General features: G+C 73.3%; 104 protein-coding genes, 1 tRNA gene and 4 pseudogenes (1 of these 109 running past the window's edge). 64 read left to right on the plus strand and 45 right to left on the minus strand.

Annotated features, from left to right (window positions below):
• Nucleotides 1–22 precede the first annotated feature (22 nt).
• The 5 genes from QA634_RS31330 (at nt 23) to QA634_RS31350 (ending at nt 4,359) form a co-directional block, all read left to right on the plus strand.
• A complete protein-coding gene (locus QA634_RS31330; protein WP_012335848.1) occupies nt 23–181 on the plus strand; it encodes a hypothetical protein in 159 nt (52 codons plus the stop codon).
• A 97-nt stretch (nt 182–278) separates the two neighbouring features.
• Nucleotides 279–1,175: a LysR family transcriptional regulator gene (locus QA634_RS31335; RefSeq protein WP_012335849.1), complete on the plus strand. Its 897-nt coding sequence runs from the start codon at nt 279–281 to the stop codon at nt 1,173–1,175.
• Nucleotides 1,176–1,312: 137 nt separating this feature from the next.
• Entirely contained in the window at nt 1,313–2,668 is a 1,356-nt protein-coding gene (gudD, locus tag QA634_RS31340; RefSeq protein WP_012335850.1) for a glucarate dehydratase, read from the plus strand.
• Between the two features lie 21 nt (nt 2,669–2,689).
• Nucleotides 2,690–3,460: an HpcH/HpaI aldolase family protein gene (locus QA634_RS31345; RefSeq protein ID WP_012335851.1), complete on the plus strand. Its 771-nt coding sequence runs from the start codon at nt 2,690–2,692 to the stop codon at nt 3,458–3,460.
• Between the two features lie 17 nt (nt 3,461–3,477).
• Entirely contained in the window at nt 3,478–4,359 is an 882-nt protein-coding gene (locus tag QA634_RS31350; RefSeq protein ID WP_012335852.1) for a 2-hydroxy-3-oxopropionate reductase, read from the plus strand.
• A gap of 154 nt (nt 4,360–4,513) precedes the next feature.
• Here the strand turns inward: QA634_RS31350 and QA634_RS31355 are convergent, their stop codons facing one another.
• Together QA634_RS31355 and QA634_RS31360 are read right to left on the minus strand one after the other, a co-directional pair.
• A complete protein-coding gene (locus QA634_RS31355) occupies nt 4,514–4,762 on the minus strand; it encodes a hypothetical protein (RefSeq protein ID WP_012335853.1) in 249 nt (82 codons plus the stop codon).
• A 141-nt stretch (nt 4,763–4,903) separates the two neighbouring features.
• Nucleotides 4,904–5,270: pseudogene (locus tag QA634_RS31360) on the minus strand (response regulator).
• Nucleotides 5,271–5,402: 132 nt separating this feature from the next.
• On the opposite strand from QA634_RS31360, the gene QA634_RS31365 reads away from it, so the two are divergent.
• From QA634_RS31365 to QA634_RS31375, 3 genes and pseudogenes are all read left to right on the plus strand, one after another.
• The gene (locus QA634_RS31365; RefSeq protein WP_012335854.1) at nt 5,403–6,146 is read left to right on the plus strand and encodes a Crp/Fnr family transcriptional regulator; all 744 of its coding nucleotides are present in this window, start codon (nt 5,403–5,405) and stop codon (nt 6,144–6,146) included.
• A 25-nt stretch (nt 6,147–6,171) separates the two neighbouring features.
• Complete coding sequence (locus QA634_RS31370) at nt 6,172–7,200, plus strand: chemotaxis protein CheB (protein ID WP_012335855.1); 1,029 nt, start codon at nt 6,172–6,174, stop codon at nt 7,198–7,200.
• 93 nt (nt 7,201–7,293) lie between these two features.
• Nucleotides 7,294–10,478: pseudogene (locus QA634_RS31375) on the plus strand (CheR family methyltransferase).
• A gap of 441 nt (nt 10,479–10,919) precedes the next feature.
• Here QA634_RS31375 and QA634_RS31380 read toward each other — a convergent pair.
• Complete coding sequence (locus tag QA634_RS31380; protein WP_265576468.1) at nt 10,920–11,507, minus strand: response regulator; 588 nt, start codon at nt 11,505–11,507, stop codon at nt 10,920–10,922.
• Between the two features lie 645 nt (nt 11,508–12,152).
• On the opposite strand from QA634_RS31380, the gene QA634_RS31385 reads away from it, so the two are divergent.
• The 5 genes from QA634_RS31385 (at nt 12,153) to QA634_RS31405 (ending at nt 17,733) form a co-directional block, all read left to right on the plus strand.
• Complete coding sequence (locus tag QA634_RS31385) at nt 12,153–12,998, plus strand: AAA family ATPase (protein WP_012335858.1); 846 nt, start codon at nt 12,153–12,155, stop codon at nt 12,996–12,998.
• A 13-nt stretch (nt 12,999–13,011) separates the two neighbouring features.
• The gene (locus QA634_RS31390) at nt 13,012–13,536 is read left to right on the plus strand and encodes a SixA phosphatase family protein (RefSeq protein ID WP_012335859.1); all 525 of its coding nucleotides are present in this window, start codon (nt 13,012–13,014) and stop codon (nt 13,534–13,536) included.
• Nucleotides 13,537–13,804: 268 nt separating this feature from the next.
• Entirely contained in the window at nt 13,805–15,160 is a 1,356-nt protein-coding gene (locus QA634_RS31395) for a hypothetical protein (RefSeq protein WP_012335860.1), read from the plus strand.
• Nucleotides 15,161–15,280: 120 nt separating this feature from the next.
• A complete protein-coding gene (locus QA634_RS31400; RefSeq protein ID WP_012335861.1) occupies nt 15,281–16,726 on the plus strand; it encodes a YcjX family protein in 1,446 nt (481 codons plus the stop codon).
• Nucleotides 16,723–17,733, plus strand: a complete 1,011-nt coding sequence (locus QA634_RS31405) for a YcjF family protein (RefSeq protein ID WP_012335862.1) — start codon at nt 16,723–16,725, stop codon at nt 17,731–17,733. The genes QA634_RS31400 and QA634_RS31405 overlap by 4 nt, the downstream gene beginning before the upstream one ends.
• A 10-nt stretch (nt 17,734–17,743) precedes the next feature.
• Here the strand turns inward: QA634_RS31405 and QA634_RS31410 are convergent, their stop codons facing one another.
• From QA634_RS31410 to pobA, 3 genes are all read right to left on the minus strand, one after another.
• Nucleotides 17,744–18,034 carry a HigA family addiction module antitoxin gene (locus QA634_RS31410; protein ID WP_018263550.1) on the minus strand — a complete coding sequence of 97 codons (291 nt, stop codon included), beginning with the start codon at nt 18,032–18,034 and terminating at the stop codon, nt 17,744–17,746.
• A gap of 14 nt (nt 18,035–18,048) precedes the next feature.
• Nucleotides 18,049–18,330 (minus strand): type II toxin-antitoxin system RelE/ParE family toxin, encoded by a 282-nt coding sequence (locus QA634_RS31415; protein WP_012335864.1) that lies wholly within the window; start codon nt 18,328–18,330, stop codon nt 18,049–18,051.
• A 233-nt stretch (nt 18,331–18,563) separates the two neighbouring features.
• The gene (pobA, locus tag QA634_RS31420) at nt 18,564–19,736 is read right to left on the minus strand and encodes a 4-hydroxybenzoate 3-monooxygenase (RefSeq protein ID WP_012335865.1); all 1,173 of its coding nucleotides are present in this window, start codon (nt 19,734–19,736) and stop codon (nt 18,564–18,566) included.
• 162 nt (nt 19,737–19,898) lie between these two features.
• Between pobA and QA634_RS31425 the strand changes: the two genes are divergently transcribed.
• The 3 genes from QA634_RS31425 (at nt 19,899) to QA634_RS31435 (ending at nt 22,364) form a co-directional block, all read left to right on the plus strand.
• Complete coding sequence (locus tag QA634_RS31425) at nt 19,899–20,786, plus strand: helix-turn-helix domain-containing protein (RefSeq protein ID WP_012335866.1); 888 nt, start codon at nt 19,899–19,901, stop codon at nt 20,784–20,786.
• Nucleotides 20,787–20,791: 5 nt separating this feature from the next.
• Nucleotides 20,792–21,700, plus strand: a complete 909-nt coding sequence (locus QA634_RS31430) for an aldo/keto reductase (RefSeq protein WP_012335867.1) — start codon at nt 20,792–20,794, stop codon at nt 21,698–21,700.
• 259 nt (nt 21,701–21,959) lie between these two features.
• Nucleotides 21,960–22,364: a hypothetical protein gene (locus QA634_RS31435; RefSeq protein WP_012335868.1), complete on the plus strand. Its 405-nt coding sequence runs from the start codon at nt 21,960–21,962 to the stop codon at nt 22,362–22,364.
• A gap of 33 nt (nt 22,365–22,397) precedes the next feature.
• On the opposite strand, the gene QA634_RS31440 is transcribed toward QA634_RS31435, so the two are convergent.
• Nucleotides 22,398–22,889 carry a tRNA (cytidine(34)-2'-O)-methyltransferase gene (locus QA634_RS31440; RefSeq protein ID WP_012335869.1) on the minus strand — a complete coding sequence of 164 codons (492 nt, stop codon included), beginning with the start codon at nt 22,887–22,889 and terminating at the stop codon, nt 22,398–22,400.
• 102 nt (nt 22,890–22,991) lie between these two features.
• On the opposite strand from QA634_RS31440, the gene QA634_RS31445 reads away from it, so the two are divergent.
• A complete protein-coding gene (locus QA634_RS31445) occupies nt 22,992–24,866 on the plus strand; it encodes an ABC transporter ATP-binding protein (protein WP_012335870.1) in 1,875 nt (624 codons plus the stop codon).
• A gap of 72 nt (nt 24,867–24,938) precedes the next feature.
• Here QA634_RS31445 and QA634_RS31450 read toward each other — a convergent pair whose 3' ends face one another.
• Complete coding sequence (locus tag QA634_RS31450) at nt 24,939–25,403, minus strand: outer membrane protein assembly factor BamE (protein ID WP_012335871.1); 465 nt, start codon at nt 25,401–25,403, stop codon at nt 24,939–24,941.
• A 174-nt stretch (nt 25,404–25,577) separates the two neighbouring features.
• Here QA634_RS31450 and QA634_RS31455 point away from each other — a divergent pair, with 174 nt between their 5' ends.
• The 11 genes from QA634_RS31455 (at nt 25,578) to QA634_RS31505 (ending at nt 36,522) form a co-directional block, all read left to right on the plus strand.
• Complete coding sequence (locus QA634_RS31455) at nt 25,578–26,126, plus strand: ubiquinol-cytochrome C chaperone family protein (protein ID WP_012335872.1); 549 nt, start codon at nt 25,578–25,580, stop codon at nt 26,124–26,126.
• A 111-nt stretch (nt 26,127–26,237) separates the two neighbouring features.
• Nucleotides 26,238–26,738 carry a YceD family protein gene (locus QA634_RS31460; protein WP_012335873.1) on the plus strand — a complete coding sequence of 167 codons (501 nt, stop codon included), beginning with the start codon at nt 26,238–26,240 and terminating at the stop codon, nt 26,736–26,738.
• Between the two features lie 105 nt (nt 26,739–26,843).
• A complete protein-coding gene (gene plsX, locus QA634_RS31465) occupies nt 26,844–27,878 on the plus strand; it encodes a phosphate acyltransferase PlsX (protein ID WP_012335874.1) in 1,035 nt (344 codons plus the stop codon).
• Nucleotides 27,879–27,897: 19 nt separating this feature from the next.
• Nucleotides 27,898–28,875 (plus strand): beta-ketoacyl-ACP synthase III, encoded by a 978-nt coding sequence (locus QA634_RS31470; protein WP_012335875.1) that lies wholly within the window; start codon nt 27,898–27,900, stop codon nt 28,873–28,875.
• A 147-nt stretch (nt 28,876–29,022) separates the two neighbouring features.
• Nucleotides 29,023–29,337: an integration host factor subunit alpha gene (locus QA634_RS31475; RefSeq protein ID WP_012335876.1), complete on the plus strand. Its 315-nt coding sequence runs from the start codon at nt 29,023–29,025 to the stop codon at nt 29,335–29,337.
• Between the two features lie 94 nt (nt 29,338–29,431).
• Nucleotides 29,432–29,932 (plus strand): MerR family transcriptional regulator, encoded by a 501-nt coding sequence (locus QA634_RS31480; protein WP_012335877.1) that lies wholly within the window; start codon nt 29,432–29,434, stop codon nt 29,930–29,932.
• A gap of 16 nt (nt 29,933–29,948) precedes the next feature.
• The gene (locus QA634_RS31485) at nt 29,949–30,404 is read left to right on the plus strand and encodes a hypothetical protein (RefSeq protein WP_012335878.1); all 456 of its coding nucleotides are present in this window, start codon (nt 29,949–29,951) and stop codon (nt 30,402–30,404) included.
• A gap of 323 nt (nt 30,405–30,727) precedes the next feature.
• Nucleotides 30,728–31,174 (plus strand): hypothetical protein, encoded by a 447-nt coding sequence (locus tag QA634_RS31490; protein ID WP_012335880.1) that lies wholly within the window; start codon nt 30,728–30,730, stop codon nt 31,172–31,174.
• A 340-nt stretch (nt 31,175–31,514) separates the two neighbouring features.
• A complete protein-coding gene (locus QA634_RS31495; RefSeq protein ID WP_026191036.1) occupies nt 31,515–33,467 on the plus strand; it encodes a PrkA family serine protein kinase in 1,953 nt (650 codons plus the stop codon).
• 96 nt (nt 33,468–33,563) lie between these two features.
• On the plus strand, nt 33,564–34,874 hold the full coding sequence (locus QA634_RS31500; RefSeq protein WP_012335882.1) for a YeaH/YhbH family protein: 1,311 nt from the start codon (nt 33,564–33,566) through the stop codon (nt 34,872–34,874).
• A gap of 70 nt (nt 34,875–34,944) precedes the next feature.
• Nucleotides 34,945–36,522 (plus strand): SpoVR family protein, encoded by a 1,578-nt coding sequence (locus tag QA634_RS31505; protein ID WP_012335883.1) that lies wholly within the window; start codon nt 34,945–34,947, stop codon nt 36,520–36,522.
• 166 nt (nt 36,523–36,688) lie between these two features.
• Here the strand turns inward: QA634_RS31505 and QA634_RS31510 are convergent, their stop codons facing one another.
• The 3 genes from QA634_RS31510 to QA634_RS31520 all read right to left on the minus strand — a co-directional run bounded on the left by QA634_RS31510 (nt 36,689) and on the right by QA634_RS31520 (nt 39,229).
• Entirely contained in the window at nt 36,689–37,024 is a 336-nt protein-coding gene (locus QA634_RS31510) for a DUF1476 domain-containing protein (protein ID WP_012335884.1), read from the minus strand.
• Between the two features lie 304 nt (nt 37,025–37,328).
• Nucleotides 37,329–38,729 (minus strand): extracellular catalytic domain type 1 short-chain-length polyhydroxyalkanoate depolymerase, encoded by a 1,401-nt coding sequence (locus tag QA634_RS31515; protein ID WP_012335885.1) that lies wholly within the window; start codon nt 38,727–38,729, stop codon nt 37,329–37,331.
• Between the two features lie 80 nt (nt 38,730–38,809).
• Nucleotides 38,810–39,229 carry a hypothetical protein gene (locus tag QA634_RS31520; RefSeq protein WP_026191034.1) on the minus strand — a complete coding sequence of 140 codons (420 nt, stop codon included), beginning with the start codon at nt 39,227–39,229 and terminating at the stop codon, nt 38,810–38,812.
• A 188-nt stretch (nt 39,230–39,417) separates the two neighbouring features.
• Between QA634_RS31520 and QA634_RS31525 the strand changes: the two genes are divergently transcribed.
• Both QA634_RS31525 and QA634_RS31530 read left to right on the plus strand, forming a co-directional pair.
• Entirely contained in the window at nt 39,418–41,097 is a 1,680-nt protein-coding gene (locus tag QA634_RS31525) for an L-lactate permease (protein WP_012335887.1), read from the plus strand.
• Nucleotides 41,098–41,105: 8 nt separating this feature from the next.
• Nucleotides 41,106–41,795, plus strand: coding sequence for a glutathione S-transferase N-terminal domain-containing protein (locus QA634_RS31530; RefSeq protein ID WP_012335888.1), 690 nt, complete (start codon nt 41,106–41,108; stop codon nt 41,793–41,795).
• A gap of 158 nt (nt 41,796–41,953) precedes the next feature.
• Here QA634_RS31530 and QA634_RS31535 read toward each other — a convergent pair whose 3' ends face one another.
• Nucleotides 41,954–42,712, minus strand: a complete 759-nt coding sequence (locus QA634_RS31535) for an SDR family NAD(P)-dependent oxidoreductase (protein WP_012335889.1) — start codon at nt 42,710–42,712, stop codon at nt 41,954–41,956.
• Nucleotides 42,713–42,815: 103 nt separating this feature from the next.
• Between QA634_RS31535 and QA634_RS31540 the strand changes: the two genes are divergently transcribed.
• A complete protein-coding gene (locus tag QA634_RS31540) occupies nt 42,816–43,700 on the plus strand; it encodes a LysR family transcriptional regulator (protein WP_012335890.1) in 885 nt (294 codons plus the stop codon).
• A gap of 198 nt (nt 43,701–43,898) precedes the next feature.
• Nucleotides 43,899–45,461, plus strand: a complete 1,563-nt coding sequence (locus tag QA634_RS31545) for an ATP-binding protein (RefSeq protein WP_012335891.1) — start codon at nt 43,899–43,901, stop codon at nt 45,459–45,461.
• Between the two features lie 7 nt (nt 45,462–45,468).
• Here QA634_RS31545 and QA634_RS31550 read toward each other — a convergent pair whose 3' ends face one another.
• Complete coding sequence (locus QA634_RS31550) at nt 45,469–45,675, minus strand: hypothetical protein (protein WP_012335892.1); 207 nt, start codon at nt 45,673–45,675, stop codon at nt 45,469–45,471.
• Nucleotides 45,676–46,066: 391 nt separating this feature from the next.
• On the opposite strand from QA634_RS31550, the gene QA634_RS31555 reads away from it, so the two are divergent.
• Nucleotides 46,067–46,294 (plus strand): hypothetical protein, encoded by a 228-nt coding sequence (locus QA634_RS31555; protein ID WP_043701794.1) that lies wholly within the window; start codon nt 46,067–46,069, stop codon nt 46,292–46,294.
• A gap of 173 nt (nt 46,295–46,467) precedes the next feature.
• On the opposite strand, the gene coaBC is transcribed toward QA634_RS31555, so the two are convergent.
• The 5 genes from coaBC to QA634_RS31580 form a co-directional block, all read right to left on the minus strand.
• Nucleotides 46,468–47,748: a bifunctional phosphopantothenoylcysteine decarboxylase/phosphopantothenate--cysteine ligase CoaBC gene (gene coaBC / locus QA634_RS31560; protein WP_012335893.1), complete on the minus strand. Its 1,281-nt coding sequence runs from the start codon at nt 47,746–47,748 to the stop codon at nt 46,468–46,470.
• A 421-nt stretch (nt 47,749–48,169) separates the two neighbouring features.
• A complete protein-coding gene (locus tag QA634_RS31565) occupies nt 48,170–49,411 on the minus strand; it encodes an ABC transporter substrate-binding protein (protein WP_012335894.1) in 1,242 nt (413 codons plus the stop codon).
• A 29-nt stretch (nt 49,412–49,440) separates the two neighbouring features.
• Nucleotides 49,441–50,994 (minus strand): 2-polyprenylphenol 6-hydroxylase, encoded by a 1,554-nt coding sequence (gene ubiB / locus QA634_RS31570; RefSeq protein ID WP_012335895.1) that lies wholly within the window; start codon nt 50,992–50,994, stop codon nt 49,441–49,443.
• 28 nt (nt 50,995–51,022) lie between these two features.
• Nucleotides 51,023–51,778, minus strand: a complete 756-nt coding sequence (gene ubiE, locus QA634_RS31575; RefSeq protein ID WP_012335896.1) for a bifunctional demethylmenaquinone methyltransferase/2-methoxy-6-polyprenyl-1,4-benzoquinol methylase UbiE — start codon at nt 51,776–51,778, stop codon at nt 51,023–51,025.
• 194 nt (nt 51,779–51,972) lie between these two features.
• A complete protein-coding gene (locus QA634_RS31580) occupies nt 51,973–52,422 on the minus strand; it encodes a hypothetical protein (protein WP_283027046.1) in 450 nt (149 codons plus the stop codon).
• Between the two features lie 549 nt (nt 52,423–52,971).
• Between QA634_RS31580 and mutM the strand changes: the two genes are divergently transcribed.
• Complete coding sequence (gene mutM, locus QA634_RS31585; RefSeq protein WP_012335898.1) at nt 52,972–53,865, plus strand: bifunctional DNA-formamidopyrimidine glycosylase/DNA-(apurinic or apyrimidinic site) lyase; 894 nt, start codon at nt 52,972–52,974, stop codon at nt 53,863–53,865.
• Between the two features lie 267 nt (nt 53,866–54,132).
• On the opposite strand, the gene QA634_RS31590 is transcribed toward mutM, so the two are convergent.
• Together QA634_RS31590 and QA634_RS36010 are read right to left on the minus strand one after the other, a co-directional pair.
• A complete protein-coding gene (locus tag QA634_RS31590) occupies nt 54,133–54,441 on the minus strand; it encodes a DUF6925 family protein (RefSeq protein ID WP_445928394.1) in 309 nt (102 codons plus the stop codon).
• 76 nt (nt 54,442–54,517) lie between these two features.
• Nucleotides 54,518–55,033 (minus strand): annotated as a pseudogene (locus QA634_RS36010) (DUF6925 family protein); the annotation flags it as partial.
• A gap of 80 nt (nt 55,034–55,113) precedes the next feature.
• Between QA634_RS36010 and QA634_RS31595 the strand changes: the two are divergent.
• Complete coding sequence (locus QA634_RS31595; RefSeq protein WP_012335900.1) at nt 55,114–55,872, plus strand: DUF502 domain-containing protein; 759 nt, start codon at nt 55,114–55,116, stop codon at nt 55,870–55,872.
• A 33-nt stretch (nt 55,873–55,905) separates the two neighbouring features.
• Here the strand turns inward: QA634_RS31595 and QA634_RS31600 are convergent, their stop codons facing one another.
• Entirely contained in the window at nt 55,906–58,869 is a 2,964-nt protein-coding gene (locus QA634_RS31600; RefSeq protein ID WP_012335901.1) for a glycosyltransferase, read from the minus strand.
• Between the two features lie 129 nt (nt 58,870–58,998).
• Nucleotides 58,999–59,262, minus strand: a complete 264-nt coding sequence (locus QA634_RS31605; RefSeq protein WP_012335902.1) for a hypothetical protein — start codon at nt 59,260–59,262, stop codon at nt 58,999–59,001.
• Between the two features lie 228 nt (nt 59,263–59,490).
• On the opposite strand from QA634_RS31605, the gene QA634_RS31610 reads away from it, so the two are divergent.
• Nucleotides 59,491–59,781 carry a hypothetical protein gene (locus tag QA634_RS31610; RefSeq protein WP_236728846.1) on the plus strand — a complete coding sequence of 97 codons (291 nt, stop codon included), beginning with the start codon at nt 59,491–59,493 and terminating at the stop codon, nt 59,779–59,781.
• A 222-nt stretch (nt 59,782–60,003) separates the two neighbouring features.
• On the opposite strand, the gene QA634_RS31615 is transcribed toward QA634_RS31610, so the two are convergent.
• The gene (locus tag QA634_RS31615) at nt 60,004–60,225 is read right to left on the minus strand and encodes a hypothetical protein (protein WP_012335904.1); all 222 of its coding nucleotides are present in this window, start codon (nt 60,223–60,225) and stop codon (nt 60,004–60,006) included.
• 426 nt (nt 60,226–60,651) lie between these two features.
• Nucleotides 60,652–60,960, minus strand: a complete 309-nt coding sequence (locus tag QA634_RS31620; protein WP_018263526.1) for a hypothetical protein — start codon at nt 60,958–60,960, stop codon at nt 60,652–60,654.
• 559 nt (nt 60,961–61,519) lie between these two features.
• On the opposite strand from QA634_RS31620, the gene QA634_RS31625 reads away from it, so the two are divergent.
• Together QA634_RS31625 and QA634_RS31630 are read left to right on the plus strand one after the other, a co-directional pair.
• Nucleotides 61,520–61,882 carry a hypothetical protein gene (locus QA634_RS31625; protein ID WP_012335906.1) on the plus strand — a complete coding sequence of 121 codons (363 nt, stop codon included), beginning with the start codon at nt 61,520–61,522 and terminating at the stop codon, nt 61,880–61,882.
• A gap of 604 nt (nt 61,883–62,486) precedes the next feature.
• Nucleotides 62,487–63,269 (plus strand): calcium-binding protein, encoded by a 783-nt coding sequence (locus tag QA634_RS31630; protein WP_012335907.1) that lies wholly within the window; start codon nt 62,487–62,489, stop codon nt 63,267–63,269.
• A gap of 444 nt (nt 63,270–63,713) precedes the next feature.
• Here QA634_RS31630 and QA634_RS31635 read toward each other — a convergent pair whose 3' ends face one another.
• Entirely contained in the window at nt 63,714–63,923 is a 210-nt protein-coding gene (locus tag QA634_RS31635; protein ID WP_150108758.1) for a hypothetical protein, read from the minus strand.
• 172 nt (nt 63,924–64,095) lie between these two features.
• Nucleotides 64,096–64,284, minus strand: coding sequence for a hypothetical protein (locus QA634_RS31640; protein WP_018263523.1), 189 nt, complete (start codon nt 64,282–64,284; stop codon nt 64,096–64,098).
• 839 nt (nt 64,285–65,123) lie between these two features.
• Between QA634_RS31640 and QA634_RS31645 the strand changes: the two genes are divergently transcribed.
• On the plus strand, nt 65,124–65,336 hold the full coding sequence (locus QA634_RS31645; RefSeq protein ID WP_012335909.1) for a hypothetical protein: 213 nt from the start codon (nt 65,124–65,126) through the stop codon (nt 65,334–65,336).
• A gap of 436 nt (nt 65,337–65,772) precedes the next feature.
• On the opposite strand, the gene QA634_RS31650 is transcribed toward QA634_RS31645, so the two are convergent.
• From QA634_RS31650 to QA634_RS31660, 3 genes are all read right to left on the minus strand, one after another.
• A tRNA-Pro gene (locus tag QA634_RS31650) sits at nt 65,773–65,850 on the minus strand.
• Between the two features lie 117 nt (nt 65,851–65,967).
• Nucleotides 65,968–66,450 carry a peroxiredoxin gene (locus tag QA634_RS31655; protein ID WP_012335910.1) on the minus strand — a complete coding sequence of 161 codons (483 nt, stop codon included), beginning with the start codon at nt 66,448–66,450 and terminating at the stop codon, nt 65,968–65,970.
• A gap of 195 nt (nt 66,451–66,645) precedes the next feature.
• Nucleotides 66,646–67,479, minus strand: a complete 834-nt coding sequence (locus QA634_RS31660; protein WP_283027048.1) for a protein-disulfide reductase DsbD domain-containing protein — start codon at nt 67,477–67,479, stop codon at nt 66,646–66,648.
• Nucleotides 67,480–67,645: 166 nt separating this feature from the next.
• On the opposite strand from QA634_RS31660, the gene QA634_RS31665 reads away from it, so the two are divergent.
• The gene (locus QA634_RS31665) at nt 67,646–68,278 is read left to right on the plus strand and encodes a YqgE/AlgH family protein (protein ID WP_012335912.1); all 633 of its coding nucleotides are present in this window, start codon (nt 67,646–67,648) and stop codon (nt 68,276–68,278) included.
• 157 nt (nt 68,279–68,435) lie between these two features.
• Here QA634_RS31665 and QA634_RS31670 read toward each other — a convergent pair whose 3' ends face one another.
• A complete protein-coding gene (locus tag QA634_RS31670) occupies nt 68,436–69,392 on the minus strand; it encodes a hypothetical protein (RefSeq protein ID WP_012335913.1) in 957 nt (318 codons plus the stop codon).
• A gap of 449 nt (nt 69,393–69,841) precedes the next feature.
• On the opposite strand from QA634_RS31670, the gene dnaK reads away from it, so the two are divergent.
• From dnaK to QA634_RS31725, 11 genes are all read left to right on the plus strand, one after another.
• Nucleotides 69,842–71,761, plus strand: coding sequence for a molecular chaperone DnaK (dnaK, locus tag QA634_RS31675; protein ID WP_012335914.1), 1,920 nt, complete (start codon nt 69,842–69,844; stop codon nt 71,759–71,761).
• A 225-nt stretch (nt 71,762–71,986) separates the two neighbouring features.
• Entirely contained in the window at nt 71,987–73,150 is a 1,164-nt protein-coding gene (dnaJ, locus tag QA634_RS31680) for a molecular chaperone DnaJ (RefSeq protein WP_012335915.1), read from the plus strand.
• Nucleotides 73,151–73,319: 169 nt separating this feature from the next.
• Nucleotides 73,320–73,946 carry a class I SAM-dependent methyltransferase gene (locus tag QA634_RS31685; RefSeq protein ID WP_026191026.1) on the plus strand — a complete coding sequence of 209 codons (627 nt, stop codon included), beginning with the start codon at nt 73,320–73,322 and terminating at the stop codon, nt 73,944–73,946.
• A gap of 135 nt (nt 73,947–74,081) precedes the next feature.
• Nucleotides 74,082–74,516, plus strand: a complete 435-nt coding sequence (locus QA634_RS31690; RefSeq protein WP_012335917.1) for a GlcG/HbpS family heme-binding protein — start codon at nt 74,082–74,084, stop codon at nt 74,514–74,516.
• A gap of 97 nt (nt 74,517–74,613) precedes the next feature.
• On the plus strand, nt 74,614–74,862 hold the full coding sequence (locus QA634_RS31695; RefSeq protein WP_012335918.1) for a hypothetical protein: 249 nt from the start codon (nt 74,614–74,616) through the stop codon (nt 74,860–74,862).
• 445 nt (nt 74,863–75,307) lie between these two features.
• The gene (locus QA634_RS31700) at nt 75,308–75,448 is read left to right on the plus strand and encodes a hypothetical protein (RefSeq protein WP_012335919.1); all 141 of its coding nucleotides are present in this window, start codon (nt 75,308–75,310) and stop codon (nt 75,446–75,448) included.
• A 387-nt stretch (nt 75,449–75,835) separates the two neighbouring features.
• Nucleotides 75,836–77,020, plus strand: coding sequence for a septal ring lytic transglycosylase RlpA family protein (locus QA634_RS31705; protein ID WP_012335920.1), 1,185 nt, complete (start codon nt 75,836–75,838; stop codon nt 77,018–77,020).
• A gap of 356 nt (nt 77,021–77,376) precedes the next feature.
• Nucleotides 77,377–78,585 carry a D-alanyl-D-alanine carboxypeptidase family protein gene (locus QA634_RS31710; protein WP_012335921.1) on the plus strand — a complete coding sequence of 403 codons (1,209 nt, stop codon included), beginning with the start codon at nt 77,377–77,379 and terminating at the stop codon, nt 78,583–78,585.
• The gene (tmk, locus tag QA634_RS31715; RefSeq protein WP_012335922.1) at nt 78,582–79,262 is read left to right on the plus strand and encodes a dTMP kinase; all 681 of its coding nucleotides are present in this window, start codon (nt 78,582–78,584) and stop codon (nt 79,260–79,262) included. The genes QA634_RS31710 and tmk overlap by 4 nt, the downstream gene beginning before the upstream one ends.
• A complete protein-coding gene (locus QA634_RS31720) occupies nt 79,252–80,295 on the plus strand; it encodes a DNA polymerase III subunit delta' (protein ID WP_012335923.1) in 1,044 nt (347 codons plus the stop codon). The genes tmk and QA634_RS31720 overlap by 11 nt, the downstream gene beginning before the upstream one ends.
• A gap of 381 nt (nt 80,296–80,676) precedes the next feature.
• Nucleotides 80,677–81,027: a YunG family protein gene (locus tag QA634_RS31725; protein WP_012335924.1), complete on the plus strand. Its 351-nt coding sequence runs from the start codon at nt 80,677–80,679 to the stop codon at nt 81,025–81,027.
• Between the two features lie 9 nt (nt 81,028–81,036).
• Here the strand turns inward: QA634_RS31725 and QA634_RS31730 are convergent, their stop codons facing one another.
• Nucleotides 81,037–81,810 carry an SDR family NAD(P)-dependent oxidoreductase gene (locus QA634_RS31730; protein ID WP_018263493.1) on the minus strand — a complete coding sequence of 258 codons (774 nt, stop codon included), beginning with the start codon at nt 81,808–81,810 and terminating at the stop codon, nt 81,037–81,039.
• A 251-nt stretch (nt 81,811–82,061) separates the two neighbouring features.
• Here QA634_RS31730 and QA634_RS31735 point away from each other — a divergent pair, with 251 nt between their 5' ends.
• On the plus strand, nt 82,062–83,069 hold the full coding sequence (locus tag QA634_RS31735) for an LLM class flavin-dependent oxidoreductase (RefSeq protein ID WP_012335926.1): 1,008 nt from the start codon (nt 82,062–82,064) through the stop codon (nt 83,067–83,069).
• 183 nt (nt 83,070–83,252) lie between these two features.
• Nucleotides 83,253–84,956 carry a lysine--tRNA ligase gene (locus QA634_RS31740; protein WP_012335927.1) on the plus strand — a complete coding sequence of 568 codons (1,704 nt, stop codon included), beginning with the start codon at nt 83,253–83,255 and terminating at the stop codon, nt 84,954–84,956.
• Between the two features lie 9 nt (nt 84,957–84,965).
• On the opposite strand, the gene QA634_RS31745 is transcribed toward QA634_RS31740, so the two are convergent.
• The 3 genes from QA634_RS31745 to QA634_RS31755 all read right to left on the minus strand — a co-directional run bounded on the left by QA634_RS31745 (nt 84,966) and on the right by QA634_RS31755 (nt 85,898).
• Entirely contained in the window at nt 84,966–85,124 is a 159-nt protein-coding gene (locus QA634_RS31745; RefSeq protein WP_157182291.1) for a hypothetical protein, read from the minus strand.
• Nucleotides 85,121–85,405 carry a hypothetical protein gene (locus tag QA634_RS31750; protein WP_012335929.1) on the minus strand — a complete coding sequence of 95 codons (285 nt, stop codon included), beginning with the start codon at nt 85,403–85,405 and terminating at the stop codon, nt 85,121–85,123. Before QA634_RS31750 ends, QA634_RS31745 begins: the two co-directional genes overlap by 4 nt.
• Before the next feature lie 67 nt (nt 85,406–85,472).
• The gene (locus QA634_RS31755) at nt 85,473–85,898 is read right to left on the minus strand and encodes a hypothetical protein (protein ID WP_012335930.1); all 426 of its coding nucleotides are present in this window, start codon (nt 85,896–85,898) and stop codon (nt 85,473–85,475) included.
• A gap of 206 nt (nt 85,899–86,104) precedes the next feature.
• On the opposite strand from QA634_RS31755, the gene QA634_RS31760 reads away from it, so the two are divergent.
• The 3 genes from QA634_RS31760 to QA634_RS31770 are packed head-to-tail and all read left to right on the plus strand — an operon-like array spanning nt 86,105 to nt 89,327.
• Nucleotides 86,105–86,404 (plus strand): hypothetical protein, encoded by a 300-nt coding sequence (locus tag QA634_RS31760; RefSeq protein ID WP_012335931.1) that lies wholly within the window; start codon nt 86,105–86,107, stop codon nt 86,402–86,404.
• Nucleotides 86,404–88,338: an AAA family ATPase gene (locus QA634_RS31765; RefSeq protein ID WP_012335932.1), complete on the plus strand. Its 1,935-nt coding sequence runs from the start codon at nt 86,404–86,406 to the stop codon at nt 88,336–88,338. The genes QA634_RS31760 and QA634_RS31765 overlap by 1 nt, the downstream gene beginning before the upstream one ends.
• Nucleotides 88,335–89,327, plus strand: a complete 993-nt coding sequence (locus QA634_RS31770; RefSeq protein WP_012335933.1) for a hypothetical protein — start codon at nt 88,335–88,337, stop codon at nt 89,325–89,327. Before QA634_RS31765 ends, QA634_RS31770 begins: the two co-directional genes overlap by 4 nt.
• Before the next feature lie 246 nt (nt 89,328–89,573).
• Here QA634_RS31770 and QA634_RS31775 read toward each other — a convergent pair whose 3' ends face one another.
• On the minus strand, nt 89,574–90,977 hold the full coding sequence (locus tag QA634_RS31775) for an aminotransferase-like domain-containing protein (protein ID WP_012335934.1): 1,404 nt from the start codon (nt 90,975–90,977) through the stop codon (nt 89,574–89,576).
• Between the two features lie 137 nt (nt 90,978–91,114).
• On the opposite strand from QA634_RS31775, the pseudogene QA634_RS31780 reads away from it, so the two are divergent.
• A pseudogene (locus tag QA634_RS31780) lies at nt 91,115–91,996 on the plus strand (DMT family transporter).
• Nucleotides 91,997–92,030: 34 nt separating this feature from the next.
• Here the strand turns inward: QA634_RS31780 and QA634_RS31785 are convergent.
• Entirely contained in the window at nt 92,031–92,969 is a 939-nt protein-coding gene (locus tag QA634_RS31785) for a hypothetical protein (protein ID WP_012335936.1), read from the minus strand.
• Entirely contained in the window at nt 92,941–95,346 is a 2,406-nt protein-coding gene (locus tag QA634_RS31790) for a YfhO family protein (RefSeq protein WP_012335937.1), read from the minus strand. Before QA634_RS31790 ends, QA634_RS31785 begins: the two co-directional genes overlap by 29 nt.
• A gap of 176 nt (nt 95,347–95,522) precedes the next feature.
• Between QA634_RS31790 and QA634_RS31795 the strand changes: the two genes are divergently transcribed.
• The 5 genes from QA634_RS31795 (at nt 95,523) to QA634_RS31815 (ending at nt 100,423) form a co-directional block, all read left to right on the plus strand.
• Nucleotides 95,523–96,086, plus strand: a complete 564-nt coding sequence (locus QA634_RS31795; protein ID WP_012335938.1) for a nitroreductase family protein — start codon at nt 95,523–95,525, stop codon at nt 96,084–96,086.
• A gap of 180 nt (nt 96,087–96,266) precedes the next feature.
• Entirely contained in the window at nt 96,267–96,893 is a 627-nt protein-coding gene (locus tag QA634_RS31800) for a flavin reductase family protein (RefSeq protein WP_012335939.1), read from the plus strand.
• A 115-nt stretch (nt 96,894–97,008) separates the two neighbouring features.
• Complete coding sequence (locus tag QA634_RS31805; RefSeq protein ID WP_012335940.1) at nt 97,009–98,040, plus strand: lytic transglycosylase; 1,032 nt, start codon at nt 97,009–97,011, stop codon at nt 98,038–98,040.
• 28 nt (nt 98,041–98,068) lie between these two features.
• Nucleotides 98,069–99,289, plus strand: coding sequence for a DUF2336 domain-containing protein (locus QA634_RS31810; protein ID WP_012335941.1), 1,221 nt, complete (start codon nt 98,069–98,071; stop codon nt 99,287–99,289).
• A 693-nt stretch (nt 99,290–99,982) separates the two neighbouring features.
• Nucleotides 99,983–100,423, plus strand: coding sequence for a MucR family transcriptional regulator (locus QA634_RS31815; protein ID WP_026191024.1), 441 nt, complete (start codon nt 99,983–99,985; stop codon nt 100,421–100,423).
• A gap of 244 nt (nt 100,424–100,667) precedes the next feature.
• Here QA634_RS31815 and lpdA read toward each other — a convergent pair whose 3' ends face one another.
• The 5 genes from lpdA to QA634_RS31840 all read right to left on the minus strand — a co-directional run bounded on the left by lpdA (nt 100,668) and on the right by QA634_RS31840 (nt 108,124).
• On the minus strand, nt 100,668–102,545 hold the full coding sequence (lpdA, locus tag QA634_RS31820) for a dihydrolipoyl dehydrogenase (protein ID WP_012335943.1): 1,878 nt from the start codon (nt 102,543–102,545) through the stop codon (nt 100,668–100,670).
• 12 nt (nt 102,546–102,557) lie between these two features.
• Nucleotides 102,558–103,880, minus strand: a complete 1,323-nt coding sequence (gene aceF / locus QA634_RS31825; protein WP_012335944.1) for a dihydrolipoyllysine-residue acetyltransferase — start codon at nt 103,878–103,880, stop codon at nt 102,558–102,560.
• Nucleotides 103,881–103,996: 116 nt separating this feature from the next.
• Nucleotides 103,997–106,666 carry a pyruvate dehydrogenase (acetyl-transferring), homodimeric type gene (gene aceE / locus QA634_RS31830; RefSeq protein WP_012335945.1) on the minus strand — a complete coding sequence of 890 codons (2,670 nt, stop codon included), beginning with the start codon at nt 106,664–106,666 and terminating at the stop codon, nt 103,997–103,999.
• 274 nt (nt 106,667–106,940) lie between these two features.
• Nucleotides 106,941–107,693 carry a YoaK family protein gene (locus QA634_RS31835; protein ID WP_012335946.1) on the minus strand — a complete coding sequence of 251 codons (753 nt, stop codon included), beginning with the start codon at nt 107,691–107,693 and terminating at the stop codon, nt 106,941–106,943.
• A gap of 164 nt (nt 107,694–107,857) precedes the next feature.
• On the minus strand, nt 107,858–108,124 hold the full coding sequence (locus tag QA634_RS31840; protein ID WP_012335947.1) for a DUF6489 family protein: 267 nt from the start codon (nt 108,122–108,124) through the stop codon (nt 107,858–107,860).
• Between the two features lie 495 nt (nt 108,125–108,619).
• Between QA634_RS31840 and QA634_RS31845 the strand changes: the two genes are divergently transcribed.
• Together QA634_RS31845 and QA634_RS31850 are read left to right on the plus strand one after the other, a co-directional pair.
• Nucleotides 108,620–108,919 carry a GCG_CRPN prefix-to-repeats domain-containing protein gene (locus QA634_RS31845; RefSeq protein ID WP_012335948.1) on the plus strand — a complete coding sequence of 100 codons (300 nt, stop codon included), beginning with the start codon at nt 108,620–108,622 and terminating at the stop codon, nt 108,917–108,919.
• A gap of 375 nt (nt 108,920–109,294) precedes the next feature.
• Complete coding sequence (locus QA634_RS31850; protein ID WP_012335949.1) at nt 109,295–109,495, plus strand: hypothetical protein; 201 nt, start codon at nt 109,295–109,297, stop codon at nt 109,493–109,495.
• A 24-nt stretch (nt 109,496–109,519) separates the two neighbouring features.
• Here QA634_RS31850 and QA634_RS31855 read toward each other — a convergent pair whose 3' ends face one another.
• The 3 genes from QA634_RS31855 to mfd all read right to left on the minus strand — a co-directional run.
• Nucleotides 109,520–109,963 carry a hypothetical protein gene (locus QA634_RS31855; protein ID WP_012335950.1) on the minus strand — a complete coding sequence of 148 codons (444 nt, stop codon included), beginning with the start codon at nt 109,961–109,963 and terminating at the stop codon, nt 109,520–109,522.
• A gap of 101 nt (nt 109,964–110,064) precedes the next feature.
• On the minus strand, nt 110,065–110,319 hold the full coding sequence (locus tag QA634_RS31860) for a hypothetical protein (RefSeq protein ID WP_012335951.1): 255 nt from the start codon (nt 110,317–110,319) through the stop codon (nt 110,065–110,067).
• Between the two features lie 89 nt (nt 110,320–110,408).
• Nucleotides 110,409–110,997, minus strand: the end of a protein-coding gene (mfd, locus tag QA634_RS31865; protein WP_012335952.1) for a transcription-repair coupling factor. 3,023 nt of this gene lie beyond the right edge of the window; only the last 589 of its 3,612 coding nucleotides appear in the window; its start codon lies beyond the right edge, outside the window; the stop codon is at nt 110,409–110,411.

Here is a 110,997-nt window from a genome sequence, read left to right on the forward strand (position 1 = left end):
TCTGGTCACGGAAGGTTTGGCGATGCACCGCTTGGGCAGGGCGCGGGGATCGATTGCGGCGGCGCGCCTGGAGCGGGCCGCGATGCGGGAGGGGCGGCTCTTCCTCGAAGGCTGCGGGGCGGTCTGGACGGCCTGCCTCGGCTGGGTGGCGCTGCGGACCGCGCGCTACATCCTGGATTGACGGGCGCCCGGCGACCGGGCCGGTTTCGCCTGACGCCCCGCGCCCGGCGCGCTATCCTGGTCGGGGCCGCAGGCGGGCCCGGACCCCGGAGGCCGGCTTGCTCGAATTCAGCCAGATCCGCTGCTTCGTCGCCGTCGCGGAGGAACTGCATTTCGGCCGCGCGGCCGCCCGCCTCAGCATGACGCAGCCGCCCCTGTCGCGGCAGATCCAGGTGCTGGAGCGCATCCTCGACGTCCAGCTGCTCGAACGCTCCAGCCGCTCGGTCCGCCTCACCGCCGCGGGCCGCAGCTTCCTGCCGGAGGCCCAGCGCATCCTGCGCCTCTCCGAGGCCGCCGCCCAGGTCACCCGCCAGGTCGCGGCCGGCCGGGCCGGCACCCTGCGGCTCAGCTTCACGGCGGCCTCGGCCTACGCCTACCTGCCCGACCTCGTCATCGCCTGCCGGGCCGCCCTGCCCGAGGTGAGCCTCGCCCTGCGCGAGATGGTCACCAAGGACCAGATCGAGGACCTCCTCGCCTCCCGCCTCGACGCGGCCCTGGTGCGCCCCCCGGTGACGCATCCCGAACTCGATTCCGTGCGCGCCCGCGCCGAGCCCCTCGTGGCCGCCCTGCCGTCCGACCACCCGCTCGCCGCCCGCCCGGCGCTCGCCCTCGCCGATCTCGACCGCCAGCCCCTCATCGGCTACGCGCCGCACGAGGCCCGCTACTTCTACGACCTCGTCGCGGGCCTCTGCGCCGAGGCCCGGGTGCAGCCGCACGCGGTGCAGCAGCTCGCCCAGATCCACTCGATCCTCGCCCTGGTGCGGGCCGGGCTCGGCATCGCCCTGGTGCCGCACTCCGCCGAGCGGCTGCGCCTCGACGGCGTCGCCTACCGGCCCCTCGCCCTGCCGGAGCCTCGCCCCGTCGAGCTCGTCCTGGCCTGGCGCCGCGACCACGACAATCCCCTGATCGGCCAGCTCATCCGCCTCGTCGCCGAGCGGGCCGAGGCCGCGCCCTGAGCCCGCCGGCGGGGCGGCCCCGCCTGCGATGCGCCTGGCGCATCGATCCATTCAGCCTTTGGCTTGGACGTGCATCGCCGCGCGGGCCTAAATGGCGCCCGGGACGGTCGCAGACGCCGTCGCTTCGGGAGCACGCCATGGAGACCGCCGCCGGCCCCGCGCAGGGCCTCTCGCGCACGCCGACCATCGCCGCCATGCGGGTCGTCCCGGTGGCCGGCCGCGACAGCATGCTGCTCAACCTGTCGGGCGCGCACGGGCCGTTCTTCACCCGCAACCTCGTGGTGCTGACCGACTCGACCGGCGCCACCGGCCTCGGCGAGGTGCCGGGAGGCGAGCGCATCCGGCAGACCCTGGAGGATGCGCGCGGCCTCGTCCTCGGCCAGCCCCTCGGCGCCTGGAACCGCGTGCTCGCCGCCATGCGGGCGCGCTTCGCCGATCGCGACGCGGGGGGGCGGGGTCTCCAGACCTTCGACCTGCGCGTCGCCATCCACGCGGTCACGGCGGTGGAATCCGCCTTCCTCGACCTGCTCGGCCAGTTCCTCGGCGTGCCGGTGGCGGCCCTCCTCGGCGAGGGCCAGCAGCGCGACGCGGTCGAGATGCTGGGCTACCTGTTCTACGTCGGCGACCGCCGCCGCACGAATCTGGCCTACCGGGAGCCCGAGGCGCGCGACGGCTGGCTGCGGCTGCGCGACGAGGAGGCGCTGACGCCCGATGCCGTGGTGCGGCTCGCCGAGGCCGCGCACGAGCGCTACGGCTTCAACGATTTCAAGCTCAAGGGCGGGGTGCTGGCGGGCGAGCGGGAGATCGAGGCGGTGACCGCCCTCGCCAAGCGCTTCCCGCAGGCCCGCGTCACCCTCGACCCGAACGGGGCGTGGTCGCTCGAGGAGGCGATCCGCCTGTGCAGGGGCCGGGGCGACGTGCTCGCCTACGCGGAGGATCCCTGCGGGGCCGAGAACGGCTTCTCCGGCCGCGAGGTCATGGCCGAGTTCCGCCGCGCCACCGGGCTGCCCACCGCCACCAACATGATCGCGACCGACTGGCGCCAGATGGTGCACGCGCTCCAGCTCGGCGCCGTCGACATTCCCCTGGCCGACCCGCATTTCTGGACGCTGGCCGGGGCGGTGCGCGTCGCCCAGACCTGCCGCGACCACGGCCTCACCTGGGGCTCGCACTCGAACAACCACTTCGATGTGTCGCTGGCCATGTTCACCCACGCCGCCGCGGCCGCGCCCGGCAAGGTCACGGCGATCGACACGCACTGGATCTGGCAGGACGGCCAGCGCCTGACCCGGGAGCCGCCGGAGATCCGCGGCGGCCTGGTGCGGGTGCCGGAGCGGCCGGGCCTCGGCGTCGCGCTCGACTGGGAGGCGGTCGAGGCGGCCCACGCCCTCTACGAGCGCCACGGGCTCGGCGCCCGCGACGACGCCGCGGCGATGCAGTTCCTGATTCCCGGCTGGACCTTCGATCCCAAGACACCCTGCCTCGTGCGCTGACCGCAGCGGGAGACGCGACCCATGGACATCCTCACCAACCGCTTCAAGGCCGGGCTGCGCGCGCGCCGCCAGCAGGTCGGCCTCTGGTGCAGCCTCGCGAGCGCGATCTCGACCGAGATCGTGGCGGGCTCGGGCTTCGACTGGCTGCTCCTCGACATGGAGCACTCGCCCAACGACCTGCGCGACATCTACGGCCAGCTCCAGGCCATGGCGGAGGGCGGCGCCGCCCCGGTGGTGCGCGTGCCGAGCGACGACCCGATCGCCATCAAGCGCGTCCTCGACGCGGGCGCGCAGTCGCTGATGATCCCGAACGTCGACGGTGCCGCGCAGGCCCGCGCGGTGGTGGCCGCGACGCGCTACGCCCCGGAGGGCATCCGCGGCTTCTCGCAGGCGCCCCGCGCCGCCCGCTTCGGGCGCATCCCGGACTACCACGCCCGCAGCAACGGCGAGATCGCCGTCCTGGTGCAGGTCGAGTCGCGCCGCGCCCTCGACAACCTGGAGGAGATTGCCGCGGTGGAGGGCGTCGACGGCCTCTTCGTCGGGCCGGGCGACCTCTCCGCCAGCCTCGGCCATCTCGGCCAGCAGAACCACCCCGAGGTGGTGGCCGAGATCGAGCGCACGATCGGGCGCATCGTCGCGACCGGCAAGGCGGCCGGCATCCTCACGGCGAACGAGGAGCTCGCCGCCCGCTACGCCCGCGCCGGCACCACCTTCACCGCCATCGGCTCGGATCTCGGGCTCCTCGCCCGCGGCTCCGAGGCCCTCGCCGCGCGCTTCCGCGCCGGCCTCTGATCGGGAGCATCCTCGCCATGGACGTCGGATTCATCGGGCTCGGCATCATGGGCGCGCCCATGGCCGGGCACCTCATCGCGGGCGGCCACAGCCTCCACCTGAAGAGCCGCCGTCGCGTGCCCGAGGCCCTGGTGGCCGCCGGCGGGCGGCCCTGCGCCAGCGCCGCCGAGGTGGCCGCGCGCGCCGAGGTCGTCATCCTGATGGTGCCGGACACGCCGGACGTGGAGGCGGTGCTGTTCGGGGCGGGCGGGGTCGCCGAGGGGCTGCGCCCCGGCTGCGTCGTCGTCGACATGAGCTCGATCTCGCCGATCGCCACCCGCGACTTCGCGGCCCGCATCGAGGCCGCGGGCGGGCACTACGTCGACGCGCCGGTCTCCGGCGGCGAGGTCGGCGCCAAGAACGCGGCGCTCTCGATCATGGTCGGGGGCAGCGAGGAGGCGGTGGCGCGGGTGCGCCCGCTCCTCGACCTGATGGGCAAGAGCGTCACCCACGTGGGCGGCACCGGCGCCGGCCAGGTCGCCAAGGTGGCGAACCAGATCATCGTGGCGCTCACCATCGAGGCGGTGGCGGAGGGCCTGCTCTTCGCCTCGAAGGCCGGGGCGGACCCGGCCAAGGTGCGCCAGGCGATCACCGGCGGGCTCGCGACCTCGCGCATCCTGGAGCTGCACGGCGAGCGCATGATCACGCGCCGCTTCGACCCGGGCTTCCGGATCGCGCTGCACCAGAAGGACCTCAACCTCGCGCTCGAGGGCGCCCGCAGCCTCGGGCTGAGCCTGCCGGGCACGGCGCTCGCCCAGCAGCTCTTCTCGGCCTGCGCGGCGAACGGGGCGGGGGGGCAGGACCACTCGGCCCTGGTGCGCGCGCTGGAGATCCTCGGCAACCACGAGGTCGCCGGCTGAGGACCGGAGGCGGGGCGGCCCCGGCCGCCCCGCTCCGCGGCCGGACGGCTCAGGCGCTGTCCGGACGATCACGTCCGGACAGCGGATGCCAAGCCCGTGCGGCGCCTGAGCGAGGCCGACATCCGCATGGCGAAGCCATCCGTCGGATGTCGGATCACTCCTCGACGAGGAAGCCCGGATAGGCCTGGCCGCGGGGCACCACCGCGAAGGGGGCGCGCTCGCGGGGATAGATCGCGTCGTAGCCGGCGCGATCGCCCTCGGTGAGGCCGTAGCGGCGCTCGATCCCGGCACGCGGGCCGCCCGCCTGGGAGCCGGACGCGTTGTAGGGCGAGCCGCCCTGCGCGAAGGCCGGGGCGGCGGCGACGAGCAGGGCGCCGGCGGCGAGGAAGGGCTTGAGTTTCATCGGTGTCTCCGTGGTTCGGGCCGCTCTCGGGCGGCCTTCACCGGGACGACGTTCGCAGCCGCGAAAGGTTCGGGCCGCCATGTGCGGCAGCGCACGCGCTGCCGCAGGGATGGAGAGCGGCAGCGCGCGCTGCCGCAGGGATCAGGCGCAGCCCGGCAGCAGCCCGGGCAGGGTGCTGGCGAGGGAGGCCGGATCGAACGGCTTCTCCCAGTGCGGCACGTCCCGGTAGGCCGCCGGCACCGCGACGCGGTCGTAGCCCGTGGCGAACACGAAGGGCACCGACCGGGAACACCGTCTCACCCCGCAGATTGATGTCGAGCACGGCCGCGTCGATCCGCGCACCCCCGTCGATCAGAGCCATGGCGGCGTCCCGGCTCGGGGCCGGTCCCACGACCACGGCGCCGAGCCGGCCGAGGGCCTGAGCCATGTCGTCCGCGATGAAATACTCGTCCTCCACCACCAGGACCCGACGTTGCGCGAGCGGACCGGCCGGGAACGATGCTGCCATGCGCGGCTCCACTCCGGATCATGCGTCGGAAAACCATTGATGCATGATGCATAACGTGGCTCCCTGACGAATAACATGGAGTGAGCCCGGTCCGCTCCAATCGTTGTAACGGACGAGGGACGGGAGCCTGCGATGCCGACCTATCTGATCCGCAAGCTCGAGCAGTTCACCCGCCTGTCGAGCGACGACAAGCAGGCGCTCGAACGCGCGGCGTCGGGGAAGCTGCGCCGGTTCAGCTCGCGCGAGGACATTATCCGGGAGGGCGAGGCGCCGCGGCGGGTCAACCTCATTCTCGACGGCTGGGCCTGCCGCTACAAGGTGCTGGAGGACGGGCGGCGCCAGATCGCCGCCTTCCTGCTCCCGGGCGACCTCTGCGACATCCGCATGTTCATCCTCAAGCACATGGACCACTCGGTGGGCACCCTCTCGCCCGCGACCGTGGTGGAGATCCCGCGCGAGACGATCCTCGATCTGACCGACAATTTCCCCCGGCTCAGCCGCGCCCTGTGGTGGTACTCCCTGGTCGAGGAAGCGACCCAGCGCGAGTGGACCACCAATCTCGGCCAGCGCGACGCGCTGGAGCGGATGGCGCACCTGCTCTGCGAGGTGTTCATCCGGCTGCGCGGCATCGGGCTCACGGACGGGACGAGCTGCGAATTGCCGGTGACGCAGGCCGAACTCGCCGACGCCACCGGGCTCTCCACAGTCCACGTCAACCGCACGCTGCAGGATCTGCGCGCCCGCGGCCTCGTCATCCTGCGCGGCAAGACCCTGACGGTCCCCGACCTGGAGGCCCTGCAGGACGCCGCCCTGTTCAGCCCCAACTACCTCCACCTCGACTGCGAAGGCCAGGAGCTCGACGCCAACGACAGCTGACCGCGACCCGCAGCCAGGAGCGCCCGTGACCAATCGCGACATCATCGTCATCGGGGGCTCGGCCGGCGCCACCGTCCCGCTCAAGGCCCTGCTGCGGGCGCTGCCGGCCGACCTGCCGGCGGCCGTCCTGGTGGTGCTGCACATCCCGGCGCGCAGCCTCGGCCTCCTGGCCACCGTCACCTCCGCGGCGAGCCGCCTGCCGGTCGAGACGGCGCAGGACGGCATGGCGATCCGCCCCGGCCACATCTATCTCGGCGTCCCGGACCGGCACCTGCTCCTCGTCGACGGGGTGATCCGCCTCGGCCGGGGCCCGCGCGAGAACATGGTGCGGCCGGCCATCGACCCGCTCTTCCGCTCCGCGGCGATCGCCTACGGGCCGCGGGTGATCGGCGTCGTGCTGAGCGGGCTCCTGAACGACGGCGCCGCGGGGCTCGACGCGATCAAGGCCTGCGGCGGCCTCGCCCTGGTCCAGGACCCGGCCGACGCGGTCGCCGACGAGATGCCGCTCGCCGCCCTCGCGGCGGCGGCGGTCGACCTCGCGGTGCCGGGCGCGCGGCTCGGCGACGTGCTGTCGGATCTCGCCCGGGAGACGCCCGGCCCGCGCCTGCCGGTGCCGCCGGAGATCCGCATCGAGGTCGACATCGCGGCGGGCGAGCGGGTGGGCAGCGGCGTGCTGCGCCAGATTGCCGACCCGGCCCCCCTGACCTGCCCGCATTGCTGCGGCGTGCTGTCGGAGGTGCGCGGCAGCAAGCCCGTGCGCTTCCGCTGCCAGGTCGGCCACGCGCTCACCGCCGAGGCCCTCGCCAAGGAGCAGGAGGCGGCGGTCGACGAGGCGATGCGGGTGGCCCTGCGCATCGTCGAGGAGCGGGCCGACCTCGTGGCCCGGATGGCCGAGGACGGACGCCGGTCCGGCCGTCGCGCCGTGGCCGAGATGTACGAGGCGCGCGCCGCGGAGTATCGCGGCTACGGGGAGACGATCCGGCGGGCGATCCTGAGCGCGATGCCGCAGCCCGGCGCCGCCGATCCCGGAGACGGGAACGGCGAGGCGGGCTAATCTCCCGCCCGGCCGGCGGAAGCGCGTTTCGCACCAGGGACGGCAGCGGCGCGCCGGGCCGGCGGCGCGCCACGGGAGGCAGCGGGAGAGATCATGGAGGCTGACACGATCGCTTCCGGGGCCGACGATCCGGTCGGTGTCGTCCTGGCGGTCAGCGCCTCCGCGGCGAGCCCGGCCTCCCTCGAACGGCTCCTCGCCGGCCCGCTGCCGAGCGCGCAGGTGGCGACGATCCTCATCCTGCAGCATCGCGAGATCCTGGACGAGGCGCGGCTGCGCCTCGCCCTCGGCCTGTCCGGGCGCGGCCTGACGGCGGTCGAGGACGGGCTCCCCCTGGCGGGGGCCGCCTCTACCTCCCGGCCCCGGGGGCGATCGCCACGATCGAGCGCGGTCGCTTCCGGACCCGCCCGGCCGAGCAGGCGCCCGGGGAGCGCGGCGTGATCGACAGCCTGCTCGTGTCCCTCGCCCGCGAGGAGAACCGGCGCGCCGTGGTGGTGGCGCTCGCCGGGACGGACGGCGACGGCACGCTCGGCGTCAAGATGATCAAGGAATCGGGCGGCCTCGCCCTGGCCGAGGAGACCGCCGAGGCGCGGGCAGACGACCTCGCGGCCAGCAACAGCCCGGCCGCGCTCGCGGACGCGATCCTGCCCCTCGACGACCTCGCCGACCGCCTCAGGGCCTACGTGGCGCAGCTCCTGCGCGAGGACGAGGCGATGCCCGAGGGCGCGCTCCCCAGCGAGGAGATCGCGGGCGCGCTCACCGCCGTCGCCACCATCCTGCGCAACAAGACCGGGCACGACTTCCACGGCTACAAGCCCGGCACCTTCCTGCGCCGGGTGCAGCGGCGCATGCAGGTCGTGCAGGCCGAGAGCCTCGCCGCCTACGTGGAGATCCTGCGCGCCAAGCCGGACGAGGCGCAGGGCCTGTTCAACGACCTGCTGATCGGGGTGACGCAGTTCTTCCGCGACCCGGGCGAGTTCGACCTGCTGGAGCGCGAGGTCGTCCCGGCCCTGTTCTCGGGCAAGCGCCGCAGCGACCAGCTCCGGGTCTGGGTGATCGGCTGCTCGACCGGCGAGGAGGCCTACTCGATCGCGATCCTGCTGCGCGAGCAGCTGGCCGACCGGGACGAGGTGCCGCAGATCCAGATCTTCGCCACCGACCTCGACGGACGGGCGCTGGCCGCCGCGCGGGCGGGCCGCTACGCCGACGACATCGCCGCCGAGATGTCGCCCGAGCGCCTCGCCCGCTGGTTCGTCAGGGAGGGCGACACCTACTGCGTCGTCAAGGAAGTGCGGGAGATGTGCATCTTCTCCCAGCACAGCATCGTCAAGGACGCGCCCTTCTCGCGCCTCGACCTCATCTCCTGCCGCAACCTGCTGATCTACCTCGACGCGGAGCTGCAGAGCCGGGTCGTCCCGCTGTTCCACTTCGCCCTGCGGCCGGGCGGTTTCCTGTTCCTGGGCAATTCCGAGAACGTCTCGCGGCACACGGGGCTGTTCGCCCCGATCGAGGGCCGCTCGCGGATCTTCCGGCGGCTGGAGACCGGCACGCGCACGCTGCCGGACTTCCCCTTCGCGGCGGTCGACCGCCGCCTGGCGGCGCCCGCCGTGCCCCCCGAGCGGCCCCGCGCGGCCGAGGCGACGCTGACGCGCCGGGCCGAGCGCTTCGCCGAGCGCTTCGCCCCCGCCTACGTCATCGTGGACGAGAGCTACACGGTCCTGCACTTCTCCGGGCGGACCGGCCGCTACATCGACCCGGCCGGGGGCGCGGCGAGCCTCAACCTGCTGCAGCTCGTGCACCCGGACCTGCGCCTCGACCTGCGCGCCGCCCTGACCCGGGCGGCCGAGCACGGCGCAACCGTGCAGCTCGACGGGCTGCGCATCGGGCTGAACGGGCACCGGCTGGTGGTCGACCTCGTGGTCGAGCCGGTCCAGGAGGCGCCGGGCGCGGGCCTCAGCTTCGTCGTGCTGTTCAAGGACGGGGCGATGCTGGCGAGCGACGAGGACGGCGCCCCCGCTCCCTCCGCCCAGACCGAGCACGCCCAGCGCCTCGAGGCGGAGCTGCGCACCACCAAGGACCGGCTCCAGGCCACGATCGAGGAGCTCGAGAGCACGAACGAGGAGCTGAAATCCTCCAACGAGGAGTACCAATCCCTCAACGAGGAGCTTCAGAGCGCCAACGAGGAGCTCGAGACCTCCAAGGAGGAGCTCCAGTCGGTCAACGAGGAGCTCACCACCGTCAACGGCGAGCTCGGCCATCGCGTCAACGAGCTGACGCGGGCGACCAGCGACCTCAAGAACTTCCTGGAGAGCACGCAGATCGCCACGGTCTTCCTCGACAACGATCTGCGGGTGACGAACTCGACGCCGGCCGTGTCAGAGGTGTTCCACCTCGTCGAGTCGGATGTCGGCCGGCCGATCGCCCACATCAAGCCGCGGGTCGCCTACGACGAGCTGCAGGAGGATGCGCGGCGGGTGCTGCGCACGCTCGGCACCGTCGAGCGGGAGATCGTCAACCCGGCCACGGGCGCGCGCTACATGGTGCGGGTGCTGCCCTACCGCAGCGTCGACAACTTCATCGCCGGGGTCGTCGTCACCTTCGTGGACATCACGGCCCGCCTGCGGGCCGAGGAGGCCCTGCGCGCCAGCGAGGGGCAGGCCAAGCTCCTGCTCGCCGAATTGCAGCACCGGGTGCGCAACACGCTGGCGGTGATGCGCTCGGTCGTCCGGCGCACAGCCCTGTCGAGCGACAGCGTGGAGGATTACGCCGCCCACCTGGAGGGGCGCATCGACGCCTTCGCGCGCGTCCAGTCCGCGGTCACCCGCGACCCGGCCGCGGGCATCGACCTGGAGCAGCTCGTCAGCCACGAACTCCTGGCCCACGCGGCGCACGAGGGCGAGCAGGTGCGCCGGATCGAGGGCCCGCCGGTGCGCCTGCGCCCCAAGGCCGCCGAGACCCTGGCCCTCGCCATCCACGAACTCGCCACCAACGCGGTCAAGCACGGGGCGCTGACCGCCCCGAGCGGGCGGGTGACGGTGACGTGGCGGATCGAGGACCGGTCCGCGCCCGAGCCCCTGCTGACGCTCGCCTGGATCGAGACCGGGGTGACGCTCTCGGGGGATCCGCCGTCGCGGCGCGGCTTCGGCACCGAGCTGATCGAGCGCACCCTGTCCTACGAGCTCGGCGGCAGCGCCGCCCTGAGCTTCCGGCCCGAGGGGATGCAGTGCCACATCGTGCTCCCCGCCAACGACCGGATCCTGGTCCAGCGCGAGCGGGAGTGATGCGCTGTCCGGACGATCACGTCCGGGTATGACGAGCCCGCGCGGCGCCTGAGCGAAGCCGACATCCGCATGGCGAAGCCATCAACCGGATGTCGGATGACACGCCCGCGCGGCGCCTGAGCGAGGCCGACATCCGCATGGCCGAAATCGGAGATGGCGACGCAATCCGTGGGATGTCGCATCAATCCTGCGCGTCCTCGCCGGCCGGCGCCTCGGCATCCTGCGGCGGTCGCACGGTCCGACGAAGCGGATGCCGGTTCGGCCGCAAGATGACGCGGGGACGAGAGTTCAAGACCGACGACCATGTCCGATGATCGGTGGTTCCGTGCGCGATGCCTCGTCACGCCATCGGCGTGTGTCGACATGCCGGGAGGATCCGCGGCCCGACGCGTCGGCAGCCTGGGCCGTCGGCATGAGCGGCCTCGCAGCGGGCGGTTCGGCTCAGGCCACCGGCGGGTCCGGGTGGCGCACGGCGTGGTCGACCTGGGCGAGCACGTCGAGGGCGCGCCAGGGCTTGGGCATGTAGACGGCGCCCTGCGGCAGGCCGGCGATCCGCGCATCCGCGAAGCCCGACGTGACGACGACCCGCACGCCCGGCCAGAGCTGGCTCACCGCGCGGGCGAGGGCGATCCCGTCCATCCCGCCCGGCAGCCGCACGTCCGTGAACACCATGGCGACCTCGGTGCCGCGCTGCTTGAGGAGGGCCACCGCCTCCTCGCCGCTGCCGCAGGCGGCGACGTCGAGCACCGTGTCCCGCAGCAGCGCCACCGCGAGGTCGCGCACGGCCGGGTCGTCCTCCACCACCAGGACGAGCTGCGTCGGCTCGCCGGCCGGCCCGCGCCGTCCCTCCTCGCGCCGGCCGACCGCGTCGCGGGCGACCAGCAGCGCCACGAGGTCGCGCAGGCGCTCCGGCAGCGCCTCCTGCATGGGCGCCCCGAACAGGTCCTGCAGGCCGCGCCCGACGCCGTGCGCCACGGCCGCCTCCGAACTGGTTTGGGCAGGTTGGAACACCGTGTCCGCACGACGCATGTCAAACCCTCTTGCGGGGGCCGCACCGGCCTCCCGAACCGCCGCTATCGCAGGTTATGAGCCCCACGAAAGGGCAATGAGGCCGGGCGAGGTTGGTTTCAGCGTGGCGCTACGCGATCGTGAAAGGTGCACAAATCAGTCGAGCGCTCGGGATATGCCTGCGGCGGGGGGCGGACGCGCCCTCCGCCGCCGCCGATGATGGCCGAGACCTTGCCGGCCGGGCGTTCCGCCGCCGCGCCGCCGCACGGCCCGGCGGCGCCCGGGAATTCCCAGTCGCTCCGGGAACAACCCGAGAACCGATGTGTTGGCAACAGGCAGTGTGTGGCGTCTTGGCTCCTCTGCGGATCTCCTCCGAATACTGGGCCGTGCCGGTGAGGCGCGGCCCTTTTTTTCGATCGTGATTCATGTAAATGCGGGGAGGTTGCTGCACTAACCTATGTGGAGGTGAGGCCGGCGCGACCACCCTATGATCCCGCGTCGCGCCGCCGGCTCCCCGCCGCGCGGTGCGAAGCCGGCGGCCCGGGGGTGCCCGTCTCCTCCTCGATCCCTGCCCCCGGGCCGCCGGCGCCTCCGCCCCGGTCCCGACTCGCGGTTCCCAGAGGCATCGCTTAGATGTTCTGCTCCGAGAGCAGGATGTGAGGGCCGATGCGCTTTTCCGGAACCGATACCTACGTCGCCTCGCCGGATCTCGCGGTCGCGGTGAACGCCGCCGTGACGCTGGAGCGCCCGCTCCTGATCAAGGGCGAGCCGGGCACCGGCAAGACGGTGCTGGCCGAGGAGGTGGCCCGCGCGCTCTCCGCGCCGCTTCTGACCTGGCACGTCAAGTCGACCACCAAGGCCCAGCAGGGCCTCTACGAGTACGACGCGGTCTCGCGCCTGCGCGACTCGCAGCTCGGCGACCCGCGCGTCTCGGACATCCGCCACTACATCCGCCGCGGCAAGCTCTGGGAGGCCTTCACGGCACCGGAGCGGCCGGTGCTGCTGATCGACGAGATCGACAAGGCCGACATCGAGTTCCCGAACGACCTCCTGCTCGAACTCGACCGCATGGAGTTCCACGTCTACGAGACGGGCGAGACCGTGCGGGCGGCGCGGCGCCCGATCGTCATCATCACCTCGAACAACGAGAAGGAATTGCCCGACGCCTTCCTGCGCCGCTGCTTCTTCCACTACATCAAGTTCCCGGATCCCGAGACGCTGCAGGCGATCGTCGCGGTGCATTATCCGGGCCTCAAGCAGCGCCTGGTGGAGGAGGCCCTGCGCATCTTCTTCGAGGTGCGCGAGGCGCCGGGGCTCAAGAAGAAGCCGTCGACCTCCGAACTGCTCGACTGGCTCAAGCTGTTGATGGCGGAGGATATCGGCCCCGAGAGCCTGCGGGAGCGCGACCCGCGCAAGCTGATCCCGCCGCTGCACGGGGCGCTCCTGAAGAACGAGCAGGATGTCGCCCTGTTCGAGAAGCTCGCGTTCCTGAGCCGCCGCGACGGCCGCTGACGGAGGCAAAGCCATGCGCCGCCTGATCCTGCTGCGCCACGCCAAGTCGGACTGGCCCGACGGCGTCCCCGACAGCGACCGGCCGCTCAGCCGCCGGGGGCGCGAGGCGGCGCCGCGCATGGCCGCCTACCTCGCCGAGGAGGGCCTGCGGCCCGACCACGCCCTGGTCTCGCCCGCGCGGCGCACGCAGGAGACCTGGAGCCTGGTGGCGCCGGCCCTGCCGGGCGCCGCGCAGGAGACCGTGCCGGCCCTCTACGAGGCCTCGGCCAAGCGCCTGCTCGACGTGGTGCGGGGCGCCGACGACGCGGTCGCGACGCTGCTCCTCCTCGGGCACAATCCCGGCCTGCAGGAATTCGGCCAGCTGCTGCTCGCGGACGAGGACCGCGACGGGTTGCGGGCGCTGTCGCGGAAATTCCCGACCGCCGCCGTGGCGGTGATCGACCTCGCGGTCGGGGCCTGGGCGGAGGTGGCGCCGCACAGCGGCACGCTGGAGCGCTTCATCACCCCCAAGGCGCTCGGCGCGGGCGAGGACGACTGAACCGAAGCCCGGCTCGGCCGTTTCCGAGCGGCGGGTTCGGGCGCGCCGGAACGCACGCGCGGGAGGCCGTCTCCCGCGCGAGCGCGGCGCCGCCCGAGCCCCGACCGGTGACCTTAAGCGGAATGGCACGGCGCAATTCTGCTTGGACTGTTGGTTTCGCATCATTTTGCCGCCAAGCCGGTGGCCGCTTCGGCGAATGATGCAGAGGGAAGGGAGGCCCGCCCGATGACGCCAGCCGCCGCGGCGACCGAGCCGTCCTGAGCGCGCCGTGATCCTCCTGCCGCTGCTCGCCCTCGCGACCGCGCTGGGCCCCGGCGCGGACCGGGCCGCCGCGCTCGCCCGCGAGGGGCTGGCGGCGGCGGACGCCGCCGGCCGGCTCGCGCTCGCCCGCACCGCCCTGGCCGTGCCCGAGGCGGGGCCGGCCCTCTACCGGCCTGAGGCCCGCGCGGTGTCGAACTGGCGCGAGGAGGCCCGCTTCTCGCTGCGCCCGCTCTCCCTCGCCCTGGTGGCCTTCGCGGCGCCGGCCGATCCCGCCTTCGTGGCGCGCTGCGTCAAGCTCAACAATTACTGGTGCATCAAGCGCGCCGGCTGGGACGGCGAGATCGGCGCCGACGCGGAGGGCCACACGGGCTTCGCCTCGGCCGAGCAGGGGGCCGACGCCGCGGTCGCGCTGCTGAGGCGCTACTACACGGTGCTCGGCCGCCGCTCGGCCCTGGCGATCGTGCGGCGCTGGGCCCCGGCCGAGTGCGCCGCGCCCGCGGCCGCGCTCGCCCGGCCTCCCGGCCCGGCCGGAGGCGGGGCCGCGCGGCGCCCCGCGGCGGTCCAGGCGGCGGCCATCCCGGCCTCGCCCGCGCTGACGGCCCTGGCGCCGCGGGGGATCGGCCGCACGCTGCGGGCGCGGTTCCTCGCCCGCCACGGCCGCGGCGGCCTCGCGCGCCCGGCGCCGCGCGCGGCGCCCCGCGCCGTCGCGCGGGCCGCGCCGGGTCTGCCGCCCGGCGCCGTCGCGCGGGCCGCGCCGGGCGGCCCGGCCCTGCGGATCCAGCCCTGGTCGGCGCTCGCCCGGCTCGGGGGCCGGACGCGCCCTCCCGTCCGGCCGAACCCGCCCCGGCCGGCCGCCTCGGTGCCGACGATCGCCACCGGCATCGGCGCGGCCCCGGAGCCCGCCGCCCCGGTGACGCCCGCCCGCCTCCTCGACGGGGACCGGCTCCTCGCCGAGGCGGCCGCTCTGCCCTCCCTGACCTCGCTCTCCTCGGTCGCCGCCCTGCCTCCGGCGCTGCGCCCGCCCGCCCCCCTGTGCGGCTCCGACGAGGCGCGCATCCAGGCCTACGCGCGCCGGATCGCCGAGAGCGTCGGGCTCGGGGCCGGCGACGATCTCGGCCTGTTCGACGCGCAGGGGAGCGCGACTGCCCGCCTCGCGCCGGTGCTCCTCGCCATGTCGGCGGTCGAACTCGGCAGTCTGCGGGCGAATCCGGCCCTCGTCGCCGAGGCGATCGCCCGGGCCGAATCCTCCCGGGCGCGGCTCTCCGCGCAGGCGCAATCCGCCGCGCAGGCGCAGCCCGCCGCGCCGGTGCGGCCCGCCGCGCGGGCGGAGGCGGAGGGGCTGGCGAGGCCGCATCAGCCGTGAGCGGCCCGGCTTCGTGAGCGCCCCCGCTCGCCGACCGCTCCCGGTCGCGGCGCGCCCTTGCGGAACGGCGAAGCCCGCGCCACCTCCCCGTCACCCATCGAGCGAGAGCGAAGTCCGTCCGTGCCGCCCCTCCTGAGCTTCGTCGAGCGGGCCGGCTCCGCCGCCCGCGCCCTCGCCGAGGCCTCCAGCGACCTCCTCGTCCAGCCGACCCTGCGGCTCGGCGTCACCGGGCTCGCCCGCTCGGGCAAGACCGTGTTCACGGCCGCCCTGGTGCATCAGCTCTCCGGCCTCAACCCGCTGCCGGCCCTCAGGGCCTCGCAGGAGGGCCGCCTGCGCCGCGCACGGCTGGTGCCCCAGCCCGACGACGACGTGCCGCGCTTCCCCTACGAGGAGCACCTCGCGGCGCTGACCGAGGAGCGGCGCTGGCCGCGCTCCACCGACCGGATCAGCCAGCTGCGCCTCGCCATCGCGTACGAGCGGGCGGCCGGCTGGCGGCCCGGCCCCGCGAGCCTGATGGTCGACATCGTCGATTATCCGGGCGAGTGGCTGCTCGACCTCGCCCTGATCGAGCAGACCTACGAGGGCTGGTCGCGGGAGACGATCGCGGCCGCCCAGCGCCCCGGCCGCGCCGCGCTGGCGGCGCCCTGGCTCGACCTCCTGCGCGGCCTCGACCCGAATCAGCCCCTCGACGAGGTCGTGGCCGAGCGGGCGAGCGACGCCTTCAAGGCCTATCTGGCGGCGGTGCGGGCGGGGCCCGAGGCGGTCGCCACCACGCCGCCCGGGCGCTTCCTGATGCCGGGCGACCTCGCGGGCTCGCCGGCCCTGACCTTCGCGCCCCTCCTCCTCACCGGCCCGACCGGCCCGGACAGCCTCGGCGGCCTGATGGAGCGCCGCTTCGAGGCCTACAAGGGCCGGGTGGTGACGCCCTTCTTCCGCGAGCATTTCCAGCGCATCGACCGGCAGATCGTGCTGGTCGACGTGCTCGCCGCGGTGGATGCCGGGGCGGCGGCCCTGGCCGAGTTGGAGGACGCCCTCGACCGGGTGCTGATGAGCCTGCGGATCGGGCGCAACAGCGTGCTGTCGCGGCTGTTCGCGCCGCGGGCCGACCGGATCCTGTTCGCGGCGACGAAGGCCGACCACCTCCACCATTCCAGCCACGACCGGCTCGACGCGCTGCTGCGCCTCCTGGTGGCCCGCTCCCTGCGGCGCACGGAGGCGGCGGGGGCGCGGGTCGGCACGGTGGCGCTCGCCTCGGTGCGGGCGACCCGCGAGACCCTGGTGCACGAGGGCCCCCACACGCTGCAGGCGGTGGCGGGCACGCCGGAGGCCGGCGAGGCGATCGGCGACGACGTCTTCGACGGCGAGACCGAGGCGGCGATCTTCCCCGGCGAGTTGCCCGAGCGGCCCGAGGCGGTGCTGGAGGGGGCGGTGGAGCCCGGCTCCCTGCGCTTCCCGCGCTTCCGCCCGCCGCGCGTGCCGGCGGACGCGCTCGGCCGGCCGGGCCGGCTGCCGCAGATCCGCCTCGACCGCGCCCTGCAATTCCTGATCGGCGACCGCCTCGCATGAGCCTGCCCCCGAAGCCCCGGGCCTTCCGCCTGCCGCCCGAGCCGGGCCCGCCCGGCACCGAGACCCCGCTGGCCGAGGGCGTGCGGGTGGTGGAGCAGCCCTTCGAGATCGTGGACGCCGCCGACGGCGTGCCGGTGCCGGTCGCGCCCCGCGCGGGTCCGCCCTGGGCGACGCTCCTCCTCTCGGCGCTCGGCGGCCTCGCGAGCCTGGGGATCGGGCTCGCGGTCGAGCGGCTGATCGCCGACCTCTTCGCCGCCGCCCCCTGGCTCGGGGCGGTGGCGCTGGCGCTCCTCGCGCTGGCGGCGGTGGCGCTGCTGGCGCTGGTCTGGCGGGAGCTCGCCGGCGTGCTGCGCGAGCGGCGCATCGAGGCGATCCGCGAGGCGGCGCTGGCGGCGCTGGCGAGCCGCGACCACACCGCCGCCAAGGCGGTGGTGCGGGAGGTCGGCACCCTCTACGCCGAACGGCCGGGCCTCGCGGCGGCGCGCGGGCGCCTCGACGCGGTGGCCGACGCGATCCTCGACGTGGAGGACCGCCTGGGCATCGCCGAGCACGAATTGCTCGGCCCCCTCGACCGGCTGGCCAAGGCCGCGGTGGCGGACGCGGCCAAGCAGGTCTCGGCCGTGACGGCGCTCAGCCCGCGGGCGATCGTGGACGTGGCCTTCGTGGTCTTCGCGGCGGTGCGGCTGCTGCGCCGGGTCGCGACGATCTATGGCGGGCGGCCGGGCCTGTTCGGGTTCCTGCGGCTCGCCCGGGCGGCCTTCGCGCATCTCGCGGTGACGGGCGGCGTCGCGGTCGGCGACAGCCTCGTGCAGCAGGTGCTGGGCCTGGGGCTCGCGGCGCGGGTCTCGGCGAAGCTCGGGGAGGGGGTGCTCAACGGCCTGATGACGGCCCGCTTCGGCCTCGCGGCCCTGGCGGTCTGCCGGCCGCTGCCCTTCCTGCGCGAGCCGGCGCCGCGGATCGGGGACGTGGCGGGCGAACTGATCCGCACCGGCGAGGCGGAGGGCTGAGGCGGGATCGTCAGGTGGGAGCCGCCTCGCGCGGGCGGATCGTCTCGTAATCGTGCGTCGCCGCCGCCTTCGAGAGATCGTGCGCGGTCTGGAGGTTGACCCAGAACTGGGCCGTGGTGCCGAAGTAGCGGCCGAGCCGGAGGGCCGTGTCGGCCGTGATGCTCCGGCGCTCGCGCAGGATGTCGCCGATGCGGTTGTGCGGCACCCTGATCGCCTCCGCGAGTTGGCGGGCGCTCAGGCCGAACGGTTTCATGAAGTCCTCAAGGAGGACTTCGCCAGGATGGGTGCGGATGCGCGGCATACGATCTCGGTACCTCAATGATAATCGACGATCGCGACCTCCTCGGGACCGAGGTCTGTCCAGCGAAAGCAGATGCGCCATTGGTCGTTGATGCGAATGCTGTGCTGGCCCGCGCGGTCGCCCTGGAGAGGTTCCAAACGATTGCCTGGCGGGCTGCGCAGGTCGTCGAGGTCGACCGCGGCGTCGAGCGCATCGAGCTTGCGCAGGGCGATACGTTCGAATGCCCGCCACCGCGGATGACAGATGCCATCCTCATGCAGGGCGCGCGCGTGCTTGTCAGCGAAGCTCTGGATCATCTCCGGCCGGCATGCGGTACGATTCCCGTACCACAAACCGTCGGCAGCTTCAACGAAGGTGCCAGAGGCGATCACGCCGTTGCGCACGCCCGAAGCGTCGGGGGAAGGGGACATCGGCGAGATCGGTTCGCTCGCCAGGGATCTCCCCTGGCAGGGACGTCTCCGCCGCGATGGCGGATCGTCCCGTCGGACCGCTTCCTCGCCCGACGGACGCGACGGCCGGGCCGGCTCCCTCAGCCCATCGGCAGCCCGACGTAATTCTCCGCGAGCACCGTCTGGGCGGCGACCGAGCCGCGGATATAGGCGAGTTCCGCGACCTGCATGCGGCGCGCGAAGGGATCCATGTCGGGGAAGCGGTGGGTCAGGCCGGTGAACCACCAGCTGAACCGCTCCGCCTTCCACACCCGCGCCAGCGCCCGCGCCGAGTAGCCGTCGAGCCCGGAGGCATCGCCCTCACGGTAATGGGCCACCAGCGCCTCGCCCAGCATCGCCACGTCCGAGACGGCGAGGTTCATGCCCTTGGCCCCGGTCGGCGGCACGATGTGCGCGGCGTCGCCCGCCAGGAAGAGCCGCCCGTGGCGCATCGGCTCGGCCACGACGCTGCGCAGGGGCGCGATGCTCTTCTCGAAGGAGGGGCCCCGCACGAGGCCAGAGGCCGCCTCCGGCCCGAGCCGCAGCGCCAGCTCGTCCCAGAACCGCGCGTCCGGCCAATCCTCGATCCGCTCGTCGAGCCCGACCTGCACGTAGTAGCGGCTGCGCGTCGGCGAGCGCATGCTGGCCAGCGCGAAGCCGTTGCGGTGGTTGGCGTAGATCAGCTCGTGGTTGACCGGCGGCAGCTCCGCCAGGATGCCGAGCCAGCCGAACGGGTAGACCCGCTCGAAGACCCGCAGCACGTCCGGCGGGATCGCCGCGCGGCCGACCCCGTGGAAGCCGTCGCAGCCGGCGATGAAGTCGCACGAGAGGCTGTGCGCCGCGCCGCCGCAACGGTACTCCACGCGGGGACGCTCGCCCGCGACGTCGCGGAGCGCCACGTCCTCGGCCTCGAACACGATGCGCAGGCCCCGCGCCTCGGCGGCGTCGAAGAGGTCGCGCATCACCTCCTGCTGGCCGTAGACCGTGACGGCGCCGCCGGTCAGCGCGGCCATGTCGATGCGGAAGATCTCGCCGTCATAGGCGAGGTTGGTGCCGGTATGGACGAGGCCCTCGGCCTTCAGCCGCCCGTCGAGGCCGAGTGCCTCCAGCACCGCGACGGTGCCCTGCTCCAGGACGCCGGCCCGCACCCGGCCCTCGACGTAGTCGCGGGTGCGGCGCTCCAGCACCACGGCGTCGATCCCCGCCCGGGCGAGGAGGTGGGCGAGGAACATTCCGGCCGGACCGGCCCCGATGATCGCGACCTGGCAGCGCATCCGCGTCTCCTCCGTGTGGCGTGTTCGCGGCGCCCGGCCGAGTCGAGGCGGGGGCCCATCCGGGGACAGGATGCGCGCGGCGCGCGCCCCTGGCGATGGACGCCGCGGCGAATAAATTGGATTTTCCGCCGCCGAGGCCGCCGCGCCGGAGACGCCGCCCCGATGCCCTCACTGCCCGCACAAGCACCTGCGGTGCCGCACTTCTTCCTGTACGGCGAGGCGCCGCGCGACGCCGACGACCGCTTCCTGCACTTGGAGGCCCTGGACGACCGCAGCCGGCCCAACCGCTGGCGCATCCGGCCGCACGTCCATGCCGGGCTGCACCAGATCCTGCACCTGCCGCGGGGCGGGGGCGTGATGCGGGCGGAGGCCGAGAGGATCGCCTTCGCGGGGCCCTGCTTCCTCCTGGTGCCGGCGGGCACCGCCCACGGCTTCCGCTTCGCGCACGAGACGGTCGGCACGGTGCTGACCCTGTCGGACCGCTACCTGCGCGACCTCGCCCGGCGCGAGCCCGACCTCGCCGGGCTGTTCCGGGCGCCCGCCGCGCTCGCCGAGACGGCGCCGAGCGGGGCCGGCGAGTGCCTCGCGGAGCTCGCCCGCGAACTGACCTGGGCGGCGCCCGGGCGGCGGGCGGCCCTCGAAGGGCACCTGCTCGTCCTCCTGGTCGCGGTGCTGCGCCACGCGCGCGCCGCGCAGGGGCCGCCGGCCCCGCCGGGACCGCAGGCGGTGCTGGTGGCGCGCTTCCGGGAGGCGGTCGAGGCGCGCCACCGGGAGGAGCGGCCCCTCGACGCTTACGCGCGCGACCTCGGCGTGACCCCGGCGCGGCTGCGCGCCGCCTGCCGGGCGGTGACCGGCGAGAGCCCCGGGCGGATCGTCCGCGACCGCCGCCTGCTGGAGGCCAAGCGCACGCTGCTCTACTCGGACCTCAGCGTCGCCGAGGTGGCCTACAGCCTCGGCTTCTCGGACCCGGCCTACTTCTCGCGCTTCTTCGCCCAGGGCACCGGGGAGCCCCCGCGCGCGTTTCGCGCGCGGCGCGGCGCGACGGGGTGAGGGCGATGCGGGGCCAGGACCTGACGAGGCGGGGGATCCTTCGCGGCGCGGCCGGCGCCGTCCTGGCCGGGAGCGGGCCGGTTCGGGCGCAGGTGAGCGGCGTGGCGCGGCGGAGCATCCCGTCGAGCGGCGAGGCCCTGCCGGTGATCGGGCTCGGCACCTGGATCGGCTTCGACGTCGGCGAGGAGGAGGCCGGGCGGGCCCGGCTCGGCGCGGTGCTGCGCACCCTCCTCGACGGCGGCGGCCGGGTGATCGATTCCTCGCCGATGTACGGGCGGGCCGAGGCCGTGGTCGGCGACCTCCTCGCCGAGGCGGGGACGCGGCCCCGGGCCTTCCTCGCCACCAAGGTCTGGACCCGCGGGCGGGAGGCCGGGCTCGCGCAGATGCGCCAATCCCTCGCGCGCCTGCGCACCGACCGCGTCGACCTGATGCAGGTGCACAACCTCCTCGACTGGCGCGTGCACCTGCCCGTTCTTCGGGCCTGGAAGGAGGAGGGCCGGATCCGCCATCTCGGCCTCTCGCACTACACCGAGAGCGCCTTCGACGAGGTCGAGGCCGCGCTGCGGGCCGAGCCCGTGGACGTCCTCCAGATCAACTACGCCCTCGACGACCGGGCCGCCGAGGCGCGCCTCCTGCCGCTCGCGGCCGAGCGGGGCGTCGCCGTGCTGGTCAACCGGCCCTTCGGCGGGGGCGGCCTGCTGGCCCGCCTCAAGGACCGCCCGCTGCCCGGCTACGCGGCGGAGCTGGGCTGCGCGAGCTGGGCCGAGATCCTGCTGAAATTCGTGATCGGCCACCCGGCCGTGACCTGCGCCATCCCGGGGACGGGCAGCCCCGCGCACATGGCGGCCAACCTGCGGGCCGGCACCGGGCCGCTCCCGGACGCCGCCCTGCGCCGCCGGATGGCCGAACTCTGAATGCCGGTTCAGGTTGAACGAAGTTCAGACCGGCCCGCGCCGCGGATCAGTCAAGCTCTCGACGGCCTGAGGCGCGGCAAAATGCTCTGTTTTTCGTGTACGGCCAAGATGGAACTGGGCCGCATTGCCCCATTTCTGCCCCCTCCGCCGCTATAACCCGGCTCATCCACGCCATCGCCGCGGCGAGCGCGACGGGACCCGACGGTTCCGGGCGCGCCTGATCGGATCGCGCCCGGCTCTTCGTCTTCGAGGGGGAAGCATGCTCATCAAGTCTGCCGTCATTGCGCTCGCGCTCGGTGCAGGTCTGGTCTCGGCAGGTCTGGTCTCGGCGCTGCCGGCGGTCTCGGGCGAGGCGCGCGGCTACAACGGCACCTGGGCCGTGCAGCTCGTCACCGAATCCGGCATGTGCGACGCGCGCACGAGCGTGTCGCTGGCGGTGCGCGACGGCGACGTCCGGCTCGCCTCGGCGAGCGAGGGCGCCTCGGTGAGCGGCCGCATCGGCGAGGACGGCAGCGTCGGCCTCACGGTCCGCAAGGGCCCGGCGAGCGGCGCGGCCTCGGGCCGGCTCCAGGCCACCTCGGGCTCCGGCACCTGGACCGTGTCCTCGCTCTGCACGGGCCGCTGGACCGCCCGCCGCACGACCCGCGTCGCGCAGGCGGAGTGAGCGGGGCGGCCCGATCGGCTCCGGCGCGCCGCCTCACGGTCCCGTCGCGCCCCCCGGTGCGGCGCTCCCGGGGAAGCCGCCGGTCTGGCGCAGCGCCTCGCCGAGGATCATCGCGGCGGCGACCGCGACGTTGAGGGAGCGCAGGCCCGGCCGCAGCGGGATCACCACCCGGGCCTCCGCGGCGGCGTGGACGGAATCGGGCACGCCGGCCGATTCGCGCCCCACCAGCAGGCAATCGTCCGGGCGGTAGGCGAACTCCGTGTAGGGCAGGGCGCCCGCGGTGGTGGCGAGCACGAGGCGCAGCGACGCCCGCCGCCGCCACGCCTCGAACTCCGCGAAGGAGCGGTGCCGCGTGATCGCCACGTGGTCGAGATAGTCGAGGCCCGAGCGGCGCAGGTGCCGGTCCGAGACGTCGAAGCCCGCCGGCTCGATGATCTCCACCGCCGCCCCGAGGCAGGCGGCGAGCCGCAGCATCGTGCCGGTATTCTGGGGTATGTCGGGCTGGTAGAGGGCGAGGCGCAGCATCGGGCGACGGGCTCGAAGGGGGGCGTGCGGCATCGCCCCCCGGTTGGCAGGCCGTCAAGGCGGAATACCTGAGGGGGCGCGCAATCCCGCGAAAGGCCCCTCATGTTCCTCGACTGGCTCGAGCGCCGCATCGACCCGTTCGCGCCCTTCGACGAGGGGCGCCAGCCCCCCGGCACGGTCACGGGCTTCGCCGGCACCTACCTGCGCCCGGTGCGCGGCGCCCTGGTGGTGCTGTTCTTCGCCGGCCTCGCGGCCGGGATCGTCGAGGCGTCGCTCTACCTGCTGATGGGCTGGTTCGTCGACATCCTGGCGACGTCGCGCCCCGACACCCTCTGGGCCGAGCACGGCACCGGGCTCATGCTCGCCGGGTTCCTGGTGCTGGTGGTGCGGCCCGCCCTGTCCTGGCTGCACGAGGCGCTCTCGAACCAGCTGGTCGTGCCCCAGACCACCAACATGGTCCGCTGGCGCACGCACCTCTACACGCTCGGCCACTCGCTCTCCTACTTCCAGGCGGATTTCGCCGGGCGCCTCGCCAACCGGGTCACGCAGGTCGGCCCGGCGGTGCGCGAACTCGCGGTCGTGTTCATCGACACGCTGCTCTACGTGGCGATCTTCGCCGCGACGGCGGTCGGACTGTTCTCCTCGATCAGCCCCTGGCTGGTCCTGCCCGTCCTGGTCTGGATCGCCGCCTATGCGGGGCTGACGCGCTTCTTCGTCCCCCGCGCCCGCGCCCGCTCGCTCAAGGTCGCCGACACCCGCTCGGCGCTGATCGGGCGCATCGTCGACAGCTACACCAACATCCTCACCGTCAAGCTCTTCGCCCGCGATCGCGAGGAGCGCTCGGCGGTGCGCGAGGCGACCACCGCCCACACCGACGCCTACCTGCACTCGTTCCGGCTGATCACCGCCACGACCTCGACCCTCTCGCTCCTGAACTCGGTCCTGATCTGCAGCACGGCGGGCGCCGTGCTCCTGCTGTGGTCGCAGGGCCGGATGACCACCGGCGAGGGGGCGGCCGGCCTTGCGCTGGTGCTGCGCCTCATCGCCATGTCGGGCTGGGTGATGCAGACCGTGCGCGGCCTGTTCGAGAATATCGGGGTGATCCAGGAGAGCATGCAGACCATCGCCCGGCCGCACGCCATCGTCGACCGGCCGGGCGCCTCCGACCTCGTCGTCGGCGAGGGGCGGATCGACTTCGAGCGCGTCAGCTTCCATTACGGGCGCGAGGACCGGGGCGTGATCGAGGAGCTGAGCCTGACCATCCGGCCGGGCGAGAAGGTCGGCCTCGTCGGCACCAGCGGGGCCGGCAAGACCACGATCACCTCGCTGCTCCTGCGCCTGCACGACCTCGAGGGCGGGCGCATCCTGATCGACGGACAGGACATCGCGGGGGTGACCCAGGCCTCGCTGCGCCGGCAGATCGCCGTGGTGACCCAGGACACCTCGCTCCTGCACCGCTCGATCCGCGACAACATCGCGTATGGCCGGGTCGAGGCGGGCGAGGCGGAGATCGTGGCGGCGGCCAAGCTCGCCCACGCCCACGACTTCATCCAGGACCTGGAGGACCACAGGGGCCGGCGGGGCTACGACGCGCAGGTGGGCGAGCGGGGCGTGAAGCTCTCCGGCGGCCAGCGCCAGCGCATCGCCATCGCGCGGGTGATCCTGAAGGACGCGCCGATCCTGATCCTCGACGAGGCGACCTCCGCCCTCGATTCCGAGGTCGAGGCGGCCATCCAGGGCTCCCTCGACACGCTGATGCGGGGCAAGACGGTGCTGGCGATCGCGCACCGGCTCTCGACCATCGCGGCCCTCGACCGGCTGATCGTGCTCGATCGCGGCCGGATCGTGGAGGAGGGCCGCCACGCCGACCTGATCCGCCGCGGCGGGCTCTACGCCCGCCTGTGGCAGCGCCAGTCGGGCGGGTTCCTCGGGCTGGGCGAGGGAGAGGGGGAGGGATTCGATCAGGCGGCGGAGTGATCCGGGATCCGGTCGATCGAAGCGGATCCCGCGCCCGACCGGGGCGGGGCCGGGGGGCTCCCGGCCGCCCCGTCACTGCGCGTTGCGGAACGGCTCGTACTTGGTCAGGCCGCGCAGGAGCTGGCCCAGGAAGGCCTGCTCGCCGCCGCTCGTCGGCGTCGTGCGGGAGATGAAGTCGAACACCCGCCCGTCCTGCTCGCCGTAGAGCGCCACGCGCTCGACCTTGAAGCCCTGGTTGAAATAGACCGCCAGCACCCGCTGGCTCTCGGCCCGCTCGCCCAGGAACATCACCGTCCGCTTGGTGTTCTGGCTGATATAGTACCAGGACTTGTTGCCCACGGTGGAGACCGTGGTGGGCGTGCCGAGGAGCTGGAGCACCTGTTCGGCGCTGGTGCCCGGCTTCACCTGGGCGACCGCCGCCTCGTCGATCAGGTAGCCGTGGCGGAACTCTTCGCCGATCACGCAGCCGGCCACCGACAGGCCGAGCAGACCCGCCGCGGCGAGGCGGGTGAGTGACGGGATGAAGCGACGCGGCATCGCGACCCTCTGGAACACGCGAAGGGACGGCGCCCTTGCGCCGGAACGGAGCGCTGCCGTACCCCGGGGTTGTGGCGTTGGCAAGGCACGGCCAAGGTTGGACGGGCGCCGCGCGGGGCTGCCGCGGGGCGCTGATCCGCTTGGCCGCGCAAGGGCTTGGGAGACGAATCGGCGATGATCCGCAACCTGTTCCGGCGCGAGGACGGGCGCCGTCGCGCCATCGAGGCGTTGCACATCCGCATCAACGCGGCCGCCCGGGTGCCCGCCCTCTACCTCGCGCTCGGGGTGCCCGACACCGTCGAGGGCCGCTTCGAGACCCTCTGCCTCACCGTCATCCTGGTGCTGCGCCGCCTGCGCCAGCTGCCCGCCCCGGCCGAGGACGTCGCCCAGGACCTGGTCGATTCCGTCTTCGCGCAGCTCGACTCGTCGCTGCGCGAGCTCGGGGTGGGGGATCTCGGCGTGGCCAAGCGCATGAAGAAGCTGGCCCAGGCCTTCTACGGCCGGGCCCGGGCCTACGACGCCGCCCTCGACGCGGGCGACGCGGCGGCGCTCGCCGCGGCGCTGGCCCGCAACGTGCTCGGCCGCGACGCGCCCGAGGCCGCCGCGCCCCTCGCCGCCTACGTGGTGGCCGCCGACGCCGCCCTCGGGCAGCACGACCTCGACCGGCTGATGGCGGAGGGGCCGGTCCTGCCCGACCCGGCGCCCTTCGGCCCCGCGGCCTGAGCCGCGGCCCCGGCGTGCCGGAAACCGGCCCGTCGCGGCCCCTGTTGAGACACCGCGCGCCCGGTGCCCGGACGGTCCCGGGCCGGCGCGTCCCGCCAGAGGAGTTGCCCCATGACCCCCGATCCCGTCGGCCCGCTCTCCCGCCCGGTCCTGGTCGAGCGCGCGCTCAAGGCCGGCGGGGAGATCGTGGTCGAGGCCGACGCCGAGGAGCGCGAGGCGCTCGCCCGCGATTTCGGCCTGCCGGCGATCCACGCCCTGACCGGGCGCTTCCGCCTCCAGGGCTCGCTGCACCGCCTGCGGGTGACCGGGACCGTCGAGGCCGCCATCGCCCAGACCTGCGTGGTGACCCTCGAACCCTTCGAATCCACCGTGCGGGAGGAGGTCGAGGTCGATTTCGCCGCCCCGGACGCCTTCGCGGGCACGCCCGCCGAGGATGCCGACATCCCCGACCCGATCGTCAACGGCCGCGTCGATCTCGGCAGCCTGACCGCCGAGTTCCTGGCGCTGGGCCTCGACCCCTATCCGAGGAAGCCCGGCGTCGCCTTCGAGCCCCCCGAGGCGGGGGCCGAGGAGACGCCCTTCGCCGGCCTGCGCAGCCTCAAGGGCGAGTGAGGCGGGGCAGAATTCGTTTGCGGCCCGGCGCCGGGCCGCTATTTTCCGCCCCGCCGCGGCACACCCTGTCCGCCCGCCGCCGGAACGAGGCTCGTCGATCCCCCCATGTCCCAGAGAGTGCGCATCTCGCTCGACGCGATGGGCGGCGATCACGGTCCCACGACGGTCGTGCCGGGCGCGGCGATCGCCCGGGAGCGCCACCCCGAGACGACCTTCCTGATGTTCGGCGACGAGGCCGTCCTGCGGCCGATGGTCGAGGCGGAGCCGCGCCTCGCCGGCGCCGTCGAGATCCGCCACGCCAGCCTCGCCATCGGCATGGACGAGAAGCCGAGCCAGGCGGTCCGCGCCGGGCGCGGCAAGTCCTCGATGTGGAAGGCGATCCAGGCCGTGCGCGACGGCGAGGCGGAGGCGGCGGTCTCGGCCGGCAACACCGGCGCCCTGATGGCGATGTCGAAGATCTGCCTCAAGACCATGGCGCAGATCGAGCGGCCGGCCATCGCCTGCCTGTGGCCGACCGTGCGGGGCGAGAGCGTCGTGCTCGACGTCGGGGCGACGATCGGCACCGATGCCGAGCACCTCGTCGAGATGGCGCTGATGGGCGCCGCCATGGCCCGCATCGTCTTCGACCTCGACCGGCCGACCGTGGGCCTGCTCAACGTCGGCACCGAGGAGATGAAGGGCAACGAGGCCGTCAAGGAGGCCGCCCGCCTCCTGCGCGAGGCCGACCTGCCGACCCTGCGCTACCACGGCTTCGTCGAGGGGACGGATCTCGGCCGCGGCACCACCGACGTGGTGGTGACCGAGGGCTTCACCGGCAACATCGCGCTCAAGACCGCCGAGGGCACCGCCAAGCAGATCGGGCAGTACCTCAGGAGCGCGATGAGCCGGACGCTGATGGCGAAGATCGGCTACCTGTTCGCCCGCGGCGCCTTCGAGGCCCTGCGCGAGAAGATGAACCCGAGCCGGGCCAATGGCGGCGTCTTCCTCGGCCTCGAAGGCATCGTCGTCAAGAGCCACGGCTCGGAGGACGCGCAGGGCTTCGCGGCCGCCATCGACCTTGCCACCGACATGGCCCGACACGACCTGATGCGGACGATCCGCGAGATGCTCGAGGCGACGCCGGCCGCCGCCTCGGCCTGAGGGAGGAGACCCGGACCCCATGACCCGCCTTCGCTCGGTGGTGCGGGGCTGCGGCTCCTACCTGCCGCGGACCGTCGTCACCAACGACGACCTCGCCGCCCGCGTCGACACCTCGGACGAGTGGATCGTCCAGCGCACCGGGATCCGCCAGCGCCACATCGCCGGCCCGGACGAGACCACCTCGGTGCTCGGCATCAGGGCGGCCCGCGCGGCGCTCGCCGAGGCCGACATCGACCCGGCGAGCATCGACCTCATCATCTGCGCCACGTCGACGCCCGACCACACCTTCCCGTCGACGGCGACCCAGATCCAGGACGGCCTCGGCATCCACGGCGGGGCGGCCTTCGACCTGCAGGCGGTCTGCGCGGGCTTCGTCTACGGCGTCGCCACGGCCGACAAGTTCCTGACCACCGGCGCCGCCCGCCGCGCCCTGGTGATCGGCGCCGAGACCTTCTCGCGCCTCCTCGACTGGGAGGACCGCACCACCTGCGTGCTGTTCGGCGACGGGGCCGGCGCGATCGTGCTGGAGGCGCAGCCGGGCGAGGGCCATTCGGGCGACCGCGGCGTGCTCACCAGCCACCTGCGCTCGGACGGGCGCTACCGCGAGAAGCTCTACGTCGATGGCGGGCCCGGCTCGACCGGCACCACCGGCAAGCTCAGGATGGTCGGCAAGGAGGTCTTCCGCTTCGCGGTCGGGTCGGTGACGGACGTGATCAACGACGCCTTCGCGGCCACCGGCACCCGCGCGGAGGATCTCGACTGGTTCGTGCCCCACCAGGCCAACCGCCGCATCATCGAGGCCTCCGCCGACAAGCTCGGCATCGCCCGCGAGAAGGTCGTCCTCACCGTCGACCGGCACGGCAACACCTCGGCGGCCTCGATCCCGCTCGCCCTCGACGCGGCCTGCCGGGACGGGCGCATCGCGCGCGGCGACCTCGTGATGATCGAGGCCATCGGCGGCGGCTTCGCCTGGGGCAGCGCGCTCATTCGCTGGTGATCGCGCTGGTGATCGCGCGGGCGATCGGGCTCGGGTGATCGCGCGAAAAGGAGCCGGGCGCCCCGTTGACCCAGCGGGCGTGCCAGATTAGCGTGCGCGATCATAGACATATGTCGGTTTCTTGAGAACGCGCCGGGGAGCATCAGGATGGCAGGCAAGACGGTCACGCGGGCCGACCTGACCGAGGCCGTCTACCAGCGGGTCGGCCTGTCGCGGACCGAGTCGGCTGCCCTGGTGGAGACGGTGCTGTCGGAGATCTGCACCTGCCTCGCCTCGGGCGAGACCGTGAAGCTGTCCTCCTTCGGCTCCTTCGTGGTGCGCGACAAGGGCAAGCGGGTCGGGCGCAACCCCAAGACCGGGGTCGAGGTGGCAATCGAGCCGCGCCGCGTCATGGTGTTCAAGCCCTCGAACGTGCTCAAGGCGCGCATCAACGGCGGTGCGGCCGAACCGGACGACGAGTGACGCGAGCGGGCGCTTGAGCGGAGCCGGCCTTCCGCGCGCCCGGCGCGGGCGGCGGGGCTTCGCGTGAGCGGGCCCGCGGCAGGAGGTCCCGCGCATGACGATGCTCGTGGCCGCCGGGGAGCCGGGCGGCGAGAAGGCCCCGGAGGCGTTCCGCACCATCAGCGAGGTGGCGGACGACCTCGACCTGCCCCAGCACGTGCTGCGGTTCTGGGAAACCCGCTTCACCCAGATCCGGCCGCTCAAGCGCGGCGGCAACCGGCGCTACTACCGGCCGGAGGACATCGACCTCCTGCGCGGGGTGCGCCAGCTCCTCTACGGGCAGGGCTACACGATCCGCGGGGTGCAGCGCATCCTGCGCGAGCGGGGCATGCGCTTCGTCCAGGCGGTGGGGCGGGGCGAGCAGGTGGCGCCCGCGGCCTATCCGGAGGCCGAACCCCCCCGCGAGGCGCCGGCCGGGCCGCCCCTGGCGCCGGAGGACCGGGCGGCGCTGAGCCGCCTCCTCGACGACCTGCGCGCCTGCCGGGAGCGGCTCGCGGCCTTGCGGGATCGCCGCGCACGCGAAATAGTGTCGTGCGACGAGAACCTTGCGGAATGACCGGCGTTCCCCGCTCATGGCCGACCAGCCCCGCCACGCTTCGCCCGCCACCGCGCTGATCGCCCGGCTGATGCGCATCGTGCGCACCTGCCCGGAGGCGACGGCGGACGTGCTCGAACTCGTGCTGCTGGTGAGCCAGATCGAGGCCCTGACCGCGGTCGACCGGGACTACCGGGACGCCAAGCGGGTGATCGCCCGGCTGCGCCACCCGCTCTGGGACATGGCGCCCGACCAGCGCGCCGTGCTGCGCCGGGCCGCCGACACGATCCGGGAGGTCTGCGGCCTCGCCGAGGCCGACATCCCGCCCGACCCGATCGCCGATGCGGGCGAGCGGGAGCGGGTCGAGGCCCAACTCGCCGCGGCGCTGGCGGCCGAGTTCACGCCGGCCCAGATCGCCAAGGTCACCGGGGCGGTGATGGCGGTGCTGCAGGCCTCCGGCAGCGGGCGCGCCGCCGAGCACGGGAGCGGCTGATGTTCGGGGATTATCCGGTCGAGGGGCGGGGCTACTGGCTCTGGCTCGGCGGCATCGCGCTGCTCGGGCTGTTCAACCTGCTCGTGATGCTCACGCTGCACTGATGCCGACGGGCCGCGAGGCCGACGCACCGGGCCGTCGCCCGTCTCGAAGGGACGACACAGGCCGACGGCGTGACGCGGCATCGAGGACGGAACCGAGGGTCGTGAGACGTGACCGTCGAGACGGGGCGCCCGCGGGGCGCTTTCGGACCCGCGGCCCCTCGACGGCCCCCGGGCGGCTCCCCACATGCGGGCCGCAGAGCTTCCCCGGAGAAAGCCCTCATGATCCGCCCCATCGTCGCGCTCGCCGCCAGCGCCCTCCTGGTCGGTCCGCTCCTGGCCAGTCCGCTCCTGGCCGGCCCGGCCCTGGCCCAGGCGGCCAAGACCATCGAGCGCAGCGTCGCGCCGGGCAAGCAGATCCTCCTGCTCACCGTGCCCAACCTCAAGAAGGATTGCTCCCTCGGTCCCCAGCCCGAGCTGAAAGTGACGGCGCCGCCCAAGAACGGCGCCCTGATCCAGCGCGCCGGCCGCCGCAAGACGCCCGCCACCTATCGCTGCCCGAACGTCGAGGCCAACGTCCAGGCCATGTTCTACGAGAGCAAGGCCGGCTTTACCGGTACCGACGAGCTCACGGTCGAGGTGAAGGGCGCGGACGGCACCATCTCGGTGCGCGTCATCAAGATCAAGGTCGGCGGCGGCGAGACCAAGAGCGACACTACCGACCTGTGAGGAACGCCCGGCCCGGCGCGGCGTTTCCTCCTGACGGCGGCCGCGCGGCCATCCGGGCGGGGGCCGCGCCGCGGCGGCGCGAAGGCCGCGGCGGCGTCGCAAGAACGGCGGCGGGCGTGTCCTTTGCGACACAGGCGGCCGGGCCGGATGGCTTTCGCCTTGGTGGGCCTGCGACTTTCCGAAAGGGCACGGGGCCCGCACCGCGCCCGCACGCTGCTGTCGGGCCCCGACGACGAGGCCTGCGCAGTTTCCCGCCCTCGCCGCACTGCGACAAACATGAGGATATCGATTGCATCGGAGCCGGGACAGGATGAAGCTGGCGATGTCGTGAGGGTTCGGAATGCCAATGCCGTCAGCGAGCGATCTGTTTCAGACCTTTGCCCGCAGCTACGAGGCCCGGCGTGACGCGGAACTGTCGCTCTCGGAGTACCTCGAAGCCTGCCGCGACAACCCCTTGATGTATGCGAGCGCGCCTGAGCGCATCCTGGAGGCGATCGGCCAGCCGGAGCTCGTCGACACCGCGCGGGATTCCCGCCTCGGCCGGATCTTCATGAACCGGACGATCCGGACCTACCCGGCCTTCTCGGAATTCTACGGCATGGAGGAGACGATCGAGCGGATCGTCTCCTTCTTCCGGCACGCCGCCCAGGGCCTGGAGGAGCGCAAGCAGATTCTCTACCTGCTCGGCCCGGTCGGCGGCGGCAAGTCGTCGCTCGCCGAGCGCCTGAAGTCCCTCATGGAGGTGCACCCGATCTACGTGCTGAAGGCCGGCAACGATCTGAGCCCGGTCTTCGAGAGCCCGCTCGTCCTGTTCGACCCCGAGACGATGGGCCCGGCCATCGAGGAGCGCTACGGCATCCCGCGCCGCCGCCTCACCGGTCTGATGAGCCCCTGGTGCCTGAAGCGCCTCGACGAGTTCGGCGGCGACATCACCCAGTTCAAGGTCGTGAAGGTCCGCCCCTCGCGCCTGCGCCAGATCGCCGTCGCCAAGACCGAGCCGGGCGACGAGAACAACCAGGACATCTCCTCGCTGGTCGGCAAGGTCGACATCCGCAAGCTCGAGACTCTGAGCCAGGCCGATCCGGACGCCTATTCCTACTCGGGCGGCCTCAACCGGGCGAACCAGGGCATCCTCGAATTCGTCGAGATGTTCAAGGCGCCGATCAAGATGCTGCACCCGCTGCTGACCGCCACGCAGGAGGGCAACTACGTCGGCACCGAGAACATCGGGGCGATCCCCTTCACCGGCATCATCCTGGCCCACTCGAACGAGGCCGAGTGGCAGAGTTTCAAGACCAACAAGAACAATGAAGCCTTCATCGACCGCATCTACGTCATCAAGGTTCCGTACTGCCTGCGCGTCACCGAGGAGCAGCGGATCTACGAGAAGCTGATCTCCGGCTCGGAACTCGCCGAGGCGCCCTGCGCCCCCGGCACGCTGGAGATGCTGGCGCGCTTCTCGGTGCTCTCGCGCCTGCGCGAGCATCCGAACTCCAACGTGTTCTCGAAGATGCGGGTCTATGACGGCGAGTCCCTGCGCGAGGTCGATCCCCGCGCCCGCTCGCTCCAGGAGTACAAGGACTCGGCCGGCGTCGACGAGGGCATGGACGGGATCTCGACCCGCTTCGCCTTCAAGGTCATGGCCGCGACCTTCAACCACGACACCACCGAGGTCTCGGCCGACCCGGTCCACCTGATGTACGTGCTGGAGCAGGCGCTGCGCCGCGAGCAGCTCCCGCCCGAGACCGAGAAGCGCTACCTGGAATTCATCAAGGGCGAGCTCGCGCCCCGCTACGCCGAGTTCATCGGCCACGAGATCCAGAAGGCCTACCTCGAATCTTACCACGATTACGGTCAGAACCTGTTCGACCGTTACATCGACTACGCGGATGCCTGGATCGAGGATCAGGACTTCAAGGATCCGGAGACCGGGCAGCTGCTCAACCGGGAACTCCTGAACCAGGAACTCACCAAGATCGAGAAGCCGGCGGGGATCGCCAACCCGAAGGACTTCCGCAACGAGGTGGTCAAGTTCGCCCTGCGCTCGCGGGCCCAGCACGGCGGGCGCAACCCGTCCTGGACCTCCTACGAGAAGATCCGCGAGGTGATCGAGCGGCGCATGTTCAGCCAGGTGGAGGAGCTGCTGCCGGTGATCTCCTTCGGCTCGAAGAAGGACAGCGAGACCGAGAAGAAGCACGGCGAGTTCGTCGAGCGGATGCGGGCGCGCGGCTACACCGAGCGGCAGGTGCGGCGCCTCGTCGAGTGGTACATGCGCGTCAAGCAGGCGGGCTGACGGGCCGGCGGGCCCGAAGCCCGCCGCGCCCCGCGCGGTTGCGGATGCCGGAATCCGTCCGGTAGGGTAAGATGGCGTGATCGGAAGTTCGGCCTGATGCACATTATCGATCGGCGCCTCAATCCGGGCGGCAAGTCCCTGGCGAACCGGCAGCGCTTCCTGCGCCGGGTGCGCGACGTCGCGCAGCGCGCGGTGCGCGAGGCCGCGCGCGACCGCGACATCCGCAACATCGACAAGGAGGCGAGCGTCACCGTCCCGGTGGACGGGGTGCGCGAGCCCCGCTTCAGCCGGGCGCCCGGCACCGGCGTGCAGGACCACATTCTGCCCGGCAACAAGACCTACATCGAGGGCGACACGATCGAGCGCCCGCCCCGCGGCCAGGGCGGCGGCGGGGGCGGCCAGGCCGGGGAGGGCGGCCAGGATTCGGAGGATTCCTTCCAGTTCATGCTGACCCGGGAGGAGTTCCTGGAACTCTTCCTGGAGGACCTGGAACTGCCCGACCTCGCCAAGAGGCGCCTCGCCGTGGTCGAGACCCCGGCCCTGCGCCGGGCGGGCTACATGGTCTCGGGCTCGCCCGCGAACCTCGCCCTCACCCGGACCCTGCGCAACTCGCTGTCGCGGCGCATCGCCCTCAAGCGCCCCAAGCACGAGGATCTCGCGGCGCTCGAGGCCGACCTCGCCGAGGCCGAGGCCCGCGCCCCCGACGCGCCCGAGACCGTCGCCCTGCGCGAGGAGGTCGCGCGCCTGCGCATCCGCAGCCAGCGCATCCCCTACATCGACCCGATCGACCTGCGCTACCGCCGCTTCGAGCCCTATCCGCGCCCGGTCGCCCAGGCGGTGATGTTCTGCCTGATGGACGTCTCGGGCTCGATGACCGAGCACATGAAGGACCTCGCCAAGCGGTTCTACATCCTGCTGCACATCTTCCTGGTGCGCCGCTACAAGCACGTCGAGATCGTCTTCATCCGCCACACCGACCACGCCAAGGAGGTCGACGAGGAGACCTTCTTCGGCTCGCGGGAGACCGGCGGCACCCTGGTCTCCTCGGCGCTGGTCGAGATGAAGCGCATCGTCGCCGAGCGCTACAACCCCGAGGACTGGAACATCTACGCCGCCCAGGCCTCGGACGGCGACAACGTGTCGAGCGACTCGACCACCTCGCAGGAACTCCTGCGCGGCGCGATCCTCCCAGCCTGCCAGCACTTCGCCTACCTGGAGGTCGGCGACGAGACCGGCCCGCGGGCCGGCTTCGTGGAGCACCGCACCACCCTGTGGCGCACCTACGAGCCCGTCGCCAAGGCCAACCCCGTGCTCGCCATGCGCAAGGTCAACCACCGCCGCGACATCTACCCGGTCTTCCGCGAACTCTTCGCCCGCAAGGCCGGGCAGGAGCAGGCCCCGGCCTGAGCGCCGCGACACTGCCACGATGCGGATGAACCCTGTGCCGCCGACGCCGTGAAGAGAGGTTCGAGGTCCGATGAATGCACCGACCACCGGGGTGATGCCGCGGCCGGCCCTGGTCCGGGCGGGGGAGCCCCTGTTCACCGGGAATGACTGGGACTTCGACACGATCCGGCGCATCCACGACGCCTGCGAGGCCATCGCCGGCCCGGAACTCGGCCTGTCCTGGTACCCGAACCAGATCGAGATCATCACGGCCGAGCAGATGCTCGACGCCTACGCGTCGATCGGCATGCCGCTCTTCTACAAGCACTGGTCCTTCGGCAAGCACTTCGCCCAGCACGAGGCCGGCTACCGCCGCGGCCTGATGGGCCTCGCCTACGAGATCGTGATCAACTCGAACCCGTGCATCTCCTACATCATGGAGGAGAACACGGCGACGATGCAGACGCTGGTGATCGCCCACGCCGCCTTCGGGCACAACCACTTCTTCAAGAACAACTACCTGTTCCGGCAGTGGACCGACGCCGAGGGCATCCTCGACTACCTCGACTTCGCCAAGGGCTTCATCTCGCGCTGCGAGGAGCGCTACGGTCACGCCGCCGTCGAGGCGGTGCTCGACGCCGCCCACGCGCTGATGAACCAGGGCGTGCACCGCTACCCCCGCAAGAAGCGGCCCGACCTGTCCTCCGAGCAGCGCCGCGAGCGCGAGCGCCAGGAGCACCAGGAGCGGATGTACAACGACCTCTGGCGCACGCTGCCGGCGCGGGCCAAGACCGACAAGCCGAACCTCTCGGTCGAGCGCCGCCGCGCCCTGCTCGAATTGCCGCAGGAGAACATCCTCTACTTCCTGGAGAAGGTGGCGCCCCGCCTGCAGCCCTGGCAGCGCGAGATCCTGCGCATCGTCCGCCACGTGGCGCAGTACTTCTACCCGCAGCGCCAGACCAAGGTGATGAACGAGGGCTGCGCCACCTACACGCACTACCAGATCATGACCCGCCTCTCGGAGACGGGCCGGATCACCGAGGCGGCCTACCTGGAGTTCCTGCAGTCGCACACGAACGTCATCCGGCAGCCGACCTTCGACGACCGGCATTACGGCGGGCACAATCCGTACGCCATCGGCTTCGCCATGATGACGGACATCGCCCGGATCGCCAGCGAGCCGACCGAGGAGGACCGGGCGTGGTTCCCGGACATCGCCGGCTGCCGCGACCCGATGGGCGTGCTGCGCGACGTCTGGGAGAATTACCGCGACGAGAGCTTCATCGCGCAGTTCCTGTCGCCCCGCCTGATGCGCCAGCTGCGCCTGTTCCACGTCGTCGACGATCCCGACCGGCCCGAACTGCGGGTCGAGGCGATCCACGACGAGCGCGGCTACCGGCGCCTGCGCCGGGCCTTCGCGCGCCAGTACGACGTGGCGTGGCTCGATCCGGACATCGAGGTGGTGGATGTCGACCTGGAGGGCGACCGCCGCCTGATCCTGCACCACAAGGTGCTGAACCGGGTCCTGCTGCAGAAGGAGGACGCGCACCGGGTGCTCCAGCACCTCGCGGATCTCTGGGGCTACGACGTGGTGCTGAAGGAGGTCGATCCCGCCTCCGGCACCGTGCTCAAGGAGCACAATGCGAGCGCGCGGCCGACCTTCTTCTGAGTGTTTCGAGGGGGGTCCGAACGGATCGTTCGGATGCGGGGTCATCCCGACGGCCACGTCCCGTGACCCTTGGTTCGGGTCTCGGATTCTCGTCGGGCCATCGGCGTGATCTCGGCCATCCGAGACGGTCGACGGCCGGCCGCGTCGGCAGCCCGGGCCGTTGCCGTCACACCGCCCGGTCCTCCTCCCGCACCGCCCGCGCCGCCTCGGCCTGGGCGCGCGCGAACAGGTCCGGCACCTCGGCCGCGGCCGCGTCGAGGCCGCGCTCGCCCAATTCGCCGCGCAGCCGCTCCTTCAGCGCCGCGTCGGTGAGCGGGGAGGCGATGGTCTCCACCAGCCGGCGCGTATAGGCCTCGCCCTCCGCCTCCGACAGGCCGAGCCGCGCGCTCATCCAGGTGCCGATGATGCGGTTGCGCCGCACCAGGGCGCGAAACCGCATCTCCTCCTCGTGCGCGAACAGGGCCTCGGCGGCGCGCTCGCGCTCCTCGAACGGGGTCGTCATGGGCTCCTCCGTCCTTCTCTCGGCCAGGATGCTACCCTGATCGCGGGCGGATGCCAGGGCCCCCGATCCGGCCGTCCCCCGACCTGGAGGCCGCTCCAGCCGGTCGCTGCACCGGCGGGGCGGCCCGCCCGACCTCGACGGGATCGTCTTCGCGGCGCAGAGGCGGGCGAGCACGGCGCACCGGCCCCGGCCGAGACCGCGGGGGCGGTGCTGATGCTCGGCGGCGTGGTCGCGGCGATCCGCGCCTTCGCGGGGCGGCGGGCGCCCCGCTCACCTGTGCCAAGGCCGCCGCCCGAGCGGGCCCCTATCGCCGCGGCTTCGGGTTCTCCAGGAAGAAGCGCCACATCTCCCGGGAGGCGTCCGGGCCGCTTGGGTCGGTGTAGCTCGCGGCGGCGTCGCCCCCCGACCACGCGTGGCCGCTGCCCTGCACGACCCAGTGCTCGAAGCGCGGGCGGCCGCTCTCGTCCGCCAGGACGCTGCGCCGCCATGCCCGCCCGTTCGGCGCCACGCCGGCCTCCTCGCGCAGCAGGGTGCCGCCCGTCGCCGCGATGATCGCCGCGCCGTTGCGCGGATGCACGGTCGTGTCCTGGTCGCCGTGGAACACGATGGTGGGCAGCACCCGCTCCGGCCGGGACGACGCCTCCGCGCCCTCCCGCATCGCCCGCATGGCCGCCGGCAGGCCGCTCGCCGCCCCGGCGCAGAGCCCCGAATGGATGCCCACCGCCGCGAACAGGTCCGGATAGGCCGCCGCCAGGTTCGCCGCCGCGGCGCCGCCCGCCGACAGGCCCGCCACGTAGACCCGCCGGGGATCGACCGCGTAATCCTCCATCACCGCCCGGGCGATCCCGGCGATCAGCGAGGCCTCGCCGTGGTCGCGGCGCTGGTCGGCGCTGTTGAACCAGTTCCAGCAGCGGGCGTGGTTGGCCGCGGCGGTCTGGGCCGGGTAGGCGACCAGGAAGGTCTCGGCATCGGCGATCCGGTTCATGCCGGTGCCGGCCGCGAAATCGTCGGGCGACTGGGTGCAGCCGTGCAGCATCACCACGAGCGGCACCGCCCGGCCCCTGTAGGCGCCCGGCACGTAGAGCTTGTAGGCGCGCTGGCCCGCCGCGTTGGCGTAGTGGCGCGACAGGAACTCCCCGGGTCCCGCCTCGCCGGCCACCTCCGCGTCCGGGGCCGGCTCGACCAGCCCGTCGAGGAGCGGGGCGACCTTGCGGCCGATCTCCCGGGCGATCTCGCGCAGCCCCTGCGGGAGAGGGCGCAGCCCCTCCGCGAGGGGCCGAAGCCCCTCCGCGAGGGGCCGGTGCCCCTCCGGGTGGGGCATGGGGATCATGCGGGGTTCCGGCGCGGCCGGGCGCGGCGCCGCGCCCGCCGTCCAGGCCGGGGCGGCCGGCCGGAGTCCGGCGCGCCCGACCGCCTCGACCGGCGTCACTGCCGGGGACGGCTTTGCCGCCGGGGAGGGCTTTACCGCTTGGGAGGGTTGGGCCGACGCGGCGGTCTCGGCCGGGGCGGCGCGCGCCGCGCCGCCCGGCAGGGCGCGCAGGGGCGTCGGGTTGACCTTCGCGGCCGGCGCGGCGGGGGCCGGTTCGGCCGGAGCGGGGCGCTCGCCGCGGACCACCCGCTGGATCACGGACAGCGCTTCGCCGAGGCGCCCGGCCCGCGTGAGGCGCGTCGCCTCGGCCATGCCGGGGAGGATCTTCTTGCGCATGGGAGCCTCGTCCTTGAGGACGCGAGAGGAGCCGGCGCCGGGCGGTCGGGCCCGGCGCGCGGAGGGGCGGCGGACCGCCGTCAGCGGATGCGGTCGGCCAGGGCCGCCTTGACGGCGGGGCTGGCATGGAGGGCGCCGAGCACCTCCACGGAAGCGATGGCCGCGCGGGCGAGGTCGGGCGTCACGTCGGAGGCGATGGTCGCGAGCCCCAGCACCCGGATGGCGAGCGGGGTCCCCGCGTCGCGGGCCGCCTCCAGATCCTCCCGGGCGAAGTGCCGCAGGCCGAGTTCGACGCGCTTGCGCGCCATCGCCTGCCGGGTCGCCTCGCCGTGCCGGTCGATCTGGTTGCGGATCGCCGTGCGGATGAAGTCGGTGCGGTTGGCGTAGAACCCGTCGCGGACCAGCAGGTCCACGTGCCCGAGATCGACGTAGCCGAGATTGATCGTGATCTTCTCGCTGTCGCCGGCCCGGGGCCGCAGCTCCTGCACGCTTCCGCTCATCGGCGCCATCCTGTCGCCATCCGACCGGATGGAACATGCCCCGTCTTCGCGGGTGCAGCAAGTGCGGTGCAGCAAAAATCTCGCCGGGCGCCCCCTCCGAAGGGCGTAAGGCCGCACCGGGCCGGGAGCGTTGAGACGTTTGCAACCCTCTGTTAAGCGCGCGCCAAGGCACAACAGGAGGATGCGCCATGTGGAATCAGGTCTACGACCCGTTCGGGAATGCCTGGCTGTCGACGATCGCGGCGGCGGTTCCGGTCGTGGCCCTGCTCGCGCTGATCGCCAGCGGCAAGGTGAAGGCCCACATCGCCGCCGTCATCTCGCTGGTCATCGCCTTCGTGGTGGCGACGGCCTTGTTCGGCATGCCGGTGGGCCTCGCGACCCGCGCCACCCTCCTGGGCGTCGTGACCGGCATGTTCCCGATCGGCTGGATCATCCTCAACGTGATCTTCCTCTACCGGCTCACGGTGGAGAAGGGCTGGTTCGCCACCCTGCAGCAATCGGTGGCCGGAATCACGGCGGACCGGCGGCTGCAGCTCCTCCTCGTCGCCTTCGCGTTCGGGGCCTTCTTCGAGGGGGCGGGGGGCTTCGGCACCCCGGTCGCCGTGACGGGGGCGATCCTGATCGGGCTCGGCTTCTCGCCGCTCGCCGCCTCGGGCCTCTCGCTCATCGCCAACACGGCGCCGGTGGCCTACGGGGCGCTCGGCGCGCCGATCCAGGGCCTCGCCTCGGTGACCGGCTACGACCCCTACCTCCTCGGGGCGATGATCGGCCGGCAGCTCCCCTTCTTCTCGCTGCTGGTGCCGTTCTGGCTGATCGTGGTCTTCGCCGGCTTCCGCGGCATGACCCAGATCTGGCCGGCGGTCCTGGTCTGCGGCGCCTCCTTCGCGGCGGCCCAATTCGTGATCTCGAACTACGTGAATCCCTGGATCGTCGACATCGGCGCCTCGCTCGTGTCGATGGGGGCGCTCGTCGCCTTCCTGAAGGTCTGGCACCCGTCCGAGATCTGGACCTCGACGGCGCTGCGCACCCACGACGATTCCCTGGCCTACGCGCCCGCCCGCCCCGCCTCCCTGGGGGCCGCCGCGACCCCGCCCGCCGCGAGCCGGCGCGAGATCATGATGGCCTGGGTGCCCTGGATCATCCTCTCGGTGATCGTGGCGATCTGGGGCACGGGCTGGTTCAAGAGCCTCGTCAACCCGCTCTTCACCTGGCGCTACGAGGTCGAGGGCCTGCACAACATGGTGATGAAGGTGCCGCCGGTGGTCGCCAAGGCGCACCCGGAAGCGGCCGTCTTCCTCTTCACCTACATGTCCTTCACGGGCACGGGCGTGCTGTTCGCGGCGATCATCTCGGGCCTGATCATGGGGTTCGGCCCGATCCGGCTGGTCCGCGCCTACCTGGAGACGATCTGGGTGCTGCGCACCTCGCTGATCACCATCGCGGCGATGCTGGCGCTCGGCGTGCTCACCCGCTACGCGGGGGTGGACGCCACGCTGGGCCTCGCCTTCGCGGGCACCGGGATGCTCTACCCGTTCTTCGGCACCCTGCTGGGCTGGCTCGGCGTCGCGCTCACCGGGTCGGACACGGCCTCGAACGTGCTGTTCGGCGGCCTGCAGCGCATCACCTCCGAGCAGCTCGGCCTCTCGGGCATCCTGATGGCGGCGGCGAATTCCTCCGGCGGCGTCATGGGCAAGATGATCGACGCGCAGTCGATCGTCGTGGCCTCCACCGCCACCGGCTATTACGGCCAGGAGAGCCGGATCCTGCGCTTCGTGTTCTGGCACTCGATCGCGCTCGCCTGCCTGGTCGGCGGCCTCGTCATGCTGCAGGCCTACGTGCCGCCCTTCACCGCCCTGGTGCTGCACTGAGGGCGGCGATGGACCCGACGCTCTACGAACTGGCGGGCGCCGATCCGGACCGGCGCTTCTCGCCCTTCTGCTGGCGCATCCGCCTCGCCCTGGAGCACAAGGGCCTGTCCTTCGCGGGCCGGCCCTGGCGCTTCACCGAGAAGGAGGCGATCGCCTTCGCGGGCAGCGAGACGGTGCCGGTGCTGGTCGACGGCGAGCGCGCCCTGGCCGGGTCCCAGGCCATCGCCGCCCACCTGGAGGAGGCCCATCCGGACCGCCCGAGCCTGTTCGGCGGCCCGGCCGGGCAGGCGCTCACCCGGGTGATCGTCCACTGGACGGACGGGGTGCTGCACCCGGCGCTGGCGCCGCTCCTCCTCACGGAGATCCTGGCGGTGCTCGACCCACGCGACCGGGACTACTTCCGCCGCACCCGCGAGGCCCTGTTCCGCAAGCCGCTGGAGGCGGTCTGCCCCGACCCGGAGGCGCAGCTGAAGCTGCTGCGGCGCACGCTCTCGCCCGTGCGGGTGAGCCTGCGCGAGCAGCCCTATCTGGGCGGCGAGGCGCCGCTCTACGCGGATTTCGCCGTGATGGGCGCCTTCCTGTGGGCGCGGGGCGTGAGCGCGCGGCCGCTCCTGGACCCCGACGATCCGGTCGAGGACTGGCGCCGGCGCATGCTGGCGCGGCTCGGGCCCGACTCGCGGGCGCTCACCGCGGCCTGACACCAACGGTCTTGTCTCGGGACCGTCGGTTCCGTTCACGGGACAGGACTGCGACTGCCCCGGATCGGTGATGCTCGCCGCCTGATCCAGGCAAAGTGAGCAGGACCCACCGACGCGGGGCATTCCCGGATGCCGCCCGCGATCCGTCGCGGTCTCGCTCACAGGCGCGGCCCTCCGAGCGTGAAGCCGCCATCGACCAGGATATCCTGACCCGTGACGAACCGGGCATCGTCGGAGAGGAGCCACGCGACGGTGCCCGCAACGTCGTCGGGTGTCCCGTTTCGTCCCAGCGGTGCATGGGCGGCCAGCTTGGCTGAGAAGGCCGGATCCAGAACCGCGTCGGCCATCGGCGTCAGGATGATGCCGGGGCTGATGCTGTTGACGCGGACGTCGCGCGGCCCCTGCTCCAGGGCGAGCGTGTGCATCATGGCGATCAACGCGCCCTTGGTTGCCGCGTAGGCGCCAGCGCCGGGCATGACGCTGTTGACGGTCCACGAGGCGTTGATCACAACGGCGCCGCCTCGAAGATGCGGCAGGGAGTGCTTGATCGAGAGGAAGGTTCCCAAGAGGTTCGTGCCGACAAGCTCTTCGAAGTCGGTCGCGTCCGTCTCGGCGAGCGGCTTGAATGCGCCCAGAACGCCGGCATTCGCGAAAAGGCCGTCGATGCGGCCGTTGGCGCGCGTCGCTTGCCGGACCATGGCCTCGACCTCGGCCGGGTTGCCGATGTCGCAGGCGACGGGCAAGGCCGAGCCGCCTTCCGCGGCGATCTCGGCAGCGACCGCTTCGAGGGGTTCCAGACGCCGCCCGACGAGAACGCTGCGCGCGCCCTCCCTGGCGAGGCGGATCGCGGCCGCGCGCCCCATGCCGGTTCCCGCACCCGTGACGACGACCGTTTGTCCCGCAAACCGCGTGAGCATCACATCCAACTCCTTCGAGGACGGCTTTCGAGGAGTCGTAATTGATGCCGGCTTGAACGATAATGAGGCAAATCATCGGGTTATTATGAAGGAATATCATTGAATGGACATCGTGCGCTGCATGCGGGCGTTCGTTGCGACGGTGCGGGCCGGTTCGATGAGCGCCGCTGCGGCGGAGCTGGGGCAATCTCCGGCAATGGTCGGACAGCAGATCGCGGCGCTGGAGGAACGCCTCGGCACGCGCCTTCTGAACCGCACGACGCGGCGTCAAAGCCTGACGGATTTCGGGGCGAGCTATGTCGAGCAGTGCCGCGACATTCTGGAGCGCATCGCGCTTGCCCAAGAGGCCGCGGAGCTTCAGCAGACGCGGGTACAGGGTCGATTGCGGATCACGGCGCCCACCACCTTCGGCGCAGAGGCGCTGATGCCGGCACTTGGCGGCTATCGACTGACCGCACCCGATGTGGAACTCGACATCACCCTGTCGGATCGCAATGTCGATCTCGTCGAGGAAGGCTTCGATCTCGCCTTCCGCATCGGCGCGATCCAGGACAGCGCCATGATCGCCAGACCTCTGGCGCCCTATCGCATGGTGGTCTGCGCCGCGCCCGACTACCTCGCCCGCCGAGGAACGCCGATCCATCCGGACGACCTGGAAGGCCATGAAGCCATCGCTTTCACGCCTTCGGCGCGTTCGCCGTGGACATTCGCGAGGGGTGACGACGAGAGAGCGGTGACACCTCCACGCATGATCACCGTGAACAGCGGCCAGGCAGTCCGCGCAGCGGCGCGCGCGGGCCTCGGCATCATCATGCAGCCGGAGATCCTCGTGCGGCGCGATATGGAGACCGGCTGCCTTGTCCGGCTGTTCCCGGAGTGGCGGCTGGGTGACAGACCGATGTGGCTTCTCTACCACCGTGACCGGCGCATGACGCCACGCCTGCGCAGCTTCATCTCCTTCGCGACCGCGGCCTTCGGTGTCGCGTGACACTCGGATATTTCGGCTTCGCTCAGGCGCCGCGCGGGCTTGTCATCCGCATTCCGGACGTGATCGTCCGGCCGGACGTGATCGTCCGCACGGCGTCTGATTCCTCCCCGCGGAGTCCTGTGGACCCGGCCCGCGGGCGCGGATCGCGGCCCGGCCCGCCCGTGTTAGAACCCCGGTTCGGGTGAGTGCGGAGCCGTGATGACGATCAGCGTGGAGATGGGCGTGGCGGCCGGCCACCAGGCCGCCGCCCTCGATCTGGAGGAACTCCTCGCCACCCGCCTCCTCGTCCAGGGCAATTCGGGCTCGGGCAAGTCGCACCTGCTGCGCCGCCTGCTGGAGCAGAGCGCCGCCCATGTCCAGCAGGTCGTGATCGATCCGGAGGGCGACTTCGTCACCCTGGCCGACCGCTTCGGCCACGTGGTGGTCGACGGGGCGCACGGGGAGGCGGATCTGCAGCGCATCGCCGCGCGGGTGCGCGCCCACCGGGTCTCGGTGGTGCTGACCCTGGAGAGCCTCGACGTCGAGGCGCAGATGCGGGCCGCCGCCGCCTTCCTGGGCGGCCTGTTCGACGCCGAGCGCGACCATTGGTACCCGGTGCTCGTCGTCGTCGACGAGGCGCAGCTCTTCGCCCCGGCCGCCGCCGGCGAGGTCTCGGACGAGGCCCGCAAGGCGTCGCTCGGCGCCATGACCAACCTGATGTGCCGCGGCCGCAAGCGGGGCCTCGCCGGGGTCATCGCCACCCAGCGCCTCGCCAAGCTCGCCAAGAACGTCGCCGCGGAAGCCTCGAACTTCCTGATGGGCCGCACCTTCCTCGACATCGACATGGCCCGCGCCGCCGACCTGCTCGGCCTGGAGCGGCGCCAGGCCGAGAGTTTTCGCGACCTGGAGCGCGGCTCCTTCGTGGCGCTCGGGCCGGCCCTGTCGAAGCGCCCGCTGACCCTGCGCATCGGCCCGGTCGCGACCGCGCCGCGCTCGACGAGCCCCAAGCTCGTGCCGCTGCCCGCCCCCGCGGCCGAGGACCTGCGCGACCTCATCCTGACCCCCGCCGCCGACGAGCCGCCGCGGATGCCGGCGCCCCGCCCGGCCGCCCCGCGGCCCTCGCCGGTCGACCTGCTGCAGCAGCTCGCCCAGGCCCGGCCCCTGCCGCCGGAGCCCGAGGAGCAGCCCGCCCTCGGCCCGGAGGAGCGGGAGGCGGCCCTCGCGGCGATCCTGCGCGAGATCGCCGCCGACCCGGATGCCGGGCACCACACGGTCGCGGTGCTCTACCAGGATTTCCTGGTGCGCTGCCGCATGCGCCGGGTCGGGGCGCCCCTCGACCTGCCGGCTTTCCGGCGCCGGCTCGCGGTAGCGCGGGCGGGGCTCGAGGAGGGCGGGCGGGAGGCCGAGGCGGATGCGGTGCTCGACGCCTGCGCGGGCCTGCCGGAGGAGGTGCAGGGGCTGTTCCTGCTCCTCGCCCGCGCGGCCCGCGCCGGGGCGCCGTGCCCCTCGGACGAGGCCCTGGCGCGGGCGATCGGCTCCCGCTCGCCCGGCCGGGCGCGGCGGCTCCTCGCCTTCGTGGAGAGCCGCGGTGCCGTCGTCTGCCGGACCGATTTCCGCGGCAACCGGATCGTGGCGATCCCGGGCCTCGGCTGCGAGACCGGCCCGGGCGACCCCAAGGCGGCGCCAGGCGACCCCAAGGCGGCGCCAAGCGACCCCAAGGCGGCGCCGGGCGGCCCGAAGGGGGCGGCCGAGCCTCCGGCGGGGCTGTTCGCGGCCGAGTAGGGGGCCCTCAGGGGCGCCGCTCGCAGAGCGTCTTGACGTAGGTGGTGGCGTCCGGGCTGCGGCCGGCATGGGCCGCCATCGTGGGACCCATCAGCATGCATTCCTGGGGCGAATGCGCGGGCGCCGTCATCACGTCCTGCGCGGTGTCGCGGGTGCAATCCTTGGCATCGAGCGTTGAGGCGCAGACGAGCGCCACCACGAGCAGCACGGGCATCGGAACCTCCGACCGGGGGAGACCGGAATTCTAGAGCTGGTCTCTCGCCCGCCAAGGATCGACTCCTGCGGTATAGTGCACCGTTTCGGCACGGCCGCGGGCGGCTTCGCCGCCGCGCCCGCCACCCGCCTTCGGCCGTGCCGCCCCGGCCGGAGGGTGAGGGGGTCGGGCTCCGCCTCCCGGATCCGTCCCGGGCCGCCGGGATGGGCCGCGGCCCGCGTCGGGACGATGGCCGAGCACGGCGCATCCGCCGCAGGCCGGCACCGTGGCGGCGGTGCCGGATTGCGCCGCTCGCTCCACAAAGATGATGGGACCGCTGCGCGCCGCTGCCGGCGCGAGAGCCCGGTGAATCCGCGTAACATCGCAGAGTTTCAGCAAGGCCTGGGACGCCATGGCCTCGCATTTCGGCGCCGATCAGGTGAACGGCATCGTCAGTTCGCGGCGCCAGTTCGGCGCCCATCTGATGCCTGATCTTCAGGCCGCGGCGATGGCGCAGGTCGCCCCGTTCTCGCCCGTTCTGATCGGCCTGCATCAGCTTCACGACATGCTGCCGCTGACCGTTTCCAGTCTGCTGGTGCGCGGCGCCGCTCCGGACGAGTGCGCCGCCTGCGGCGACTGATACGCCATCCGGTTGATGGCTTCGCCCTCTCCCGTTCCGGCCATGCGGATGTCGGCGTCGCTCAGGCGCCGCGCGGGCTTGGGATCCGCTTGCTCGAAGCGGATCCCGGATCAGCCGCGCATCCTCCCCGGCGCGGGCGGCGCCGGGGCTGCGGCGCCGCCCCGGATCAGCCCTCAGGTGCCCGCCCGCAGCTCCGCCAGATGCGCGACGAGGCGCCGGGCGACCTCGTCCTTGGCCAGGGTCGGCCAGGTCTCGACCGCGCCGTCGCGGCCGATCAGCAGGATCGTGTTGCGGTCCCCGCCCATCACGCCCGTCCCCGCCGAGACGTCGTTGGCGACGATGAGGTCGCAGCCCTTGCGGGCGATCTTGGCGCGGGCATGGGCGACCACCTCGCGGGTCTCGGCGGCGAAGCCGACCACCAGGGGCGGGCGACCCTGCGCCCTCCGCGCGATGGTGGCGAGGATGTCGGGATTCTCCACGAGGGCGATGCCCGGAGGACCGCCCGGCCCCTTCTTGATCTTCTCGCCGGTCTCCGCGGCCGGGCGCCAATCGGCGACGGCGGCGGCGAAGATCGCGATGTCGGCGGGCAGGGCCGCCTCCACGGCGGCGAGCATCGCGCGCGCGGTCTCGACCCTGACCACCGTGACCCCCTTCGGGTCCGGGAGGGCGACCGGACCGGAGACCAGCGTCACCCGGGCGCCCGCCGCCGCGGCCGCGGCCGCGATGGCGTGGCCCTGCTTGCCCGAGGAGCGGTTGGCGATGTAGCGGACCGGGTCGATCGGCTCGTGGGTCGGGCCCGAGGTGACGAGGACGTGCCGCCCCGCCAGCGCCCCCGCCGGCGGATTCGCGAGGGGGTTGCCGGCGCGGCGCGCCAGCAGCGCCACCAGCGCCTCGGCGATCTCGTCGGGCTCGGCCATGCGGCCGGGGCCGGTCTCGGCCTCCGCCATGGCGCCCTCGTTCGGGCCCACCACCGCGACGCCGTCGGCGCGCAGGGTGGCGAGGTTGCGCTGCGTCGCCGGGTGCAGCCACATCCGCACGTTCATGGCCGGCGCGATCAGGATCGGCAGGGTGGTGGCGAGCAGCACCGTCGCGGCGAGGTCGTCCGCGTGGCCGCCCGCCATCCGGGCCATCAGGTTGGCGGTGGCGGGCGCCACCACTACCGCATCGGCCTGCCGGGCAAGCTTGATGTGGCCGATATCGGCCTCGTCGTCCCGGTCGAACAGGTCGGTATGGACCCGCTCGCCCGAGAGGGCGCCCGCCGCCAGCGGCGTCACGAAGCCCTGCGCGCCCTGCGTCAGCACGCAGCGCACGGCGGCGCCGCGCGCGCGCAGGCGCCGGATCAGGTCGAGGGACTTGTAGGCCGCGATGCCGCCCCCGATCACGAGCAGCACCCGGCGGTTCGCGAGGGGGAGGGGCACGGAATCGCCGGGAAGCAGGGAATCCTCGGGGAGCATGGGGGCCTCGTGGGCAGTCGGATCCGGCGGGCGGCGGCGCGCCCGGCGCCTCCTCGATGACCTCGTCCGCCCGCGCCAGCAACCCGTCCGGCAGGCCGAGGCCGAGCGCAGGGTGACGACGCGCGCGAAGGCGGTGGGCTGCTCCACCGGTGAGAACGGGCGGGGCGCCCCGCGCCTCCGCGAGGACCGGCTGCATGCGCCGGTTCGACGGAATGATCCGGGATCCGCTCGATCGAAGCGGATCCCGGATCACGCGCCTGCGCGGCGCCTGAGCGACGCCGACATCCGCATGGCCGAGATGGGAGATGGCGAAGCCATCAACCGGATGGCGGATGAGCGGAGTGGCGAGGATGGCGACCCGGGCGAGGGCCGGAAGGCGCCGCCGGGCCAGCTTCGGTTCACGGCGCGCGGTCGCGGGCGCTCACCGCGCCGCCTTCACCAGCGGGCAGCCCCCCTCGGCCAGGGGCCGGAAGGCCTCGTCGCCGGGGACCGTCGCCAGGAGCTTGTAGAGGTCCCACTCGCCCTTCGATTCCTGCGGCGTCTTCACCTGCATCAGGTACATGTCGTGGACCATGCGCCCGTCCTCGCGCACCCGGCCGCCCCTCGCGAACATGTCGTCCACCGGCATCTCCCGCATCTTGGCGACGACCTTGAGGGCGTCGTCGGTGCCGGCCTCCCGCACGGCCTTCAGGTAATGGGTGACCGCCGAGTAGACCCCCGCCTGATGCATGGTCGGCATCAGCCCGTAGGCCTGCTTGAAGCGCGTCGCGAAGGCGCGGGTCGCCTCGTCCCGGTCCCAGTAGAAGGCCGTGGTCAGGAGGAGCCCCTGCGCCACGTCGATGCCGAGGCTGTGCACGTCGTCGATGTTGATGAGGAGGGCGAGCAGGGTCTGCCCGCCCTGGACGATGCCGAATTCGTGCGCCTGCTTGATCGCGTTGACCGTGTCGCCGCCCGCATTGGCGAAGGCGACGAGCTTGGCCCCCGATCCCTGCGCCTGGATCAGGAAGGACGAGAAGTCGGCGGTGGCGAAGGGCGCCCGCACGGTCGACAGCACCTTGCCGCCGGAGCGCTTCACCTCGGCGGCGCCGTCCCGCTCCAGGGCGTGGCCGAAGGCGTAATCCGCCGTCACGAAGGCCCAGGTGTCGAGGCCCCGCTTCACCGCCGCCTGGCCCGAGACGTGGGACAGCGCGTAGGTGTCGTAGGTCCAGTGCAGGCCGGTCGGCGAGCAGGCCGGCCCGGTCAGGTCCGAGGTGCCGCCCCCGGACACGATCAGGATCCTGCCCTTCTCCCTGGCGATCTGCTGGACCGCGAGCGCCACCGAGGAGGTCGGCACGTCGAGGATCACGTCGACGCCGTCCCGGTCGTACCATTGCCGGGCGATGTTCGAGCCGACATCCGGCTTGTTCTGGTGATCGGCGGAGACCACCTCGATCGGCCTTCCGCCGATCGTGCCGCCGAAATCCCGCACCGCCATCTCGGCCGCGATGAGCGAGCCGCGGCCGGTCGAATCGGCGTAGACGCTCGACATGTCGGTGAGGACCGCGAGCTTGACCTTGCCGTCGGTGAGGACGGGCTCCTCCGCCCGGGCCGCCCCGGCGAGGGCGAGGGCGGCGAGCGGGGCGAGGAGGGCGCGACCCGTGGTCCGCCGCTGGCGTGCTGGCATCGGGCGCGTCTCCCGGAGTCTCGTGGGGGTCAGTGCAGGGCGAGGAGGAGGACCGCGCCCGCGATGGCCCAGAGCCCGAGAGTAGACCAGACGGCCCGCCGCGTCTCGGCCCGCAGCTTCCGCTCGAGCTTCGCGCCCTCGCGCGGCGCCTCCTCGTCGAGGCGGATCAGCAGGCGCTTGAGGCGCTGGGACAGGTCGGGGGCGTCGGCCAGCACGTCCGCGAGGGTCAGGGCGGCGCGGCCCGCCTGCTCGATCCGGCCGATCGGCCCGAGATTCCGGGCGAGCCAGGTGCGCACCACCGGCTCGGCGGTGGTCCACATGTCGAGGCGCGGGTCGAGGGAGCGCGCCACGCCCTCCACCACCACCATGGTCTTCTGGAGCATCACCAGCTCGGTGCGGGTGCTCATGTCGAACAGGGCGGTGACGTCGAAGAGCAGGGTGAGCACCTTGGCCATCGAGATCTCGTCGGCCCGGCGCTGGTGGATCGGCTCGCCGATCGCCCGGATCGCCTGGGCGAAATCGTCGACCGAGTGGTGGGAGGGCACGTAGCCGGCCTCGAAATGCACCTCGGCCACGCGCCGGTAGTCGCGCAGGATGAAGCCGAGCAGGATCTCGGCCAGGAAGCGCCGCTCCTTGATGCCGAGCCGGCCCATGATGCCGAAATCGACCGCGGCGAGCCGGCCCATCGGGTCCACGAACAGGTTCCCGGGATGCATGTCGGCGTGGAAGAAGCCGTCCCGGATCGCGTGGCGCAGGAAGGACTGGATCACCGTGCGCCCGAGCGCCGCGGTGTCGTGCCCGGCCGCCACGATCGCGGCGCGGTCGTTGAGGCGGATGCCGTCGATCCATTCGCTCGCCAGCACGTCGCGGCCGGTGAGCTCCCAGATCGGCCGCGGCACCCGGAAATCCTCGTCGCCCTTGATGTTCTCGGCGAATTCCGAGAGCGCGGCGGCTTCGAGCCGCAGGTCCATCTCCATGGCGACCGAGCGGGCGAGGGTCTCCACCACCTCCCGGGGGCGCAGGCGCTCGGCCTCGGGGCGCAGGATCTCGACCACCCGCGCCATGAAGCGCATGGCCTGGATGTCGCGGGCGAAGCGCTCGCGCACGCCCGGCCGCATCACCTTCACGGCGATGGTGCGCTCGGCCCCGCCGGGCTCGCGGATGCGGGCCCGGTGCACCTGCGCGATCGAGGCCGCCGCGATGGGCGGGCTGAGGGAGAGGAAGAGGGCGCCGACCCGCTGACCCAGCGTCTCCTCGATGGTCGCCACCGCCACCTCCTGCGGGAAGGGCGGCACCCGGTCCTGCAGGCGTTCGAGGTCGCGGGCGGCCGCGACCCCGACGATGTCGGGGCGCGTCGCCAGGAACTGGCCGAACTTGACGTAGGAGGGGCCGAGCCGCGTGAGCGCGGTCGGAAGCCGGGCGGTCGGCCCGAGGCCGCGGCGCTCCAGCCGCCGGCCGAGCCGCAGGAAGGCGCGCAGGTGCGGGGGGAGGGCGGCCGCGTCCACGAAGGCGAGCGCGCCCTCGCGCGCCAGCACCCAGCCGACCTCGACGCCGCGCAGGAGGTGGAAGACCGCGCTCAGCACGACCGGCGGCCTCGCGATGCGGGGTCCGTCACGCGATCTTCCAGCCCGAATGGATGGCGCAGATCCCGCCCGAGAGCGGCCGATGCGTGACCCGGGAGAAGCCCGCCTCCTCGATCATGCGCGCGAAGGCGCCGGGCGTCGGGAAGCGGCGGATCGACTCGACGAGGTAGCGGTAGGATTCCCTGTCCCCCGCCACGAGCTCGCCGATGCGCGGGATCACCCGGAACGAGTAGGCGTCGTAGATCCGGTCGAGGCCCGGCACGTCCACGCGGGAGAATTCGAGGCACAGGAAGCGCCCGCCGGGCTTGAGCACCCGGAAGGCCTCGGCGAGCGCCAGCGGGATGCGCGGCACGTTCCGGATCCCGAAGGCGATCGTGTAGGCGTCGAAGGCATCGTCGGGCAGGGGCAGGGCCTCGGCGTTGCCGGCGACGAAGGCGATCCGCCCCTCGAAGCGCCCGCCGGCCCGCTCGCGCCCCACCGAGAGCATCGCGTCGTTGATGTCGAGGACCGTCACCTGCGTGTCCGGCCCGCCCGCGTCGAGGGCCCGGAAGGCGATGTCGCCGGTCCCGCCCGCCACGTCGAGGAGCCGGAACGGCCGCTGGCGCGAGGGGCGCAGGGTCGAGATCAGCGCGCTCTTCCAGGCCCGGTGCAGCCCGCCCGACATCAGGTCGTTCATCAGGTCGTAGCGCTTGGCGACGGAGCGGAAGACCTCGTTGACGCGCCCCTGCTTGTCGCCGAGGGGGACGCGCGAGAAGCCGAAATCGGTGCTGGTCTCGTCGGCCATCGGGGTCCTCCTCGCGCCGCCTCCATAGCGAAGGCGCGGGGTTCGCGCCATCCGGGGCCGGGCGGGCGGGGGTGCGGTTCTTCGCGCGGCCCTTCATCCGGCATCCTGTTGATGGCTTCGCCCTCTCCCATTTCGGCCATGCGGATGTCGTCTTCGCTCAGGCGCCGCGCTCAGGCGCCGCGCAGTCGCGTGATTCAGGGGCGCGGCTCGGCCGGGCCGGCCGCGTCCGGCGCATAGGTCCCGTCCCGGTCCCGGCGGATCGCGCCCCGCCCGGCCGGTGCCGTCTCACCGTTGCGCTCCCTCACCGCCTCCAGCGCCTTGCGCAGCGTTTCGGCCTCGGCGCTGCGCGGGTCCAGCCCGGCATTGAGCAACGTCGCGAAGCTCACACCGAGCTGGTCCAACCCCAGATGCTTCTCGATCAGGTCGACGATCATCTTGGGGTCCTTCTGCTGCTTCAGCAGCGCGACCGTGTCGGCGTCGAGCGACAGCCGCTTGCCGATCGCGACGACCTTCTCCTCGTCGGCCGGCTTCGCCAGCAGGGCGTTGAACTCAGCCTTGATCGCCGAGGCGAAATCCGTCAGCGACGCGTAGCGCGAGCGGTCGAGGCCGAACACCGCGCCGGCGCGTTCGAGCAGGCGGATCACCTGCTTCTCGGGCGTCACGGTGTTGACGCTGAACAGCGCCTGGCTGGCTGCGCCGGCATCGACACGGGCGGGTCCCTCCGAGAGGCGGCCTTCCCGCGCGCCGGGGCGCGGCGGGGCCGTCCCGGGGGTGGCGGGCGGCCGCAGAAGCAGAAGGGCCGTGGACCTGCTGGCGACGATCGCATTCATCATGGCGATTCTCCCAAAGGGCGGTGCCGTTCCGGGCCGTGCCGGTCGATCGCGCCGAGCGTTGCCGCCCGGTGCGCGACGCGCGCCGTTCCTGATCGCCGAACACCGTAAAAAACCCGTATGTGCGGCGCGCGAAGCGCGACTTGCGGGGCCATGACCCTAGGAAAACATGACGCACAATGTAGGAACTACTTCCGACGAACGGGGGCGACGCCGGATTTTCGGTCCGTTCTGCCCTGCCGGGCGCCGGCGGCGCGCAGCCCGCCGGCGGATTGCCCGGACGACGGGCCGCATGGCCTTCGCGGCCGCGAGACCTCATCTGCCGGCAACCTGTCCCTCCGAGAGCCGCGCGCCGCACCCGTCATGCCCGAACTGCCCGAAGTCGAGACCGTGCGCCGGGGCCTCGAACCCGCCCTCGTCGGCGCGCGCTTCACGACGGTCCACCTCGCCCGCCCCGACCTGCGCTTTCCGCTGCCCGCGCGCTTCGCCGCGCGCCTCACCGGCCAGCGGGTCGAGGCCCTGTCGCGGCGCGCCAAGTACCTCGTGGCCGACCTCTCCTCGGGCGACGCGCTGATCATGCATCTGGGCATGAGCGGGCGCTTCGACGTCGTGTTCCCGGACGGGCGCCAGCTCTCCCCGGGCGAGTTCTACCTCGAAGGCGCCCCGGGCCAGGCCAAGCACGACCACGTCGTCTTCGCGCTCTCGAACGGGGCGCGGGTGACCTACAACGACGTGCGCCGCTTCGGCTTCATGGACCTCGTGCGGCGGGCGGAGCTGGAGACCTGCCGCCACTTCGCCGGGATGGGGATCGAGCCGCTCGGCAGCGACCTCTCGGGCGAGGCGGTGGCGCGGCTGTTCCGGGGCCGGCGCACGCCCCTCAAGGCCGCGCTCCTCGACCAGCGGCTGATCGCCGGCCTCGGCAACATCTACGTCTGCGAGGCGCTGCACCGCGCCCGGCTGCATCCCGAGGCCGCGGCCGGCACCCTGGCCGACGCGGCGGGCCGGCCCACCCGCGCCGCCGCCCGCCTCGCCCAGGTGATCCGCGACGTGCTGACCGAGGCCGTCGCGGCCGGCGGCTCGACGTTGCGCGACTACGCGCACACGGACGGCACCCAGGGGGCCTTCCAGCACCGGTTCCGCGTCTACGACCGGGAGGGGCTCGCCTGCACGGCGCGGGGCTGCCGGGGCAGGGTGCGGCGGATCGTGCAGGCGGGCCGCTCGACCTTCTACTGCGAGACCTGCCAGCCGGCGCCCTGAGCGGAAGGGCGCGAGGCGATCCCGCCCGGCTTCGGCGCAGGAGGCCGGGACCGCGCCGATGTGCGCTCCCGCACTTTTGGGCGGAAGCTTCCGGGCTAGGGAGGAACCCGCGGGGACGCGTTGGCGTCGCGGCCCCGCTGCCCTCGATGGGCGTTTCCTCCCTAGACTTCGGGCCGCTCCTCGTGGGCGGCCTCTTTTTTGGGCCGTCCCGCGCCGCTCCCGCCATTCTCGAGACTCGTCGCGCGCCGGGAAACCGGGCCTGGCGGCCTAAGCCGGTCCCGGCCCGTCGCGCCAGCGGGCCTGCGCCTGCGCGACCCGCAGGGATCCCCTCCCGGCGCGGGTGGCCGGCGGCGGGACCGCCTCGCCGGCGAGGACGCGCCGCTTCAGGGCGAGGAGGTCGGGATCGCCGAACGCGGCGAGGAGCGCCTGGAAGGCGCGGTGGCGGGCGGCGTCGAACCCGCCCCCGGCGAGCGGGTGGGGCGGCTGGAGCGACCCGATTGGCACCAGCCCGGCCGGGATCGGGGCGGTCGCCGCGTGGCTGCGCCGCTGGCGCAGCAGCTTCGGCAGGATCTGCAGCCGCGGCCCGGCATCCTCCCCGGGCCGGGCCTCCCCCGGTGCAAGGCCTCCCCCGGTGCAAGGCCTCCGCCCGGTGCCCCCCGGCCAGCACGACGCGGTCGCAGGGCAGGGCCAGCAGGGCCGCGAGCACCGCCTCGGACGGCGCCCGCCCGCGCGCGGCGCGCAGGGCCGCGAGCGCCGCCCCGTCCCGCGCCCGCAGGCACAGGCGCGCGGCCCGCAGGCCGAGACCGAGGTCGAACAATTCGCCGTCGCGATCCTCCGGCCGCGCGGCGGCGCGATCCGGGCCGAGCGCCGTCACCCGGTCGGGCAGGCCGGTCGGGCAGGATTCGGCCGGCAGGCAGAGCGCGACGGCGTGGCTCCAGGCGCCCCCGCCGAGCGCCGTCTCGTACGCGAAGGCGCGCAGCGCGCCGGGATCCCCGAAGGCGAGCGCCCCTCCGGGCGCCACGGCGGCGAGGCGGCCGGGCAGGGGGCGGGCCCCCGGCGGGACGAGGATCGCCGCCCCGTAGGCGCCGAGGCTCCAGCCCGTGCGGGGATCGGCGAGCGCGCCGGCGATCAGGCCGCGCAGGGCGGCCGCATCCTGTCGTTGCCGCATGGGGGCCTGCCTTGAGCGCAGCGCAGCAAACCGTTACCTGTGCGCGGGCAGGGGGCGCCTGCGCTGGTGAGGGCGAGAGCGTGCAGGATCCGTCGCCGTTGATCCACGAGCCCGAACCCGCCGCCCGCAAGCGGGTCAGCGTCCGGGGCCGCCTGCGGAACTACTTCTTCACCGGCGTCATCGTCGCCGGGCCGCTGGCGATCACGATCTACATCACGTGGTGGTGCATCAGCCTGATCGACGGCTGGGTCAAGCCGCTCGTGCCCGCCACCTACCTGCCGGACCATTACCTGCCCTTCAACATCCCGGGGCTCGGCCTGCTGATCGCCTTCGTGGGGCTCACGCTGCTCGGCGCCTTCACGGCGAACCTCGTCGGGCGCTCGGTGGTGGAGTTCGGCGAGGTGCTGCTCGCCCGGACGCCGGTGATCTCGGGCCTCTACCGGGGCCTGCGGCAGGTCTTCGAGACGCTGTTCTCCACCAGCGGCACCTCGTTCCGCACGGTCGGCCTGGTGGAGTTCCCCGTCAAGGGAACGTGGTCGGTGGTGTTCCTGTCGGCGCCCGCCGGCCGCGACGTGCAGGCGGCCCTGCCGCCGGGCGGGGATTACGTGGGCGTGTTCCTGCCCTGCGCGCCGAACCCCACCACCGGCTTCTTCTTCTATCTCCCGCGCAGCGAGGTGATCGAGCTGCCGATCAGCGTCGACGACGCGGCCAAGCTGGTGATGTCGGCGGGCGTGATCCAGCCGGAGGACGCCCAGACCCGCCTGCAGGCGATGGCGGCCGGGTTGAAGGTGGCGCAGGTCGGCCCCGAGATGCCCGCGCGGGACAAGCAGGACGCGTGATCGGCCCCGCCCGGGCCGACCGGCGGGGGCGGATCACGCCCGGCGCGCGGCCCCGCGGGACGGCTGCGCCGGGGAGACCTCCTCGGCTTTCAGGCCGTAATACTCCGTGAGCATCGACCCGTACGACAGGGACGGGTAGGGCCGGCGGCGCGCGTAGAGCTCGGCGAGCGGCAGGTCGAGCAGCCTGTCGTTGACCTCCTGCGGCCGCTCGATCAGCGCGGGATCGAGCAGCAGCCCCTCCTGGCGGGCCCGCAGGCGCTCGGCCGGAGCTCCGAGATCGAAGACGAGCGGCGGCAGGCCGGCCGCGAGCGCGATGGAGAGCGCGTAGCAGTAGGTTTCCGGCCAGATCGACGGGATTAGCACGACGTCTGCCCCTTCCGCCTCGAGGAGGTCCATGGCCTCGTCGGGCGAGCGGTAGCGTCCGGTCTCGGTGACGCCGATCTCCGACAGCCGGTCCGTCATGGAGGTGTAGCCGACGACCGCGTAGCGGATCTGCAGATCCCGCAGCCTGGCGTCGAGCCCCAGGCTGTGGAGCAGGGCGACTCCCTTGTGCGGCCCGATCGCGCCGACGACCGCCACGCGCAGCACCTCGCCCCGGCGCAGGGCGGGGAGCGGGCGGGGCGTCAGGGTCTCGGCGTGGGGGCGCAGCGCGATCCGCGCCCCGGGCAGGAGCGGCCCGATCCGGGCGGCGATGTCCCGGGAAGGGGCGAAGACCGCCTCGGCCCCCGCCACGAAGGCCGCGTAGGCGCTCCGGCGCTCGTCGGGGTCGACGCAATCGGGATCGTCGTGGTCGGCCGCCAAGCAGCCGCGGCAGGTCTCGACCCCGGGCAGGCCGCAATAGGTGCCGAGCCTCGTCACGAGGTCGTTGCGGTGACAGACGGGCGAGTAGTCGTGGAGCGTCACGTAGCGGCGCGGGAGGGGAGCGAGGATCTCCATCAGGCGGCGGGTCGCGCGCCACTCCAGCCCGACCAGGGAATGGACGTGGACGAAGAGCGGCTGCAGCCATCCGAGGAAGCTCTCGAGGGAGGCCGCGTGCCGCAGCACGTGGATGGCGTCGCAGGAGCAGGTCAGGACGGCGCGGCGGCTCTCGGGCGCGAATTCCACCTTGACCGTGGAGTGCCCCGCCACGCGCAGCAGCACGACCGGGACGCCCTCGCCCGCGAGGCGCGCGGCCGCGTCCCGGACGTGGGTCTCGATCCCGCCGCCCCTCTCGTGGGTGACGAACAGGGCCGCGCGCGGGCCGGCCTGCCGGGCGATGCGGTAGAGATCGAGGCGCATCCGCCCCTCGCGGCCGGGATCCGCCGCGATGAAGCGCTGCACGGCCCCGAAATAGTCGGGGTGCTTGAGGCTCAGCCGCCGCTCGATGCGCGGCGCGTTGTCGATGTAGGCGGTCGAGAAGGACACGCCGCCCGCGTGGTACACGAAGACGTCCTGGACGAGCAGGTTGCGGTAGCCGGCCTGCTTGGCCCGCATGCAGAAGTCGTTCTCCTCGCCGTAGCCGTGCCCGAAGGTCTCCGCGTCGAAGGGACCGATCCGCGCGAGCGCCTCGCCGCGGATGTAGAAGCAGAAGCCGACCCCGGTCGGCACCTCGACGGCGCGGCCCGGGTTGCAGGCGCGCGCGCAGGCGTCGATCTCGGCCGGGCCGATCTCGAGGGCGAGGCGGTTGTCGATGTTGGCCTGCGGGTAGCTGCAGATGGTGGCATTGTTGGAGAGGGGGGTCAGGGTCGCCGCGTCCGGGTTGGCGCGGGCATGGGCCCGCAGGCGGTCGATCCAGTCGCCGGACGGCACGGCGTCGGAATTGAGCAGGATCACGTCGCGGTCGCCGCTCGCCGCGATGCCCCGGTTGACCGAGCGCACGAAGCCGAGATTCTCCGCGTTCTCGACGAGGATCAGGAACTTCCTCGCCGCCAGGGCCTGCAGGGCGGCGCGCAGCTGGGGCTCCGGCCCGCAATCGTCCACCACGACGAGGGCGAAGGACGTGGTTTGGCGGCTCGACAGGACGGCGTGGATCGCCCGCAGGGTTTCGGCCCGTCCCTTGTAGACCGGGACGATCACGACGACCTCGGCCGCCGCAAGGTCGGCGGCCGGCCGCGCCGCATCCCACTCATCCGCGCGGGGCGCCTCCAGAGGCGGCCATTCGCCGCAGCCGAAGGGGTTCGGCAGCAACCCCGCCGGCCGCCCCTCCGTCAGGTAGTGGTAGAAGGGGTTCACCGCGTCGCCGAGGTGCGGGGCCTGCTCCTCCCGATAAAAGCCCGTCCAGAACCACTCGCTGGGATCGCGGCCCTCCTTCCAGCCGAAATCCACGTAGTGCTCGACCGGGTCGATGCCCGATTGCCGCACATCCGCGTACCGGGTCAGGTAGGAGGCGCGGTCGAATTCCTGCGCGATGGTGCTGAGGACGACGGGGCGGGACACCCGTGCCCTCCCTCCGCTCGCGCCGCAGGCCAGGGCGGCCTCGAGCGGCTCCGGGTGATCGAGCAGGCCGTAGGTGGACACGAAGTGGTAGAAGGGGCACAGGCCCGTCGCCGCGATGTGGCGGTGCTTGCCCGCATGCGCGGCCGACGAGAAGCCGGGCGCCGGTTCGTACCCCTCCCGCCATCCGACCGTGAGATAATGCGTGAGGGCGTCCGCCCCGGCATCGAGGCGCGCCGCGTCCCTGTAGAAGGCCTCGTCGAAATGGTCCCGGACGACGCGGGCCTGGATCGCGACCGCCTCCTCGGCCGAGAACGCGACCGCCCGCTGCCGCTCCGCCTCGGGCCGCGCCGCGTAATGGGCGAGCGGGTTGGTCCGCGGCGTCGGGCCGAGATGCTTGTCCTTGTAGAGGAGGGTCGGGAAGGAGGGCGACGGGTCCCGCCCCTCCTTCCAGCCGAAGGACATGTAGTGCGCGAAGGGATCGGCCCCCGCCACCCCGACATCGGGGTAGCGGAGCCGATAGAATCGCTCGTCGAAATGCACGCGGACCGACAGTTTTCTCGGCGAGCGCAACCACCTCAGCATCAAATCACGGCCCCGCGGCAAGCGTGTCGAGTAGACCACCCGCGCGCGGCGATTCAATAGTCATCTCTCGATGGGTAAGCACGCCGAGGCGGTCCGCGCGCGAGGCCCCGGGCGGAGCCTCTCGGGGGGTCAGGAGCGGGCGGCCTGACGCATGGCCGCGACGGCGGTCTCGACGCGGGCGACGCCGTCGGGCGTGAAGGTGATCTCGTCCGCGCTGAGGGACGCGAGGCCGCGCGCCTCGATCTCGGCGGCCCCGTCCGGGTCGGCCCGGTGGCCGGACCCGTCCCGGCGCACGACCGCCCGGATGGGCTGGCCCGTCGCCAGGTGGTGATAGGCGGCGAAGGCGAGGATCGAGAGGGCGCGGTCGGAGAGAGGATCGGTGCTGCTGGCCATCGGCGGTTCCACCCGGGATCTGGTCTGAGAGCTCCGGCCCGGCGTCTCGGGCGAGGCGCCGGCCGGACCCGGCATCAACGCCGCAGCGGCGGCTTCGTGCGCGGTCGCGGGCTGGCGCAGGGTGTCGCGGCCGGACCCCGGTCAGGCCTGGGCGAACGGACCGCGCCCCCGGGCGTTGCCCCACGCCACCGCCACCGGTGGCGCGAGATGCGGTGGAGGAGACGGCGCATGAGAACGGCAACGATGGGGGCCGCGGCGGCCCTGGTCGGAACGCTCCTGGTCGGCACGGCGACGCTCGCCGCCGAGGGCTCGGGTCCGGGCGCCTCCGGCGCGGCGCCCGGCCGGGAGGTCCAGCCGAGCGGGCGCATGCAGGGGCCGCCCAACGCGGCGGGCTTCAACGGCCAGACCGACGCGACCGGCTCGACGCGTCCCGGCGCCTCGGGCGCGGCGCCCGGCCGGGAGGTCCAGCCGGGCGGCCGGATGCAGGGTCCGCCGAACGCCAACGGCTTCGGGAAGTAGCGCGGCGCCGGAGCGCCGCTTCAGGCCAGGGTGCGGGTCGCGCCGCCGGCCTCGACCGCTCCGCTCGCCGCGAGGCGCGGCGGAGCGGCGGCCTGGACCTCGCTCAGCGATTCGCGCGGGCCCTGCGGCCCCTCGGCGGCGGGGAGCCGCCGGGCGGCCGGCAGGGCGCCGGTCCGACCCCGCGCCAGGGCGTCACGATGCGGGGGCGGTCCCGAGGGCGGCTCAGGAGGTGGCGCCGTAGGCATCGCTGCAACAGGCCGGCAGGGGCAGGCCCTCGCTCAGGCGGTCCGCGCAATCGTCCATGCTGCCGGAGGGCGCGCCGAGGGCGTCGCCGGTCGCGAGCCCGAGGCCCAGGGCGCCGGAGCCGACGGCCCGGCCGCAGCCGCGACGGCGGCCGAAGCCGCCCGCCTGGCCCTCGCGGCCGTTGAAGCCGCGCCCGACCACGATCCCGCGATTCGCGCCCGCGGCGATGCCGGCCGCGCCGAGGGCGGGTCCCCGAGCGCCGATGCGCGCTCCGCCCGAGCCGAGCCCGCCGGTGCCGATCCCGGTCCCCGGAACCCGCCGCCGAGACCGGCGCCGTCGCGCGCATCCGCGGCGACGGGGGCGAGCGCGAATGCGGCGGCCACGGTGCCTGCCAGCCAAGTGTGTTCCACCCAAGGGCGCTCCAGCCAAGGGCGCTCCAGCCAAGCGTGATGGGTCGTTCCATCCGCTCCACGTTCGGTCCGGTGCGTTCGTGGCGGGCCAACGGGCCCGGCCGCCGGACCGTTCACGCGGGGCCGGCGGGCGTCCGCCGCGGCACGCGGGCGCCTCGCGGGATCTCGGGCCGGGGCCGAGGCTCGCCCCTCCCGGTCTCGGCGACGCCCCGTCCGGCTATCGGGGCGCCCGCGGCGCTTGGTCGGGCGTTCCCGCGACGCGCGCCGGGGCGCCGAGCGCGCCCTGGGCGCGGTCGGCGCGATGCGCGGCCGGCATGACGAAGGTCTGCGGACCGCCCGCCATCACGGCGCGGCGCTGCCCGGTCGAACTCGCGGACAGCGCCGCGACGTAGATGCAGAGGGCGAGCGCGGCGACGCTCAGCACGCCGCTCACCAGATCGGCCCACGGCTCAAGCCACTTGATGACGAGCAGGCCGACGACGAAGACTGGGACCGCGACGAGGGCGAGCACGACGGGCGAGGACACCGGCTGGGTCTCCTGGACGCAGTTCGGAGACGCGACCAACGTTCCGCTCGCCCCGAGGATCCCGGCGCCTCATCCCGGCCGGGGCCCGGACCCGCCCGCAGCGCCGTCTGATCCGACATCCGACGGATTGCGTCGCCATCTCCCATTTCGGCAATGCGGATGTCGGCGTCGCTCAGGCGCCGCGCGGGCGTGTCATCCGCTGTCCGGACGTGATCGTCCGGACAGCGGATGGGGAATAGAATCCTTCAACCGATTGCGCGCATGATCGGCGGACCGGGCGCCCCGGGCCAGGGCGCCGGTTGCCCACGTCGAGCCGCCATGGGAGAGGTCGGTGCCGGATCCAGAAGACCAGCGCGAGGAGCCATCCAAGGATGCCGGGGCTGGCGCGTCGGGCGGGGGACCCGCCCCGGAGGCGGGGGACCGCGATGCGCTCCCCGACCGCGATCTGGACGCCGTGTCCGGCGGGACCGGCCCCAAGAGGCCGCATGCCGGGTGACCCGAGCGCCGCGACGGTGCCCGCGCCGTCCCGGCGGCCTCCCTCGCGTTCGGGGCGCTCGGCGTGATCCGCGCGACCCTGTCCGCCACGGTCCTGCTCGCGCTCGCCGCCTCGCCGGCTTTCTGCGTCGCGACGATCGACGGCGAGTGCCTGATCCAGGTGAACGGCCGCACCGTCAAGGACGGCTTCTGCCGCATGATCGTGTTTCCGGGCGGCTCGTTCCAGACCGGGGCCGAGCAGCCCGGCGAGGCCTTCGCCATCGTCAGCATCGACGGTCGGACCGGGCGGGCCGAGGCCTTCTGGAACGGTGTCGAGCGCGCCTCGCACGCCCACGACCCGCTGGGCAACGTGGTGCGCCAGGGCGGCTGCTGGGTCAACGACCGCGCCCGCGTCTGCGCGTGGCGGCCCGGAACGCGACCGCGCTGAGGGGCGTCACCGGTGCGGGCCGCGGGCGCGCCGCCCCGCCGGCGGGCCGGCTCGCAGGCGATCACGACGAGAGCAGCGCCCGATCACGCTGTACTCGGACGCTGCTCTCGGTCGTTGATGGTGCCGCATCGTCTGCGAGGAACCGGCATCCGCGTCGTCGGACGATGCGCCAGCCCCTCGGCCGCGCGGGGCGCGCGGCCCCCTCGGACGGTTGCCGCCGCGACGCCGCGCGCCGGGCATGTCACGTCTCGAGCCTTCGTCGCGCAATGCAGGCTCTGTTCGCTCGCCTGAGCATTCTCGGATCTGCCTCACGCAAATAGATTATGTCGGTTTGTCGCAGATCCGGGCCATCCCCGTTCCTGGCCTCGATGCACTATCAATCTCATCTGGTTTGACATAACTAGTCAAGCTCAGGGGAGAGACCGATGTCCGTCAGCTACGATTCCGCAACGAATACATATACTGTGGTCGACGACGCCCAAAATGTGCCCGACGCAACCCTTACAAGTATGATCTGTCCGGAACGACCGTCCCGGTCAATTTCCAGTTTCAGAGCTCGACTGGCAACGATTCGCTGTACGGCAGCACCGGTGCGGATACCATCTTGAGCGGATCCGGCAACGACCAGATCGCGGGCGGCTACGGTAACGACCTGATCGACGGCGGCGGCGGTGACGACGTCATCGCGAGCGGGGGCAATGCCGATCTCGCGACCGGCCGCGACACCGTCTACGGCGGCGGCGGAAGCGACGTCATCTACTGGGCCTACGACACCACCGGTTCCCTGCTCTACGGCGACGCGGGCGACGGAGCGGCCGACGGCGGCAACGACACGATCACCGGCGGCTCGGGCAACGACACGATCTTCGGGGAGGGCGGCGACAACTACATCCGCGGCGGCAAGGGGAACGACGCGATCGACGGCGGATCGGGCAATGACACGATCCGTGGGAGCGGCGGCGAGGGGATGGACACGGTTCACGGCGGCAGCGGGAACGACCTGATCACCTACACCACCGACGCGTCGTCCGTTCGGCTCTTCGGTGATGCCGGGGACGACTCGATCGCCGGCGGCTACGGCGCCGACACTCTGATCGGCGGCGTCGGGAACGACACCCTGTCGGGTGGGCTCGGTGCCGATTCCTTCGTGTTCGGTGCCAACGACGGCACCGACGTGGTCCGGGACTTCTCCGTCGGCCAGGGCGACAAGATCGCGCTGATCGCCGGGACCACGGCCGAGAAATCCAGAGCCTCTGACGGATTTCTGCAGCTGAATTTCTACGACAGCGGCCATGTTCTCGGCGGCTCGGTCGAGCTGTACGGCGTGTCGTACAATACGAACCTGAACAATGTTCTCGTTCAGGCACCGAGCTCGATGACCGCCTGAGCGCTCTCGGCCACGCGCACGGCGCCCGGGCGGTGGCGTGCGCGTGCGGGGGCGGGCCGCTGCGCCGCGGCTCGATGGATCATCCCCCCTGCGTGCCGGCCCGGCCCGGGCGGTCGACGGCGCGCCGCGCCCCCGCCCAGGACCCGGCACATCACCGCGTGGGCGCCGGGAAGTGCGGATCGTACCTGACCTCGGGCTCACCCTGCGGCGTCGCCTCGGCCCGATCCGGATCGGCCGCGCGATCGCGGCGCGGCGCGCGAGGAAAGTACGGATCGAACGGCACGACCCTCGGGCGGCGCGGGGCTGCCTCGGGCGCTTGTGGTCGAACGGGTTGGGTCGGCCACTGAGTCACGTGGACCTCCTCCATCCTGGGCAGCACCTCGCATCGATCGGTGCTGACGGGGCGACCCTACTCGGACGCCGAAGGAGACGATCTGCAATTCGTCAACGAATCGTGAAAAAACCGGGTGCTGCGAGGTCGAGCTTCCTGTCTCCGACAGTCAGCGACTTCCCGGGACTGAGATCGTTCAGACCGGCTTCAATGAGCGCGCCGAGATTTTCGTCCGCGTCATGCTGCTTCGTGAACAGATCTTCGATTGAGAGCTCGGCTGGAGCGCCGACGGTCGAAGTGGAATGACCATATTTGCAGCACATGACGGAGTTCTGTGCACCTGGACATCCCACGAGCAAGAGAATTGATCTGTCTCATGTTCAGGGATGCGTCCATGTACTGGCGGCTCTGGATGCCCGCCGCCTCCGCGGGGCGGGGGCCGGGAGGTTCGCGCGGATCGGCGCGACACCCGCCGGGCGTTCGCGCATCGGGCGCTCAGCCGTAGAACGAGCTGACGGCCGGAAGCGACTCGGTCGACCTGCGGGTGCCGGGATCGATGCGCACGCGCGGGATCCTGGCCATCACCGCAGCGTAGCGCGCGGAGATCTCCGCGGGGACCAGCGGCGGACGGGCCGTGTCGGGGGTGGGAAGACGGGCGGCGGAACGCGTGTGCAGACTGGACATGCCTCCGCAACAAACCGGCAGCGCACCGTGTTGCATCGCGGTCGCGCGCCGTGTGCGCTGCAGCACATGCCGCGGCCCGATCGGCACAGCGCGTGCGCACCTCGCGCCAGCGCATCCCGGAGGCCCGGAGCTCGACGGGGCGGGCGCCGGCGATCCCGCGCCGCAGCCCGTGGCGGCCCCCGCGTTCAGGCAGCTGTTGGCGGGGCCGTCCACGCCGCCGATCGGCGGGTGGAGGACCGTGCGGCGCGGCAAGGCCTGAGGAAAGCTCAGGCTGCGCCGGACGATCGAGGATCCTGGCCGGCTCGCCCGCCTCCGGTTTCGGGGGCGGGCGCGGGAGGCTGCTTGCCCATGGGCGAGAGATTCGGCCTTTCCGCCAGTCACTCGGCTCCCGAAGGTCGCGGAGAGGGGGGCGCCCGCGACTGCCGGGACGGCGCCGCGGCCGGCGGGCCGGCCGCACCGCATCGGCGGTGCTCAGCCTGAGGAACGGGGAGACGGCGGAGACTAGCTCAAGTGAATGCGCCGGAACGGCGGGCGTGGTTCTCTGGTGCGGACCCAATCGCACACTCCCCGGCCCGCCCGGCCCGCCCGCGGCGGGCCTCTCTTTCGGTTTGGCCGGGGTCGTGCCGCGGAACTGCCGAACTTGGGTCCTGCTGAGCTTGGTCCCTAAGTGCTATTCTGGCCACCGCCCGGCGGGCCTACACTTCGACTGCTCTTCCTGAGCAGGATCTTCACCGAGACCCCTGGCCCGCCCGGCCCTTCCCCCTCGCCGTGGCGGGCTCTTCTTAGCACGGGCAGGGCAGCGTGAGATCCGCGCGGCGCTCGGGTGCCGGAGGATCGCGATGGTCGAGAACGATGGGCCGATCGAAGCTCGGCGGATGGCCGGGCCGGCGGGCAAGCCCTGGCAGCTCATCGATTGCAGCTTCCGTCCCGCGATCGTCCGCCTGACCCTCTTTCAGCAATCGGCCGCGCGGTCGCTGTGCGTGACCATGAACACGAAGGCTGGCTGCAAGCGGTACGCCGTCCGGTGCGAAGGCAGCCCGAGTCCGTCCTAGGCGCCGGACTGGAACGACCGCGACCGGCCGCCTGCCTCGGCCGGGTTTGACCTGCCCGCGCTGACAACCCGCGGCGCCCGGGGACGAGGCGAGCGCCGGCGGTCCCCCGGCCGACCGGACCGCGGCCGGCCCGCCGGATCAGGCTCCGGGAGACGGCTCGATTGCTTCGGGCGAGTGCGGTTTCGGTGTCGGCGGTGGCGCAGGGGGATCGTCCAGGGGCGGCGGCCCGGGCGGCGGGGGCGTCGAACCGCCTTCCTTGGTTTCGTTCTCTTCGGGCATGATCATCCTCGCCGGCGCGACGCGTCGAGCCCTTGCTCATTCACGGCGCAATTGAAAAGCTGGCGCCGAACCCCGCGTGAGACGCCCAGGGGCCGGAAACGACAAGGGCGACCCCCGGGGTCGCCCTTTGCAAGTCGCTCAGGTGATCGCTGGAATTTGGTCGGAGCGGCGGGATTCGAACCCACGACCCCTAGTCCCCCAGACTAGTGCGCTAACCGGGCTGCGCTACGCTCCGACGGCCCGAGGCGGTCGAGGCCGCCCGTGAGCCCGGGGGTCTTAGCCGGCCCGGCTCGGCCGCGCAACCCCTTTCGCGGGCCCTCCGCCGCCGCGGCGGCGGAGGGCCCGCGACGCCTCAGAGCGACTTCAGCAGCGCCTCGGCGCTCGACACCTCGGCCTTCGAGGGCGTGTCCTCGACGTTGAGGGCGCGCACCACCCCGTCCTCGACCAGCATCGCGTAGCGCTTCGAGCGCACGCCGAGGCCGAACCCGGCCCCGTCCATGTCGAGGCCGATGGCCTTGGCGAAATCCCCGTTGCCGTCGGCCAGGAACTCGATGCCCTCCGCCCCGGCCGCCTTCGCCCACGCGTCGAGCACGAAGACGTCGTTGACCGAGGTCACGGCGATCCCGTCGATGCCGTGCGACAGGATCTCGGCCCGCTTGGCGACGTAGCCCGGCAGGTGGTTGCGGTGGCAGGTCGGCGTGAAGGCGCCCGGCACGGCGACCAGCACCACGCGGCGGCCCTTGAACACGTCGTCGGTGGTCTTGGCCACGGGGCCGTCCGCGGTCATCACGCGGAAGGTCGCCTGGGGCAGGTGATCCCCTACCTGGATGGTCATGGTGCTCTCCCGATGGTGAGGCCGCCGGGTCCCTTCGCCCCGGCCCCGGTGCCCGTTCCGGAGCGTCCAGCCCTCCGGAGGGCGCGTGCGCCCGGGGACGTCCGCCCCCGCGGGCCGCGGGTGCTTAGCGCGACCATTCCCGGGTGTCGAGATTGGCCTCGGTCGTCACCGGGCGCTGGCCCGGGCTCGCCAGGATCAGGCTGAGGGGCAGCTGGTCGGGGCCCTCGGGCGGACGCTCCAGGACGGGGATGCGGAACAGCACCGTACCGGGCGCTTCGGGCAGGGGGCGGGGCGGCGGCAGCAGCAGCCAGCCGGGGGCGCCGAGACGAACAGGTCCGCCTTGTCGCCGCTCGGCACCCGCGCCCGCACCGCGACGAAGAGCCGGCCGGCGAGGCCCGGCGGCTCGGGCACCGCGCCCAGGACCGCGAGCGGCCCCTCGCCCAGGCGCACCGGCCGCGGCGAGGCCGCCACCGCCTCCGCCACCCGCGGGTCGCCCACCGCCGCCGCATCGGCCGGCAGGGTCAGCGAGAGATCCGCGCGCACCGGGATGCAGATGTCGTTGCACACGCCGTAATCGAGGCGCAGCCGCAGGGAGACCGGCGCGCGGCCATCGGCCGGCACGACCCGGATCGGCAGCACGACGCGGTCCTCGTAGCCGAAGACCACGTCGCCCGCCTCCTTCATCCGCCGCGGCACCGGCCAGAGCACGTCGACCGCGGCGGCGTTGCGCGAGCTGGACCAGTCGATCGCGGGCGGCATCCCGGCCTCGCCCGGATCGCGCCAGAAGGTCTTGAAGCCGCGATCGAGCAGGATCTCCAGCCCGGCGAAGCGCACCCCGTCCGCCTGTCCCCCGGGGATCAGCCGCGCCCGCGCGTGCAGGCCCGTGGCCCAGGCCGAGGCCGCCCGGGCGGGCCCGGCCGCCTGGACCAGCGCCAGCACCGTCAGCGCCGCGCAGGCGGCCAGGGCGGCGGGGCGGGCGGCCCGGCGCCGCCCGGAAGCGCGATGGGTCCCGGAAGCACAGAGGATCATGGCCTACTCGTCCGCACTCGCGCGGTGCGCGATACGCCGGCTCAGGTCACGTCGGATGAGCGTACCAGCAGGAAACAGACCAAGGCGAGAAACGATCACGTGACCGTGCCGGATCCGCGGCGGCGTGGAGGATGGACAAAGGCGGCCCGGGGCGTAGCATAGGGCCATGCGCACGCGATCCGCTCCTGACGACACGACGGCGCCGGGCCGGGCCTCCGCGGCGGGCTACCTCGACGGGCAGCTGCTGGTGGCAATGCCGGGCATGGCCGACGAGCGCTTCGCCCGCTCGGTGATCTACCTCTGCGCCCACTCGGCCGAGGGGGCGATGGGGATCATCGTCAACAAGCCCGCGGCCGACCTCAACATGCCGGATCTGCTGGTCCAGCTCGACATCATCCGCCAGGACGACGCCATCCGGCTGCCGAACCGGGTCGGGCACATGCCCGTGCTGATGGGCGGCCCCGTGGAGTCGAGCCGCGGCTTCGTCCTGCACTCGCCCGACTTCCACATCGACCAGTCCACCCTGCTGATCGACGACGGGATCTGCCTGACCGCGACGGTCGAGATCCTGCGGGCGATCGCGGCCGGGACGGGCCCGCGCGACGCCGTGCTGGCCCTCGGCTACGCGGGCTGGCAGCCGGGCCAGCTCGAGAGCGAGATCCAGGCCAATGGCTGGCTGCACTGCCCGGCCGATCCGGACCTGATCTTCAACGCCGCCCTCGATGCCAAGTACGACCGGGCCCTGCGGGCGATCGGGATCGAGCCCGCCATGCTCTCGATGAGCGCCGGGCACGCCTGAGGGCCGCGCGGCCGCCCCCGGCCTCATCCGACATCCGGTTGGTGGCTTCGCCATCTCCGATTTCGGCCATGCGGATGTCGGCTTCGCTCAGGCGCCGCGCTCAGGCGCCCGCGCGGGCGCGTGATCCGGGACCCGCTTCGATCAAGCGGAGCCCGGATCACTCCCCGGTGTCGAGGAAGCCCGGGTTCATCCCCTCCACCGGCGGCGGGCGCCGGCGGACCGGGCGGGGCGCGTTGCTGGCGGTCGGGGCCGTGCTCACCGTCAAGCCGAGCCGCGTCGCGAGCGAGAGCACGCGCGCCTCGGTGATGCGCAGGTGGCAGAAGCCGTGCACCCCCTCGCGGGCATAGGCGCGGCACATCTGCTCCCGGTCCGCCGAGAAGGCCGCCTGCTCGGCGACGATCGGGCGGACCTCCTCGCGCTTGGCGCGCTGGGTCATCACCCGGTAGTTCTCGCGCACGGCGCGGTCGGCCGCCCCGCGGGCGCCGTCGAATTCCTGGGCGCGCGTCACCAGGGAGGCCGCGCCCGGCCCCCACAGGCCCTTCGGGGTGGTGGCGCAGTCCTGGGCCTGGAACACGCAGATGTCGGGCTCCGTCAGGGGCGTGACGAGCACGCTGCCCTCCAGGATCTCCATTCGGAGCGGGCAGACCAGGTCCGACGAGGCCAGCCGCGTGACCCCGTTCGGCCGCCCCTGGTCGGTGAGGGCGAGGGGCGCCCCGTTGTTGAGCGACACCCGGCAGGATTCGATCGGCTGCGAGATCCGGGTGCCCTCGAGGGTGACGCGGGCGGTGAGGCCGCCCTGGGCCCGTTCCAGCTTCAGGCTGCCGGCACTGCCGTTCTGCAGCAGGTCCTGGCCGATGGCGCCGTCGTCGCTCGGCGCCTTGATCACCACCGGCCTCGGCGCCGGGGGCGGCGCCGCCGGGCGCGGATCGGCCGCCGGGGGCGGCGCGTCCATCGGGGCCGCGGGCGCGGCCGGGCGGGGCGGCGCGGCCGGGCGCGCCGCCCGCCCGATGCCGAACAGCTCCTCGAAGAAGTTCTGGGCGGAGGCCGGGGCGGGCAGGGCGGCCCCGGCGAGGGCCAGGACGAGGGCCGTGGCGAGGGGGCGGAACGAGGGCATCAGGCTCCTGAGCAGGCTCGCGGCAAGCGCCCGGTCGGTCCCGGACGACGACAGGCCCGCATCCCGACCGACAGGGCGGCCCGCCCGGGGCAGGTCCACCCGGGGCAGGTCCGCGCAAGGACGCGACGCGCAGACCTTCCTCCTAGCATGCGCCCCGTGGCGGGCGCGTGGCAAGGCCGCAACATTCTCGTGGCGGCTTGGCCGCTGGCCCGGATTCGCAGTTGACGGACGGGCCGCGCGCGGGCCGTCTCGGCGGGAGGGGACCTCGCCTTGCGGGCCTCCGGCGGCGTTCTTATATCGCGTCCGGCGCGGGTCCCGGATCGTCTCTCCCCCCGAGGTTCCAGCGGATCCCGCCCGGCACAACCGATCTTCGTCACCTGTAGCACCATGGGCCGAGCTGCTTCGGGGCTCGGCGGTCTGCTTAAAAAACATCAACGAGGGATCCCACCATGGGTAAAGTCATCGGTATCGATCTTGGCACGACGAACAGCTGCGTGGCCGTGATGGAAGGCACGCAGCCCAAGGTCATCGAGAACGCGGAAGGCGCGCGCACCACCCCGTCGATCGTCGCCTTCACGGACGAGGGCGAGCGCCTCGTCGGACAGCCGGCCAAGCGCCAGGCGGTCACCAACCCGTCGCGCACCTTCTTCGCGATCAAGCGCCTCATCGGCCGCACCTACGACGACCCGATGACGCAGAAGGACAAGGGCCTCGTGCCCTACCACATCGTGCGCGCCGGCAACGGCGACGCCTGGGTCGAGGCGGACGGCAAGCAATTCTCGCCCTCCCAGATCTCCGCCTTCACGCTGCAGAAGATGAAGGAGACGGCCGAGTCCTACCTGGGCCAGCCGGTCACGCAGGCGGTCATCACGGTCCCGGCCTACTTCAACGACGCGCAGCGCCAGGCCACCAAGGACGCCGGCAAGATCGCCGGGCTCGAAGTGCTGCGCATCATCAACGAGCCGACCGCGGCCGCGCTCGCCTACGGCCTCGACAAGAAGAAGTCCGGCGTGATCGCGGTCTACGACCTCGGCGGCGGCACCTTCGACGTCTCGATCCTGGAGATCGGCGACGGCGTCTTCGAGGTGAAGTCGACCAACGGCGACACCTTCCTGGGCGGTGAGGATTTCGACAACCGCATCGTCGAGTACCTCGCGGCCGAGTTCAAGCGCGAGCAGGGCATCGACCTGACCCGGGACAAGCTCGCCCTGCAGCGCCTGAAGGAGGCGGCCGAGAAGGCCAAGATCGAGCTGTCCTCGGCCACCCAGACCGAGATCAACCTGCCCTACATCACGGCCGACGCGTCCGGCCCGAAGCACCTCGCGCTCAAGCTCAGCCGCGCCAAGTTCGAGTCGCTCGTCGACGACCTGATCCAGCGCACCATCGAGCCCTGCCGCAAGGCGCTCAAGGATGCGGGCGTCGCGGCGAGCGAGATCGACGAGGTGGTGCTGGTCGGCGGCATGACCCGCATGCCGAAGATCCAGGACGTGGTGAAGACCTTCTTCGGCAAGGAGCCCCACAAGGGCGTCAACCCGGACGAGGTCGTGGCGATCGGCGCGGCCGTGCAGGCGGGCGTGCTCCAGGGCGACGTCAAGGACGTGCTGCTCCTCGACGTGACCCCGCTCTCCCTCGGCATCGAGACGCTGGGCGGCGTGTTCACCCGGCTCATCGACCGCAACACCACGATCCCGACCAAGAAGTCCCAGGTCTTCTCGACGGCGGAGGACAACCAGAACGCGGTCACCATCCGGGTCTTCCAGGGTGAGCGCGAGATGGCGGCCGACAACAAGCTGCTCGGCCAATTCGACCTGGTCGGCATCCCGCCGGCCCCGCGCGGCGTGCCGCAGATCGAGGTGACCTTCGACATCGACGCCAACGGCATCGTCAACGTCACCGCCAAGGACAAGGCGACCGGCAAGGAGCACCAGATCCGCATCCAGGCCTCGGGCGGCCTGTCCGACACCGAGATCCAGCGCATGGTGCAGGAGGCCGAGGCCAACGCGGCCGAGGACAAGAAGCGCCGCGAACTCGTCGAGGTGAAGAACCAGGGCGAGAGCCTGGTCCATGCGACCGAGAAGTCGGTCAAGGAGTACGGCGACAAGGTCTCGGAGAGCGACCGGGCCGGCATCAGCACGGCGATCGACGCGCTGCGCCAGGCGCTCGCCGGCGAGGATGTCGAGACCATCAAGGCCCGCACGACGGACCTGATGCAGGCCTCGATGAAGCTCGGCGAGGCGATGTACGCCGCGCAGGCGGGCGGCGGCGAGGCCGCGTCCGCCGGCGCGGAGGACCCGCAGGCCAAGAAGGACGACGTGATCGACGCCGACTTCCAGGAAGTCGACGACAAGGATCACAAGAAGCGGGCCTGAGGCCCGGCGCGGCCGGGGGCGAGAGCTCCCGGCCGCGCGCGTTTGCGTGAGCGCTCGCGCCCGGGCGGGCGCGCAGGATCCCCGCATCCCGGCAGGATGCGGGGATCCTGCGCGCCGTCCTGACGCGGAATTCGGGGAAAGGCCGCCGCGGTCCCGGGCGCTCGCAGCGCCGGGGGCCGCGCGCCTTTGGGACGACACGGGGCCCTCCAGGCTCGGGGACGGGGAATGTCGAAGCGCGACTATTACGAGGTGCTGGGCGTCGCCAAGACGGCGGGCGAGGCGGAGCTGAAATCGGCCTTCCGGAAGCTCGCCATGGCCTACCATCCCGACCGGAACCCCGGCGACAAGGAAGCCGAGATCAAGTTCAAGGAGGTCAACGAGGCCTACCAGACCCTGTCGGACGACCAGAAGCGCGCCGCCTACGACCGCTTCGGCCACGCCGCCTTCTCGCAGGGAGGGCCGGGAGGGCCGGGCTTCGGGGCCGATTTCGGCGACTTCATGTCGGACATCTTCGACACGTTCTTCGGGGATGCCCGGGCGGGCGGCGCCGGCCCGCGCGGCGGCGGCGGGCGGGCCGGCGGCCGGGAGCGGGGCGCCGACCTGCGCTACAACCTGGAAATCTCGCTCGAGGAGGCGTTCACCGGCAAGACCGAGACGATCCGGCTGCCGACCTCGGTCACCTGCGAGGTCTGCGCCGGCTCGGGCGCCAAGGCCGGCTCGAAGCCCCGCGTCTGCCCGACCTGCGGCGGCTACGGCCGGGTGCGCGCGGCGCAGGGCTTCTTCGCCATCGAGCGCACCTGCCCGAATTGCCAGGGCCGCGGCGAGATCATCGACGATCCCTGCGCGGCCTGCGGCGGTGCCGGCCGGGTCACGCGCGAGCGCACGCTCTCGGTCAACGTGCCGGCGGGCGTCGACGACGGGCTGCGCATCCGGCTCGCCGGCGAGGGCGAGTCCGGCCTGCGCGGCGGCCCGGCGGGCGACCTCTACATCTTCCTCTCGATCAAGCCGCACCCGTTCTTCCAGCGCGACGGGGCCGACCTGTTCTGCCGGGTGCCGATCTCGATGGTGACGGCGGCCCTCTCCGGCGAGATCACGGTGCCGGTCATCGACGGCTCCCACACCACCGTGCGGGTCCCCGGCGGCACCCAGACCAACAAGCAGTTCCGGCTCAAAGGCAAGGGCATGCCGGTCCTGCGCTCGCGCGACGTCGGCGACCTCTACATCCAGGTCTTCGTCGAGACGCCGCAGAACCTCACCAAGCGCCAGCGCGAATTGCTGCAGGAATTCGACCAGCTCGGCAGCCAGGCCGATAACCACCCGGAGAGCGCGGGCTTCTTCTCCCGGGTCAAGGAGTTCTTCGACGGGTTGAGCGGCTCGGGCCGCGCCTGAGCTCGCGCCGCGAACCCGGGCCCCCGACGCGCGTTTTCCGCCCGGTCGTGCGGGGATCCGCCGCGCCGCGGCGGCGGCGGGTTTCTTGCCGGCTCCAGGCTTGACGGCGGCGCCCCTTTGGTCGAGAGCCGTTTCCCAATCGTCCGCGTGATTTAAGGGTCCGACCGTCTTGCCCTTGCCCCGCCGATCCAGCGCGAAAGCCGTCGCCCTGCCCCGATCCGCGCCGCGGCGCGACCTGTTCGAGGACGAGGCGCGGTTCCTGCGCTCGTGGCTGGAGCGGCCGCTGGTGACCGGCGCGGTGACGCCCTCGGGGCGGCTGCTCGCCCGCACCATGGCCTCCTACGTCGATCCGCGCAGGCCGGGGCCGGTGATCGAGCTCGGGCCCGGCACCGGACCGGTGACGGACGCGCTGGTGCGCCGCGGCATCGAGCAGGAGCGCCTCGTCCTCGTCGAGTACAACCCGGATTTCTGCGACCTCCTGCGCCGCCGCTTCCCGCGCGCCACCATCCTGCGCGGCGACGCCTACCGGATGCGCGAGACCCTCGGAGACGTGCTGGCCGAGCCGGCCTGCGCCACCATCTCGAGCCTGCCGCTCTTCACCAAGCCCCTGGAGCAGCGCCTCGACCTGCTGCAGGAGGCGCACGACCTGATGCACCCGGACGCGCCCTTCGTGCAGTTCACCTACGCGGTGGTGCCGCCGATCCCGGCCCAGGCCTTCGGCTACACGGCGAGCCGCTCGAACAAGGTCTGGCTGAACCTGCCGCCGGCCCGGGTCTGGGTCTACCGCCGGTCCTGACGGGCCGGCGACCGGCGCGCCCGCTTGCCCGGGTCTCGCCCGAAGGGCGGAGCGCGCCGCGCATCGCCGCCGGGCGCGGGCTGCCTATCTCCCCCCGGCGCGGCCAGCACGCCGCGTCGCGCGAGGAGAGAGACCATGCACGTCACGATCGAGGAAGCCGAGAAGGCCATCGCGGCCGCCCGCGCCAAGGCGCAGGCGATCGGCACCCAGATGTGCATCGCCGTCGTGGATTCGGGGGGCAACCTCAAGGCCTTCTCCCGGATGGACGATGCCTGGGTGGGCTCGATCGACATCGCCCAGAAGAAGGCCCGCACCGCGCTGTTCTTCGGCATGCCGACCGGCCAGATCGGGGCGCTGTCGCAGCCCGGCGGCCCCCTCTACGGCATCGAGCACTCGAATGGCGGGCTGATCACCTTCCCGGGCGGGATCCCGATCGTGGACAAGGACGGGGTGATGTCCGGGGCGATCGGCGTCAGCGGCTCGACCGTGGAGGACGACCACGCGGTGGCCGAGGCGGGGGCGCGGGCGGTGGGGGCGACCGAGCTTCCCGCGCATCCCTGGCGGACCTGACGGGGGCGGCGGCACGGCCGAGCTACCCCCTTTTGGACGCGTTCCTCTGCTTTCAGCGCCGGGCCCGGCCGAACCGGGCTTGTCCAGGAGTGTCCCCGTGCTGCATCGCCTCGCCCTCGTCCTCGCCCTGACCTCGACGGGCGCCCTCGCGGCGCCCGTGCAGACGCCGGCTCCGGACCGCGCCGCCCTGAAGCAGTTCTGCACGGGCGACTACCTCACCTATTGCGGCAACTTCCCGCCGGACGGCCCCGAGGTGCAGGCCTGCTTCAAGCAGAACAAGGCCAAGCTCTCGCAGACCTGCCAGGCCGCGATCACCGGCTACGTGAAGGCGCAGCGCAAGGGCTGATCACCGTCCCCGGGCGCCGCGACGCGCCCGGCGCCGGACGAACCGCGAGGTTGCCCAGGCCGTTGCGGCCCGTGCCTGAGGCGGCGTCTCATCCAACCTCCGGTTGATGGCTTCGCCATCTCCGATTTCGGCCATGCGGATGTCGGCGTCGCTCAGGCGCCGCGCTCAGGCGCCGCGCGGGCTAGTGATCCGGGATCCGCTTCGATCGAGCGGATTTCGCCTCAGGTGGAGGGCCGCCCGGCCCGGGCGAGGCCGCGGGGCGGACCGCCCGGCCGATCGGTGAGCCGGCGCACATCCTCGGGCAAGCTGTTTCTGCCACAGTCGCGGAGGATCGGCCGCAGGGAGGGCCGGATCCGACGGGATCGCCCGATCGTGTCGCGCCGCGGCACTGGCGCCCCGCCGCCTCCGCCGCTCCACTGGACGGCCCTTGAGTGAGGCACGGCCCATGGCGGATGCATCCCTGTTCCTGAACCTCGGCGGCGCCATGGCGCTCGCCGCGCTCGCCGGGCACGGCATCCGCTGGGCGCTCGACGCCTGGGTCCGGCTCGCCCCGGCCGGCAGCGACGAGGTCGAGCCGGCCGAGTAGGCCGGCCCCCGCCGCCATGCCCGATCGCGGGACCGGGGCCCGGTCCGCGGGACCTCGGCCGGGAAGGTGTCCGAGAAAGCTGTGGGCGGGCCCGAGCCGGGTCGGGCTCACCGTGGTTCAAGAAAAATTCTTTTTCTGTCAGGATCTTGCTGGCCTTTCTTGCTGTGCCGCACGAGAACTCGGCCGGAACCGCCGGGCGCCCTCCCGCGGGCCGATCTCCTCGTCCCTGCGGGGACTTGGCGGCTTGTCCTCGGGTGCCCGCCCCGTGCCGCGGCGGCGTTTGACTCCCTCCCGTCAAGTCTTCCTTCATGAAAGCGCGTCAGCGTGGCTGGAAGGCGGTCGCGGCCCGGAGGGCGGCGGCGGGGCGGCAGGGGGACCGAGAGCGCGATGGCAGGATCCCAGAACGGTGGCTCCGGCACGGCCTCGGCCCTGCGGCTCGCGGCGGTGGCCGGCGTGGCGCTGCTCACCGCGAACTGCGCCGGGACCCCGCATCCGGGCGCGTCGGCCTCGGTCCGCGGCGGCCGGCAGGTCGACCCGAAATACGGCGTGGTGCCGAGCCCCCGGCTCTACGGGGAGAACGACCCGATCCCGAAGGGGGGCGGGCGCGCCATGGTGGGCAAACCCTACGTGGTGGCCGGCCACACCTACGTCCCGCGCGAGAATCCCCGCGGCTACGTCCGCGAGGGGCTGGCCTCCTGGTACGGCACCGCCTTCCACGGCCGCCAGACCGCCAATGGCGAGGTCTTCGACCGCTTCTCCGTGGCGGCGGCGCACCCGACCCTGCCGCTGCCGAGCTACGCCCGCGTCACCAACCTCGCGAACGGCCACTCGATGGTGGTGCGCGTCAACGACCGCGGCCCCTATCACGCCGGGCGCCTGATGGACGTCTCCGAGCGGGTGGCCGAGGCGCTGGAATTCCACCGCCGCGGCACGACCCGGGTGCGGGTCGAGTATCTGGGCATGGCCTCGGTGGCGGGCAGCGACGACCGCAAGCTGATGGCGACGCTGCGCACGGATGGCAGCCCGGCGGGCAGGCCCTCCGGCGCCAACCTAATGGTGGCGGATGCGGGCGAGGAGGCGAAGCCCTTCGCCTTCCGGCAGCCGGAGCCCGAGGCCGCGCCCGTGCGGCCGGTCGTCGAGCGCCCGCGGGTCGCCCCGGCGCCGGTCGTGGTGGCCGAGGCGCCGCGGCGGGCCGCCCCGGTCCGGGTGGCCGAGGTCGCGCCCCGGCCCGCGCCCGCCCCGGCCCCGGTGCGGGTCGCGCAGGCGGCCCCGCCGCGGCCCGGTCTCCGGGCCCTCCCGGCAGCGATGCGGCCCGACGCGGCGGCGCGGGACCGCGGCGCCCTGGCCCAGGCCATGCTGGCCGCCGCGCAGGCGGCCCCCGCCGCGCGGGCGGCCACGCCGCGCCACGCCGCGCCGCTGCCTCTGACCTCGCCGCTCCAGCTCAGCGGCGCTCCCCCGCGGCCGCCGCTGCGGCCCGGGCCTGAGCGCAGCCTGACCGCCAAGCTCGACGGGGCGGAGGCGGGCGAGCGCAAGGGCCGCGCGCCACGCGCCCGCACGGCCGACATGCTCTGATCCGCTGTCCGGACGTGAGCGTCCGGACAGCGGATGACGCGCCCGCGCGGCGCGAGCCCGCGCGCGCGTGAGCGAAGCCCCAATCCGCCATCCCGAAGGGATCATGCGGATTGGGTATGACACGCCCGCGCGGCGCCTGAGCGACGCCGACATCCGCATGGCGACGCAATCCGTCGTGTGATGGGTGGCGGGCGGCGCGTTCCTCGCCGGACCGGCCGCCGCGGGGCGGCCGCCGTCCCGCCGCGCCTCCGGCTCGGTCGCGGCCGCGCTTCGGCAAGATGGGCGTTCCGCCGCAATTGCTCCGTCCGGGCCGGGGCGGCAGAGTGGCGCCCGGTCGAGGACGCGGATGGTGGCGCATGACGGGCAGGGCGGGACGGGCGGGCAGGGCGGTCACGGGGCTCGTCGCGGGGCTCCTCCTCGCGGCGGCGAGCGCGGGCGCCGCGCGCGCGCAGGGCTTCCAGAGCCAGGCGCCCCACGCGATCCTCCTCGACGCCGATTCCGGCTCGGTCCTCTACGAGAAGAACGCCGACGAGCCGTTCTCGCCCGCCAGCATGGCCAAGCTCATGACCGTCGAGGTGATCTTCGACGAGATGCGCAAGGGCCGCCTCAATCAGGACAGCGAGTTCCCGATCAGCGAGAACGCCTGGAAGCACGGCGGCGCGGGCGGGGGCGGCTCGTCGATGTTCGCTCAGCTCAACAGCAAGGTGAAGCTGCCCGACCTCCTGCGCGGCATCATCGTGCAGTCGGGCAACGACGCCGCCATCGCGGCGGCCGAGGCGATCGGCGGCACCGAGGACAATTTCGCCCAGATCATGAACCGTCACGCCCGCGAGATCGGGCTGACCCGCTCCACCTTCCGCAACCCCACCGGCTACTCGGCGCCCGACCAGAAGGTGACGGCCCGCGACCTCGCGAAGCTCGCCATCCACCTCATCGAGACCTACCCGGACGAGTACAAGCTGTTCTCCGAGCGCGAGTTCACCTGGAACAAGATCCGCCAGCAGAACCGCAACCCGCTCCTCACCATGGATCTCGGCGCGGACGGGCTCAAGACCGGCTACCTGGAGGAATCCGGCTACGGCCTGACCGGCTCGGCGGTGCAGAACGGCCAGCGGCTGATCCTGGTGGTGAGCGGCCTGAAGAAGGCCAGCGACCGGGCGGCGGAATCCCGCAAGCTCCTCGACTGGGGTTTCCGGGCCTTCGAGGGCCGGCAGGTCTTCGCCCCCGGCGAGACCGTGGCCGAGGTCGACACCTATGGCGGGGAGAAGGGCAAGGTCGCCCTGGTCGCCAAGAAGCCCGTGCGCGTGCTCCTGCCCCGAGGCTCCGCCGACCGACTCACGGCCCGCGTCGTCTATCAGGGGCCCCTGAAGGCGCCGATCGAGGCCGGGCGCGAGGTGGCGCGGCTCAAGGTCACCCGGGGCGAGCAGCAGGTGCTCGACATGCCCCTCTACACCGCCGAGAGCGTCGGCCCCGGCAGCATGACCCAGCGCGCCCTCGACGCGGCGCTCGAGGTCGGCACCGGCTGGGTGCGCGGCGCCTTCGCCAAGCTGACGAACCGGTCGTGAGCGGGGCGCCGCGCCCGGGCCTGTTCATCACCCTCGAGGGCGGGGAAGGGGCCGGCAAGTCGACCCAGGTGGCGCGCCTCGCCGAGTGGCTGCGCCGGAGCGACCGGGAGGTGGTCACCACCCGCGAGCCCGGCGGCTCGCCCCGGGCCGAGCAGATCCGCACCGCCCTGCTCGCCGGCGCCGCCAAGGATCACGGGCCCTTCGCGGAGGCGCTGCTCTTCTCCGCCGCCCGCCTGGACCACCTCGCCAGCCTGATCCGGCCGGCCCTGGCCCGCGGTGCCGTGGTGGTCTGCGACCGCTTCGCGGACTCGACCCGGGCCTACCAGGGGGTCGCCGGCGGCATCGATCCGGAGTGCGTGGCGGCGCTGGAACGGGTCGTGGTCGGCGCGACGCGGCCCGACCTGACGCTCATCCTCGACCTGCCGCCGGAGATCGGTCTCGCCCGCGCCCGGGGGCGCGAGCGCGGCCTCGCCCGCGGCCCGGACCGGTTCGAGGCCGAGGCGCTCGCCTTCCACCAGCGCCTGCGCGAGGCGTTCCGCGGCATCGCCGCGCGGGAGCCGGCCCGCTGCGCGCTCGTGGACGCCGCCGGCGAGCCCGACGCGGTGGCGGCCGCCATCCGGGCCGTCGTGGCCGGGCGCCTACCGGAACTCGGCCTGGGGCTCGGCCATGCCGCCTGAGGCGACGGCCGAGGATCTCGAACCCGGCGACGTGCCGGGAATCGCCCGGCCCCGGGCGCGGACGGTCCTGATCGGCCAGGAGGCCGCCGAGCGGGCCTTCCGGGAGGCGATCGGCGCGGGCCGGCTGCACCATGCCTGGCTCCTCGGCGGCCCGCGCGGGATCGGCAAGGCGACGCTCGCCTACCGGGTGGCGCGCCACCTCCTCGCCCACGGGGCGGGGCGGGGCCTGCCCGAGACGCTCGCCGTGCCGGAGACCCATCCGGTCGCCCGGCAGGTGGCGAGCCTCGCCCATCCGAACCTCGTGGTGCTGCGCCGCCAGCGGGCCCCCGGCGCCAAGACGCTGCCGACCCAGATCACCGTCGAGGCGGCGCGCCGCGCCCTCCACCTCTTCGCCGAGACCTCGGCCGATGCGGGCTACCGCGTCTGCGTCGTCGATTGCGCGGAGGAACTGAACCTCGCGAGCGCCAACGCCCTGCTCAAGCTGATCGAGGAGCCGCCGCCGCGCTCGCTCTTCCTGATCGTCAGCCACGCGCCGGGCCGGCTGCTGCCGACCATCCGCTCCCGCTGCCGCCGGCTCGGCCTGCGCCCCCTCGGCGAGGGCGAGGTGGTGCGGGTGCTGCGCGGGCTCGGCGAGGCCGTGGCGGCGCATCCGCCGGAGGTGCTGGCCCGGGCGGCCGCCCTGAGCGAGGGCTCCGTCGCCCGCGCGCTGGGGCTCCTCGATCCGGCCACCCTCGCCCTCGTGGACGAGGTCGAGGCGCTGCTCCGCGCGCCCGACTGGCGGCGCGTCCTGGCGCTCGCCGAGCGCCTGAGCGGGCGCGAGGCCGAGGCGCTCTACGAGGTGGCCCTCGACACGGCGCAGCGCCACCTCGCGGCCGAGATCGGCCGGCGCCTCGCCGAGCCGCCGGCCCGGCTCGCGGCCCTGGCCGAGGCGAGCGAGCGCATCGCCCGCGTCGCCCGCGAGGCCGCGACCTACAACCTCGACCGCCGCCCGGTGATCCTGTCGCTGTTCGAGGAGGTGGCGGCGGCGCGCTGACCGGGCACGCGGCGCACCCGCCCCACGCCGCCGGCTGCCTCGGCGCGGGCCGCCGGCGCGCGGTGATCGCCCGCACCGCGCCGCCATCGCGCGACCCCGCCGGACTCCCTCGCGGACGCAGCGCGCGCCGCGGGGCTGGTCTCCCGCGGCATCGCCGGCCCGGAGGATGCCGGGATGCGCGGCCTCGTCGGCTTCGACGGCGCGGCGCCGATCGCGGATGTCCTCCGGCCATCGCGGCCTTGCCCGGGAGCCGGCGCGCCGCTACATTCCCCTGCGTCAAGCTCCTCGCAATCCTGCCCGGTGGAGCGGCTGCTCCGACCGGCCGAGGTTCTGTGACCGTTCGGCCGGCGCGGAGGGCGACCCCCGCCCGAGGCGAGACCGATGACATCGTCCCCCGACTCCCTCCTGCCGATCCTGCAGCAATGCTGGTCCGCCGAGACCAGTCCCGAATGGCGGCCGAACAATCCCGCGCGCGGCCAGTGCGGCGTCACCGCCCTGATCGTCCACGACCTCCACGGCGGCACCATCCTCAAGACCGAGACGGGCCGCGGGTGGCACTTCTACAACCGGGTGGACGGGACGCGTCACGACCTGACGGCCGGCCAGTTCGAGACCTCGATCGACTATGCGGACATCGCCAGCAGCCGGGAGGAGGCGCTGGCCGGCACCACGATGGAGCGCTACCGGACCCTCAAGATGCGGGTCAGGCAGCGCCTCGCGCAGCTTTCCTGAGCGCCCCGCTCAGGCGACGGTGTAGCCGCCGTCGATGACCGCGACCTGCCCGGTCATGTAGGCGGAGGCCGCGCTCGCGAGGTAGACCGCGATGCCGCCGAAATCCGCCGGCTGTCCGTAGCGGCGCAGCGGGATGCGGGGGAGGGTGTTCGCCACGAACTTCTCGTTTCCCATCAGCCCCGCCGTCATGTCGCTCGCGATCCAGCCCGGCAGGATCGCGTTCGCGGTCACGCCGTAGCGGGCGAGTTCGACCGCGAGCGCCCGCACCAGGGCGTTGAGCGCTCCCTTGGTCGCCCCGTAATGCTCGTTGCGCGCGGCGCCGAGGAGCGAGGCGACGCTCGAGGTCGCGACCAGCCGCCCGTAGGCGTCCCCGGCCTCGGCCCGCGCGGCCATGTGCCGGGCGGCCTGCTGGAACACCCCCACCACCCCGTCGAGGTTGACCGCGAAGGTGCGCCGCCACTCGGCCGCGTCCCGCTCCAGGAAGGAGCGCCGCCCGCCGCCCGCCACGCCCGCATTGGCGAAGACCGCGTCGACCCGCCCGAAGCGCCGCAGCGTCGCGGAAAAGCTCGCCTCCACCGCCTCCGGCTCGGCCACGTCGCACAGGAAGGCCTCGGCCGGCGCGCCCGTCGCGGCGAGCCGCGCCAGGGCGGCGCGGTTCTTGGCCTCGTCGCGGCCCCAGATCGCGACCGCGGCGCCCGCCCCGGCCAGCGCCTCCGCCATGCCGAGCCCGATGCCGCCATTGCCGCCGGTCACCAGCGCGACCCGCCCGGTCAGATCGAACATCCCCGCCATCCCGCCTCCCGGCCCCGCGCGGTGAGCCGGTCCGCCGCGGGGCGGCGGCGGACCGGGATCCGGACCCTCGGCCAAAGCCGCCGGGCGGGCAAGCGGCCGCCCCGTCGGGCCGCCGGCCGAACCCGGTCCGCGGCCGCGAGCGCGGGGTCCCGCGCATGGCACGCCTGCCCCGGGCGCGCTTGCATCCCGGGCCCCGGCGCCAAATCTGGGACGGGGCCTGACGCGACACACGGGAGCCCGCGATGCCGCCCTTCTCCGTCCTCGACCTCGCGCCGATCCCGCTGGGCGCGACGCCCGGCGACGCGCTGCGCAACACGCTCGACCTCGCCCGCCACGCGGAGCGCCTCGGCTACACCCGCTACTGGCTCGCCGAGCACCACAACATGGTGGGCATCGCCAGCGCCGCGACCGCGGTCGTCATCGCCCACGTGGCGGCCGGCACGGCGCGCATCCGGGTCGGGGCGGGCGGCATCATGCTGCCGAACCACGCGCCCCTGGTGATCGCCGAGCAGTTCGGCACGCTCGCGTCCCTGCATCCGGGCCGGATCGATCTCGGCCTCGGCCGCGCCCCCGGCACCGACGGGCGCACCCTGCGGGCCCTGCGCCGCGACCCCGCCGCCTCCGACACGTTCCCGCAGGACGTGCTCGAACTCCAGGCGCTGCTCGGCCCGGTGCAGCCGGGGCAGGTGGTCCAGGCGGTGCCGGGGGCGGGCACGCAGGTGCCGCTCTGGATCCTCGGCTCCAGCCTGTTCGGGGCGCAGCTCGCCGCGATGCTCGGCCTGCCCTTCGCCTTCGCGTCGCATTTCGCGCCCGACGCGCTGATGCAGGCCCTCGACCTCTACCGGTCGCGCTTCGAGCCGAGCGCCCAGCTCGACCGACCCTACGCGATGGTCGGCGTCAACGTGATCGCGGCCGAGACCGACGCCGAGGCGCGCCGGCTGTTCACCTCCGCGCAGCAATCCTTCACCAACCTCTTCCGCGGCACCCGCGGCCAGCTCCTGCCGCCCATCGACGACATCGAGACCTACTGGTCGCCCGCCGAGAAGGTGCAGGCCTCGCGCATGCTCGCCTGCTCCTTCGTGGGCGCGCGGGAGACGGTGCGCGAGGGCCTGGCCGCGTTCCTGGCCCGCACCGGGGCCGACGAGATCATGGTGGCGGCGGCGATCCACGACCACGGCGCGCGGCGCCGCTCCTACGAGATCCTGGCCGAGCTCCGGGAGGCGCGCCTGCCCGAGCCGGCCCTCGCCTGATCCCGACGGTCGCGGGACATGGCCGTCCCGGGACATGGCCTTTGGGGGGACATGGCCGTCGGGACCGACGGCCGGCGGCCTCCGGACCGGGGGCGAGCTTCGTTGACCGGGGGGAGCGCACTCCCTAGGGTGCGCGCCTCACCCACCCGCCCGCGCCCGCCCGTCCGGGGCCCACGAGACACCATGCCCGCCTCGCTCCGCATCGACCCCGCCCTCCTCGACGCCGCCGCGACCTCCGCGGCCTGGCCCTTCGAGGAAGCGCGCAAGCTCGTCGCCCGGCTGGAGCGGAACCCGAAGGCCGAGCTGCTGTTCGAGACCGGCTACGGCCCCTCGGGCCTGCCGCATATCGGCACGTTCGGGGAGGTCGCCCGCACCTCGATGGTCCGCCACGCCTTCCGGCTGCTGACGCGGGACGCGGTGCCGACCCGGCTCATCGCCTTCTCGGACGACATGGACGGGCTGCGCAAGGTGCCGGACAACGTGCCGAACCGGGCCCTCCTGGCCGAGAGCCTCAACAAGCCCCTCACCGCCGTGCCGGATCCCTTCGGCACCCACGACAGTTTCGGCGCGCACAACAACGCCGAGCTGCGCCGCTTCCTCGATTCCTTCGGCTTCGACTACGAGTTCCTCTCGGCCACGGAATGCTACCGGGCGGGGGTGTTCGACGCGGCGCTCCTGCGCGTGCTGGAGCGCTACGACGCCGTCATGGCGGTGATGCTGCCCTCGCTGCGGGCGGAGCGCTCGGCCTCCTACTCGCCCTTCCTGCCGCTGCACCCGGTCACCGGCCACGTCATGCAGGTGCCGATCGACGAGGTGAAGGTCGCCGCCGGCACGATCGTCTGGCGCGACCCGGCGACGGGCGAGCGCTACGAGACCCCGGTGACCGGCGGCCACGCCAAGCTGCAGTGGAAGCCCGACTGGGCCATGCGCTGGGTCGCGCTCGGGGTCGATTACGAGATGGCCGGCAAGGACCTGATCGACTCGGTGAAGCTGTCGAGCCAGATCGCCCGCGTGCTCGGGGGCGAGCCGCCCGAGGGCTTCAACTACGAGCTCTTCCTGGACGAGAAGGGCCAGAAGATCTCGAAGTCGAAGGGCAACGGCCTCACCATCGACGAGTGGCTGGCCTACGGCACGCCCGAGAGCCTCGCGCTGTTCATGTACAACAAGCCGCGGGAGGCCAAGCGCCTGCACTTCGACGTGATCCCGCGCCACGTCGACGACTACCTGTCCTTCCTGGAGAAGTTTCCCGGCCAGGAGCCGAAGCTGCAGCTCGGCAACCCGGTCTGGCACATCCATGCGGGCGCGCCGCCGGCGCCGGAACTGGCGGCGGGCGGCGGCGCCATCACCTTCGCGATGCTGCTCAACCTGGTGGCGGTGGCGAATACCGAGGATCCGGCGGTGCTGTGGGGCTTCATCCGCCGCTACGCGCCGGAGGCCTCGCCGCGGACGCAGCCGCGCCTCGACCGGCTCGTCCACCACGCGGTGCGCTACTTCCGCGACTTCGTGCGGCCGCAGAAGCAGTACCGGGTGCCCGACGCCCAGGCCGGGGCGGCCCTCGCCGACCTGTCGGCGACCCTGGCGGAGCACGAGGGCTCGACCGATCCCGAGGCCCTGCAGGCCTTGGTCTACGAGGTCGGGCGGCGCCACTACCCGGACCTGTCCGGCAAGGCCAAGAGCCCGGACGGGCGCCCGGGCGTGGCGCAGGCGTGGTTCACCACGCTCTACGCCACCCTGCTCGGCGAGGCGCGCGGACCCCGCTTCGGCTCCTTCGTGGCGCTCTACGGCGTGGCGGAGACCCGGGCCCTGATCGCCCGCGCCCTCTCGGGCGACCTCGCCGCCGAGCACGAGGCCTTCCTGGAGAGCCGGGCGCCCAAGGCGGCGGAGTAGACGCCCCGCTCAGGAGGCCCGGCGGGCCCGGGCCAGCCGCACCGTCCGCAGGGAGAGGTCGCGCCGCACGCGCGCGAGTTCCCGTTCCTGCATCCGCACGGCCGCGTAGGCGAGCGCCACGACGAGGGCCGGCGTGGCGGCGAAGGCGAGGAGCGCGGTGGCCATCATGGCAGAAGCCCGTTGAGGAGACGCCTCGCCAGGCAATGTAGGAGGATCGCCGCCGCGAGCCAACCGAGAACCCCGAGCCCGAGCACCGCGAGGCTCAGCGAGGTCTGCAGGCCGCTGACATTGTAGAGCCAGCCCGCCGCGGGCGTGGCGACGCCGACCGTGAAGCAGGCCGTGGAGGCCCGGTCGATGTTGCCGGCGAGGAGCCGGACCCGCTCGTTGACGCGCTGCTTCTCGGCGAAGAGCGGGTCCGCCGGGGCAGGATCGGGGTCGGCGGGCGTCACGCCTCGGCGGCGCCCGCCGCAGGCTCGGGCCGCCGCGCCGCCTCAGGCGCCCGCACCCGCGCGCCGCCTACGCGCCCAGCGCGAGCGCCCGCGGCGCCCGCGCCGCGGCGGCCCGGCGCCGGGGGGGCGGGGCGAGGCGCACGAGGTCGGCCAGCGGCACGAAGCCCTCCGTCTCCGGCGCGGGCAGCCGCGTGCCGAAGCCGAGCGCGAAGGAGAGGGTGAGCTTCGGATCGGGCGCGATGCCGAAGGCCTGCAGGGCGGCCAGGAACGCCTCGCGGAAGCTGCGCACGCCGCACCACGCCTTCTCGGAGAGGTGCAGCGGCCAGTCCCAGTAGCCGTCCGGACGCTTGGCGCCGAGGCTCCCGCGGGCGATGAAGTAGCCGGTGGCGCGGTGCTCCAGCCCGTCCTCCGACAGGATCCAGTCCCGGTTCTCGAACAGCACCGCGTCGTCGAGGCCGGTCGCCGCCGAGGTTGCCGTCAAGGTCGCCGCCATGATCACAGGCCTCCCGGTCCCGGTGCGGGCCCGTGCCGCGTGGCGCCGGCGCCCGATTCATGGAACAGATAAGGAACACTGGTCCGATTTGCGGCACAGGTCAATGGCTCTCGGCGAACAATCCCGGAACGGCGTCGGGGCGGACTTTCCCCTGGCGCCCGGGCCCGCCCGATGCCACCTCTGTCCCGCACGCGACGGGGAGGAGCATGGAGCGCAGCCGGACGAGCCAGGAGACCGAGGCCCTCAGGCGGTTGGAGGCCCTGCGCCCGGCCTACGAGCGCCTGCGGGCGGACCGCATCCGGGCGGAGGGCGACGTCGAGCGCCTGAGCGCGGAGCTGGAGGCCGCCCGCGCCCAGGCCCGGGAGGAGCTCGGCACCGACGACGAGGCGGCGATCCGGGCGATGATCGAGGAGGTCCGGGCCGAGAATGCCCGCCGGGTCGAGGCCTTCGCGCAGGCGCTGCGCGCCGTGCAGGCCGAGCTCGACGGCCTCTCCGAGGCGCGCTGATGAGCCCTGCGGAGGCCGCGGCCGCCCTCGACCGGCTCGGCCGCGCGCTCGCGCGCGCCGAGGCGCGCCGGGCCGCCCTGACCGGGGAGCGCGACGGGCTGGTCCGGGCGGTCGCGGCCGCCAAGGGCCGGCTGGAGCGGCGCGACGCGGTCGATCTCTGCCTGCGCGAGCTGCAGCAGGAGACCCACCAGCGCAGCCTCGCCCGCATCGAGACCCTGCTCTCGGCCGTGGTGCAGGAGGTGCTGCCGGGGGAGAAGCCGGTCTCCCTCGACCTCACCACGGAGCGCGGCCTGCCCGCCCTCGACATCGGCCTGCTGCGGCCGGACGGCGGCCGCGAGGACGTGCTGGAGGACAATGGCGGGGCCATGACCAACGTGGTCGGGATGGGCCTGCGGCTGATCGCGGTGGTCAAGGCGGGTTTGGGGCGCTTCATCGCCCTCGACGAGGCCGATTGCTGGATCGCGCCGGCGCGGGTGCCGGCCTTCTACCGGGTGCTGGAGGACGGGGCGGCGCGGCTGTCCCTGCAATGCCTCGCCATCTCGCACCACGACGTCACGGGCTTTCCGCCCGGCACGCGGGTGAGCCGCATCGGCGGCGACCCGGCGCGCGGCGTGCTGATCGACGGCCCGGCCGAGGAATGCGCCGCCGCCTGGGAGCCCGACGCGCCGGGCTTCCGCCACATCCGCCTGATCGACGTGCAGGGCTTCGCCGACGCGGTCCTGCCCCTCGCGCCGGGCGTCAACGCGCTGGTGGGGCCGAACAACCGCGGCAAGTCGACGGTGATCCGGGCCCTGCGCGCGGTCTTCTACGGCGAGGCCCGCGACGGGCTGGTGCGGGCCGGCAAGCCCGCCTGCCGGATCGAGATCGGGGTGGCGGGCGGCCGGATCCTGCGCTTCGTGCGCCAGGTTCGGCGCTCGCCCGTCAACCTGTGGTCGCTGCACGAGCCGGACGGATCCCTGGTCCGCCAGGACGGGGCGACGCTGGAGACCGGCGGCCGGGACGTGCCGGACTGGGTCGACCGGCTCTTCGGCATCACCCGGGTCGAGGAGCTGGAGGTCCACGTCGCGCACCAGAAATTCCCGGTCTTCCTCCTCGGCGAGAAGGCGCCCAAGCGCTCCGCCGTGCTCTCGCTCGGCCGGGAGGCCGGCTACATCCGCGCCATGCAGGACCTCCAGCGCGAGCGCGTGGCGGAGGACCAGCGCGCCGTGCGCGAGGGCGAGCGGCGCCTCGCTCTCCTGGCCGAGCTCCTCGCCCCCCTGGCCGGACTCGAGGCGGCGGCCGCCTCCCTCGCGGCCCTGCGCGAGGAGGCCGGGCGCCTCGCCGAGGGCGAGCGGCGCCTCGCCGGAATCGAGGCCGGGCTGAGCGCCCTGGCGCGGCTGCGCGCCGCCCGGGACGCGGCCTCGGGCCGGGCCCGGGCCCTCGCGGCCCTGCCGGGCCCGGAGGTCCCGGCCGACCTCGCCCGCGGGCTCGCCGAGGCGCGCCACCGGGAGGGCGTGGGGGAGCGTCTCCTCGGCCTGTCCCGGGACCTCGCCCGCGCGCGGGCCCAGCTGGCGGCCCTGGCGGGCCTGCCGGCGGCGCCGGTGCCGCGGGCGAGCGCCGCCGCCGAGGCCCACGCCGCCGCCCTGGCGCGCCTCGCCGCCGACCTCGCCCGGGCGCGCGCCCGGGCGGCGGCGCTCGCGGCCCTGCCCGAGGCGGCGCCGGCCCTCGCCGCGCCGGAGGCGGCCCTGCGCGGCGCCCGGCGCCTCGCGGAGCTCGGCCGGCAGCTCGCCGCGGCGCGGGGGCGGACGGCCGAGGCGCGGGCGGGCCTCGCCGCGATCGAGGCCGAGACCGCGGCGCTGCTCGCCGCGACCGGCGGGCGCTGCCCGGCCTGCGGCGGCACAGCCGCCCCGGAGAGCCTGCTCGACGGGCACCGCCACGCGGGGGCGGCCGCGTGATCCTGGCCGGCGAGCGCCTCGACGCCCCGCCCGTGCCCTGCGCGGGCCTGCTCCTGATCGGCGATCCCCACGTGGCCTCGCGGCGGCCGGGCCGGCGCAAGGACCCGGACTGGCCCGCCCCCGTCCTCGCCAAGCTCGACCATTGCGTGGCCCTGGCCAATGCCCGCGACCTCGCGCCGGTGCTGCTCGGCGACCTGTTCGAGCACCCGGTCGAGCCCGACGAGAGCCTGAAGGCGCGCCTCATCCGCACCCTGAAGGGGTTCCGCCACCGGCCGCTCGCCAATGTCGGCAACCACGACATCCGCCACACCCGCCTGTCGGACGGGGACAGCCTCGCCGTGCTGGCGGTGAGCGACGTCCTCGACGCGGCGGCGGAATCCGGGCCGGCCGCGCATTACGCCCTGCCGGGGCTGCGGCTCGGGGTCGGGGCGACGCCCTACGGCCAGCCGATCCCGGCGGACGTGCGCGGGCTGATGCCGGAGGCCTCCCGGGTGCTCTGGCTCACCCACCACGACCTCGCCTTCGGGGCGGGCTATCCGGGGGCGGTGCCGCCGCACCCGATCGCCGGCTGCGCGCTCGCCGTGAACGGCCACGTCCACAAGCGCCACCCGCCCGCGCGGCTCGGCGGGACCGTCTGGTTCAACCCCGGCACGATCACCCGGGGCTCGGTCGATCTCCTGACCCATGCGCCCGCGGTGTTCCGGCTCGGCCCGGACCTTGCGCCGGTGGAGGAGGTCCTGCCGCACCGGGCCGAGGTCTTCGACCTCACGGGAAGGCAGGTGGCGCCGGCGCGCGGCGAGGCGGAGCCGGCGGAGAGCGCCTTCGTGTCGCTCCTCTCCGCCGAGAGCGCCACCGACCTCGCGCGCACCGACGACGGGGCGGTGATCCGCGAGGCGATCGAGGCGAAGTTCCTGCGCGACGGCACGCCCGAGCCGGTGCGGGCGGTGATCCGCTCCCTGATGGAGGAGGCGGTGGCGCGGCGGCGGTGAGGGGCGGGCGCCCACCCGTCCGGGAACGGGGGAGCGGGAACGCGCAGGCCGGGCAGCCGGTCTCAGCCTCGCCGTGCGGCGACGCTGAACCGATCGACCGAGAACCGCGTGATGCGGGATCCGGTTGATCGAAGCGGATCCCGGATCACGCGCCCGCGCGGCGCGTGAGCGAAGCCCCAATCCGCCATCCCGAAGGGATCGAGCGGATCGGGCGTGACGCCCCCCGGAGAACCCGGCCGCCCGGGCTCAGCGCGCCGCCCGCTCCGCCGCCATCGCCCGCTCCAGCACGGCGAAGACCTTCGGGTCGGCGCATTGGGCCACGTTGAAGCGCAGGAACGATCCGGCGCTCTGCGACAGGCTGAACACGTTGCCCGGCGCGAGCACCACCCCCTCGGCCAGGGCCCGGCGGGCGATCCCGGCGGCGTCCAGCCCCTCCGGCAGGGACACCCAGAGATAGAGCCCGCCGCGGGGTTCGAGCCAGGGCGTCAGGCCGGCCGCGGCGAGCCGGCGGCGCGTCGCGCCCATCGCGTCGGCGAGGCGGGCGCGCAGACCGTCGAGGGCGCGGCGGTAGCTGCCATCCGCCAGGAAGCGGTGCACGAGGCCGGCCGCGAGCCGCCCGCTGCCGAAGCTCGCGGCGAGCTTGAGGTCGACCACCCGGTCGACCCAGTCCGGCCGCATCGCCGCGTAGCCGCAGCGCACCGCCGCCGAGAGCGTCTTCGAGAAGCTGCCGATCGCGATCACGCGGTCGAGCCCGTCGAGGGTGGCGAGCCGGGGCGCCGGATCGGGATCGAGATCCTCGAACAGCGCGTCCTCGACCACCAGCACGTCGTGCGCCTCGGCGAGCCGCAGCAGCCGATGGGCGATCCCGGCGCTCATCGTCGCGCCGGTCGGGTTCTGGAAGGCCGAGTTGGTCACGTAGAGGCGGGGGCGATGCGCCCGCAGGGCCGCCGCGAAGGCGTCGAGGTCGGGGCCGGCCGGCGTCCACGGCACCCCGACGAGCCGCGCCCGGTGGGCCTGCAGCAGGGACCGGAAGTTGAAGTAGCAGGGATCGTCCACCAGCACCGGGTCGCCGGGCTCCAGAAGCAGGCGGGCGACGAGGTCGAGGGCCTGCGTGGCCGAATCGGTGAGGACGATCCGCTCGGGGCCGGCCGGGATGCCGCGGTCGTGCAGGCGGCGGGCGAGGGCGCGGCGCAGGGGGGCGTGGCCCAGGGGCTCGTCGTAGGCCAGCAGGTCCGCCGCCTCGCCGCGGGCGAGGCCGCGCAGGGCCCGGCGCAGGGCCTCGTCCGGCAGCCAGGAGGGCGGGAGCCAGCCGCAGCCGGGCATCGGCACCCCGGTCCCCGCCTCCAGGCTCTGGCGGGTCACCCAGAGGGAATCCACCGCCCGGTCGAGGCGCGGGCCGATCTCCGCCAGGGTGAGGGGCCGCGCCGTCCCCGCCACGTAGAAGCCCGAGCCGGGCCGGGCCGCGATGGCGCCCTCCGCCACCAGCCGGTCGTAGGCCTCGACCACCGTCGATTTCGACACCCCCATCTGGGCGGCGAGGCCGCGCACCGAGGGGATGCGCGCGCCGGGGCCCAGGGCGCGGGCCGCGATCCGCGCGCGGATCGCCTCCGCCACCGCCTCGGTCCGGGTCGCGTCCCGCGCCGTCTCCATCCGTACTGGCCTCCGCACCCGGACAGTTCGTCCGGATCGTACCGGTTCCGTCCCTGTCGCGACAGGGCCGTCCACCCGATGGTGGCGCTGATCGGGGGGATGCGATGCGCAGCGAGGTCTTGGCCGCCGGGACGACGATGCCGGAGCGGGAGAGGGCGGACCGGGCCGTGGCCCGCCGGGCCCTGCGCGACGGGCTGATCGGCGTCGTGATCTTCGCCGGCTCCCTGCCGGCGACCCGGGTCGCGGTGGCGGACCTCGACCCCTTCTTCGTGACGGCCTTCCGGGCCGGGGCGGCGGGGCTGACGGCGCTCGGGCTCCTCGCTCTCCTGCGCCAGCCGGCGCCCGGGCGGCGCGACCTCGGCGCGCTCGCCCTGGTGGCGCTCGGCGTGGTGCTCGGCTGGCCGCTCTGCACGGCGCTCGCCCTCCGGACCGTCACGGCCGCGCACGGCACCGTGACGGTCGCCTGCCTGCCGCTCGCCACCGCCCTGTTCGGCGTCTGGCGGGGGAGCGAGCGCCCGCGGCGGGCCTTCTGGCTGTTCTCGGGCCTCGGCAGCGCGATCGTGGCCGGCTTCGCCCTGCGCCAGGGCGGGGGCCGGCTCGGGGCGGGGATGCGTGGCTGTTCCTCGGGATGGTGCTCTGCGCCCTCGGCTACGCAGAGGGCGCGCGGCTCGCCCGGCGGCTCGGCGGCTGGCAGGTGGTGGCCTGGGCGCTCGTGCTGTCGCTCCCGGTCTCGCTGCCCGCCGCGTGGCTGCTGCGGCCGGGGGTGGGCGGGCGTCGGCCTGCCGGCGCTGGCGAGCCTCGCCTACGTGTCGCTGTTCAGCATGCTGATCGGCTTCGTGTTCTGGTACCGGGGCCTCGCCCGGGGCGGCATCGCGGCGGTGGGGCAGGTGCAGTTGCTCCAGCCCTTCTTCAGCCTGATCCTCGCCGGGCTCGTGCTGGGCGAGCCGGTCGACGCGGCCCTGGTCCTCGCCTGCGCCGGCGTCGTCGCCACGGTGGCGGCCGCCAAGCGCTTCGCGTGACACCCCGACCGGGGCGGCCCGGGCGCGGCGGGGCTCAAGGGTCCTTGGCAATCGCCTCGATGTCGCGGTCGACGCCGCTCTCGACCTTGAAATCCTGGGTGTAGACCTTGCCGTCGTGGCGGGCGATGAGCTGGTACTCGCCCTCCGCCAGGGTCACCTGCGGGAAGGCGCCGATCGCCTCGCGGATCGTGTCGCCGCCCGGGGTGAGCACCGAGAAGGCGGTGCCCGCGAAGGCCTCGGTGCCGGGCGCGGCCACGAGCTTGAGGGTCACGGTCGCGGCCCGGTGGTTGAGGGTCGCGTCGGTGATGCGGCCGTTCTCGACCTTGAGGTCGGCGCGCTGGATGGCGTTGGAATCGCCCCAGGTCGAGACCACGTGGTAGGTGCCCTCCGGCAGCCGGATCAGCTCGCCGGCCTTGACCCCGTCGCGGACCAGCCGCCCCTCCGGGTTGTTGCCGATCGGCACGAAGATCGCGAAGGCGAGCTGGCCCGGCGGGATCCGGGCATCGCCGACCGCGCCGGCGAGGCGCAGCGCCCCGGCATTGACCGTGACCTGGTCCTGCAGCCCGGTCGGCGCCAGGGTGACGCGCTTCGAGGTGCTGACGAAGCCGTAGGTGACGTTGGCGAGGTAGCTGCCCGGCGCCAGCCGGAAGGTCGGCTGGGGCTCGTCCGAGCGGGCGAGCAGGGCGGGTTTCCCGGCATCGCCGCGATCCTCGTAGATGCGCCAGGTCAGGCCGCCGCGGATCGGCTTGCCCTCGCTCGTCAGCACGGCGCGCAGGGAGAGCGGCGCCTCCGCGGGGCCCGGCGCCGGGGGCGTCATGGCGGGATTGGCCAGGGGCGGGTTCGCCATGGACGGCGTCGGGCGGCCCGGTTCCTGGGCCGCCGCCGGACCCGCGCCGGGAAGCCCCAGGGCCGCGCCGCCGAGGACGACTCCGCCGAGGACCGCCTTACCGAAGAGCCGTCTCGCCCGCCTCATTCCCGTCCCTCGCCAGCAGGTCGCTCGCCGCCGCCATCAGGTTGCCGACCGAGAGGGGCCGGAACCGGAACTCCACCACGTGGCGCCCCTTGGGCACCTCGACGCCGCGGAACAGCAGGTTGGTGCGCAGGATCGGCCGGCGCACGCCGTCCACCCGCGCCTGCCAGCCCGGATAGTAGAGATCGTGCAGCACCAGCACGGCGTCGCGGTCGGTGTCGACCTCCACCGTGACGAGAGTGCGGCGATAGGCGAGGATCTGCGCGCCGCCGGCGGCGGGCGTCACCTGGGCGGCGGGATCGGCCTGGCCGTAGGATCCCTTGACCTTCGGCAGGCTGTCCTGGTCGATCAGGGCGGTGTCGTTCCCCTCGAATTCCGGCAATTCGTCCTGCGAGAGCACGTCCTCGGACTCGACCGGGACGAGGCGGGTGGCGAGGTAGGCGCGGGGCCGGGCCGGGTCGAGGCGGTAGATCCACATCTGGCCCGAGCCGTAGAGGAGCTTCGCCCCGGTCAGCTGCGGGAAATGCCTGGGCAGGCGCTCGGCCGGGCGGTCGAGGACGAGGTATTCGAGGCCGAGCAGGCTCGCGAGCCGCGAGCGGTAGCCGCGGAACAGGGCCGGGAACTGGCGCAGGTTCGGGTCGGCGGCGTTCTCGCCGGGGCCGACGGCCCGCTCGTAATCGGACAGGCGCAGGGGATTGTAGCCGATCGTGTCCTCGAGCCCGAGCACCATCGAGGCGTTCTGCCACGCCCCGCCCAGCCCCAGGATCTCGACGCGGGGATGGTCGCCCTTGGCGTGGCGGGCGTCGAGCTCGGCCTTGAGGATGGTGAGGCCCTGGAGCTGCTCGGGGGGCAATTGCCGGAACACCGCGTAGCGCTCGGCGGGCTCGGCGTTGAGCGACGAGCCGGCATTGCGCCAGATCAGCTCCGCCCCGGTCACCGCGACGAGGCCCGCGGCCGCGAGCGCCCGCGAGCGCGGCCGGCACAGGACGAGCACCGCCGCCCCCGCGAGGCCCGCCCCCAGCGCGATGTCCCGCAGGGCGTCGGCGAGGTGCCCGCGCGGCCCCGAGAAGAGCAGGGCGCCGGCGAGCGCGGCGGCCAGGAGCGCGAGTGCGAGGAGCGGCAGCAGGCGGCCCCGGCCGCGCGGCAGGGCGGGCAGGCCGTCGCGCACGTAGCGGTGGACGAGGTAGCCGGCCGTGAGCGCGAGGCCGATATTGACCACGAAGGTCGCGTCGGCGGGCCGGCGGTAGAGGTCGATGCCCGGCACGTGGTCGAACAGCAGGGCGAAGAGCGGGGTGTAGCGCCCCAGCGCGTAGGTCAGCGCGCCGGCCAGCACCAGGACCGGGAAGCGGATCTCGCGGGCGAGGAGCCGCCCGCCCGCCACCCCGTGCCAGAGGATCAGCAGGGCCGGGATGGTGCCGGCGAAGATGTAGTTGATCGCCCGGTCGGTCCAGGTGCCGCCCTCCAGGGACGACCAGTCCGGGCCCCAGTAATCGTAGGTCCAGCGCAGGGACCCGAACACGTCCGCGAACAGGCCGGTGGCGAGGCTCTGGGGCGGCAGCGAGCCCATGGCGGCGACGCCGTAGCCGAAGGAGGGCCGGGTCGAGGTCATCAGGAGCTGCATGGTGAGCAGGGAGGGCACCGCCAGCAGCGCCCCGCCGACGAGCCCCATCGCGGCGAGCAGGGGAAGCCGCGTGCGCAGGAAGGCGAGGGGCGCCGGCGCCTCCAGCACCGCCCAGAGGGCGCGGGCGATCAGCACGGTGCCGCACAGGAAGGCCACCTGGTCCCGCCCGACCGTCATCAGCGCCGCCGCCACCGCGAAGCCGAGGCCGAAGGCGAGGGAGCGCCGGTCCAGCGCCTCCTCAAGCAGCCAGAGGGCGAGGGGGAAGTAGCCGTAGGACAGGATCATGCCCGTGTGCTGCAGCCGCGCCGAGGCCGAACCGCCGAGGACGAAGATCATGGCGGCGGCGACCGCCCCGGCCGGGTGCCAGCCCCGGCGGCGGAACAGCGGCAGCATCGCCACGGCGCCCGGCAGGAGATGGGCGAAGACCACCGCGTCGAACAGCTCCATCGAGGGCGACGGGTCGAGCCACGCGAAGAGCAGCATGGTCGGCGTGAACAGGAGCGATTGCGGGTCCGCCACGGAGGGGTGGCCGGCGAAGTGGTAGGGATTCCACAGCGGCAATTCCCCGTTCGCCAGGGCGGCGCCGAGGTAGCGCAGCATCGGGTAGAAGTGGTTCTTGGAATCCCACGGCACGACCGCGCCGGTGAGCGGCCAGACCGCGGCGGCGGCGGCCCAGAAGATCAGCACGGCGGCGAGCGCGAGGCGGACGTCGCGCGGCGTCCAGGCCTGGTCGCGCGGCGGGGCGGGGAGGCGGCTCATGGTCGGGCTTCCGGCAGGTCGTGTCCCACGGGTGCGGTCGGCGGGCCGCGTGCCCGATCCCCGTGACGGTTTTCGGGCCGGATTGCAAAGCCCGCCGCGCGGCGCCTAAGAGGAGGGGCGGCGCGGCGGCCCGCCTTGCCCCGCCTCGTCTCTGGCTCATCCGCACTGAAGGTCCGATGAACGCGACTCTCGACTTGCTGCGCCGCCGACGCTCGGTCCCTCCCGCGCTCCTCGCCGGCCCGGGCCCGACGCCCGAGGAACTCGCGACGCTCCTCACCATCGCGTCGCGGGTGCCGGACCACGGCAAGCTGGCGCCCTGGCGCTTCCTGGTGATCGAGGGCGAGGGGGCGGCGCGGATCGGCGCGGTGATCGAGGCGGCCTACGCGGCGGACCACCCGGAGGCCGACGCGGCGCGGCGCGCCCTCGAGCGCGACCGGCTCGCCCAGGCGCCGCTCGTGGTCGGGGTGGTGTCGCGGGCCGGCCCCCACGTGAAGATCCCGGACTGGGAGCAGGTGCTGTCGGCGGGGGCGGCGGCGATGAACCTCGTCGTGGCGGCGAACGCGATGGGCTTCGCGACCGCCTGGCTCACCGAGTGGATCGCCTACGACCGGCGGGTGCTCGACGCGCTCGGCCTCGCGCCGCAGGAGCGGATGGCGGGCTTCGTCCATATCGGCCGCGCCGCCCAGGCGCCCGCGGACCGGCCCCGCCCCGACCTGGCGGCGATCGTCACGCGGGTCTGATCCGGGAGCCGCTGCGATCACGCGGATCCCGGATCATCCCGACGGCCCAGGATACGGACGCCTCGGGCCGTCGACCCGCTCGGATCGCCGATGCCGGGCCGAAGGCTCGTCCGCGTCGTCGCACCGGTGACCGCGGCGGCGAATAGTGCTTAGGCTCCGCCCATCCCCGGAGGCGCCCCCATGCACTACGACGCCGAGACCCGCCCGCTGCCCCACAACCCGTTCAAGGCCCTCGTCGCGCCGCGGCCGATCGGTTGGATCAGCGCGCTCGACCGCGAGGGGCGGCTCAACCTCTCGCCCTACTCGTTCTTCAACGGGGTCGCGGACAATCCCGAGATGGTGATGTTCTCGTCCTTCGGCCGCAAGGACGCGCTCGCCTTCGCGGAGGAGGGCGGCGAGTTCGTCTGCAGCTTCGCCAGCCTCGCCCTCAAGGACGCCATGAACAGGACCTCGGCGCCCCTGCCGCGCGGCGAGAGCGAGTTCGCCTTCGCGGGGCTCACCCCGGCGCCCTCGCGCAAGGTGCGCCCGCCCCGGGTGGCCGAGGCGCCCGCCGCCATCGAGTGCCGCTGGCTGCAGACCGTCCCGCTCGTGCCCCTGGGCGGCGGCGAGGCCCGCTACTTCATGGTGATCGGGCAGGTCGTCTCGATCTACGTCGACGACCGCTTCGTCACGGAGGCGGGCCGGGTCGATACCGGCGCCATGCAGCCGCTGATGCGGGGCGGCTACTTCGACTACTTCGCGGTCGACGGCCAGAGCCGCTTCGAGATGCGCCGGCCCGAGGGCGGCGGAGACGTGACGCGGCGCTGAGCGGCGGCCCGGCCCGTCCGGTTTCGGGACGCTTCAACCTTCATTTACCATGATCCGAGCATGGTGACCCTTGGAGACGGCACCCGCCCGGGCGGTGCCGCCCCGCCGGGGCGCCATGTTCCTGTTCACCACATCCCCCCCACCATCCCGCGAGGCCCCGCCGGCGCGCGCGGCGGGCGCCGGCCCGGTGGTCGAGGCGATCCGCCAGGGCGCGGAGAAGACCGGCACCGGCTTCGACTACCTCCTCGCCACGGCGCAGCGGGAATCGAGCCTCGACCCGAGCGCCAAGGCCGCGACCTCCTCGGCGAGCGGGCTGTTCCAGTTCATCGAGCAGACCTGGCTCGCGGTGCTCAAGCAGGACGGCCCGTCGCTCGGCCTGTCCTCCTACGCGGAGGCGATCACGCCGCGCCCCCAGGGCGGCTACACGGTGAGCGACCCGGCCGCGCGGCAGACCATCCTCGACCTGCGGCGCGACCCGGACGTGGCCTCCGCCATGGCGGGCGCGCTGACCCGGCGCAACCACGACGCGCTCCTCGCCGAACTCGGCCGCGAGCCGACGCGCGGCGACCTCTACGCCGCCCACCTGCTCGGGCCGCGGGGCGCCGCGACGCTGATCCGGTCGGCCCAGTTCACGCCCGCGCGGGCCGCCGCTGCCGACCTGCCCGAGGCGGCCGCCGCCAACCGTGCCCTGTTCTACGACCGCTCCGGCCGGGCCCGCGGCGCGGCGGAGCTCTACGCGCTGCTCTCCGCGAGCCAGGCCGCCCCCGCGCCCCCCGTGGCCGCCGCGGGTGCGGCCGCCGCGGGCGAGGCTGCCGGGAGCGAGGCCGCCGCCTACGCGCCGGCGCGCGAGACGGGCCTGCGCTCCCTGTTCCAGACCGAGGCGAGGCGCGGCCCGGTCTCGGACGGGGTGGCGCGGCTCTGGCAGGGGCGGGCGGGCGGGGAGCCCGCCGCCCCGAGCTACTTTCCGCGCTCCGACGACGATCCCGCGCCCGCGGCGCCCGCCGCCGCGGCGCCCCGCCCCGACCCCGCCCCGCCCACCCTGTCCGCCGCGCCGCTCCCGCCGGCCCGGCCGCCCGAATTCGCCGCCCGGCCGCCCGCGGCCGCCCGGCCCCTTGTCACGCTCTACCGCACCACCGACCGTCCCTGACGCCGCCACGCCTCCCGGATTGCCCCCGATGATGATCCGCCAGTTCCTGCTCTGGACGCAGCACGAATCCGCCGGCCGGCGGGCCGAGGCCGCCTCGTCCCTGGCGCGGGCCTACCTCTACGCGGACCTCGACCCGGAGGCGCGCTGGGAGGCCAAGACCGCGGTCACGGCGCTCCTCGACGATTCCTCGCCCCTGGTGCGCCGGGCGCTGGCGGAGGCCTTCGCCAACGCCGCCGAGGCGCCCCGGCCGGTGGTGGTGGCCCTGGCGCAGGACGTGCCCGAGATCGCCGCCCTGGTCCTGGCCCGCTCGCCGGTCCTGTCGGATGCCGACCTCGTCGATTGCGCGGCGATCGGCGAGGAGGAGGCCCGCTGCGCCGTCGCGGCGCGTCCGAACCTGTCGCCGATGGTCTGCGGGGCCTTGGCCGAGATCGCCGGGGTGCCGGCCCTGCGCGGCCTCGCGGCCAATCCGGGCGCCGCCATCACCCCCGGCAGCCTGCTGCGCATGGTCGAGCGCCACGGGGAGGACGGGGGCCTGCGCGAGGCGCTGCTCGCCCGGCCGGACCTGCCGCTGGAGGTCCGCCAGGCCGTGACCGCCCGGCTCGCCCAGTCGCTCTCGGACTTCGTGGTCGGCTGCGGCTGGCTCAGCCCGGATCGCGGCGAGCGCGTGGCGCGCGAGGCGCGCGACCGGACCACGCTGGGCCTCGCCGAGGGGGCCGCCCGGGAGGACCTGCGCCGTCTCGTGACCTACCTGCGCCGGAACGGCCAACTCACCGCCGGCCTGGTCCTGCGGGCGATGCTGTCCCGGCGCATGGCCTTCACGGAGGCCGCCCTGGCGGATCTCTCGGGCCTGCCGCCGGCGCGGGTCGCCGGCCTGCTCCTCGACGGGAGCGGCCAGGGCTTCTCCGCCCTCTACCGCCGGGCCGGCCTGCCCGCCTCCCTCGAACCTGCCTTCGCGGCGGCGATGTCGGCGTGGCGCGAGGAGGCGCAGGGCTTCACCGAGGAGAGCGGGCCGGCCCTGTCCCGCCGCATGATCGAGCGCGCGGTGACCGCCTGCGAGCGCCTGCCCTTCGCGGAGAGCCACGCCCTGGTGGCGCTGCTCAACCGCTTCGAGGCCGAGGCGGCGCGCGAGGAGGCCCGGGTTCTCGCCCAGAGCCTCGCCACCGAGGCCGCCGTGGCGGCGGTGCTGGACTCGATCCCGGCCGCCCTCATCGAGAGCTACCGTCAGGACCGCCTGCGCATCGCGGCCTGACCCCGCGGCCGCGCGGCGCGGCCCGCGCGGGCCCGCCGCGGGCCGTCCGGGCCGGCCTCCCGCAGGGTTAGGGCGGCCGGTGCGGCGCCGGGTCTCAGAATCCATCGCCGCGTCCGGCCCGGACGAGCGGACGGACGCGTCGCGCTCCGCCCGGCGCAGGTCAATCCGGACAAGCTGAAGTCAAGACTCGGGCCTGACCCGCCGCGGCGGCATCTCTTCGTGCACCTGATGGACGAGGGTGAGTACCGTCATGGGGCGCGCAAGTTTGCTTCTCTCATCTTCCCTGATTGCGCGGCCGCGGGTCGTCTGCGCGGCGGCGCGCGGCCGGTGAACTCCTCTGGTCGCCGGGTCGGAACAGCTGCGCGAAACCTGTGCCTTGACCGGTTCCAGGGCCAAAAGAACGGGGATGAATTTCTTACAAATTTTGCTGCAACCATAACAGAAACATACAACCTAAGGTTTGTTTTTCTCCGCCCTTTCGCAGGGATCGTCCACAAGAACTACGTATCTGGGGCAGCAATGTTTCGTTCTCCATCTTGCGGGATGGGGCAAACGGAGCGAACACATCTGCTGCGCACTCCCGGGTAGTGCATTCGCACCGTCAGGAGAGCGCCCAAGGAGACCAAGAGGGCCGACCGTCGACGCCTCGTGCGGGGACGGGCCCGGCCCCATCAACCTGACGGACGGATCTGGATGATGACTGACGTGGACGGCCAGGATGCGGACCCTGAGGATCTCGTCGCCCTGACGGCCGACATCGTGTCGGCCTACATCTCGAAGAATTCAGTGCCGGCGGCGGACCTGCCCGGGCTGCTGACCTCGATCCACGGCACGCTGCAGGCGCTGGTCCTGCCGCCGCCGCCCGAGCCGGCCAAGCCGGTGCCGCCGATCCCGATCAGAAAAACGGTGACGCCGGACGCGATCATCTCGCTGGAGGACGGCAAGCCCTACAAGTCGCTGAAGCGGCACCTGACGACCCGCGGGCTCACCCCCGAACAGTACCGGGAGAAGTGGGGCCTGCCGCCGGACTACCCGATGGTGGCGGCGAACTACGCCGCGCAGCGCTCCGAACTCGCCAAGAGCATCGGGCTCGGCCAGCAGCGCAAGAACCGCGTCCCGCCGCGCAAGGGCTGACGCGGGTGGTGCGGGCCGCCCGCTCGGCGGGCGGCCCCACGTCGCTGCGCGGACGACCCGCTGCGGCCGCCCGCTCGGCGGGCGGCCCCACGTCGCTGCGCGGCCGCCGGCTCGGCGGGCGGCCCGGCCTCGTGGCGCCGGAGGACGAGGCGCTGGCCGCCCGCTCGGCGGGCGGCCTCGCGTCCCTGCGCGGACGACGAGGCGCGGGCCGCCACGCGCGGCGGCGCGGCGGCCGCCCGACTCCTCAATGGGCGGCGCGCTTGGGCATGTAGAGGTCGGTGATCGTGCCCTCGAAGGCCTCCGCCGCCATGCCGACCGTCTCCGACAGGGTCGGGTGCGGGTGGATGGTCAGGCCGATGTCGCTCGCATCCGCCCCCATCTCGATGGCGAGCGCGGCCTCCGCGATCAGGTCGCCCGCCGAGGGGCCGACGATGCCGCAGCCGACGATGCGGTCGGTCGCCTCGTCGAACAGCACCTTGGTCAGGCCCTCGTCGCGCCCCAGCGACAGCGAGCGCCCGCTCGCCGCCCACGGGAAGCTGCCCTTGCCGACCTTGATGCCCTTGGCCTTGGCCTCGTTCTCGGTCAGCCCGACCCAGGCCACCTCCGGGTCGGTATAGGCCACCGACGGGATCACCTTCGCGTCGAAGAACGAGTTCTTCCCCGCCGCGGTCTCGGCCGCGACCTTGCCCTCGTGCGTCGCCTTGTGGGCCAGCATCGGCTGGCCGACCACGTCGCCGATGGCGAAGATGTGCGGCACGTTGGTGCGCATCTGCTTGTCGACCGGGATGAAGCCGCGCTCGTCCACGATCACGCCCGCCGCCTCCGCCCCGATCAGCTTGCCGTTCGGTCGCCGCCCGACCGAAACCAGGATCTTGTCGAAGGTGTCGGTGGCCGGCGCGGACCCGCCCTCGAACGTCACCTTCAGCCCCTCGGGCCGGGCCTCGACCGCCGTCACCTTGGCCTTGAGGTGAATCGCCTCGTATTGCTTGCTGATCCGCTTCATCAGCGGCGTGACGATGTCCTTGTCGGCCCCCGGGATGATCTGGTCCATCAGCTCGACGATGGTCACCTTGGCGCCGAGCGCGTGGTAGACGGTGGCCATCTCCAGCCCGATGATGCCGCCGCCGATCACGAGCAGGCGCTGGGGGATGCCGCCGAGTTCGAGCGCCCCCGTGGAATCGATCACCCGCGGGTCGTCGTGCGGGATGAACGGCATCTGGATCGGTTCGGAGCCCGCCGCGATGATCGCCTGGTCGAAGCCGATGATGCGGGTCTGGCCCTCGTGCTCGACCGCGATCTGGTGCGGGCTGACGAAGCGGCCGGTCCCGGTCACGACCGTCACCTTGCGCTGCTTGGCGAGGCCCTGCAGGCCGCCGGTCAGCTTCTTGACCACGCCCTCCTTCCACGACCGGAGCTTGTCGATGTCGATCTGCGGGCTCGCGAAGCTGATGCCGTGCGCCGCCATGCCGTGGCTCTCGTCGATCACCTTGGCGGCGTGGAGCAGGGCCTTCGAGGGGATGCAGCCGACGTTGAGGCACACGCCGCCGAGGGAGGCCCAGCGCTCGACCAGCACCACCTTCTTGCCGAGATCGGCGGCCCGGAAGGCGGCGGTGTAGCCGCCCGGCCCGGCCCCGAGCACCAGCACCTCCGCCCGCATCTCCTCGCCGGAGACGGGCGCGGCCGCCGCCGGGGCGGGCGCCGAGGCGCCGTTGCCGCGCGCCGCACCGCTGGCCGCGGCTCCCTGGGCCCCGGCTCCCTGGGCCCGGGCTCCCTGGGCCGACGAGCCGTAGCCCGCCTGGCCCTCGCCGGGCGCGTGCCCGGCCCCGCCCGCGGCGGGCGCCGCGGGTCTGTCGGGCGTGGCGGGCTTCGCCGCCCCGGCGCCGGCCGCCGCGGCCAGCACCAGGATCAGGTCCCCTTCCGAGACCTTGTCGCCGGGCTTGACCTTGATCTCCGCCACCGTGCCCGCCACCGGCGAGGGCACGTCCATCGTGGCCTTGTCGGATTCGAGCACGATCAGCGTGTCGTCGACCGCGATCGTGTCGCCGGCCTTCACCACCACCTCGATCACCGGCACGTTCTTGAAGTCGCCGATGTCCGGCAGGCGGACCTCGTTGCTGCTCATCGCGCGGGCTCCTCAGATCACGAGCCGCCGCACGTCTTCCAGGACGTGGGCGAGGTGGCGGGTGAAGCGGGCCGCGAGCGCCCCGTCGATGACGCGGTGGTCGTAGGAGACCGAGAGCGGCAGCATCAGGCGCGGCTTGAACTCCGACCCGTCCCAGACCGGCGCCATCCTGGAGCGCACGACGCCGAGGATCGCCACCTCGGGCGCGTTGACGAGCGGCGTGAAGGCGGTGCCGCCGATGCCGCCGAGCGACGAGATCGTGAAGCTCGCCCCCTGCATGTCGCCGCTGCCGAGCTTGCCGTCGCGGGCCTTCTTCGACAGGGCGCCGAGCTCCTGGCTGATCTCGCCGATGCCCTTGCGGTCGGCATCCTTGACCACCGGCACCACGAGCCCGTCGGGCGTGTCCACCGCCACCCCGATATTGTAGTAGCGCTTGAGGATCAGCGCCTCCTTGTCGGGCGACAGCGAGGCGTTGAACTCCGGGTGCTGGCGCAGGGCCGAGACCGAGGCCTTGATCAGGAAGGCCAGCAGCGTGACGCGGTAGCCCTTGTCCTTGGCGGTCTTGTCGAGGTCCTTGCGGTAGGCTTCGGTCTCGGTGATGTCGGCCTCGTCCTGGTGGGTGACGAGGGGCACGTTGAGCCAGGCCCGGTGCAGGTGCGGCCCCGAGATCTTCTTGATCCGGGCGAGCGGCTTGGTCTCGGTGGGGCCGAACTTCGAGAAGTCGACCGCCGGGATCTCCGGAATGCCCATGCCGCCGCCCGCGAAGACCGCGCCGGAGGGCGCCGGGGCGGCCGAGCGGGTGAGGTGGCCCTTCACGTCCTCCTTGGTGATGCGGCCCTTCTCGCCGGTGCCCTTGATCGCGTTGAGGTCGACGCCGAGCTCGCGGGCGAGCCGCCGCACGGCCGGGCTGGCATGGATCTGCGAGAAGTCCGGGATACCCGCCCCGGAGGCCGCCGGGGCCGGAACCGGGGCCGGCGGCGCCGCGCTCTCGGGCGGCTCCTGCTTGGCGATCAGGGCGGCGGTGTCGGCCGGGGCGGCCCCGTTGCCCTTGCTCTCGCTTTCGCTCCTGGGCGCGCTCGTCGCGTCGCCCTTGGCATCGCCCTCGCCCTTGAGCAGCAGGATCGGGTGACCCTCGCTCACCTTGTCGCCGATCTTGATCAGCAGCTTCTCGACCACGCCGCCGGAGGGCGCCGGCACCTCCATGGTGGCCTTGTCGGATTCGAGCGAGATGATCGGGTCGTCCGGCCCGATCGTGTCGCCCTCCTTCACGTGCACCTCGATGATCGGCACATCCTTGAAGTCGCCGATATCCGGAACCTTGACCTCGGTCGCCACGACGTCTCTCCCGTCACGTCACTGGGTGGGCTGGATGGGACGCGCGGGGCGCGGACCGCGGATCCCTCGCCCGCGGGCGAGGGATCCGCGGCCTGCGCGCCGCGCGGGGGCCGGACTCACACCGTCCAGGGCGCCGGCTTCTCCGGATCGAGGCCGTACTTGGCGATCGCCTCCGAGACCTTCGCGGTCGGCACCATCTGGTCCTCCGCGAGGCTCTTGAGGGCCGCCACCGCCACCCAGCGCCGGTCGACCTCGAAGAAGTCGCGCAGCCGCACCCGGTAATCCGAGCGCCCGAACCCGTCCGTCCCCAGCACCTTGTAGCGGGCGGGCACGAAGGGGCGGATCTGGTCGGCGAACAGCCGCATGTAGTCGCTCGCCGCGATCACCGGGCCGGAGCGGCCCGACAGGCAGGTCTCGACGTAGGATTTGCGCGGGGTCTCGTCCGGGTGGAGCATGTTCCAGCGCTCCACCGCCATCGCCTCGCGGCGCAGCTCCGTGAAGCTCGGGCAGGACCAGATGTCGGCCACGATGCCGAAATCCTTCTCCAGGAGTTCGGCCCCGGCGATGACCTCGCGCAGGATCGTGCCCGAGCCCAGGAGCTGCACCCGCGGGCCCTTCCCCTTGCCCTCGCGGAACAGGTACATCCCCTTGATGATGCCCTCCTGCGCCCCGTCCGGCATGCCCGGATGGGCGTAGTTCTCGTTCATCACGGTGATGTAGTAGAAGACGTCCTCCTGCTCGCCGTACATCCGGCGCAGACCGTCCTGCACGATCACCGCCACCTCGTACGAGAAGGTCGGGTCGTAGGAGACGCAGTTCGGGATCGTGGCCGAGAACAGGTGGCTGTGGCCGTCCTCGTGCTGCAGCCCCTCGCCGTTGAGCGTGGTGCGCCCGGCCGTGCCGCCGATCAGGAAGCCGCGCGCCCGCAGGTCGCCCGCCGCCCAGGCCAGGTCGCCGACCCGCTGGAAGCCGAACATCGAGTAGTAGATGTAGAACGGGATCGTCGGCGCGTTCGAGTGCGAGTAGGAGGTCGCCGCCGCGATCCAGGACGACATCGCCCCGGCCTCGTTGATGCCCTCCTGCAGCATCTGCCCGTTCTTGTCCTCCTTGTAGTACATCAGCTGGTTGGCATCCTCGGGCCGGTAGAGCTGGCCGACCTGGCTGAAGATGCCGAACTGGCGGAACATGCCCTCCATGCCGAAGGTGCGGCTCTCGTCGGGCACGATCGGCACGATGCGCTTGCCGATCTCCTTGTCGCGCAGGAGCGTGTTGAGCACCCGCACGAAGGCCATGGTGGTGGAGATCTCCCGGCCCGCCGTCTCCTTGAGCTGCGCGTCGAAGGCCTGGAGCGGCGGGATCGCGAGGCTCTCCGACTTCCGCCGCCGGGCGGGGAGCGGCCCGCCGAGGGCTTGGCGCCGCGCCATCAGGTAGCGGTGCTCCGGCGAGCCCTCGGGGAAGCGGATGAACGGGATGCCGGAGACCTTCTCGTCCGAGAGGTCGATCTGGAAGCGGTCGCGGAACTGCTTGAGGACCGCCTCGCCCATCTTCTTCTGCTGGTGGGTGATGTTCTGGGCCTCGCCGGCCTCGCCCATGCCGTAGCCCTTGACGGTCTTGGCGAGGATGACGGTGGGCTGGCCCTTGTGGTTCACCGCGGCGTGGTAGGCCGCGTAGACCTTGCTCGGGTCGTGGCCGCCGCGGGTCAGCCGCCAGATGTCGTCGTCGCTCCAGTCGGCGACCAGCGCCTTGGTCTCCGGATAGCGGCCGAAGAAGTGCTCGCGGATGTAGGCGCCGTTCTTCGACTTGAAGTCCTGGTACTCGCCGTCGACGCACTCGGCCATCACGCGGGCCAGCATGCCCGAGGAATCGCGGGCGAGCAGCTGGTCCCACCCTGAGCCCCACAGCACCTTGACGACGTTCCAGCCCGCGCCGCGGAAATTGGCCTCGAGTTCCTGGACGATCTTGCCGTTGCCGCGCACCGGCCCGTCGAGGCGCTGCAGGTTGCAGTTGATCACGAAGACGAGGTTGTCGAGTTTCTCCCGCGCGGCAAGCGAGATCGCGCCGAGCGACTCGGGCTCGTCCATCTCGCCGTCGCCCATGAAGGCCCAGACCTTGCGACGGTCGGTGTCGGCGAGGCCGCGATGGTGCAGGTAGCGGAGATACCGCGCCTGGTAGATCGCCATCAGCGGCCCGAGGCCCATCGAGACGGTCGGGAATTGCCAGAAATCCGGCATCAGCCAGGGATGCGGGTAGGAGGACAGGCCCTTGCCGCCGACCTCCTGGCGGAACGAGAGCAGCTGCTCCTCGCTGAGGCGCCCTTCGAGGTAGGCGCGGGCGTAGATGCCCGGCGAGGAATGGCCCTGCACGAAGATCAGGTCGCCGCCATGCGTCTCGTCGGCGGCGTGCCAGAAATGCATGAAGCCGGTGTCGTAGAGGGTCGCGGCCGACTGGAAGCTCGCGATGTGGCCGCCGAGCTCGGAGGATTCCTTGTTGGCCCGCAGAACGATCGCGATGGCGTTCCAGCGGATCGCCGAGCGGATGCGGTGCTCGATCGCCCTGTCGCCCGGGTGGGGGGGCTGCGCCTCGACCGGGATCGTGTTCAGGTAGGCGGTGTTGGCCGAGTAGGGGACGGGGGCGCCCTTCTTGCGGGCCTCCTCGATGACCTGCTCGATCAGGAAATGCGCCCGCTCGGGCCCCTCGACTTCGAGCACCCCGTCGAGGGACTCGAGCCATTCCCGGGTCTCGATGGGGTCGGGATCGCGCGGGTCGCGTTCGCGGCTGCGTTCCACTCGTCTGTCCTCCCTCGTTGGTCCCGCGGCCGCCTTTCGGGGGCGTCCGGCGGTGTCCGGCCCGCATCGAGCACAGGCCGTGCCACCACTCACGCTATTGGACCAGCGAGGAAGTGCAAGGGGTTGCGAGTGCTCCCGGCCATCGTCGTTCCGGAATTTCGGAATGGAACCGAAACGCTGTCCGGAAGTTCAGACCGTCGCGCATGCCGCCCGGCCGCTCGCGAGGCGGCCGGGATGTCTTCGCGCGCGGCGAGGCCGGGCGTGCGGACAACGTTCAGAAACGTTCGGCCGTGCGGAGCCGGGAGACGGGCCTTGCGTCGCCCGGCGCGTCCGGGGCGGGCGCCGTGCCGGCGACGAGCGGGCTGCCGGGCCTGGCGAGCGTGAGGAGCGTGACGCCGACCGCCAGGACGGCCGCGAGGCTCGCCGGAAACAGGAAGGCGCGCTCGTCGAACTGGCCGTGCAGCAGGCCCCCCACCACCGCCCCGGTGCTGAGCGCGCCCCAGAGCGGCGCCTGGATCCAGAAGGACTTGGCCGGCTTGTGGAGGAGCAGGTTGGCGAGCCCGGTGCCGAAGCGGACCACCGCGCCGGTGACGTAGGTGAGGGCGAGGCTGCGCCCGTCCTCGTCCTGGAGCGTGGCGTTCTGCATGCCGAGCGCGAAGACGACCGGGTAGGCGTGGACCGGGAAGGCGAAGGGCCCGGGCGGCATGACGAGCCCGATGGTCAGGAAGCCGGCCTGCAGGCCGAGCAGCACCGGCAGGCGCCAGCGCCCGGCCCAGGCGGCGATCACCGTGCCCACGAAGGCGCCGAAGCAGAACACGGCGATGACGGAAGCGACGCGGGTCGTGCCGTCCCAGTCCCCGTGCGCCGCCGCCACGCCGAAGCGGGTGGTGTTGCCGGACATGAAGGACATGAAGAGCTGCGAGAATTGCAGGAAGCCGATCGCGTCGGCGCATCCCGCGAGGCCCGACAGGGCGAGGGCGAGCGGGATGCGCGTGGTCGGGCTGGCGGGAAAGGACTTGTCGTGCATGGGATCTCCGGTTCCGGCCCAAAACCGCCGGAGCCGTCGCACGTTCCCCTAGGGCGGGGCGGGCCGGATGCCGCAGCCTTCCTCGGGATTAGAGTCCGTCATGGGCCGGAGCAGGAAATTCCCCTCGGGCAGGTTCGACCGCCGCGGCACGCCCCGCCCCGCCCTCACTCGTTGCGGGCCGGCGGGGAGGACCCGCCGCCGAAGCCCTGCTGGAACATCTTCAGGAACAGGGACTGCATCTGGTCGGCGTTCTGGGGAAACAGCGAGAACCAGCTGCGCATGATCGTGTCGGGGGAGAAGCGCTCCATGTCGGCGAGCATGCGCCGCTCGACCTCGGCCATCACCGCCGCCTGCATGGGCTCGACGTTCGGGAGGCCGACGAACTGGCGCGCTTCGAGCGGAGTGCAGTCGACCTCGACGCGGAACTTCATGACCACCTTCCCTCAAGAGCGCGCGGCGCCCCGGATCACACAGGGGCATTCCCGTCCTTTTGTAAAGGGCGCGGACCGGGATTCGCCCGAAACCCCTAGTTGATATGGATCAACGCGGGCTCGGTCGCGCCCGGCGAGGATCGCTCGTCGGCCCGCTTCGGCTTGGTGGCGAAGGGACGACGACGGGCCGGGTCTTGCTGGACCGGGGGGACCTTCGAGCCCGGCCCGCCTCTTCGCCCCATTTCTCCAGCAAGCTCGTCCTATGTGAACAGCGCGGCCGCTCGCCCCGTGCGAGAGGAGTTCTGCCGCGCCGATCGTCCAGCCCCTCTCCTGACGGCGCGGCGGCGGGCCGGGCTCCTCGTGTCCGATTGCGCCAAACCCGGCCCGCCCCTTCCCGGTGACATTCGGCACATTCGTCTGGGCTGCCGAAGACTATTCCTTCTCTTGTTCCTGCTTCGCGATGCCGCGAATGGATAATCGAGAGGAGATGTCACCATGATCAACACCAAGGTTCTGGCGCTGGCCGTGGTCGCCGGCGGTCTCGGGTTCGCTTCGGCGGCGAGCGCCGCGCCGGGCGCGGTGGCGCCGGCCGGCCTGATCGCGGGCGACGCCCAGGTCCAGACCGTCGCGTATGGCTGCGGCCCGGGCTGGGCTCCGAACGCCTGGGGTCACTGCCGCCCGTTCTACCGTCCCTACGGCTACGGCTTCTACCGCCCCTACCGCCCGGTCTACGGCTACGGCTACGGCTATCGTCCCTGGCACCCCCATCACGGGTTCGGCCTCCGCTTCTTCTGAGGCCCGCTTGGCGGGCCCTCACGGCGGCCCGCTTGGCGGGCCCTCACGGCGGCCCGCTTGGCGGGCCCAGGGCGGCGTCCCGCCGGGCGGGACGCCGCCACCGCGCGCGGCGGCCGGGCGGCGGGGCAGGGGCGGCGCTCCCCAGGGGTCCGGGTCGGGGCGGCGAGTCGCGGGTGACGTCGCGCGCAGGCCCGACCCGCCCGCGCGGGGAGACCGGCGCAGCCGCGGCTCCTCAGAATCATGTTGATAACGGGGACAAGTGGCCCGACTCGGCCGGCTCCCCCGCGCGGTGGCGCGGCTGTCGCATCCCGTTCACGGGCCGGGCCCTGTCAGTCTAGGGCCCGATTGTGCGAGGCGGAACCTTGCGAGGCGGCCATGGAGTTTCGGGTCGAGCAGGAAGGACCGGGGAAGTGGGGCTGGCGCCTGCTCGGGCCGCGCGGCGCGACTCTGCTGCGCTCGGACGAGACCTACGGCAGCCACGTCCAGGCCTCGGCCGCCGCGACCGCCTTCGCGCGCCTCGTCGCCCAGGCCTCGCGCCGCATGACAGCGCCGGGGCCGCTCGGCGCGGCGCCGTAGCGGCCCCCATCGCGGCGCCCCCGCTCAGCGGATCAGGCAGGCCTCGTTCGCCCCCGGGCCCAGGACGATGTCGCCCTGGCGCGGCGCGTTGACCGCGAAGGGGCCCGTGCCCTGGAGTCCGAGGAAGCCGCGCCCGAACGTCGAGGCCAGGACGTTCGTGCCGATCTCCACGTAGCAGCGGTCGAGGACGGCCTCGTAGGGGACGTGCAGGTCCGCCACGACGCTGCCCGCCGGCCCGCAGGTGGCGAGGAGGTCGAACTGCCCCGGCGCCGCGAGCCGCACGGTGCGGGAATGGCCGGGCGGCAGCACGAAGGCCGGCCCGCCGTTCTGGCTTCCCACCAGGGTCAGCGCCGAGCGGTTGGTGATCCGCCTCGTGCAGCCGGCCTGCGCCGCGTCGAGGCCCGCCGGCAGCAGGACGAGCGCCGCCAGGGCGGCGCGGAGCGGACGGAGGCGGGAGGCAGCGCGCATGTCAGGGATCCCTCGCCGTGGCGGCCCGCGGCCCGGGTCCGCGACGGTCAAGCCTATTTGCCCCCGAAACGGGGCGAGTGCAAACCGGTTCCGGCGCAACTTCAGCGGCAGCCGGCGCAGATCGTGCCGTCGATCGCGTCGTCGCGGCGCTCCTCGCGGGTGCGGCCCTCGATGCCCCGCTCCAGGGCGCGGTCGTCGCCCCGGGGCATCGTCCGCCCGCTCGAGCTCGTGTGCGGCGCCGTGATGGTCGAGCGCGGTCCGCCCCCGGTCCCGGTCCGGTCGGCGTCGGATTGCGCGCGGGCGGCGGCGGGCGCCAGGAGCGCCCCCGCCAGCAGGAGGCTCGTCGCGGATCTCACGGGGTTCCTCCACCTCGGATGGAGCCCCGAGTGTCGTTCAACCCCGGATCGATAACAACCGCCCCGATCGAGGGCCGCGCGGCTCCGGATCAGGCCGCCTTGCGGCGGCTCGTCAGCTTGGTGAGGTCGCGCAGGATGGCGGTCGTCTCCTTCAGCCGCTCGGCCACCGTGTCGAGGTTGCGGATGAACACCACGCTCATGTCCGGACGGACCTTCGCGAAGGAGCGCTGCTCGGCGATGTAGGCGGCGAGCCGCGCCGGATTGGCGAAGGCGCGGTCGCGGAAGTGGAACACGATCCCCTTCGGCCCGGCCTCCACCTTCTCGACGTTGGTCTCCCGGCACAGGATCTTGATCGTGACGATCTTGAGGAGCTGCTCCACCTCGGGCGGGAGCGGGCCGAAGCGGTCGATCAGCTCGGCCCCGAAGCTCTCCAGCTCCGCGTCGCTGTCGAGGGTGGCGAGGCGCCGGTAGAGGCCGAGCCGCACCGACAGGTCGGAGACGTACTCCTCCGGCATGGTGACCGGGGCGCCGAGCGCGATGGTGGGCGACCATTGCTCGTCGGCCGGCACCGCCTTGCCCTCCTTGAGGGCCGCGACCGCGTCCTCCAGCATCTGCTGGTAGAGTTCGTAGCCGACCTCCTTGATGTGGCCGGATTGCTCGTCGCCGAGCAGGTTGCCG

Source organism: Methylobacterium sp. CB376 (assembly GCF_029714205.1).
Taxonomy (GTDB): Bacteria; Pseudomonadota; Alphaproteobacteria; order Rhizobiales; family Beijerinckiaceae; genus Methylobacterium.

Excerpts from the sequence above, each read along its gene's own strand:
- QA634_RS31330 (WP_012335848.1), top strand. The coding sequence starts at position 23 with ATGCACCGCTTGGGCAGGGCGCGGGGATCGATTGCGGCGGCGCGCCTG.
- gudD (WP_012335850.1), top strand. The coding sequence starts at position 1,313 with ATGGAGACCGCCGCCGGCCCCGCGCAGGGCCTCTCGCGCACGCCGACC.
- QA634_RS31345 (WP_012335851.1), top strand. The coding sequence starts at position 2,690 with ATGGACATCCTCACCAACCGCTTCAAGGCCGGGCTGCGCGCGCGCCGC.
- QA634_RS31350 (WP_012335852.1), top strand. The coding sequence starts at position 3,478 with ATGGACGTCGGATTCATCGGGCTCGGCATCATGGGCGCGCCCATGGCC.
- QA634_RS31355 (WP_012335853.1), bottom strand. The coding sequence starts at position 4,762 with ATGAAACTCAAGCCCTTCCTCGCCGCCGGCGCCCTGCTCGTCGCCGCC.
- QA634_RS31365 (WP_012335854.1), top strand. The coding sequence starts at position 5,403 with ATGCCGACCTATCTGATCCGCAAGCTCGAGCAGTTCACCCGCCTGTCG.
- QA634_RS31380 (WP_265576468.1), bottom strand. The coding sequence starts at position 11,507 with ATGCGTCGTGCGGACACGGTGTTCCAACCTGCCCAAACCAGTTCGGAG.
- QA634_RS31385 (WP_012335858.1), top strand. The coding sequence starts at position 12,153 with ATGCGCTTTTCCGGAACCGATACCTACGTCGCCTCGCCGGATCTCGCG.
- QA634_RS31390 (WP_012335859.1), top strand. The coding sequence starts at position 13,012 with ATGCGCCGCCTGATCCTGCTGCGCCACGCCAAGTCGGACTGGCCCGAC.
- QA634_RS31405 (WP_012335862.1), top strand. The coding sequence starts at position 16,723 with ATGAGCCTGCCCCCGAAGCCCCGGGCCTTCCGCCTGCCGCCCGAGCCG.
- QA634_RS31410 (WP_018263550.1), bottom strand. The coding sequence starts at position 18,034 with ATGCCGCGCATCCGCACCCATCCTGGCGAAGTCCTCCTTGAGGACTTC.
- QA634_RS31415 (WP_012335864.1), bottom strand. The coding sequence starts at position 18,330 with ATGATCCAGAGCTTCGCTGACAAGCACGCGCGCGCCCTGCATGAGGAT.
- pobA (WP_012335865.1), bottom strand. The coding sequence starts at position 19,736 with ATGCGCTGCCAGGTCGCGATCATCGGGGCCGGTCCGGCCGGAATGTTC.
- QA634_RS31425 (WP_012335866.1), top strand. The coding sequence starts at position 19,899 with ATGCCCTCACTGCCCGCACAAGCACCTGCGGTGCCGCACTTCTTCCTG.
- QA634_RS31430 (WP_012335867.1), top strand. The coding sequence starts at position 20,792 with ATGCGGGGCCAGGACCTGACGAGGCGGGGGATCCTTCGCGGCGCGGCC.
- QA634_RS31435 (WP_012335868.1), top strand. The coding sequence starts at position 21,960 with ATGCTCATCAAGTCTGCCGTCATTGCGCTCGCGCTCGGTGCAGGTCTG.
- QA634_RS31440 (WP_012335869.1), bottom strand. The coding sequence starts at position 22,889 with ATGCTGCGCCTCGCCCTCTACCAGCCCGACATACCCCAGAATACCGGC.
- QA634_RS31445 (WP_012335870.1), top strand. The coding sequence starts at position 22,992 with ATGTTCCTCGACTGGCTCGAGCGCCGCATCGACCCGTTCGCGCCCTTC.
- QA634_RS31450 (WP_012335871.1), bottom strand. The coding sequence starts at position 25,403 with ATGCCGCGTCGCTTCATCCCGTCACTCACCCGCCTCGCCGCGGCGGGT.
- QA634_RS31455 (WP_012335872.1), top strand. The coding sequence starts at position 25,578 with ATGATCCGCAACCTGTTCCGGCGCGAGGACGGGCGCCGTCGCGCCATC.
- QA634_RS31460 (WP_012335873.1), top strand. The coding sequence starts at position 26,238 with ATGACCCCCGATCCCGTCGGCCCGCTCTCCCGCCCGGTCCTGGTCGAG.
- plsX (WP_012335874.1), top strand. The coding sequence starts at position 26,844 with ATGTCCCAGAGAGTGCGCATCTCGCTCGACGCGATGGGCGGCGATCAC.
- QA634_RS31470 (WP_012335875.1), top strand. The coding sequence starts at position 27,898 with ATGACCCGCCTTCGCTCGGTGGTGCGGGGCTGCGGCTCCTACCTGCCG.
- QA634_RS31475 (WP_012335876.1), top strand. The coding sequence starts at position 29,023 with ATGGCAGGCAAGACGGTCACGCGGGCCGACCTGACCGAGGCCGTCTAC.
- QA634_RS31480 (WP_012335877.1), top strand. The coding sequence starts at position 29,432 with ATGACGATGCTCGTGGCCGCCGGGGAGCCGGGCGGCGAGAAGGCCCCG.
- QA634_RS31485 (WP_012335878.1), top strand. The coding sequence starts at position 29,949 with ATGGCCGACCAGCCCCGCCACGCTTCGCCCGCCACCGCGCTGATCGCC.
- QA634_RS31490 (WP_012335880.1), top strand. The coding sequence starts at position 30,728 with ATGATCCGCCCCATCGTCGCGCTCGCCGCCAGCGCCCTCCTGGTCGGT.
- QA634_RS31495 (WP_026191036.1), top strand. The coding sequence starts at position 31,515 with ATGCCAATGCCGTCAGCGAGCGATCTGTTTCAGACCTTTGCCCGCAGC.
- QA634_RS31500 (WP_012335882.1), top strand. The coding sequence starts at position 33,564 with ATGCACATTATCGATCGGCGCCTCAATCCGGGCGGCAAGTCCCTGGCG.
- QA634_RS31505 (WP_012335883.1), top strand. The coding sequence starts at position 34,945 with ATGAATGCACCGACCACCGGGGTGATGCCGCGGCCGGCCCTGGTCCGG.
- QA634_RS31510 (WP_012335884.1), bottom strand. The coding sequence starts at position 37,024 with ATGACGACCCCGTTCGAGGAGCGCGAGCGCGCCGCCGAGGCCCTGTTC.
- QA634_RS31515 (WP_012335885.1), bottom strand. The coding sequence starts at position 38,729 with ATGCGCAAGAAGATCCTCCCCGGCATGGCCGAGGCGACGCGCCTCACG.
- QA634_RS31520 (WP_026191034.1), bottom strand. The coding sequence starts at position 39,229 with ATGAGCGGAAGCGTGCAGGAGCTGCGGCCCCGGGCCGGCGACAGCGAG.
- QA634_RS31525 (WP_012335887.1), top strand. The coding sequence starts at position 39,418 with ATGTGGAATCAGGTCTACGACCCGTTCGGGAATGCCTGGCTGTCGACG.
- QA634_RS31530 (WP_012335888.1), top strand. The coding sequence starts at position 41,106 with ATGGACCCGACGCTCTACGAACTGGCGGGCGCCGATCCGGACCGGCGC.
- QA634_RS31535 (WP_012335889.1), bottom strand. The coding sequence starts at position 42,712 with ATGCTCACGCGGTTTGCGGGACAAACGGTCGTCGTCACGGGTGCGGGA.
- QA634_RS31540 (WP_012335890.1), top strand. The coding sequence starts at position 42,816 with ATGGACATCGTGCGCTGCATGCGGGCGTTCGTTGCGACGGTGCGGGCC.
- QA634_RS31545 (WP_012335891.1), top strand. The coding sequence starts at position 43,899 with ATGACGATCAGCGTGGAGATGGGCGTGGCGGCCGGCCACCAGGCCGCC.
- QA634_RS31550 (WP_012335892.1), bottom strand. The coding sequence starts at position 45,675 with ATGCCCGTGCTGCTCGTGGTGGCGCTCGTCTGCGCCTCAACGCTCGAT.
- QA634_RS31555 (WP_043701794.1), top strand. The coding sequence starts at position 46,067 with ATGGCCTCGCATTTCGGCGCCGATCAGGTGAACGGCATCGTCAGTTCG.
- coaBC (WP_012335893.1), bottom strand. The coding sequence starts at position 47,748 with ATGCTCCCCGAGGATTCCCTGCTTCCCGGCGATTCCGTGCCCCTCCCC.
- QA634_RS31565 (WP_012335894.1), bottom strand. The coding sequence starts at position 49,411 with ATGCCAGCACGCCAGCGGCGGACCACGGGTCGCGCCCTCCTCGCCCCG.
- ubiE (WP_012335896.1), bottom strand. The coding sequence starts at position 51,778 with ATGGCCGACGAGACCAGCACCGATTTCGGCTTCTCGCGCGTCCCCCTC.
- mutM (WP_012335898.1), top strand. The coding sequence starts at position 52,972 with ATGCCCGAACTGCCCGAAGTCGAGACCGTGCGCCGGGGCCTCGAACCC.
- QA634_RS31600 (WP_012335901.1), bottom strand. The coding sequence starts at position 58,869 with ATGCTGAGGTGGTTGCGCTCGCCGAGAAAACTGTCGGTCCGCGTGCAT.
- QA634_RS31605 (WP_012335902.1), bottom strand. The coding sequence starts at position 59,262 with ATGGCCAGCAGCACCGATCCTCTCTCCGACCGCGCCCTCTCGATCCTC.
- QA634_RS31610 (WP_236728846.1), top strand. The coding sequence starts at position 59,491 with ATGAGAACGGCAACGATGGGGGCCGCGGCGGCCCTGGTCGGAACGCTC.
- QA634_RS31635 (WP_150108758.1), bottom strand. The coding sequence starts at position 63,923 with ATGTGCTGCAAATATGGTCATTCCACTTCGACCGTCGGCGCTCCAGCC.
- QA634_RS31640 (WP_018263523.1), bottom strand. The coding sequence starts at position 64,284 with ATGTCCAGTCTGCACACGCGTTCCGCCGCCCGTCTTCCCACCCCCGAC.
- QA634_RS31645 (WP_012335909.1), top strand. The coding sequence starts at position 65,124 with ATGGTCGAGAACGATGGGCCGATCGAAGCTCGGCGGATGGCCGGGCCG.
- QA634_RS31655 (WP_012335910.1), bottom strand. The coding sequence starts at position 66,450 with ATGACCATCCAGGTAGGGGATCACCTGCCCCAGGCGACCTTCCGCGTG.
- QA634_RS31660 (WP_283027048.1), bottom strand. The coding sequence starts at position 67,479 with ATGATCCTCTGTGCTTCCGGGACCCATCGCGCTTCCGGGCGGCGCCGG.
- QA634_RS31665 (WP_012335912.1), top strand. The coding sequence starts at position 67,646 with ATGCGCACGCGATCCGCTCCTGACGACACGACGGCGCCGGGCCGGGCC.
- QA634_RS31670 (WP_012335913.1), bottom strand. The coding sequence starts at position 69,392 with ATGCCCTCGTTCCGCCCCCTCGCCACGGCCCTCGTCCTGGCCCTCGCC.
- dnaK (WP_012335914.1), top strand. The coding sequence starts at position 69,842 with ATGGGTAAAGTCATCGGTATCGATCTTGGCACGACGAACAGCTGCGTG.
- dnaJ (WP_012335915.1), top strand. The coding sequence starts at position 71,987 with ATGTCGAAGCGCGACTATTACGAGGTGCTGGGCGTCGCCAAGACGGCG.
- QA634_RS31690 (WP_012335917.1), top strand. The coding sequence starts at position 74,082 with ATGCACGTCACGATCGAGGAAGCCGAGAAGGCCATCGCGGCCGCCCGC.
- QA634_RS31700 (WP_012335919.1), top strand. The coding sequence starts at position 75,308 with ATGGCGGATGCATCCCTGTTCCTGAACCTCGGCGGCGCCATGGCGCTC.
- QA634_RS31705 (WP_012335920.1), top strand. The coding sequence starts at position 75,836 with ATGGCAGGATCCCAGAACGGTGGCTCCGGCACGGCCTCGGCCCTGCGG.
- QA634_RS31710 (WP_012335921.1), top strand. The coding sequence starts at position 77,377 with ATGACGGGCAGGGCGGGACGGGCGGGCAGGGCGGTCACGGGGCTCGTC.
- QA634_RS31720 (WP_012335923.1), top strand. The coding sequence starts at position 79,252 with ATGCCGCCTGAGGCGACGGCCGAGGATCTCGAACCCGGCGACGTGCCG.
- QA634_RS31725 (WP_012335924.1), top strand. The coding sequence starts at position 80,677 with ATGACATCGTCCCCCGACTCCCTCCTGCCGATCCTGCAGCAATGCTGG.
- QA634_RS31730 (WP_018263493.1), bottom strand. The coding sequence starts at position 81,810 with ATGTTCGATCTGACCGGGCGGGTCGCGCTGGTGACCGGCGGCAATGGC.
- QA634_RS31735 (WP_012335926.1), top strand. The coding sequence starts at position 82,062 with ATGCCGCCCTTCTCCGTCCTCGACCTCGCGCCGATCCCGCTGGGCGCG.
- QA634_RS31740 (WP_012335927.1), top strand. The coding sequence starts at position 83,253 with ATGCCCGCCTCGCTCCGCATCGACCCCGCCCTCCTCGACGCCGCCGCG.
- QA634_RS31745 (WP_157182291.1), bottom strand. The coding sequence starts at position 85,124 with ATGATGGCCACCGCGCTCCTCGCCTTCGCCGCCACGCCGGCCCTCGTC.
- QA634_RS31755 (WP_012335930.1), bottom strand. The coding sequence starts at position 85,898 with ATGGCGGCGACCTTGACGGCAACCTCGGCGGCGACCGGCCTCGACGAC.
- QA634_RS31760 (WP_012335931.1), top strand. The coding sequence starts at position 86,105 with ATGGAGCGCAGCCGGACGAGCCAGGAGACCGAGGCCCTCAGGCGGTTG.
- QA634_RS31765 (WP_012335932.1), top strand. The coding sequence starts at position 86,404 with ATGAGCCCTGCGGAGGCCGCGGCCGCCCTCGACCGGCTCGGCCGCGCG.
- QA634_RS31775 (WP_012335934.1), bottom strand. The coding sequence starts at position 90,977 with ATGGAGACGGCGCGGGACGCGACCCGGACCGAGGCGGTGGCGGAGGCG.
- QA634_RS31785 (WP_012335936.1), bottom strand. The coding sequence starts at position 92,969 with ATGAGGCGGGCGAGACGGCTCTTCGGTAAGGCGGTCCTCGGCGGAGTC.
- QA634_RS31790 (WP_012335937.1), bottom strand. The coding sequence starts at position 95,346 with ATGAGCCGCCTCCCCGCCCCGCCGCGCGACCAGGCCTGGACGCCGCGC.
- QA634_RS31795 (WP_012335938.1), top strand. The coding sequence starts at position 95,523 with ATGAACGCGACTCTCGACTTGCTGCGCCGCCGACGCTCGGTCCCTCCC.
- QA634_RS31800 (WP_012335939.1), top strand. The coding sequence starts at position 96,267 with ATGCACTACGACGCCGAGACCCGCCCGCTGCCCCACAACCCGTTCAAG.
- QA634_RS31805 (WP_012335940.1), top strand. The coding sequence starts at position 97,009 with ATGTTCCTGTTCACCACATCCCCCCCACCATCCCGCGAGGCCCCGCCG.
- QA634_RS31810 (WP_012335941.1), top strand. The coding sequence starts at position 98,069 with ATGATGATCCGCCAGTTCCTGCTCTGGACGCAGCACGAATCCGCCGGC.
- QA634_RS31815 (WP_026191024.1), top strand. The coding sequence starts at position 99,983 with ATGATGACTGACGTGGACGGCCAGGATGCGGACCCTGAGGATCTCGTC.
- lpdA (WP_012335943.1), bottom strand. The coding sequence starts at position 102,545 with ATGAGCAGCAACGAGGTCCGCCTGCCGGACATCGGCGACTTCAAGAAC.
- QA634_RS31835 (WP_012335946.1), bottom strand. The coding sequence starts at position 107,693 with ATGCACGACAAGTCCTTTCCCGCCAGCCCGACCACGCGCATCCCGCTC.
- QA634_RS31840 (WP_012335947.1), bottom strand. The coding sequence starts at position 108,124 with ATGAAGTTCCGCGTCGAGGTCGACTGCACTCCGCTCGAAGCGCGCCAG.
- QA634_RS31845 (WP_012335948.1), top strand. The coding sequence starts at position 108,620 with ATGATCAACACCAAGGTTCTGGCGCTGGCCGTGGTCGCCGGCGGTCTC.
- QA634_RS31850 (WP_012335949.1), top strand. The coding sequence starts at position 109,295 with ATGGAGTTTCGGGTCGAGCAGGAAGGACCGGGGAAGTGGGGCTGGCGC.
- QA634_RS31855 (WP_012335950.1), bottom strand. The coding sequence starts at position 109,963 with ATGCGCGCTGCCTCCCGCCTCCGTCCGCTCCGCGCCGCCCTGGCGGCG.